At 62.0% G+C, this 112714-nt stretch carries 91 protein-coding genes, 3 pseudogenes and 1 riboswitch (1 of these 95 running past the window's edge); of the genes and pseudogenes, 53 read left to right on the top strand and 41 right to left on the bottom strand.

Going from position 1 to position 112714, the window contains the following annotated elements:
• Positions 1-8: 8 nt before the first annotated feature.
• A complete protein-coding gene (locus NPS47_RS11340; protein WP_038615346.1) occupies positions 9-410 on the bottom strand; it encodes an acyl-CoA thioesterase in 402 nt (133 codons plus the stop codon).
• 182 nt (positions 411-592) lie between these two features.
• A riboswitch (S-adenosyl-L-homocysteine riboswitch) is annotated at positions 593-697 on the top strand.
• Positions 698-718: 21 nt separating this feature from the next.
• Between NPS47_RS11340 and ahcY the strand changes: the two genes are divergently transcribed.
• From ahcY to NPS47_RS11315, 5 genes are all read left to right on the top strand, one after another.
• Entirely contained in the window at positions 719-2128 is a 1410-nt protein-coding gene (gene ahcY / locus NPS47_RS11335; protein WP_274295055.1) for an adenosylhomocysteinase, read from the top strand.
• Positions 2129-2224: 96 nt separating this feature from the next.
• Positions 2225-3070, top strand: coding sequence for a methylenetetrahydrofolate reductase [NAD(P)H] (gene metF / locus NPS47_RS11330; protein ID WP_274295054.1), 846 nt, complete (start codon positions 2225-2227; stop codon positions 3068-3070).
• Between the two features lie 104 nt (positions 3071-3174).
• Complete coding sequence (locus tag NPS47_RS11325) at positions 3175-4257, top strand: hypothetical protein (protein WP_274295053.1); 1083 nt, start codon at positions 3175-3177, stop codon at positions 4255-4257.
• A 65-nt stretch (positions 4258-4322) separates the two neighbouring features.
• Entirely contained in the window at positions 4323-5108 is a 786-nt protein-coding gene (locus NPS47_RS11320; protein ID WP_274295052.1) for a substrate-binding periplasmic protein, read from the top strand.
• Between the two features lie 223 nt (positions 5109-5331).
• Entirely contained in the window at positions 5332-7224 is a 1893-nt protein-coding gene (locus NPS47_RS11315) for a DEAD/DEAH box helicase (RefSeq protein ID WP_274295051.1), read from the top strand.
• 64 nt (positions 7225-7288) lie between these two features.
• On the opposite strand, the gene NPS47_RS11310 is transcribed toward NPS47_RS11315, so the two are convergent.
• The 3 genes from NPS47_RS11310 to NPS47_RS11300 all read right to left on the bottom strand — a co-directional run bounded on the left by NPS47_RS11310 (position 7289) and on the right by NPS47_RS11300 (position 10496).
• Complete coding sequence (locus NPS47_RS11310) at positions 7289-7867, bottom strand: YceI family protein (protein WP_274295050.1); 579 nt, start codon at positions 7865-7867, stop codon at positions 7289-7291.
• A 33-nt stretch (positions 7868-7900) separates the two neighbouring features.
• The gene (locus NPS47_RS11305; RefSeq protein WP_274295049.1) at positions 7901-8452 is read right to left on the bottom strand and encodes a cytochrome b; all 552 of its coding nucleotides are present in this window, start codon (positions 8450-8452) and stop codon (positions 7901-7903) included.
• 232 nt (positions 8453-8684) lie between these two features.
• Positions 8685-10496, bottom strand: a complete 1812-nt coding sequence (locus NPS47_RS11300) for a flavin monoamine oxidase family protein (protein ID WP_274295048.1) — start codon at positions 10494-10496, stop codon at positions 8685-8687.
• Between the two features lie 190 nt (positions 10497-10686).
• On the opposite strand from NPS47_RS11300, the gene NPS47_RS11295 reads away from it, so the two are divergent.
• Both NPS47_RS11295 and NPS47_RS11290 read left to right on the top strand, forming a co-directional pair.
• Positions 10687-12093, top strand: coding sequence for an adenosylmethionine--8-amino-7-oxononanoate transaminase (locus NPS47_RS11295; RefSeq protein ID WP_274295047.1), 1407 nt, complete (start codon positions 10687-10689; stop codon positions 12091-12093).
• A gap of 98 nt (positions 12094-12191) precedes the next feature.
• Entirely contained in the window at positions 12192-12911 is a 720-nt protein-coding gene (locus NPS47_RS11290; RefSeq protein ID WP_274295046.1) for a 16S rRNA (uracil(1498)-N(3))-methyltransferase, read from the top strand.
• Here NPS47_RS11290 and trhA read toward each other — a convergent pair.
• The 7 genes from trhA to pilG are packed head-to-tail and all read right to left on the bottom strand — an operon-like array spanning position 12908 to position 22836.
• The gene (gene trhA / locus NPS47_RS11285) at positions 12908-13525 is read right to left on the bottom strand and encodes a PAQR family membrane homeostasis protein TrhA (RefSeq protein WP_274295045.1); all 618 of its coding nucleotides are present in this window, start codon (positions 13523-13525) and stop codon (positions 12908-12910) included. The two genes, NPS47_RS11290 and trhA, sit on opposite strands and share 4 nt — an antisense overlap.
• A gap of 55 nt (positions 13526-13580) precedes the next feature.
• Positions 13581-14048 (bottom strand): chemotaxis protein CheW, encoded by a 468-nt coding sequence (locus NPS47_RS11280; RefSeq protein WP_274295044.1) that lies wholly within the window; start codon positions 14046-14048, stop codon positions 13581-13583.
• A complete protein-coding gene (locus NPS47_RS11275) occupies positions 14041-19368 on the bottom strand; it encodes an Hpt domain-containing protein (protein WP_274295043.1) in 5328 nt (1775 codons plus the stop codon). Before NPS47_RS11275 ends, NPS47_RS11280 begins: the two co-directional genes overlap by 8 nt.
• Positions 19369-19402: 34 nt before the next feature.
• Positions 19403-21448 carry a methyl-accepting chemotaxis protein gene (locus NPS47_RS11270; RefSeq protein ID WP_274295042.1) on the bottom strand — a complete coding sequence of 682 codons (2046 nt, stop codon included), beginning with the start codon at positions 21446-21448 and terminating at the stop codon, positions 19403-19405.
• A 15-nt stretch (positions 21449-21463) separates the two neighbouring features.
• Positions 21464-22018: a chemotaxis protein CheW gene (locus NPS47_RS11265; RefSeq protein ID WP_274295041.1), complete on the bottom strand. Its 555-nt coding sequence runs from the start codon at positions 22016-22018 to the stop codon at positions 21464-21466.
• Positions 22015-22380: a twitching motility response regulator PilH gene (pilH, locus tag NPS47_RS11260; protein WP_038615379.1), complete on the bottom strand. Its 366-nt coding sequence runs from the start codon at positions 22378-22380 to the stop codon at positions 22015-22017. Before pilH ends, NPS47_RS11265 begins: the two co-directional genes overlap by 4 nt.
• A 45-nt stretch (positions 22381-22425) precedes the next feature.
• Complete coding sequence (gene pilG / locus NPS47_RS11255; RefSeq protein ID WP_038615381.1) at positions 22426-22836, bottom strand: twitching motility response regulator PilG; 411 nt, start codon at positions 22834-22836, stop codon at positions 22426-22428.
• Between the two features lie 227 nt (positions 22837-23063).
• Between pilG and gshB the strand changes: the two genes are divergently transcribed.
• From gshB to NPS47_RS11185, 14 genes are all read left to right on the top strand, one after another.
• Positions 23064-24017, top strand: coding sequence for a glutathione synthase (gene gshB, locus NPS47_RS11250; protein ID WP_274295040.1), 954 nt, complete (start codon positions 23064-23066; stop codon positions 24015-24017).
• 108 nt (positions 24018-24125) lie between these two features.
• Entirely contained in the window at positions 24126-25031 is a 906-nt protein-coding gene (locus tag NPS47_RS11245; protein ID WP_274295039.1) for an energy transducer TonB, read from the top strand.
• Between the two features lie 60 nt (positions 25032-25091).
• On the top strand, positions 25092-25661 hold the full coding sequence (locus tag NPS47_RS11240) for a YqgE/AlgH family protein (protein ID WP_274295038.1): 570 nt from the start codon (positions 25092-25094) through the stop codon (positions 25659-25661).
• Entirely contained in the window at positions 25661-26095 is a 435-nt protein-coding gene (gene ruvX / locus NPS47_RS11235; RefSeq protein ID WP_274295037.1) for a Holliday junction resolvase RuvX, read from the top strand. Before NPS47_RS11240 ends, ruvX begins: the two co-directional genes overlap by 1 nt.
• A gap of 54 nt (positions 26096-26149) precedes the next feature.
• On the top strand, positions 26150-26668 hold the full coding sequence (gene pyrR / locus NPS47_RS11230) for a bifunctional pyr operon transcriptional regulator/uracil phosphoribosyltransferase PyrR (protein ID WP_274295036.1): 519 nt from the start codon (positions 26150-26152) through the stop codon (positions 26666-26668).
• Positions 26669-26680: 12 nt separating this feature from the next.
• Positions 26681-27685, top strand: a complete 1005-nt coding sequence (locus NPS47_RS11225; protein ID WP_274295035.1) for an aspartate carbamoyltransferase catalytic subunit — start codon at positions 26681-26683, stop codon at positions 27683-27685.
• Positions 27682-28953, top strand: a complete 1272-nt coding sequence (locus NPS47_RS11220; RefSeq protein ID WP_274295034.1) for a dihydroorotase — start codon at positions 27682-27684, stop codon at positions 28951-28953. Before NPS47_RS11225 ends, NPS47_RS11220 begins: the two co-directional genes overlap by 4 nt.
• Positions 28954-29144: 191 nt before the next feature.
• On the top strand, positions 29145-29675 hold the full coding sequence (gene hslV / locus NPS47_RS11215) for an ATP-dependent protease subunit HslV (protein ID WP_038615396.1): 531 nt from the start codon (positions 29145-29147) through the stop codon (positions 29673-29675).
• Between the two features lie 77 nt (positions 29676-29752).
• Positions 29753-31090 (top strand): ATP-dependent protease ATPase subunit HslU, encoded by a 1338-nt coding sequence (gene hslU / locus NPS47_RS11210; RefSeq protein WP_274295033.1) that lies wholly within the window; start codon positions 29753-29755, stop codon positions 31088-31090.
• Between the two features lie 44 nt (positions 31091-31134).
• A complete protein-coding gene (locus tag NPS47_RS11205) occupies positions 31135-31512 on the top strand; it encodes a DUF971 domain-containing protein (RefSeq protein ID WP_274295032.1) in 378 nt (125 codons plus the stop codon).
• 348 nt (positions 31513-31860) lie between these two features.
• Positions 31861-33540 carry a class II poly(R)-hydroxyalkanoic acid synthase gene (gene phaC / locus NPS47_RS11200; RefSeq protein WP_274295031.1) on the top strand — a complete coding sequence of 560 codons (1680 nt, stop codon included), beginning with the start codon at positions 31861-31863 and terminating at the stop codon, positions 33538-33540.
• Between the two features lie 62 nt (positions 33541-33602).
• Positions 33603-34451 (top strand): poly(3-hydroxyalkanoate) depolymerase, encoded by an 849-nt coding sequence (gene phaZ, locus NPS47_RS11195; protein ID WP_274295030.1) that lies wholly within the window; start codon positions 33603-33605, stop codon positions 34449-34451.
• A 73-nt stretch (positions 34452-34524) separates the two neighbouring features.
• Complete coding sequence (gene phaC, locus NPS47_RS11190) at positions 34525-36207, top strand: class II poly(R)-hydroxyalkanoic acid synthase (RefSeq protein ID WP_274295029.1); 1683 nt, start codon at positions 34525-34527, stop codon at positions 36205-36207.
• Positions 36208-36220: 13 nt separating this feature from the next.
• Positions 36221-36835 carry a TetR/AcrR family transcriptional regulator gene (locus NPS47_RS11185; protein ID WP_274295028.1) on the top strand — a complete coding sequence of 205 codons (615 nt, stop codon included), beginning with the start codon at positions 36221-36223 and terminating at the stop codon, positions 36833-36835.
• Between the two features lie 64 nt (positions 36836-36899).
• On the opposite strand, the gene NPS47_RS11180 is transcribed toward NPS47_RS11185, so the two are convergent.
• The 3 genes from NPS47_RS11180 to NPS47_RS11170 form a co-directional block, all read right to left on the bottom strand.
• Entirely contained in the window at positions 36900-37622 is a 723-nt protein-coding gene (locus NPS47_RS11180) for a phasin family protein (protein WP_274295027.1), read from the bottom strand.
• A 10-nt stretch (positions 37623-37632) separates the two neighbouring features.
• Positions 37633-38052: a phasin family protein gene (locus NPS47_RS11175; protein ID WP_274295026.1), complete on the bottom strand. Its 420-nt coding sequence runs from the start codon at positions 38050-38052 to the stop codon at positions 37633-37635.
• Between the two features lie 216 nt (positions 38053-38268).
• A complete protein-coding gene (locus NPS47_RS11170; protein ID WP_274295025.1) occupies positions 38269-38544 on the bottom strand; it encodes a polyhydroxyalkanoic acid system family protein in 276 nt (91 codons plus the stop codon).
• 125 nt (positions 38545-38669) lie between these two features.
• Here NPS47_RS11170 and ubiE point away from each other — a divergent pair, with 125 nt between their 5' ends.
• From ubiE to NPS47_RS25705, 13 genes and pseudogenes are all read left to right on the top strand, one after another.
• The gene (gene ubiE, locus NPS47_RS11165) at positions 38670-39440 is read left to right on the top strand and encodes a bifunctional demethylmenaquinone methyltransferase/2-methoxy-6-polyprenyl-1,4-benzoquinol methylase UbiE (protein ID WP_274295024.1); all 771 of its coding nucleotides are present in this window, start codon (positions 38670-38672) and stop codon (positions 39438-39440) included.
• On the top strand, positions 39440-40063 hold the full coding sequence (locus NPS47_RS11160) for a ubiquinone biosynthesis accessory factor UbiJ (RefSeq protein ID WP_274295023.1): 624 nt from the start codon (positions 39440-39442) through the stop codon (positions 40061-40063). Before ubiE ends, NPS47_RS11160 begins: the two co-directional genes overlap by 1 nt.
• Positions 40060-41667: a ubiquinone biosynthesis regulatory protein kinase UbiB gene (ubiB, locus tag NPS47_RS11155; protein WP_274295022.1), complete on the top strand. Its 1608-nt coding sequence runs from the start codon at positions 40060-40062 to the stop codon at positions 41665-41667. Before NPS47_RS11160 ends, ubiB begins: the two co-directional genes overlap by 4 nt.
• Before the next feature lie 74 nt (positions 41668-41741).
• A complete protein-coding gene (gene hisI / locus NPS47_RS11150) occupies positions 41742-42134 on the top strand; it encodes a phosphoribosyl-AMP cyclohydrolase (RefSeq protein WP_274295021.1) in 393 nt (130 codons plus the stop codon).
• A 1-nt stretch (position 42135) separates the two neighbouring features.
• A complete protein-coding gene (locus tag NPS47_RS11145; protein WP_157194503.1) occupies positions 42136-42471 on the top strand; it encodes a phosphoribosyl-ATP diphosphatase in 336 nt (111 codons plus the stop codon).
• Positions 42472-42496: 25 nt separating this feature from the next.
• Positions 42497-42766 carry a twin-arginine translocase TatA/TatE family subunit gene (locus NPS47_RS11140; RefSeq protein ID WP_274295020.1) on the top strand — a complete coding sequence of 90 codons (270 nt, stop codon included), beginning with the start codon at positions 42497-42499 and terminating at the stop codon, positions 42764-42766.
• A gap of 3 nt (positions 42767-42769) precedes the next feature.
• Positions 42770-43150 (top strand): Sec-independent protein translocase protein TatB, encoded by a 381-nt coding sequence (gene tatB, locus NPS47_RS11135; protein WP_274295019.1) that lies wholly within the window; start codon positions 42770-42772, stop codon positions 43148-43150.
• Entirely contained in the window at positions 43147-43938 is a 792-nt protein-coding gene (gene tatC, locus NPS47_RS11130; protein WP_038615432.1) for a twin-arginine translocase subunit TatC, read from the top strand. The genes tatB and tatC overlap by 4 nt, the downstream gene beginning before the upstream one ends.
• Positions 43935-44642: a 16S rRNA (uracil(1498)-N(3))-methyltransferase gene (locus NPS47_RS11125; protein WP_274295018.1), complete on the top strand. Its 708-nt coding sequence runs from the start codon at positions 43935-43937 to the stop codon at positions 44640-44642. Before tatC ends, NPS47_RS11125 begins: the two co-directional genes overlap by 4 nt.
• 28 nt (positions 44643-44670) lie before the next feature.
• Positions 44671-45735: pseudogene (locus NPS47_RS25720) on the top strand (methyl-accepting chemotaxis protein); the annotation flags it as partial.
• A 30-nt stretch (positions 45736-45765) separates the two neighbouring features.
• Positions 45766-46638 carry a methyl-accepting chemotaxis protein gene (locus tag NPS47_RS25715; RefSeq protein WP_425313499.1) on the top strand — a complete coding sequence of 291 codons (873 nt, stop codon included), beginning with the start codon at positions 45766-45768 and terminating at the stop codon, positions 46636-46638.
• Positions 46639-46812: 174 nt separating this feature from the next.
• Positions 46813-47976 (top strand): annotated as a pseudogene (locus NPS47_RS25710) (methyl-accepting chemotaxis protein); the annotation flags it as partial.
• Complete coding sequence (locus NPS47_RS25705; protein WP_425313498.1) at positions 47959-48831, top strand: methyl-accepting chemotaxis protein; 873 nt, start codon at positions 47959-47961, stop codon at positions 48829-48831. The pseudogene NPS47_RS25710 and the gene NPS47_RS25705, both read left to right, overlap by 18 nt.
• 104 nt (positions 48832-48935) lie before the next feature.
• Here the strand turns inward: NPS47_RS25705 and NPS47_RS11110 are convergent, their stop codons facing one another.
• The 7 genes from NPS47_RS11110 to pip all read right to left on the bottom strand — a co-directional run bounded on the left by NPS47_RS11110 (position 48936) and on the right by pip (position 57701).
• Positions 48936-49670: an amino acid ABC transporter ATP-binding protein gene (locus tag NPS47_RS11110; RefSeq protein WP_038616999.1), complete on the bottom strand. Its 735-nt coding sequence runs from the start codon at positions 49668-49670 to the stop codon at positions 48936-48938.
• Complete coding sequence (locus NPS47_RS11105) at positions 49663-50625, bottom strand: amino acid ABC transporter permease (protein WP_038615441.1); 963 nt, start codon at positions 50623-50625, stop codon at positions 49663-49665. Before NPS47_RS11105 ends, NPS47_RS11110 begins: the two co-directional genes overlap by 8 nt.
• 78 nt (positions 50626-50703) lie before the next feature.
• Positions 50704-51507: a transporter substrate-binding domain-containing protein gene (locus tag NPS47_RS11100; RefSeq protein WP_422422879.1), complete on the bottom strand. Its 804-nt coding sequence runs from the start codon at positions 51505-51507 to the stop codon at positions 50704-50706.
• Positions 51508-51752: 245 nt separating this feature from the next.
• A complete protein-coding gene (gene mdoH / locus NPS47_RS11095; RefSeq protein WP_274295015.1) occupies positions 51753-54326 on the bottom strand; it encodes a glucans biosynthesis glucosyltransferase MdoH in 2574 nt (857 codons plus the stop codon).
• Positions 54319-56034 (bottom strand): glucan biosynthesis protein G, encoded by a 1716-nt coding sequence (locus NPS47_RS11090; protein WP_274295014.1) that lies wholly within the window; start codon positions 56032-56034, stop codon positions 54319-54321. The genes mdoH and NPS47_RS11090 overlap by 8 nt, the downstream gene beginning before the upstream one ends.
• Before the next feature lie 261 nt (positions 56035-56295).
• Positions 56296-56733 (bottom strand): D-aminoacyl-tRNA deacylase, encoded by a 438-nt coding sequence (dtd, locus tag NPS47_RS11085; RefSeq protein ID WP_038615449.1) that lies wholly within the window; start codon positions 56731-56733, stop codon positions 56296-56298.
• Positions 56730-57701, bottom strand: coding sequence for a prolyl aminopeptidase (pip, locus tag NPS47_RS11080; protein WP_157194512.1), 972 nt, complete (start codon positions 57699-57701; stop codon positions 56730-56732). Before pip ends, dtd begins: the two co-directional genes overlap by 4 nt.
• A gap of 171 nt (positions 57702-57872) precedes the next feature.
• On the opposite strand from pip, the gene NPS47_RS11075 reads away from it, so the two are divergent.
• Positions 57873-63506 carry an NEL-type E3 ubiquitin ligase domain-containing protein gene (locus NPS47_RS11075; RefSeq protein WP_274295013.1) on the top strand — a complete coding sequence of 1878 codons (5634 nt, stop codon included), beginning with the start codon at positions 57873-57875 and terminating at the stop codon, positions 63504-63506.
• A 55-nt stretch (positions 63507-63561) separates the two neighbouring features.
• Here the strand turns inward: NPS47_RS11075 and hutG are convergent, their stop codons facing one another.
• The 7 genes from hutG to hutC form a co-directional block, all read right to left on the bottom strand.
• Positions 63562-64365, bottom strand: a complete 804-nt coding sequence (gene hutG / locus NPS47_RS11070) for an N-formylglutamate deformylase (RefSeq protein WP_274295012.1) — start codon at positions 64363-64365, stop codon at positions 63562-63564.
• Positions 64366-64375: 10 nt separating this feature from the next.
• Entirely contained in the window at positions 64376-65581 is a 1206-nt protein-coding gene (gene hutI / locus NPS47_RS11065; protein WP_274295011.1) for an imidazolonepropionase, read from the bottom strand.
• Positions 65582-65596: 15 nt separating this feature from the next.
• Complete coding sequence (locus NPS47_RS11060; RefSeq protein ID WP_274295010.1) at positions 65597-67006, bottom strand: amino acid permease; 1410 nt, start codon at positions 67004-67006, stop codon at positions 65597-65599.
• Positions 67007-67131: 125 nt separating this feature from the next.
• On the bottom strand, positions 67132-68664 hold the full coding sequence (gene hutH / locus NPS47_RS11055; protein ID WP_274295009.1) for a histidine ammonia-lyase: 1533 nt from the start codon (positions 68662-68664) through the stop codon (positions 67132-67134).
• 67 nt (positions 68665-68731) lie between these two features.
• Complete coding sequence (gene hutU, locus NPS47_RS11050) at positions 68732-70411, bottom strand: urocanate hydratase (RefSeq protein WP_038615459.1); 1680 nt, start codon at positions 70409-70411, stop codon at positions 68732-68734.
• 297 nt (positions 70412-70708) lie between these two features.
• On the bottom strand, positions 70709-71281 hold the full coding sequence (locus tag NPS47_RS11045) for a HutD/Ves family protein (protein ID WP_274295008.1): 573 nt from the start codon (positions 71279-71281) through the stop codon (positions 70709-70711).
• Complete coding sequence (hutC, locus tag NPS47_RS11040; RefSeq protein ID WP_274295058.1) at positions 71278-71988, bottom strand: histidine utilization repressor; 711 nt, start codon at positions 71986-71988, stop codon at positions 71278-71280. The genes NPS47_RS11045 and hutC overlap by 4 nt, the downstream gene beginning before the upstream one ends.
• Before the next feature lie 143 nt (positions 71989-72131).
• Between hutC and NPS47_RS11035 the strand changes: the two genes are divergently transcribed.
• A complete protein-coding gene (locus tag NPS47_RS11035; protein ID WP_274295007.1) occupies positions 72132-73496 on the top strand; it encodes a formimidoylglutamate deiminase in 1365 nt (454 codons plus the stop codon).
• A gap of 75 nt (positions 73497-73571) precedes the next feature.
• Here NPS47_RS11035 and NPS47_RS11030 read toward each other — a convergent pair whose 3' ends face one another.
• Positions 73572-74147 carry a lipocalin family protein gene (locus NPS47_RS11030; RefSeq protein ID WP_274295006.1) on the bottom strand — a complete coding sequence of 192 codons (576 nt, stop codon included), beginning with the start codon at positions 74145-74147 and terminating at the stop codon, positions 73572-73574.
• The gene (locus tag NPS47_RS11025) at positions 74144-74398 is read right to left on the bottom strand and encodes a hypothetical protein (RefSeq protein ID WP_274295005.1); all 255 of its coding nucleotides are present in this window, start codon (positions 74396-74398) and stop codon (positions 74144-74146) included. The genes NPS47_RS11030 and NPS47_RS11025 overlap by 4 nt, the downstream gene beginning before the upstream one ends.
• 235 nt (positions 74399-74633) lie before the next feature.
• On the opposite strand from NPS47_RS11025, the pseudogene NPS47_RS25700 reads away from it, so the two are divergent.
• A pseudogene (locus NPS47_RS25700) lies at positions 74634-75671 on the top strand (HAMP domain-containing protein); the annotation flags it as partial.
• Between the two features lie 24 nt (positions 75672-75695).
• Positions 75696-76526: a methyl-accepting chemotaxis protein gene (locus NPS47_RS25695; protein ID WP_425313497.1), complete on the top strand. Its 831-nt coding sequence runs from the start codon at positions 75696-75698 to the stop codon at positions 76524-76526.
• Between the two features lie 75 nt (positions 76527-76601).
• On the opposite strand, the gene NPS47_RS11015 is transcribed toward NPS47_RS25695, so the two are convergent.
• The 3 genes from NPS47_RS11015 to NPS47_RS11005 all read right to left on the bottom strand — a co-directional run bounded on the left by NPS47_RS11015 (position 76602) and on the right by NPS47_RS11005 (position 80805).
• Positions 76602-77198 carry a DUF924 family protein gene (locus NPS47_RS11015; protein ID WP_274295003.1) on the bottom strand — a complete coding sequence of 199 codons (597 nt, stop codon included), beginning with the start codon at positions 77196-77198 and terminating at the stop codon, positions 76602-76604.
• A gap of 3 nt (positions 77199-77201) precedes the next feature.
• The gene (locus NPS47_RS11010) at positions 77202-78212 is read right to left on the bottom strand and encodes a class 1 fructose-bisphosphatase (protein WP_274295002.1); all 1011 of its coding nucleotides are present in this window, start codon (positions 78210-78212) and stop codon (positions 77202-77204) included.
• A gap of 142 nt (positions 78213-78354) precedes the next feature.
• A complete protein-coding gene (locus tag NPS47_RS11005) occupies positions 78355-80805 on the bottom strand; it encodes a glycogen/starch/alpha-glucan phosphorylase (RefSeq protein WP_274295001.1) in 2451 nt (816 codons plus the stop codon).
• A 199-nt stretch (positions 80806-81004) separates the two neighbouring features.
• Here NPS47_RS11005 and NPS47_RS11000 point away from each other — a divergent pair, with 199 nt between their 5' ends.
• On the top strand, positions 81005-81412 hold the full coding sequence (locus tag NPS47_RS11000) for a YkgJ family cysteine cluster protein (RefSeq protein WP_038615479.1): 408 nt from the start codon (positions 81005-81007) through the stop codon (positions 81410-81412).
• A 196-nt stretch (positions 81413-81608) separates the two neighbouring features.
• Here the strand turns inward: NPS47_RS11000 and typA are convergent, their stop codons facing one another.
• Together typA and thiI are read right to left on the bottom strand one after the other, a co-directional pair.
• Positions 81609-83432 carry a translational GTPase TypA gene (typA, locus tag NPS47_RS10995; RefSeq protein WP_038615481.1) on the bottom strand — a complete coding sequence of 608 codons (1824 nt, stop codon included), beginning with the start codon at positions 83430-83432 and terminating at the stop codon, positions 81609-81611.
• Between the two features lie 128 nt (positions 83433-83560).
• Positions 83561-85015: a tRNA uracil 4-sulfurtransferase ThiI gene (gene thiI / locus NPS47_RS10990; RefSeq protein ID WP_274295000.1), complete on the bottom strand. Its 1455-nt coding sequence runs from the start codon at positions 85013-85015 to the stop codon at positions 83561-83563.
• Between the two features lie 331 nt (positions 85016-85346).
• Here thiI and glnA point away from each other — a divergent pair, with 331 nt between their 5' ends.
• The 4 genes from glnA (at position 85347) to ntrC (ending at position 90218) form a co-directional block, all read left to right on the top strand.
• Positions 85347-86753 carry a type I glutamate--ammonia ligase gene (gene glnA, locus NPS47_RS10985; protein ID WP_274294999.1) on the top strand — a complete coding sequence of 469 codons (1407 nt, stop codon included), beginning with the start codon at positions 85347-85349 and terminating at the stop codon, positions 86751-86753.
• A 141-nt stretch (positions 86754-86894) separates the two neighbouring features.
• Positions 86895-87443, top strand: coding sequence for a chorismate mutase (locus NPS47_RS10980; protein WP_274294998.1), 549 nt, complete (start codon positions 86895-86897; stop codon positions 87441-87443).
• A 256-nt stretch (positions 87444-87699) separates the two neighbouring features.
• Complete coding sequence (gene glnL / locus NPS47_RS10975) at positions 87700-88785, top strand: nitrogen regulation protein NR(II) (protein ID WP_274294997.1); 1086 nt, start codon at positions 87700-87702, stop codon at positions 88783-88785.
• Positions 88782-90218 (top strand): nitrogen regulation protein NR(I), encoded by a 1437-nt coding sequence (gene ntrC, locus NPS47_RS10970; protein WP_274294996.1) that lies wholly within the window; start codon positions 88782-88784, stop codon positions 90216-90218. Before glnL ends, ntrC begins: the two co-directional genes overlap by 4 nt.
• A 270-nt stretch (positions 90219-90488) precedes the next feature.
• On the opposite strand, the gene NPS47_RS10965 is transcribed toward ntrC, so the two are convergent.
• Complete coding sequence (locus tag NPS47_RS10965) at positions 90489-90926, bottom strand: hypothetical protein (RefSeq protein WP_274294995.1); 438 nt, start codon at positions 90924-90926, stop codon at positions 90489-90491.
• Here NPS47_RS10965 and NPS47_RS10960 point away from each other — a divergent pair.
• Positions 90925-91380 (top strand): tRNA (cytidine(34)-2'-O)-methyltransferase, encoded by a 456-nt coding sequence (locus NPS47_RS10960; RefSeq protein ID WP_274294994.1) that lies wholly within the window; start codon positions 90925-90927, stop codon positions 91378-91380. The two genes, NPS47_RS10965 and NPS47_RS10960, sit on opposite strands and share 2 nt — an antisense overlap.
• 50 nt (positions 91381-91430) lie before the next feature.
• Here the strand turns inward: NPS47_RS10960 and secB are convergent, their stop codons facing one another.
• From secB to NPS47_RS10945, 3 genes are read right to left on the bottom strand one after another with little or no spacing between them, the layout of a single operon-like run.
• Positions 91431-91919 carry a protein-export chaperone SecB gene (gene secB / locus NPS47_RS10955; RefSeq protein ID WP_274294993.1) on the bottom strand — a complete coding sequence of 163 codons (489 nt, stop codon included), beginning with the start codon at positions 91917-91919 and terminating at the stop codon, positions 91431-91433.
• A 41-nt stretch (positions 91920-91960) separates the two neighbouring features.
• Positions 91961-92215, bottom strand: coding sequence for a glutaredoxin 3 (grxC, locus tag NPS47_RS10950; RefSeq protein WP_038615495.1), 255 nt, complete (start codon positions 92213-92215; stop codon positions 91961-91963).
• A 1-nt stretch (position 92216) separates the two neighbouring features.
• On the bottom strand, positions 92217-92633 hold the full coding sequence (locus tag NPS47_RS10945) for a rhodanese-like domain-containing protein (RefSeq protein WP_107024929.1): 417 nt from the start codon (positions 92631-92633) through the stop codon (positions 92217-92219).
• A 215-nt stretch (positions 92634-92848) separates the two neighbouring features.
• On the opposite strand from NPS47_RS10945, the gene gpmI reads away from it, so the two are divergent.
• The 4 genes from gpmI to NPS47_RS10925 all read left to right on the top strand — a co-directional run bounded on the left by gpmI (position 92849) and on the right by NPS47_RS10925 (position 97992).
• Entirely contained in the window at positions 92849-94384 is a 1536-nt protein-coding gene (gene gpmI, locus NPS47_RS10940; protein WP_274294992.1) for a 2,3-bisphosphoglycerate-independent phosphoglycerate mutase, read from the top strand.
• Positions 94385-94512: 128 nt separating this feature from the next.
• The gene (locus NPS47_RS10935; protein WP_274294991.1) at positions 94513-95796 is read left to right on the top strand and encodes a murein hydrolase activator EnvC family protein; all 1284 of its coding nucleotides are present in this window, start codon (positions 94513-94515) and stop codon (positions 95794-95796) included.
• A gap of 91 nt (positions 95797-95887) precedes the next feature.
• Positions 95888-97210 (top strand): S41 family peptidase, encoded by a 1323-nt coding sequence (locus NPS47_RS10930; protein WP_274294990.1) that lies wholly within the window; start codon positions 95888-95890, stop codon positions 97208-97210.
• Between the two features lie 8 nt (positions 97211-97218).
• Positions 97219-97992 carry a divergent polysaccharide deacetylase family protein gene (locus NPS47_RS10925; RefSeq protein ID WP_274294989.1) on the top strand — a complete coding sequence of 258 codons (774 nt, stop codon included), beginning with the start codon at positions 97219-97221 and terminating at the stop codon, positions 97990-97992.
• Positions 97993-97997: 5 nt separating this feature from the next.
• On the opposite strand, the gene NPS47_RS10920 is transcribed toward NPS47_RS10925, so the two are convergent.
• The gene (locus tag NPS47_RS10920) at positions 97998-102659 is read right to left on the bottom strand and encodes a dermonecrotic toxin domain-containing protein (RefSeq protein WP_274294988.1); all 4662 of its coding nucleotides are present in this window, start codon (positions 102657-102659) and stop codon (positions 97998-98000) included.
• Positions 102660-102829: 170 nt separating this feature from the next.
• Positions 102830-104776 carry a BCCT family transporter gene (locus tag NPS47_RS10915; protein ID WP_274295057.1) on the bottom strand — a complete coding sequence of 649 codons (1947 nt, stop codon included), beginning with the start codon at positions 104774-104776 and terminating at the stop codon, positions 102830-102832.
• 476 nt (positions 104777-105252) lie between these two features.
• Here NPS47_RS10915 and betI point away from each other — a divergent pair, with 476 nt between their 5' ends.
• The 5 genes from betI to mscK form a co-directional block, all read left to right on the top strand.
• Positions 105253-105918, top strand: coding sequence for a transcriptional regulator BetI (betI, locus tag NPS47_RS10910; RefSeq protein ID WP_157194530.1), 666 nt, complete (start codon positions 105253-105255; stop codon positions 105916-105918).
• Between the two features lie 30 nt (positions 105919-105948).
• The gene (gene betB / locus NPS47_RS10905; RefSeq protein WP_274294987.1) at positions 105949-107421 is read left to right on the top strand and encodes a betaine-aldehyde dehydrogenase; all 1473 of its coding nucleotides are present in this window, start codon (positions 105949-105951) and stop codon (positions 107419-107421) included.
• 81 nt (positions 107422-107502) lie between these two features.
• On the top strand, positions 107503-109200 hold the full coding sequence (betA, locus tag NPS47_RS10900; protein WP_274294986.1) for a choline dehydrogenase: 1698 nt from the start codon (positions 107503-107505) through the stop codon (positions 109198-109200).
• Positions 109201-109452: 252 nt separating this feature from the next.
• The gene (locus NPS47_RS10895) at positions 109453-111195 is read left to right on the top strand and encodes a potassium/proton antiporter (protein WP_274294985.1); all 1743 of its coding nucleotides are present in this window, start codon (positions 109453-109455) and stop codon (positions 111193-111195) included.
• Positions 111196-111234: 39 nt separating this feature from the next.
• On the top strand, positions 111235-112714 hold the beginning of the coding sequence (mscK, locus tag NPS47_RS10890; RefSeq protein WP_274294984.1) for a mechanosensitive channel MscK. 1874 nt of this gene lie beyond the right edge of the window; the window shows 1480 of its 3354 coding nt (coding positions 1-1480); the start codon lies at positions 111235-111237; its stop codon lies beyond the right edge, outside the window.

The raw sequence follows: 112714 nt of genomic DNA, 5'->3' as shown, positions 1-112714 counted from the left end.
TGCTTTTACTACTCCACCGCGCTATCCGGGAACTGGTCCTGGACATACTTGATCTCGGTCCGCCCATGCGCCGCCGGCAAGCCGTCTTCACCGAGGTTGACGAAGACCATGCGGTCAACGGTCAGGATGCTCTTGCGGGTAATCTTGTTGCGCACTTCACATTTGAGGGTGATCGAGGTACGGCCGAATTCGGTGGCGGTAATACCCAGCTCGATGATGTCGCCCTGGCGCGAGGCGCTGACGAAGTTGATCTCCGAAATGTACTTGGTCACCACACGCTGGTTGCCCAGTTGCACGATCGCGTAGATCGCCGCCTCTTCATCGATCCAGCGCAGCAGGCTGCCGCCGAACAGCGTGCCATTGGGATTGAGATCTTCGGGCTTGACCCATTTGCGGGTGTGAAAATTCATATCGACTCCTGAGCGTCTTGCCATTCGTTGGGGGTAATGATGGCAGAGGCAGCCCCCCTCCTCCATTTAACATCGACTATCGTCTCGATTAATCGACAGAAAACCTTGGGCAGATGCGCAGGCGCGGCTATAATCGCCATCGCTTTAAAACGGTCATCTGCACTTGATACCGTTCCCGCCACCTGTCCGAGGGGCGCTGCAGCAGGTTCAACCTGTCAGGCTCGGATGGGGCGTTGTCTGGCCAGGCTTGCCTGCCGACACTAAACGCACAACGGCGCCCATTCGCACACTACGAATGGAGGCTCTTCATGAGCGCTGTAAACACGCCTGCCGGTTTTACCGATTTCAAAGTCGCTGACATTTCCCTGGCTGCCTGGGGTCGTCGCGAAACCATCATCGCCGAATCGGAAATGCCTGCACTGATGGGCCTGCGCCGCAAGTACCTGCAAGAGCAACCGCTCAAGGGTGCGAAGATCCTCGGCTGCATCCACATGACCATCCAGACTGCCGTGCTGATCGAAACCCTGGTTGCCCTGGGTGCCGAAGTACGCTGGTCGTCCTGCAACATTTTCTCCACCCAGGACCAGGCCGCTGCCTCGATCGCCGCTGCCGGCATCCCGGTGTTCGCCTGGAAAGGTGAAACCGAAGAAGAGTACGAGTGGTGCCTGGAGCAAACCATCCTCAAGGATGGCGCGCCATGGGATGCCAACATGATCCTCGACGACGGCGGTGACCTGACCGAGCTGCTGCACAAAAAATACCCGGCTGTTCTCGACCGCGTTCACGGCGTGACCGAAGAAACCACCACCGGCGTTCACCGCCTGCTGGACATGCTGGCCAAGGGCGAGCTGAAAATCCCGGCGATCAACGTCAACGACTCGGTCACCAAGAGCAAGAACGACAACAAGTACGGCTGCCGTCACAGCCTCAACGACGCGATCAAGCGTGGTACCGACCACCTGCTGTCGGGCAAGCAAGCCCTGGTCATCGGCTACGGTGACGTCGGCAAGGGCTCGGCCCAGTCGCTGCGTCAGGAAGGCATGATCGTCAAGGTCACTGAAGTCGACCCGATCTGCGCCATGCAAGCTTGCATGGACGGCTTCGAACTGGTTTCGCCGTTCATCGACGGTATCAACACCGGCACCGAAGCAAGCATCGACAAAGCGCTGCTGGGCAAGATCGACCTGATCGTGACCACCACCGGCAACGTCAATGTCTGCGACGCCAACATGCTCAAAGCCCTGAAAAAGCGCGCTGTGGTCTGCAACATCGGTCACTTCGACAATGAAATCGACACCGCTTTCATGCGCAAGAACTGGGCCTGGGAAGAGGTCAAGCCGCAGGTACACAAGATCCACCGTACCGGCGCTGGCGCTTTCGACCCGCAGAACGACGACTACCTGATCCTGCTGGCCGAAGGCCGTCTGGTCAACCTGGGTAACGCCACCGGCCACCCAAGCCGCATCATGGACGGTTCGTTCGCCAACCAGGTGCTGGCGCAGATCTTCTTGTTCGGCCAGAAGTACGCCGACCTGCCAGCCGCGCAGAAAGCCGAGCGCCTGACGGTCGAAGTGCTGCCGAAGAAACTCGACGAAGAAGTGGCCCTGGAAATGGTCCGCGGCTTCGGCGGCGTGGTGACCCAACTGACGCCTCAGCAAGCCGAGTACATCGGCGTTACTGTTGAAGGGCCGTTCAAGCCACACGCCTACCGCTACTGATGGGCCAGAGCCGGTGTCGCTGCCAAGCGTCACCGGCTTTTTTCTGTACGCCAGCCTCAGGGCCGGCCTGCTTGATCGGTTTACCAGGATTTCGCCATGTCTCAGGAACGTCGTTACAGCTTCGAGTTCTTCCCGACCAAGACCGATGCTGGACATGAAAAACTGCTCGTCACTGCCCGCCAGCTGGCCAGCTACAACCCGGATTTCTTCTCCTGCACCTACGGTGCCGGAGGCTCGACCCGCGACCGCACGCTGAACACCGTGCTGCAGCTGGAAAGCGAAGTGAAGATTCCTGCCGCCCCGCACCTGTCGTGCGTCGGTGACAGCAAGGAAGACCTGCGCAGCCTGCTGAGCCAGTACAAGGCCGCCGGCATCCAGCGCATCGTTGCCCTGCGCGGCGACCTGCCCTCGGGTATGGGCATGGCCAGCGGCGAGCTGCGCTACGCCAACGAACTGGTCGAGTTCATCCGCCAGGAAAGCGGCGATCACTTCCATATCGAAATCGCCGCCTACCCGGAGATGCATCCCCAGGCGCGCAACTTCGAAGATGACCTGAAGAATTTCGTGCGCAAGGCCAATGCCGGCGCCGACAGCGCCATCACCCAGTACTTCTTCAACGCCGACAGCTACTTCTACTTCGTCGAGCGCGTGCAGCAGATGGGTGTGGATATTCCTGTGGTTCCGGGGATCATGCCGATCACCAACTACAGCAAGCTGGCGCGTTTCTCCGACGCCTGCGGCGCCGAGATCCCACGCTGGATCCGCAAACAGCTGGAAGCCTATGGCGATGACGTCAACAGCATCCAGAAGTTCGGTGAAGAGGTCATCACCCGCATGTGCGAACAACTGCTGCAAGGCGGCGCACCCGGGCTGCACTTCTACACCCTGAACCAGGCCGACCCGAGCCTGGCGATCTGGAACAACCTCAAGTTGCCGCGCTGATCGACAAGCTACATCGCCGGTAACAAATACTGTGGGATACTGAAAAGGCCTTGGTTTACGCTAAGGCCTTTTTGCATCCCCCAGCCAATGGACTAACGTGCTTCATGCCATACGGACATACCCCGCCTCGCCCACAACTGGTTTACCTGGTCTTCGGTGCCCAGACGTATCATCAGGAAGCTCAGTTCAGCATCGTCAGCGCCCTGGCCAACCTGCGCAAAACCCCGGGCGAAGCACTGGATATTCAGGTCTACAGCGATAATCCCGAGCCCTACCAGCACCTTCCGGTAACCGTCCACACGCTGGATGCCGCCACCCGCGAAGCCTGGAACCAGCCTTATGGTTATCACTTTCGCAGCAAGCACGTAGTCATGCGCCAGGTGCTGGCCAACGCGCCCGTGGCCGCACTGATCGATACCGACACATTCTTCCACCAATCGCCCATTGAGCTGTTCCGGCGCATCAAGCCAGGCACCCTGCTGTGCAATGCCATCGGCGCCAACTTCGGGCACAACCCGAAGTGCCGGCTGTACCAGGGCCTGGCATCGCTGCTTGAAGCGCGCGGGCTGGCTGACCGCCAGATGCCCCAGCTTAACTCTGGCGTCATCGGCCTGACGCAAGAAGATGCGCCACTGCTCGACCACTCCATCGCCCTGATGGACGAGTACTACCCGCATGCCAACGGCGCGTACACCCTGGAAGAGTTCTGCCTGGCGGTGGCGGCCTATCGCCGCGTGCAGGTCAACCAGTGCACCGACCTGCTGCATCATTATTGGAGCCGCAAACAGTTGTTCAGGGCCAAGGTCCAGGCCTGGCTGGCCAAGCACCAGCACGCGCCGCTGAGCGGCCAGGCGCTGCAGGATGTAGCCCTGGTCAACGCCCAGCTGCCAAAGCCGCCAGCCCTGCAACGCCTGGGCTACAAGGTACTGAGCCTGACCCTGCCCAGCGAACAGCGTCAGTTCCTGCGTGAATTGATGAACGGCTGCTACGAATACCCCAACGAGTTCGACCGCGCTTGTGGCCCCGCCTGGTGGGACAAAGCGCTGGAAAATGCCAATGCCCGTCATTCGCGCCCGTTGTGCCACGACAAATTGCACCAGTGGTTCAAGCACCCTGGCATGCGCCTGAGCCTGGGCAACAAGCACAGTACTGTCCGTGACTCGCTGATAAAACGATCACAACGCTGAATACCCGGCAAGGGTAATGCGCACCTCGACTAGCCATCGTCGTGCGCACGTCGTACTCTCCAGCCATGCCTGATTTCACCCGTTTGTTATCCGCCCTGTTGCTCACTTGCCTGAGTGCGTTTGCCCATGGCGAGAGGCTGCGTATCGTCACCGAACCCTGGGCACCCTATGTCTATATGGAAAACGGTGAGGCCAAAGGTATCGACTACGACGTCACTGTCGAAGTGTTCAAGCGTCTGGGTGTGGAAGTGGACTGGCAGTTCCTGCCCTGGAAGCGTTGTCTGGCGATGATCGATCAAGGCCTGGCGGACGGTATCCTGGATATTTTCTATACCGAGCAGCGCGCCAATCAGCTCTACTACCCCAACGAACCGTTATCGGGCGTGGAGTTTGTGCTGTTTTACGCCAACGCCCGCCCCTATCCGGTCAACAGCCTGCACGACCTTCGCGGCTTGACCGTCGGCACCTCGCCTGGTTATTCCTATGCACCAGCGTTCAGCGATTCGCCACTGTTCACCCGCGAGCCGGCGCCAACCCATGAAGCCAACTTCGGCAAACTGCAGCGCGGGCGCATCGACTTGCTGATCACCGACCGCCGCGTCGGACGCTACCTCAGCCGATATCTGGGCCTGGATCAGCAAATCAGCGAGCTGCCGTTGGTGGTCAGCCGCCAGAGCCAATACCTGGCGGTACGCCGTAATGCCGGTCGGTACGAGCTGATGCAGCGCTTTGCCACTGAGCTGCGCCGCTTCAAACAAGAGCCTGCCTACGCGGCCTTGAATGCTCGTTATGTCGATGCCGGTGAAAACTTTCGAACCACCGTTGAGCAGCAGGAACGCAGCACGCCCTGATTGCTCTGTTATACTCGGGCCTTCCCGCCAGGCTTACGCCCGGACGCTCGGCCTTGCAAAAGGCATCCCGACGGCAGGACAGCGCGGCCAAGAGCCCGCCCGCCATACTCCGGATGCGCATTGAAGACCCTGCTGGACCGGACGCGATAGCATCACCCGATGCCCGTCGCGCCAGGCAAGATTATCCCATCGGGCTTAGCCCCCACTAAGAACAGGATTGCTCATGTCCTTTGCTTCCCTCGGTCTCTCCGAGGCTCTAGTCAGTGCCATCGAGGCTGCTGGCTATACCCAGCCCACTCCGGTGCAACAGCGGGCCATTCCCGCCGTGTTGCAAGGTCGCGACCTGATGGTTGCCGCCCAGACAGGTACTGGTAAAACCGGTGGTTTCGCCCTGCCGATCCTCGAGCGCCTGTTTCCAGGTGGTCACCCAGACAAATCCCAGCGTCATGGCCCACGCCAGCCGCGGGTTCTGGTGCTGACCCCGACGCGCGAACTGGCCGCCCAGGTGCACGACAGCTTCAAGGTTTATGCCCGCGACCTCAAATTCGTCAGCGCCTGCATCTTCGGTGGCGTCGGCATGAACCCGCAGGTTCAGGCCATGGCCCGTGGCGTTGACGTGCTTGTGGCCTGCCCGGGCCGCCTGCTCGACCTCGCCGGCCAAGGCAGTGTCGACCTTTCCCACGTCGAAACCCTGGTACTGGACGAAGCCGACCGCATGCTCGACATGGGCTTCATCCACGACGTGAAGAAAGTCCTCGCACGGCTGCCGGCCAAGCGTCAGAACCTGCTGTTCTCGGCGACCTTCTCCAAGGACATCACCGACCTTGCCGACAAGCTGCTGCACAACCCCGAGCGCATCGAGGTTACCCCGCCGAACACCACGGTCGAGCGGATCGAACAGCGTGTCTACCGCCTGCCGGCCAGCCACAAGCGCGCCCTGCTGGCGCACCTGATCACCACCGGCGCCTGGGAACAGGTACTGGTCTTCACCCGCACCAAGCACGGCGCCAACCGCCTGGCCGAATACCTGGAAAAGCACGGCCTGACCGCCGCCGCGATCCACGGCAACAAGAGCCAGAATGCCCGCACCAAAGCCCTGGCCGACTTCAAGGCCGGCACCGTGCGCATCATGGTTGCCACCGATATCGCGGCCCGTGGCCTGGACATCGACCAACTGCCGCATGTGGTCAACTTCGAGCTGCCGAACGTCGAAGAAGATTACGTGCACCGGATCGGTCGTACCGGCCGTGCCGGTCGCTCGGGTGAAGCGATCTCGCTGGTCGCCCCGGATGAAGAAAAGCTGCTCAAGAGCATCGAACGCGTCACCCGCCAGAAGATCCCGGATGGCGACCTGATGGGCTTTGATGCCTCCAAGGTTGAAGCCGAGAAGCCTGAAGTCCGCGAGCGTCCACAAAACAACCCGCGTGGTGGCCGTGGTCAGCGTGCTGACGGCACCAACACCGGCAACGGCGGACGCAAAGACAAAGGCAAGGATCAGGGCAAGGAAAAAGGTCGCGACAAAGACAAGGAAAAAACCGCAGAGAAGTCTGCCGGTGGCCGCCAGGATCGCAAACCACGCGACAACAAAAAGCCGCGCCCGCAACAGTCCGCACAAGCCGGCGTACCATCGGTACCCGCAAATCGTGACCCGGAAGAGTTCCTGGATGACGAAGTGGACAACTTTGGTAACCGCGCCGACTACGTCAGCCCTTACCAGAACAAGGGCAACCAGGGTCGCAACCGTCGTCCTGGCGCACCCGCCCAGGCAGGTGCCGGCGCTACTGGCCAGCCGCGTAGCGGTGGCGGCCAAGGTCGCAACAACAATGGCCCGCGCACCGGTACGGGTGGTTCGGCCAACGGCGAAAAACGCGGTGGTCCGCGTAATGGTGGCGGTGGTCAGCCGCGCCGTGACGGCGGTGGAGCCCGTAATCGCCGGCCCAACAGTGACAATCAATCGGGCGAGCCAGCCGTGCGCAATCCGCGTGAAGGCCAGCCGCAGCCGAAGATCATGCACAAAGAGTCGAAGATCGACCGCTTCCCGACTGCCGAACAGCTTGAGCAACTGCCAAGCCGTCCACGTGGCGAGAAGCCTGCGCTGCTGACGCGTAATCGCTGATTCAGCCTATGCACCAACAAAAACGCCGCCCCTAGGGGCGGCGTTTTTGTTGGCTGGGCAACAATTACTTCTGCTTGATGCCTTCGACCGAGATATCCAGGTCCAGGGTCTGCGAAGCAGGGCCTGGGCCTTTGATACCGAAGTCGTTCAGGTTCAGCGTGGTGGTAGCGTTGAAACCTGCACGTTCGCCGCCCCATGGATCCTTGCCTTCGCCGACGAAGGTAGCCTTGAAGGTGACCGGCTTGGTCACGCCGTGCATGGTCAGGTCGCCGGTCACGTCAGCGGTTTTCTCGCCAGTCGACTTGACGCTGGTGGAGACGAACTTGGCCATTGGGTACTTGCCCACATCGAGGAAGTCTTTGCTGGCGATGTGCTTGTCACGCTCAGCGTGGTTGGACCACAGGCTGGCAGTTTTCAGGTCGACAGCGATCTTGCTGGCTTCAGGTTTGGCAGCATCCCAGCTGAAGGAGCCGTCGAAGTCCTTGAAGGTACCGTGAATGAAGCTATAGCCCAGGTGGCTGATCTTCCAGTCTACGAAGGCATGCTGGCCTTCCTTGTCGATCTTGTAGTCTGCAGCCATGGCCTGGCCGGCCGAAAGCAGTGCGGTACCGAGCGCCAGAGCGGCAAAAGTCTTTTTCAACATGCGTCTATATCCCTTTGGAGTTGAGGTTGAACATCAAGCTTTGCGGCCCAGCATGCGCTTGAGGGTCGCGTCACGGTCGATAAAGTGGTGCTTCAGGGCTGCCAGTCCGTGCAGGCCGGCAAAAATCACCAGGCCCCAGGCCAGGTAGAAATGGATTGCACCGGCGACATCCGCCTGATCAGGCAAGTCGCTGACCAGCGCTGGCACTTCAAAAAGACCGAACACCGGGATACCCACGCCATCGGCGGTGGAAATCAGGTAGCCGGCGGTCATCACCGCGAACAGGCCGACGTAAAGCAGACCATGTCCGGCTTTGGAGGCTACGCGGGTCAGCTTGCCGTGGTTCGGCAGCGCCGGTGGTGGCGGGCTGATGAAGCGCCAGGCCACGCGTACCAGCATCACCGCCAGCAACACCAGGCCGATGCTCTTGTGCAGGTCGGGGGCTTCTTTGCGCCATGGACTGTAGTAGTCCAGGCCCATCATCCACAGACCCAGGCCAAACAATCCGAACACTGCCAGTGCCACACCCCAGTGCATGACGATGCTGACCAGGCCGTAGCGAGAAGATGAATTGCGCAGTTGCATTGCCGTGTTTCCCTGTAAGAACTGTGCTCAAGACTAACGGGTTATCTATCGAATTAAAGCGCAAAATTTCGCTATGAACGATCGAGAAAGACGATTGTTAGTGTTTAACAGTGCTATTAAGGAAACATTAACTGTAAGGGAAGGTGTAGCGGCATCGCGGGGCAAGCCCGCTCCCACAGGATTGGATACACCACTGTGGGAGCGGGCTTGCCCCGCGATAAATTCAACACGATTACTGCGCTTTAGCCTGCACGTTGGCCACTGGTTTCTTGACCGGCGCCGGCTTGGCTGCGGTCTTCTTCGCCTGCTCGGCCTTGGCCACCGGCTTTTTCACCGGTGCTGGCTTGGCCGCCTTGGCGGGTGCCGCCTTGACCGGCGCAGGCTTGACTGGCTCTTCTTTGGCCACCGCAGGCACTACTGGCGCAGGTGCTGCAACCGGTGCCTGAGCAGCTTCTGCCGGCTTGACGGCAGGTTTTTCAACAGCCTTGTCGTCACTGCCGAACATCCGCGAGAAGAAGCCTGGTTTGTTCGTTTCTTTCTTCACCGGATCCGCTGCCTTGGCGGGCTTGTCGGACGACCCGCCAAACAGGTTGGAGAAGAAGTTGCCCTTGCTGGCCGCCACCGCAGTCGCAGCTGCTGCGGGTGCCGCACTGACAGGGTCGAAGGATTTGCCCGCCGCCAGGTCCTGGACCTGGCTGGCTGCACGCTGGCCACTGCGCAGGGCGCCTTCCAGGGTGCCCGGATAGAGCGCATCGGTGTGCTCACCGGCAAAGGCGACACGCTGCACCGGACGCTCCCACAAGCGCCAGAATTTGCTGATCTGGCCCGGGCCATAGGCCAGGTAGGCACCGCCCATGTTGGCGTCGGTGCTGTAACGGCGGACTTCGTAACCGGTGAAGGCACCGCGCGCCTGCGGGTAGAACGCATGCATGCGGATCAGCACCTGGTCGACCATCTGCTTGTCGCCGAAGGCCTGCAGCAGGCGCGCGTTGTCGCCGGACAGGTTGATGACGACGTTGGCACCACCTTTGAGCGCAGGCTCGACCCACAACATGCCGAGACCGGTGTTGCTGTAGATTTCGCCGGACATGCGCGCGCGGCTCTCCCACACCGGGGTCTTGAATTTCAGCAACAGCTGGTCACGCCAGCCATAGTTGGTACCCTTCAAGGCGGCCAGGTGTTTGGTGTCCAGACCAGGGGTCATCTGAATCTTTGCCAGCGCGCGCAGTGGCACGGCCAGGACCACGTAATCGGCCTGATAACCGACGCTGCCGACTTTGACCGTCACGCCGTCCTTGTCCTGGGTAATGGCACTGACCGGCGAGCTGGTCTTGATGGTCTTCAACTGCTTGACGAAGGCCTGGGCCAGCACCGGACTGCCGCCTGGCAGGCGTGCGGCACGCAGGTCACGGTCGCTGACACCACGATAGACACGGGTCTGCTGGGCGAAATACAGCAGCGACAGGCGCGATGGCTCGTCGTAGCGGGTGCGGATCTGCTGATTAATCAACTGGCGCGCAGTGGTCGGCAACTGCAGCTTGTCCAGCCAGCCGGACACGTTCAACTGGTCGAGGGCGAACAGAGTGCTGTTGGCCGCAGGGTTCTGCGGATCGTCAATCGAACGCGCCAGATCGTCGAGGGTCTTTTCATAGCGCTTGAGCGCCTCGGCGGTCGCCGGCTGCTTGGTCGCAAGGTCGCTCGAGCTGAAATACTCGCCATCGATCAGGTAACCCGGGGTACGGACGAATTCCGGCGCCGGCAGGGTGCTGATCTTGAAGGTATCCAGGTACTGGTTGAGGATCGGCTGGGCCTTGCTGTTGCCGATCCACTCGCTGGTGGCCAGGCCGGAACGCCCGCCCATGCCCGACTTGGCTTCGAGCAGGGTCACCTGCCAGCCCTTGCCCTGCAATTCATAAGCGGCGGTCAGGCCAGCCAGACCACCGCCAACGACGATCGCAGTCGGGGTTTTGTCCTTGGCCAGCGCAGCGCCGCTGAACAGTCCTATCATTACCAGCGCACAGGCGCGCAGCCACCCAGCAGACATGTTGGCGAACTCCGGATCAAAGCAGAAAGAGGGGGGGATTCCCCCTGGAAAGAGTAGCCGAAGAATACGCGAGGCCAAGTCCCCCGGCTAGCGACGCCAGCGCCTGATTGCATGTCACGGGTTGTCCTCGACCGGCGCATTGCATAGGCTTGCGCCGCATGTCCGCGCTGTCGTCGCCAGGAGAAGAGAAATGGGCCTCAACCAACAGTGGATGCAACGTGACCTGAAGGTCCTGTGGCACCCCTGCACCCAGATGAAAGACCATGAACAACTGCCGCTGATCCCGATCAAGCGCGGCGAAGGCGTATGGCTGGAAGACTTCGAAGGCAAACGCTATCTCGACGCGGTCAGCTCCTGGTGGGTCAACGTCTTCGGCCATGCCAATCCGCGCATCAACCAGCGCATCAAGGACCAGGTCGATCAGCTTGAGCATGTGATCCTTGCCGGCTTCAGCCATCAGCCGGTGATCGAGCTGTCCGAGCGCCTGGTACAGATCACTCCTGAAGGCCTGACCCGATGCTTCTACGCTGATAATGGTTCGTCCTGCATCGAAGTGGCGCTGAAAATGAGCTTTCACTACTGGCTCAACAAAGGCCTGCCAGACAAGAAGCGCTTCGTCACCCTGAGCAACAGCTACCACGGCGAGACCATCGCAGCGATGTCGGTGGGCGACGTGCCACTGTTCACCGAGACCTACAAGGCGCTGTTGCTCGACACCATCAAGGTGCCAAGTCCGGACTGCTACCTGCGCCCCGAGGGCGTGAGCTGGGAAGAGCATTCGCGCACGATGTTCGTAGCCATGGAGCAGACCCTGGCTGAACATCACGACACGCTCGCCGCAGTGATCGTTGAGCCGCTGATCCAGGGCGCGGGCGGTATGCGCATGTACCACCCGGTGTACCTCAAGCTGCTGCGCGAGGCCTGCGACCGCTATGGCGTGCACCTGATCCATGACGAGATCGCCGTCGGCTTCGGCCGCACCGGCACGATGTTCGCCTGTGAACAGGCCGGCATCCGCCCTGACTTCCTGTGCCTGTCCAAGGCCCTGACCGGCGGCTACCTGCCACTGGCCGCGTGCCTGACCACCGACGAGGTGTACAACGCGTTCTACGACGACTACTCGACCCTGCGCGCCTTCCTGCATTCGCACAGCTACACCGGCAACCCGCTGGCCTGTGCGGCGGCACTGGCGACCCTGGATATCTTCGAGCAAGACAACGTGATCGAGAACAACAAGGCGCTGGCCACGCGCATGGCCAGCGCCACGGCCCACCTGGTCGATCACCCGAACGTCGCTGAAGTGCGCCAGACCGGCATGGCCCTGGCCATCGAGATGGTCCAGGACAAGGCCAGCAAGACCGCCTACCCGTGGCAGGAACGCCGCGGCCTGAAAGTCTTCGAACACGCCCTGACCCGCGGCGCCCTGCTACGCCCGCTGGGTAGCGTGGTGTACTTCCTGCCGCCGTATGTGGTTACCCCGGAACAGATCGATTTCCTTGCTGAAGTGGCCAGCGAAGGTATTGATATCGCTACACGCGACAGTGTCAGCGTGGCGGTTCCGGGTAATTTCCATCCTGATTTTCGCGATCCGGGCTAAAAAGCATCGCGGGGCAAGCCCGCTCCCACAGGCTTCACACATCCCCTGTGGGAGCGGGCTTGCCCCGCGATAGACCAACACATATTCCGAGTTTTGAAATGAGACTGTCCCGCTTCTTCATTGATGCCCCCCTGAGCCTCGGCGAGCACGACCTGCCCGAAGCCCAGGCCCACTACATCGGCCGGGTGCTGCGCATGGCCGCTGGCGACGCCGTGCAACTGTTCGACGGCAGCGGCCAGGAATTCCTTGGCCACTTACTCGAAGTCGGCAAGAAAACCGTGCGGGTGCAACTGAGCGAATCCTTCGCCGGCCAAGCAGACTCCGGCCTCAAGGTCCACCTCGGCCAGGGCCTGTCGCGTGGCGAACGGATGGACTGGGCGATCCAGAAAGCCACCGAACTGGGGGCGACCGTCATCACCCCGATCGTCAGCGAGCGCTGTGAAGTACGCCTCAAGGACGAGCGCGCCGACAAACGCCTGGCCCACTGGCGTCAGGTGGCGATCAGTGCCTGTGAACAATGCGGTCGCTCCAGCGTGCCGCTGATCAACCCACCGGTACTGCTGGCCGACTGGCTCAAGGCCTGTGATGAACAGCTCAAGCTGGTTCTGCATCCGGTGGCCGAGCCGCTGCTCAGCCACCAGAAGCCGCAGAGCCTGGCATTCCTGATCGGCCCGGAAGGCGGCTTGAGCGAGGCCGAAGTCGAACACGCCAAGGCCGCCGGTTTCCACGCCGCGCGCCTCGGCCCACGGGTCCTGCGCACCGAAACCGCACCGGTGGTGGCCTTGGCGGTTGCCCAGCAGCTGTGGGGCGACTTCTAGAGCACGTAGAAAAATACAGCGATGAAATGCAACAGGCTGCCGGCAATGACAAACAGGTGCCAGATGCCATGCCAATGGCGAAAGCGGCTGTCATAGGCAAAGAAGATGATGCCGATGGTGTAGAACGCACCACCGGCCGCCAGCCAGGCAAACCCGGCAGCCCCGAGACTGGCCAGCAACGGCTTGACGGCGACCAGCACGATCCAGCCCATCAGCGCATAGATGATGATCGACAGCACCCGCGCTTCGGAGCGCGGCTTGATCTCCTGCAGCATGCCGATCACCGCCAGCCCCCAAACCACCCCGAACAGGCTCCAGCCCCAGGGCCCGCGCAGGCTGACCAGGCAAAAGGGGGTGTAGCTGCCGGCAATCAACAGGTAGATCGACAGGTGATCGAGCTTGCGCATCACCACTTTCGCCTTGCCGCGCACGCTGTGATAGATCGTTGAAATGCTGTAGAGCAACAGCAGGGTAAAACCGTAGATCGCCAGGCTGACGATCTTCCAGGGATCGCCCTGCAGACTGGCCACCACCAGCAACCAGACCGCGCCGATACCGGCCAGCACCGCGCCGACCAGATGCGTCCAGGCATTGAAGCGTTCACCGTGATACATGCAACAGGGTCCTCCGAACGACGGACAGGCCTCCCATCCTACACGGGCAACTGTTTCAAACCAGTCCCGCGCCCTCAAGCAATTGCTCAAGCGCTGGCAGGTCGGGCACCCTGGCGACCTGATCGCCAACCTGAACCGCCGCCAGTTCCAGCGCCGCCAGTGGCACATCGACGTAGTTGAGCTGGCTGTCGAGTTTGCAAGAGCGTGGAATGCCCTGCACCAGCACGGCAATGAAGCGCAAACGACTACCGCCCAAGGCGTTGAGCACAACGATTCGCGCCCGCTCCCCTACCTGCACCTGGCCACCGCAAGCCGCCTCGAAACTGAGCAACGGCAGACGCTGGTTGCGCCAGTCGATCCAGCCGAGCATCCAGTCGGGCTGCTCCGGCGCCGCGGAGCCGGCCTGATAACCGATCAGTTCGGCCACGGCGACGTTGGGCAACACCAGGCAGCGGTCAGCCAGCGCCAGCAACAAGCCGGTCAGGCTGCTGCGACGACCATTGCGCACGGGCTGTTCAAGCATGACGGTTACTCCATAGCGCAATACTCTGCAGCAGCACCGATTCCTGATAAGGCTTGCCCAGGTAGTCGTTGACCCCGATGGACATGGCCCGATCACGGTGTTTCTGTCCGGTTCGCGAGGTGATCATGATGATCGGCAGGTCCTGGAGGTGCGGATCGTGACGAATCTGTGTGGCCACCTCGAAGCCGTCCATGCGCGGCATTTCGATGTCCAGCAGCAACACATCAGGACGGTGCTCCTGCAGCAACGCCATCGCATCGACGCCGTCCTTGGCGGTCAGTACGTTCATGCCATGACGTTCCAGCAGGCGCCCGGTAACCTTGCGCACGGTCACCGAATCATCGACCACCATCACCAGCAACGGCCGCTTCGGCGCCTGTTCGATCTGTTGCGCAGGCAAACGAATGGCGCTGCCCGCTTGCTGGACGTGATGCTGCTGCAAGCCACGCAGCTGACCTGGCAAATCAAGGATCAGCACCACCCGGCCATCGCCCAGCAAGGTCGCGCCGGACAACCCCTGGACGCTGGCAAACTGCGGCCCGAGGCTTTTGACCACAATCTCGCGGCTGGCCGCCAGGCTGTCGACCTGGATCGCGAACTGCTGTTCGTGAGAATGCACCAGCAATACCGGTAACGGCAGGCTCTGGCCCAGCAGGCGCGGTTGCACGGCGCCTTGCAGCAGTTCGCCGAGGTAGCACAGTTCGTAGCGGTGCCCGGCGTATTCATAGTGCGGCGGATCAAGCTGATAGCAGGCTTCCAGCTCGGCCGGCGGCACGCGCACAATGCCCTCGATGGTGTTGAGCGGCACGGCGTACTGCTCTTCACCGTAGTGCACCATCAGCGCGCGGTTGACCGACACGGTAAACGGCAAGCGAATCAGAAAGCGCGCGCCCTTGCCCGGGCTGGACTCGATCACCATCGAACCACCGAGTTGCTTGACCTCTTCATGGACCACATCCATGCCCAGGCCGCGTCCGGAGATCTGGGTGATTTTCTCGGCGGTGGAGAACCCCGGCTGGAGGATGAACTGCATCACCTCATGGTCACTGAGGACCGCCGCGGGGTCGAGCAAGCCACGCTTGATCGCCTTGCGCCGCACCGCATCCAGTGGCACGCCCGCGCCGTCGTCGGTCATTTCGATAACAATGTCGGCGCCTTCGTGCAACAGGGTCAACGCAATCAGCCCTTGCTCCGGCTTGCCGGCGGCCAGACGGATTTCGCGGGACTCCAGACCATGGTCGACGGCGTTGCGCAGCATGTGCTCCAGCGGCGCCACCATGCGCTCCAGCACGCTGCGGTCCATCTCGCCTTCGGCATTGCCGACCACCAGCTCGACCTGCTTGCCGAGCTCGCTGGCCACTTGCCGCACGACACGTTGCAAGCGTGGCACCAGACGCTCGAAAGGCACCATGCGTGTGCGCATCAGGCCTTCCTGCAGCTCACTGTTGACCCGCCCCTGCTGCTGCAACAGGCCTTGCGCCTCCTGAGCGCGCAGGGTCAGGGTTTCCTTGAGGTCGAGCAGATCGGAGGCCGACTCGAACAAGGCCCGCGACAGCTGCTGCAACTGGGAGTGACGATCCATTTCCAGCGGGTCGAAGTCGTCATAGACCTGGCCATCGCCATCACCCTGCTGACGACTGAGAATTCGCCCCTGGGTTTCGGTATCCAGGCGGCGCAACTGGTCGCGCATGCGCTCCAGGGTGGTTTCCATCTCATTCAGCGCGACCTGGGCATCATTGACCTGCTGTTCGATGCGTCCGCGAATGATCGAATGCTCGCCCGCCAGGTTGCCCAGGTCGTCCAGCAGGTCCGAGGCCACCTTGACCATGTCCACCGGCCCGCGCTCGGGCGCTGTCACCGGTGCTTCCACCGCTGTGGCCGCTTCAGGATGCGACTGCTGGGCGGCAGTATCGGCCAGCGCCGCACTGCTGAAGTTGCGAATGTAGTCGATCAGCGCTGTCGCGGCGTGCAGCGGTTGTTGCAGGCGTACCGCGTCAAGCATGTGCGCCAGGCGGTCATGGCAGTTCTGCAGCAGACTGAACAGCGCTGCACTGGGCTGCAATTGCCCGGCAGCCAGCAGTTCATAGAGGAATTCCAGTTCGTGGGCCAGATCGCCGATCGGCGCAATCTCGACCATGCGCGCCCCGCCCTTGAGGGTATGCAGGTCGCGCAGCAGGTTCTCCACCTCGACTGCATTACGCGGCTCGGCCTGCCAGCGCAGCAGAGCGGCCCCGGAGCTTTCGACGATATCGAAGCTTTCTTCGAGGAAGATCTCCAGCAGTTCCTTGTCGCCGGCTTCCTGCACCGGGTCAGCCGGCTTGTCCGCTGCCGCAACAGGCGGTGCGCTGTGGCGATAGTCACGCAGCGCCGCCAGCAAGGTCACCGCCGACGAGGGCGCGCGGCCTGCCTGCAGCTGTTCCAGCACCTCGGCCAACTGGGCATGACTGCTACGCAGCAAGGTGAACAGTTCAGCACTCGGGGCGAAACGGCGATCCACCAGGCCTTCGTAAAACAGCTCAAGTTCCTGGGCGAGCACCTCGACCGCAACGATGGCGGCCATCTGCGCGCCGCCTTTGAGGGTCTGCAGATCACGCTGCAACGACGACAACGCCGAGGTGTTGTCGGTATCGGCCAACCAGCGCTCCAGCGCCTGGTTGGCACTTTGCAGCACATCGCTGGCCTCTTCGAGAAACAGCTCAATCATCGCAGGATCCATCGCCAGCGCTGCCGTTGCAGCGCTCAGGTCGGCGATCTGCGCCTGCCCCTGACGATGGCTGATCAGCCCGGTGGCCTCGGGCGCCAAGGCTTCGTCGAGCAGTTCTCGCAAGGCTTCAAGACGCTCAGGATGGGCATCCACCTCCTGACCGGCAGCAAGCTGGTCGAGCATGTCGATCAGTGCCTCATGGGCGTGCTGCGCCTGTTCGAAAAAGCGCGCACTGACCGCCAGGCTGCTTTCCTCAACCGCGCCATACAGGTCCAGCAAGGCCTCGCACAGCTCATCCACCTGCCACAGGTCAGCCAGGTGGGCGCTCTGGCCCAGGGTGGTCAGTTCATCGAGCAGCGCCGTGAGTTCCTGGCGCTCGCTCGGGTGCTCTTGCCAGCGCAACAACAGCGATTCGGCATCGAGCAGAATATCCATGCCCTGGGCGAGGAAGCTGGCAATCAACTGCGGATCGCGTTTGATCCGCAGGCCCTGAGCCGGCGCCTGAAGCAGGGCCTGCAGGCGTGCCTCAACCACCTGATGAATTTCCTCGATCAGCGTCGCCGCGCCGTTGATCACCGCCAGCGGCGCAGTGGACAACTGCTGCAGGCCTCGGCGCAAGAGCGGTTCGGCGCTTTCCAGCAGGTAGATTTCTTCAAGGTCGAAGGCCAGCTGATGGGCCTTGAACTCCCGCGCCAGCAGGTCGAGCGCGGCGGCAAGTTCGGCAATCGGTAGCACCCCGGCCATGGCGGCGCTGCCTTTGAGGGTGTGAAACGCGCGCTGCAAACTGTCACTGACCGATTGCGGCAACTGCTGATCGGCGGCGGCCAGGAAGCTGTCGAGACTGGCCAGATGCCCCTCGGCCTCGTTGCGGAAAATCTCCAGCAGTTGCGGGTCGATGGCCTCGCTGGCGTCGGCTTCATGGGGTGCGTCATTCATCGCCAGGGCGTGCAGATGCAAGGCCAGCTGTTCGACGTCTTTGCCCGCCTGCACCTGACCGTTGGCAAAGGCCACCAGCAAACCCGGTATCAACGCCAACGCCTGCTGCAGACTGGCCAGCGGCGCAGCCCCCACTTCGACGCGGCCCTCAAGGACCCGGTTGAGCAGGTGCTCGGCCGCCCAGGCCAGCTCCGCCAGGCCTTGCGCGGCGACCATCCGCCCGCTGCCCTTAAGGGTGTGCAAGCCCCGACGCAGCTCCACCAGGGCATCGCGGTCGGCCGTGTTGGCCTGCCAGCGCGCCCATTGCTGATTGAGCTGAGGCAGAAGTTCATCAGCCTCTTCGAGGAACACCTCGCGCAATTCGTCATCGACCACTGGCGGCTCGATAGCCGCCTCGACCTCCACCACCTCAGGTTCGGGCTCGGGTTCGGGTTCGGGCTCAGTCACATAACCCAGCGCCGCCAGGCTGGCTTGGGCGGCGTCGAGAAACTGCCGGGGATTGGCTTGTGGATCAGCGAGCAACCATTGCAGGTAGCACTCACCCGCGCTCAAGGCATCGGCCAGGTGCGCCAGGGCTGTGGCATCCGGTGGTGCCGCGCCGAGCAGGTGACGCTGGGCATAGTCAGCACACTGGCCAATCAACGCGGCTGCACGGGGCAGCATCAGCATGGCCAGGGCGCCGCGGATCTGCTGCAGCAAGTTCGGCAGCACCAGCAGGCGCTGCGGTTGCCAGCCGGCATCGAGGCAATCGCCGAGCTGATCCTTGACCTGCTGCAACACCGTATGGGCCTCGTCGAGCACCAGCTGGCGGATTTCAGCCAGGTCGGTGCCAGGCAGCGAACTCTGGTTCGGGTGTTGCTCCAGCGGGCCGACCATGCCCGCCAGGGTTGCCTCGACGTAGAGCAGCGCGCCAGCGATATCCATCAACACCGCATCGTCTGGCACGCGCTGGCCTTGGGCCAGGCTCTGCAGCACCAGCACCTGGTCGATAATCACCCGTCGCGGCTGGCTGAAGCCAAGCACTGCCAGCGTGTCGGCAATCTGGCGCAGCGGCGCGAGCAAGGGCTGCAGGTCATCCAGACGCTGACGGTCGCTGCGGACAAACAAGTCAAGGCGCTCCTTGACCCGCATCAGGTCCTCGCACAGCGCCGCCACCACTGATCGCAAGGCATCGCGATCGGAGCCCGCCTGCAGCCGCTCGCGCAAAGAGCCGAGGGATAAATCAAGATTGGCCAGTTCCTCGGCCGCCACCGGCGCCGGGCCAGACAGGCTACCGGGGGCCAACGGCTCGACCCCACGTTCGGCGCGCAGCTGGTTGAGCACCGGCAGCACCACCAGCGGCAAGTCGCGCCGGGCGCTGCGCAGCCGCTCCAGATACAGCGGCAATTGCTCAAGGCCGCGAAACAAGGCGCCCAGGGCTTCACCGCGCTGGCTGACGCGTTTTTCCTTCAAGGCTATGCCCAGTTGCTCCAGTTCTTCGGCGAGCAAGGCGGCGCCACTGAGCTCGAGCATCACCAGGCAACCGCGCACCTGGTGCAGGTTGTCGATAAACCCGAGCAGGTCATCTTCATCGCCGGGTTCCGCGCAGAAGTGCTCCAGCGCCAGGCGTGCCTGGGCCAGGCAGTCGGCGATGGCGCCCTTGACCCAAGTCAGGGCTACCGTGTCGTGGCGCTCGGCCATATCTGCTCCCGTTGCCATGCTCACAGGCGTGCGCTCAACGTGGTGGATTCGGTGGCAGGGTGAAGCCGGACACCGAGCGCCGCATTTCACTGGCCATGCGGGCCAGGTTGCCAATGCTGTCGGCGGTCGCGCTGGAGCCGGCCGAGGTCTGTGAAGTGATCTGCTGGATTATCGCCATGGTATGCGAGATCTGCCCGGCCGATGAGGTCTGCAGCTGGGCGGCATCAGAGATGCTGTGGATAAGTTCGGCGAGGGTTTGCGACACGCCCTCGATCTCCTCCAGCGCAACGCCGGCATCCTGGGCCAGGCGCGCACCGCGCACCACTTCAGCGGTGGTCTGCTCCATGGAAATCACTGCCTCGTTGGTGTCGGTCTGAATGGTGCGCACTAGCGCCTCGATCTGCCGGGTGGCCGAGGACGAACGCTCAGCCAGGCGTTGTACCTCGTCGGCGACCACGGCAAAGCCGCGCCCCGCCTCGCCGGCCAGCGACGCCTGGATCGCCGCATTGAGGGCGAGGATGTTGGTCTGGTCGGCAATGTCATCGATCAGGCTGACGATGTCGCCAATCTCCTGGGAAGACTCGCCCAGGCGCTTGATCCGCTTGGCGGTGTCCTGGATCTGTTCGCGAATGTTGTCCATACCGCGGATGGTGTTGTGCACCACTTCATTGCCCTTGTTGGCAATCGCCACCGAGCGCTCGGCAACCTTCGCCGACTCGTAGGCATGGGTGGAAACCCGGTCGATGGACTCGGCCATGTCGCCAACCGCCACCGAGGCTTCGGTGATCTGCTCGGCCTGGTGCTCCGAGGCTTTGGCCAGCTGGTGGGCAGTGTTCTGGGTGTCCTGCACGGCGCTGGCCACTTCCTCGGCACTGAGGTTGATGGTGGCCACCAGATCACGCAACTGGTCGATGGAGTAATTGATCGAGTCGGCAATCGCACCGGTGAAGTCTTCCGTCACCGACACCATCACCGTCAGGTCACCATCGGCCAGGTCTTCAATTTCGTCGAGCAAGCGCATGATTGCTTGCTGGTTGCGCTCATTCATCTGCGCGGTTTCACGCAATTGCCGATGGGTTTCACGGACCATTACCAGGCCAATGAGGATGATCGACGCCAGTGCCAGCAGGCCCAGCACATAGCCGCCGACGGTATCCAGGGTGCGCCCACCGGCAAGATTTTCAAAGCCGTTGGCCAGGTGCGAAGCTTCGTCGAGCAGCGTCTGCGACTGGTTGAAGATGTTCCCGGCCGCTTCACGCACGCGGAACAGTTCCGGCGAGGTCTCGAGGATTTCATCCACGGACCCGGCAACGAACTGGAACAGCTCGGCGATATCCGCCAGCCGCGCCCGCGCGTCCGGGTCCTGGACACGGGTGATCTGCAGGGTCGGGTTGCCACCGAGCATGCCTTCGAGCACCTGGCCGAAACGGCTGGCATCACGACCAAAGGCGTCTGCCGCCTGTACCGAGGTCTCGTCACCGGCCAGCACGGTATTGACCGAACCGAGGATACGCTCGGCCAGCAGCGACTGGCGCTGGGCCACCGCCACCTGATTGGCCGGTGCGCCGCTCTGCAACAGGATCTCGACGACTTTTTCGTACTCAACCTGCAGTTGCGGCACGGTCTCGGCCAGGGTCGCGGCCACCTGGTGCAGCGACAGCACCGTCTGTTCACTGGCCAGAATCGTATCGGTATTCTTGCGCAAGCCTTCCCAGTCGCGCAGCACCGCATCCATTTCATCGCGCACCGCCGGGGGTGCGGCAGGCAGGCCGGTGGCCGCGTCACCTTTGTTCAGGTAGCCCCAGCGCTGTTCGAAATCGTTGCGCGCCTCGCTGAGCAGACGGAACGCCCGCGCCTTGCCCGCGGCCGCCTCGGTGGCGTTCTTGGCAATGCGCTGGGACAACACCCGCAACTCACCGGCGTGACCGATGTACTGCTTGTCGTAGTTAGCCTGGGTGTTGAGGTAGGCAAAATTGACGAACAGCAGGATGATCGACAGGATCAGCACGACGAACAACGCCGCGATCCGGGCGCTGCTGCGCGAGCCTGGGGTTGGAGAAGCGCTGTTGGTCTTGGTCACGAATCCGGCATTCCTTTACAACGCCACGTCGAGAAAGCCCGGCGCCTGGGCCAGGGCCAGCGGGCTGAAAATGGCCCAGCAGCGTTGCCGCTGGAAGTGGCCCTGAACAAAGGGTGCCGCACCGCTGAGCAACGGGGTGGGTGGCGACAGTTCGAGGCTGTGCAGGGGAAAGTGCTGCAAACCCAACACCTCATCGACCAGCAGGCCGACAAACAGCTCCTCATGATCGAGCACCAGCACCCGCCGCTGCTTGCGCGGTGCAGACAGCCCGAGGCCCAGAAAGCCGCACAGGTCCATGACCGGCAACAGCCGCCCACGCAGGTTGGCCACCCCGCTGACCCAGGCTTTGACCCCGGGAATCCGGCTCAGGCGCGGCTCGTGCAGCACTTCGGCGACCTCGCCCATCGGCGCGACGAACCACTGCTCGCCGATGCGAAAGCCGATACCGCTCCAGCTCTGCAGGCGGGTTTCCTGCAACGGCAGGTCAGCCGCCAGCAGCCGACAGCGCCGGTCGATGTCCAGCAGCAGTTCGAAGGCCGTCAGTGACTCGCCCATGGGCTGGGTAATCAACCTTTGAGAACGCCGTTGAGCACCTTGATCAGGGTCTCTTCATCCACCGGCTTGGTCAGGTAGTCGCTGGCGCCCTGGCGCTTGCCCCAGACCTTGTCGGTCTCCTGATCCTTGGTGGTGACGATGATTACCGGGATGGCGGCGGTTTCCGGGTCTTTGCTGAGTTGACGGGTCGCCTGGAAACCGTTGACGCCGGGCATGACGATATCCATCAGCACCGCGTCCGGCTTTTCGTGCCGCGCCAGCGCCACGCCATCGGCGCCGTTCTCGGCCTTGAGCACCTGATGCCCGTGTTTTTCGAGCATTCCGGTCAGTTTGTACATTTCGGTCGGCGAATCGTCGACGATCAGAACTCGGGCCATGCTGTTCCCCATCAAAGGACTGGACGCCGCTGCCGGGGCGCGGCGTCAGGGTGCGTGTTGTTCTTCTGCGGCGAACCCGGGCACGTGGGCCCTGATTGCGTCCAGCAGTTCTTCCTTGCTGAAAGGTTTGGTCAAAAATTGATCGGAGCCGACCACGCGGCCCCTGGCCTTGTCGAACAGGCCGTCACGGGACGACAGGAGAATCACCGGCGTGTCCTTGAAGGCACTGTTGTGCTTGATCAGGGCGCAGGTCTGGTAACCGTCCAGACGCGGCATCAGCACGTCGACGAAAATGATCTGCGGATGCTGGTCGACGATCTTGGCCAGCGCATCAAAGCCGTCGGTGGCGGTGATGACCTCGCAGCCTGCTTCATTGAGCAACATTTGTGCGGTACGACGGATCGTTTTCGAGTCATCGATCACCATCACCTTCAGTGCCGCGCCGGGCTGTTCCATAATTGCTCTACCATCGCTGCTCAAGCGTCGCCTGGAAAGGCCGTGCAGGCCACGTGCCAGGCCTTTTTAGCACACTCTGGGGGTGCATTCCATCGGCCCGCGCCACGGCCCGCCGCAACGCCATCGCGGATGCGTTTTTCCCTTGACCGCCAGCGCTGCGAGCGCCACCCTGACGCCACTTTTCATTCGAGCTACTGCGGCATCGCGCCGCCGAGAGGAACTACCCCATGAGCGTTCGCCTCGGGATTGTCATGGACCCCATCGCGTCCATCTCCTACAAAAAGGACAGCTCGCTGGCCATGTTGCTGGCTGCCCAGGAGCGCGGCTGGTCGCTGTTCTACATGGAACAGCAGGACCTCTACCAGGGCCAGGGCCAGGCCCGCGCGCGGATGCGCCCGCTGAAAGTGTTTGCCGACCCGCAGCACTGGTTCGAACTGGAAGCCGAGCAAGACAACGCCCTGAGCGATCTGGACGTGATCCTGATGCGCAAGGATCCGCCGTTCGACATGGAGTTCGTTTACAGCACCTACCTGCTGGAGCAGGCCGAGGCCGCCGGCGTGCTGGTGGTCAACCGCCCGCAGAGCCTGCGTGACTGCAACGAGAAGCTGTTCGCCACCCTGTTCCCGCAGTGCACGCCGCCGACCCTGGTCAGCCGTCGCCCGGACATCATTCGCCAATTCGCCGCCGAACATGGCGACGTAATCCTCAAGCCGCTGGATGGCATGGGCGGTACCGGGATCTTCCGTCATCGCGCAGGCGACCCCAACCTTTCGGTGATTCTCGAGACCCTGACCCTGCATGGCGCCTCGCAGATCATGGTGCAGGCCTACCTGCCGGCGATCGTCGACGGCGACAAGCGCATCCTGATGATCGATGGCGAGCCGGTGCCTTACTGCCTGGCGCGCATTCCGGCCAGTGGCGAAACCCGTGGCAACCTGGCCGCTGGCGGCCGTGGCGAAGCCCGCCCGTTGACCGACCGCGATCGCTGGATCGCCGAACAGGTCGGCCCGACCCTGCGCGAGAAAGGCCTGTTGTTCGTTGGCCTGGACGTCATCGGTGAGCACCTGACCGAAATCAACGTCACCAGCCCGACCTGCATCCGCGAAATCGACAACGCCTTTGGCACCCGCATTGGCGTGCAGTTGATGGATGCCATTGATCGCAAGCTCAAGGCGCGCTGACCGCCGACGCGGAGCAACCGCGCAGAGTGGGGTATCATGCCGGTCGTTTTTTTGACCTGTGCACCCGCTCTGCCGGTTTCCCCCGGCTTCGTGGCTGCTGGATACCTGATGACGCTGCCTGCTGACATCCCCGCCGACTTCAACCCGCCTCGCGTTCGCCCGGCGGACCGGCTTGGCTTTACCTTGTTCCTGGCCGCGCTGGTGCACCTGGCGCTGATCCTCGGCGTGGGCTTTACCATTGCCAAGCCGGAAGAAATCCGCCGCACCATGGAAATCACCCTGGCGACCTTCAAAAGCGAGAAAGCCCCGCAGAAGGCCGACTTCCTGGCCCAGGACAACCAGCAGGGCAGCGGCACCCTGGACAAGAAAGCTGTGCCGAAAACCACTGAAGTCGCGCCGTTTCAGGACAGCAAGATAAATAAGGTAACGCCGCCCCCGGCCGCCAAGCCTGAAGTGCAGCCGCAGCCGGCACCGCCCAAGGCCGTGGTCACCACCCAGGCGCCGAGGCCGCAAAAAGTCGAAACCCGGCCCAAGGAAGCCAAGCCGCAGCCCAAACCCAAGGCCGCGACCCCGGACTTCGACAGCTCGCAACTGTCCAGCCAGATCGCCAGCCTCGAAGCCGAGCTGTCCAACGAGCAACAGCTGTACGCCAAGCGCCCGCGCATTCATCGTCTAAATGCCGCCTCGACCATGCGCGACAAGGGTGCCTGGTACAAGGACGAATGGCGCAAGAAGGTCGAGCGCATCGGCAACCTCAACTACCCCGACGAAGCCCGCCGCCAGCAGATCTACGGCAGCCTGCGGCTAATGGTCTCGATCAACCACGACGGCTCGCTCTATGAAGTGCTGGTGCTGGAGTCGTCCGGGCAACCGCTGCTCGACCAGGCCGCCCAGCGCATCGTCCGTCTGGCGGCGCCTTTTGCACCGTTTACCGGCGATCTGGCCGACATCGACCGGCTGGAGATCATTCGCACCTGGCGCTTTGCCCGTGGCGACCGTTTGTCCAGCAATTGACCGCCCCGCTCCCACACTTCAGGCTTGTCAGTCTGGCGTACCGACGCCACACTATTAGCCATGAAAAACCTCAGCCCGAGTTACCTCAAGCATCAGTTCCTGATTGCCATGCCACACATGGCCGACCCGAACTTCGCGCATACCTTGACCTACATCGTCGAGCACAACGCCAATGGCGCGATGGGGCTGGTGGTCAATCGGCCCCAGGAGCTCAACCTGGCCGATATCCTCGAACAACTGCGCCCGAACGTCGAGCCGCCGGCCAGCTGCATTCAGGTACCTATCTACATGGGTGGCCCGGTGCAAAGCGACCGCGGCTTCGTCCTGCACACCAGTGACAAGAGCTTCCAGGCCACCATCGAGCTGGACGGCCTGTCGCTGACCACCTCCCAGGATGTGCTGTTCGCCATCGCCGACGGCGGCGGGCCGCAACAGAGCCTGATCACCCTCGGCTACGCAGGCTGGGAAGCCGGCCAGCTGGAAGCGGAACTGGCCGACAACGCCTGGCTCAACTGCCCGTTCGACCCCGAGATCATCTTCGGCATGGCCTGCGAGCAGCGCCTGGCCGCCGCAGCGGCGAGCCTGGGCATCAATCTGAGCCTGCTGACCAGCCAGGCGGGGCACGCCTGATGGCCGAACTGCGTCTGCTGCTGGGCTTTGACTACGGCACCAAACAGATCGGTGTCGCCGTCGGCCAGGTCATCACCGGCCAGGCCCGCGAGCTGTGTACCCTCAAGGCCCAGAACGGTGTACCGGACTGGACCCAGGTGGAAAAGCTCATCCACGAGTGGAAGCCCGACGCTATCGTCGTTGGCCTGCCACTGAACATGGACGGCACCCCGAGCGAAATGAGTGCCCGCGCCGAGAAATTCGCCCGGCGCCTGAACGGCCGCTTCAACCTGCCCGTGCATACTCACGACGAACGCCTGACCACCTTCGAAGCCAAGGGCGAGCGCATGGCCCGCGGCGGCCAGCGTGGCAGTTACCGCGACAACCCGGTCGACGCCATTGCCGCTGCCCTGCTGCTGCAGGGCTGGCTGGAGGCCAATACCGGGCAATCCTGATCATCGGATTCAAGCCGGGCCAGCGCTGCGCCCCCGGCCTCTTGAGGAGCAAGCATGAGCCTACCCAATCCCGCCGAACTGATCCGGCAGATGGCTGTCGACCTTCGTGCCCATCTGGCCCGGCGCAACATTACCGAACCACGCTTCATCGGCATCCGCACCGGGGGTATCTGGGTTGCCCAGGCCCTGCTCGCAGAACTGGGCAGCGATGCCGCCCTGGGCACCCTCGACGTTTCGTTCTATCGCGATGATTTCAGCCAGAACGGCCTGCACCCGCAGGTGCGCCCCTCGGACCTGCCGTTCGAGATCGAAGGTCAGCACCTGATCCTGGTCGACGACGTGCTGATGAGCGGTCGCACCATTCGCGCCGCCCTCAACGAACTGTTCGACTATGGCCGTCCGGCCAGCGTGACCCTGGTGTGCCTGCTCGACCTGGATGCCGGTGAATTGCCGATCCGCCCGAATGTGGTCGGCGCGACGCTGTCGCTGGCTGCCCATGAACGGGTAAAATTGACCGGACCCGCACCGCTCGCCCTCGAGCGCCAGGACCTCGCTTCCGCTTCCGCCCTTTAAGAGTCCCTCGCGATGACGCCAATCGACGCCAAGCGCCCGCTGCAGCTCAATGATCAGGGCCAGCTGCGCCACTTTCTCTCGCTCGACGGTTTGCCCCGCGAACTGCTGACCGAAATCCTCGACACTGCCGACTCCTTCCTCGAAGTCGGCGCCCGGGCCGTTAAAAAAGTCCCGTTGCTGCGCGGCAAGACCGTGTGCAACGTGTTCTTCGAGAACTCCACCCGCACCCGCACCACCTTCGAACTGGCCGCCCAGCGACTGTCGGCCGACGTCATCACCCTGAATGTGTCGACCTCCTCGACCAGCAAGGGCGAAACCCTGTTCGACACCCTGCGCAACCTCGAAGCCATGGCCGCCGATATGTTCGTCGTGCGCCACGCCGACTCCGGCGCCGCGCACTTCATCGCCGAGCACGTCTGCCCGGAAGTGGCGATCATCAACGGTGGCGACGGCCGCCATGCCCACCCGACCCAGGGCATGCTCGACATGCTCACCATTCGTCGCCACAAAGGCGGCTTCGAGAATCTCTCGGTGGCCATCGTCGGCGACATCCTGCACTCGCGGGTGGCGCGCTCGAACATGCTCGCCCTGAAAACCCTGGGCTGCCCGGACATCCGCGTGATCGGCCCGAAAACCCTGCTGCCGATTGGTATCGAGCAGTACGGCGTGAAGGTCTACACCGACCTCGAACAGGGCCTCAAGGACGTCGACGTGGTGATCATGCTGCGCCTGCAGCGTGAGCGCATGGCCGGCGGCCTGTTGCCCAGCGAAGGCGAGTTCTACCGCCTGTTCGGCCTGACCACCGCACGCCTGGCCGGGGCCAAGCCCGATGCCATCGTCATGCACCCGGGACCGATCAACCGTGGCGTGGAAATCGAATCGGCGGTGGCCGACGGCGCCCACTCGGTGATCCTCAACCAGGTCACCTACGGCATCGCCGTGCGCATGGCCGTACTGTCCATGGCCATGAGCGGGCAGACCGCGCAACGTCAATTCGACCAGGAGAACGCCCAGTGACCCTCAGTATTCTCGGCGCCCGGGTCATTGACCCCCTGAGCGGCCTGGACCAGACCGCTGATCTGCACATCGATGCCGGCAAGATCGTTGCCATCGGCGCGGCCCCCGCCGGCTTCAAACCGGCGCGCAGCATCGACGCCCAGGGCCTGATCGCCGCCCCCGGCCTGGTCGACCTCAACGTCGCCTTGCGCGAACCGGGTTACAGCCGCAAGGGCAGCATCGCCAGCGAAACCCGTGCTGCAGCCGCGGGCGGCGTCACCAGCCTGTGCTGCCCACCGCAAACCAAACCGGTGCTCGACACCTCGGCGGTTGCCGAGCTGATCCTCGACCGCGCCCGCGAAGCCGGGCACAGCAAAGTGTTCCCGATCGGCGCCCTGAGCAAAGGCCTGGAAGGCGAACAGCTGGCCGAGCTGATTGCCCTGCGTGACGCCGGCTGTGTGGCGTTCGGCAATGGCCTGAATGCCTTTGCCAACAATCGCACCCTGGCCCGTGCCCTGGAGTACGCGGCAACCTTCGACCTGACGGTGATCTTCCACTCTCAGGACCGCGACCTGGCCCAGGGCGGCCTGGCCCACGAAGGCGCCATGGCCAGCTTCCTCGGCCTGCCGGGCATTCCGGAAACTGCCGAGACCGTCGCGCTGGCGCGCAACCTGCTGTTGGTCGAACAGACCGGCGTGCGTGCGCACTTCAGTCAGCTGACCAGTGCCCGTGGTGCGCGGCTGATTGCCCAGGCTCAGGAACTGGGCCTGCCGGTGACCGCCGACGTCGCCCTGTACCAGTTGATCCTCACCGACGAAGCGCTGCGCGACTTCTCCAGCCTCTACCACGTGCAGCCGCCGCTGCGCACCCAGGCCGACCGTGACGGCCTGCGCGAGGCAGTGAAATCCGGGGTGATCCAGGCGATCTCCAGCCATCACCAGCCACACGAGCGTGACGCCAAGCTGGCACCGTTCGGAGCCACCGAGCCGGGCATCAGCAGCGTCGAGTTGCTGCTGCCGCTGGCGATGACGCTGGTGGAAGATGGCCTGCTTGATCTGCCGACTTTGTTGCAGCGTTTGTCCAGCGGCCCTGCCCAGGCCCTGCGTCTGCCGGCCGGGGAACTGAAAGTCGGCGCGGCGGCCGACCTGGTGCTGTTCGATGCTAAGGCCTCGACCTTGGCGGGCGAGCAGTGGCGCTCCAAAGGCGACAACTGCCCGTTCATCGGCCACTGCCTGCCGGGCGCGGTGCGTTATACCTTGGTCGATGGGCATATCAGCCACGAAGCCTGATGATCCTGGGGCCGCTTTGCGGCCCAATCGCCGGCAAGGCCGGCTCCCACAAGGGTCGGTGTATGCAGTCCCTGTGGGAGTCGGCCTTGCCGGCGATGCTTACCGCTCATCCTTCAAGGTTGAAATCCTTCCCACCACCCCCATATGAGTCTGCATCAGGCATTTTCGCCCCGCTGCGTGGAGACTCTCCCTTGACCACCATCGTTTCAGTTCGCCGCCACGGCAAAGTCGTCATGGGCGGCGACGGCCAGGTTTCTCTCGGCAACACCGTGATGAAAGGCAACGCCAAGAAAGTCCGCCGCCTGTACCACGGTCAGGTCATCGCCGGCTTCGCCGGTGCCACCGCCGACGCATTCACCCTGTTCGAACGCTTTGAAGGCCAGCTGGAAAAGCACCAGGGCCATCTGATCCGTGCCGCCGTGGAGCTTGCCAAGGAATGGCGTACCGACCGTTCCCTGAGCCGCCTGGAAGCCATGCTGGCGGTCGCCAACAAAGACGCTTCGCTGATCATCACCGGCAACGGTGACGTGGTCGAACCCGAAGACGGCCTGATCGCCATGGGCTCCGGTGGCGCCTACGCCCAGGCCGCCGCCCGCGCCCTGCTGCAAAAAACCGACCTCTCGGCGCGTGAAATCGCCGAGACCGCGCTGAACATCGCCGGTGACATCTGTGTGTTCACCAACCACCACCTGACTATCGAGGAGCAGGACCTGGCCGAGTAATTCAGCTGTTCTGGCGCCCGGCCCCGGTGGCCGGGCTTTTCCACGCTGATTTATCGAGCCCAAGGACCATCACAACCATGTCCATGACCCCCCGCGAGATCGTCCACGAACTCAACCGCCACATCATCGGCCAGGACGACGCCAAGCGCGCCGTCGCCATCGCCCTGCGCAACCGCTGGCGGCGCATGCAGCTGCCGGCTGAGCTGCGCGTTGAAGTCACGCCGAAGAACATCCTGATGATCGGCCCGACCGGCGTCGGCAAGACCGAAATCGCCCGGCGACTGGCCAAACTGGCCAACGCCCCGTTCATCAAGGTCGAAGCGACCAAGTTCACCGAAGTCGGCTACGTTGGCCGTGACGTCGAGTCGATCATCCGTGATCTGGCCGATGCCGCGATCAAGATGCTCCGCGAGCAGGAAATCGTCCGTGTCGGCCACCGTGCCGAAGACGCCGCCGAAGAGCGCATCCTGGATGCCCTGCTGCCACCGGCACGCACCGGCTTCAACGAAGACCAGGTCAACTCGCAGGACTCCAACACCCGCCAGCTGTTCCGCAAGCGTCTGCGCGAAGGTCAGCTGGATGACAAGGAAATCGAGATCGAAGTGGCCGAAGCCATGGGCGTCGACATTTCCGCGCCACCGGGCATGGAAGAGATGACCAACCAGCTGCAAAACCTGTTCGCCAACATGGGCAAGGGCAAGCGCAAGAGCCGCAAGCTCAAGGTCAAGGAAGCGCTCAAGCTGGTACGCGACGAGGAAGCCAGCCGCCTGGTCAACGAAGACGAGCTCAAGGCCAAGGCCCTGGAAGCGGTCGAGCAGCACGGCATCGTGTTCATCGACGAAATCGACAAGGTCGCCAAGCGTGGCAACGTCGGCGGCGCCGATGTCTCGCGTGAAGGCGTACAGCGCGACCTGCTGCCGCTGATCGAAGGCTGCACGGTGAACACCAAGCTGGGCATGGTCAAGACTGACCACATCCTGTTCATCGCCTCCGGCGCGTTCCACCTGAGCAAGCCGAGCGACCTGGTCCCGGAACTGCAAGGTCGTCTGCCGATCCGTGTCGAACTCAAGGCCCTGAGCCCGGAAGACTTCGAGCGTATCCTCAGCGAACCGCACGCCTCGCTGACCGAGCAATACCGCGAGCTGCTGAAAACCGAAGGCCTGCACATCGAGTTCGCCGCCGAAGGCATCAAGCGCCTGGCCGAGATCGCCTGGCAGGTCAACGAGAAAACCGAGAACATCGGTGCTCGCCGCCTGCACACCTTGCTCGAGCGTCTGCTTGAAGAGGTGTCGTTCAGCGCCGGCGACCTGGCCAGCGCCCACACCGAAGCGCCGATCCGCATCGACGCCGAGTACGTCAACAGCCACCTCGGCGAATTGGCGCAGAACGAAGACCTTTCTCGTTATATTCTGTAAGCCTCATTCTCTTACAGGCAGGGCCGCTTGCGGCCCTGAACCACATGGCCAGAATCCCCACCGGCATCAACCTGCACAAAGCCTCCAAGACCCTCACCCTGACCTACGGGACCGATGAGGTGTACCACCTGCCCGCCGAATTCCTGCGCGTGCACTCGCCTTCCGCCGAGGTCCAGGGCCACGGCAATCCGATCCTCCAGTACGGCAAGCTTGGCGTCGGCCTGAGCGGTCTGGAACCTGCCGGCCAGTACGCCCTGAAACTGACCTTCGACGACGGCCACGACAGCGGCCTGTTCACCTGGGAGTACCTGGAGCAACTGTGCCTGCGCCAGCAGGATCTCTGGAATGACTACCTCGGCGAGCTGGAAAAAGCCGGCAAATCCCGCGACCCGTCCGAGTCCATCGTCAAGCTGATGCTCTAGCTCAGGCCTTCCAGGGTTTAGAGCGCATTTTCTAATTCTATTTGCTTGAATGCCTGCTTAACGGCCAATGAATGGCCGTCTTGCGCAGCACTCGAAAGTCGGGTAACCAATAGATCTGGCAAGTTCCCTGCATTGGTTTGGAGCAGGGTCAGGCCGGGATGTAGAGGTCGCGAGCGAAAGCAGGCAGTCTTCTCAAGCAGAAAATACCCGCAGGGCTCTTCGTCGTTTGCATCCGGCCACAGGACCGCAGTTCGTTATCACTGGTCACCCGAGCAGCAGTACCGGGCACTTGTCTGTGTAATGCGCACAGCAGGCCGGTACTCGTCTCAGGACAACGGAGCGTCGTAGATGAGTAACAAGAACAACGATGACCTGCAGCGCCAAGCCTCGGAAAACACACTGGGCCTGAACCCGGTGATCGGTTTGCGCCGTAAGGATTTGCTGACATCTGCGCGAATGGTGCTGGGCCAGGCCGTTCGCCAACCGCTGCACAGTGCCAAGCATGTCGCGCAATTCGGCCTGGAACTCAAGAACGTGATTTTCGGCAAATCGGCCCTGCAACCGGAGAGCGACGACCGTCGTTTCAACGATCCGGCCTGGAGCCAGAACCCGCTTTATCGCCGCTACCTGCAGACCTACCTTGCCTGGCGTAAAGAACTTCACGACTGGATCGAAACCAGCAACCTGTCTGACCAGGACATCGGTCGCGGTCACTTCGTCATCAACCTGATGACCGAAGCCATGGCCCCGACCAACAGTGCGGCCAACCCGGCGGCGGTCAAACGCTTCTTTGAAACCGGTGGCAAAAGCCTGCTCGACGGCCTGTCGAACCTGGCCAAGGACATGGTCCACAATGGCGGCATGCCCAGCCAGGTGAACATGGAGGCCTTCGAGGTCGGCAAGAACCTGGGGACCAGCGAAGGCGCGGTGGTGTTTCGCAACGACGTGCTGGAACTGATCCAGTACCGGCCGATCACCGAACAGGTGCATGCCCGCCCGCTGCTGGTGGTGCCACCCCAGATCAACAAGTTCTATGTCTTCGACCTGAGCCCGGAAAAGAGCCTGGCGCGCTTCTGCCTGCGCTCCAATGTACAGACCTTCATCGTCAGCTGGCGCAACCCGACCAAGGCCCAGCGCGAATGGGGCCTGTCGACCTATATCGATGCACTCAAGGAAGCCGTCGACGTGATCCTGGCGATCACCGGCAGCAAAGACCTGAACATGCTCGGCGCCTGCTCCGGTGGCATCACCTGCACCGCCCTGCTCGGTCACTACGCAGCGCTGGGCGAAACCAAGGTCAATGCCCTGACCCTGCTGGTCAGCGTCCTCGACACCACCCTCGACAACCAGGTCGCCCTGTTCGTCGACGAGCAGACCCTGGAAACCGCCAAGCGCCACTCCTACCAGGCCGGGGTGCTTGAAGGCCGCGACATGGCCAAAGTGTTCGCCTGGATGCGCCCCAACGACCTGATCTGGAACTACTGGGTCAACAACTACCTGCTCGGCAACGAGCCGCCGGTGTTCGACATCCTGTTCTGGAACAACGACACCACACGCCTGCCGGCCGCCTTCCATGGCGACCTGATCGAAATGTTCAAAAGTAATCCACTGACCCGTGCCGATGCACTGGAAGTGTGCGGCACGCCGATCGACCTGAAGAAAGTCACCGCCGACATCTTCAGCCTGGCCGGTACCACCGATCACATTACCCCTTGGCAGGCCTGCTACCGCTCGGCCCAGCTGTTTGGTGGCAATGTCGAGTTCGTGCTGTCCAACAGCGGGCATATCCAGAGCATTCTCAACCCGCCGGGCAACCCCAAGGCACGCTACATGACCGGAAGTGAACTGCCGACACTGGCCAGCGAATGGCAAGAAAACGCGCACAAGCACACCGACTCCTGGTGGCTGCACTGGCAGGCCTGGATGGCGGCACGTTCCGGGGAACTGAAAAAGGCACCGACACGCCTGGGTAACAAGGCCTATCCCGCTGGCGAGGCCGCGCCGGGGACCTACGTTCACGAGCGTTGATTACAACGGCCGCCGCGGCCCGTTGCTGGTCGCGGCGAACGCTCCACCACAGGGCTTCGCGCATGCCGCAACCGTACATATTCAGAACCGTCGACCTGGGTGGCCAGACCATCCGCACCGCGGTTCGCCCCGGCAAGCCGCACTTGACGCCCTTGCTGATCTTCAACGGCATCGGTGCCAACCTGGAGCTGGTGTTCCCGTTCATCCAGGCCCTGGACCCGGACCTGGAGGTCATCGCGTTCGACGTGCCGGGGGTCGGTGGCTCGTCCACACCTCGGCATCCGTACCGTTTTCCCGGGCTGGCCAAGCTCACCGCACGCATGCTCGATTACCTCGACTACGGGCAGGTCAATGCCATCGGCGTGTCCTGGGGCGGGGCACTGGCCCAGCAGTTTGCCCATGACTATCCCGAACGCTGCAAGAAGCTGGTACTGGCGGCCACCGCAGCGGGCGCGGTCATGGTGCCCGGCAAACCGAAAGTGCTGTGGCTGATGGCAAGCCCCAGGCGCTACATCCAACCGTCGCATGTCATTCGCATTGCGCCGCAGATCTATGGCGGGGCCTTTCGCCGCGACCCCGACCTGGCCATGGCGCACGCCGCCAAAGTGCGCTCCTCAGGCAAGCTCGGTTACTACTGGCAACTGTTCGCCGGGCTCGGCTGGACCAGCATCCACTGGCTGCACAAGATCCAGCAACCGACCCTGGTGCTGGCCGGTGACGATGACCCGTTGATTCCACTGATCAATATGCGTCTGCTGGCCTGGCGAATTCCCAATGCCCAGCTACACATAATCGACGACGGCCACTTGTTCCTGATCACCCGGGCCGAAGCGGTGGCCCCGATCATCATGAAGTTTCTCGAGCAAGAGCGCCAACGCGCCGTCATGCACCCACGCCCCGCCCCCAGCTAAGACGCTGACATGAGGTTGGTGTCGCTCTTGCATTGATCTGTTTGTAGTTGGCCTGACGACGGAGTGTTGCCTGATGAAAGACAAGCCCGCGAAGGGGTCGGTACCGGTCCCCGCCTCGTATATGAACGTGCAGAGTGCGATCACCGGCCTGCGCGGCCGCGACCTGCTGTCCACGTTGCGCAATGTCAGCCGCCACAGCCTGCGCCACCCGCTGCACACGGCCAAGCACATGCTCGCCCTGGGCAACCAGCTGGGACGCGTGCTGCTCGGCGACACACCGCACCAGCCCAACCCGCGCGACAATCGCTTCAAGGACCCGGCGTGGAATCTCAATCCCTTTTACAGCCGCGGGCTGCAGGCTTATCTCGCCTGGCAGAAGCAGACCCGGCAGTGGATCGACGAAAGCCAGCTGGAGCCCGATGACCGCATCCGGGCACACTTTCTGTTTGCCTTGCTCAACGATGCGCTGTCACCGAGCAACTCCCTGCTCAATCCCGCCGCCGTCAAGGAGCTGTACAACTCAGGCGGCCTGAGCCTGGTGCGCGGTCTGAACCACCTGGTCGATGACCTGCGCCACAACGATGGCTTGCCGCGCCAGGTCAACCCCAACGCCTTCGAGGTCGGCCGCAACCTGGCCACCACGCCGGGCGCGGTGGTGTTTCGCAGCGAGTTGCTGGAGCTGATCCAGTACAAGCCGATGAGCGAAAAACAGTACGCCCGGCCGGTGCTGGTGGTACCGCCACAGATCAACAAGTTCTATATCTTCGACTTGAGCCCGGCCAACAGCTTTGTCCAGTACATGCTCAAGAATGGCCTGCAGACCTTCATGATCAGCTGGCGCAACCCCGATCCGCGTCATCGCGAATGGGGCCTGTCGAGCTACGTCGAGGCGCTGGAAGAAGCTATGAATGTCTGCCGGGCCATTACCGGCAGCCGCGAGGTCAACCTGATGGGCGCCTGCGCCGGGGGCCTGACCATGGCCGCCCTGCAAGGCCACCTGCAGGCCAAGCGGCAATTGCGCAGGGTCAGCAGTGCCACCTACCTGGTCAGCCTGCTCGACAGCCAGATCGACAGCCCCGCCAGCCTGTTCGCCGACGAGCAGACCCTGGAGGCGGCGAAACGCCGCTCCTACCAGCAGGGCGTGCTCGATGGCCGGGAAATCGCCAAGGTCTTTGCCTGGATGCGCCCCAACGACCTGATCTGGAACTACTTCGTCAACAACTACCTGCTCGGCAAGGCGCCACCGGCCTTCGACATTCTCTACTGGAACAACGACAACACCCGCCTGCCGGCCGCCCTGCACGGCGACCTGCTGGACTTCTTCAAGCACAACCCGCTGGCGCATGCCGCCGGCCTTGAGGTCTGCGGCACCCCGATCGACCTGCAGAAAGTCAGCGTCGACAGCTTCAGCGTGGCCGGCAACAACGACCACATCACGCCCTGGGATGCGGTCTACCGCTCGACTTTGCTGCTCGGTGGCGACAAGCGCTTCATCCTGGCCAACAGCGGCCATGTGCAAAGCATCCTCAACCCACCCGGCAATCCCAAGGCGAACTATGTCGACAACCCGCGCCTGAGCAGTGACCCGCGGGCCTGGCTCTACGACGCCAAACAGGTCGAGGGCAGTTGGTGGCCGCAGTGGCTGGAATGGATTCAGGCGCGCGCAGGCGCGCAACGCGAAACCCTGATGGCTCTGGGCAACCAGAACTACCCTCCCATGGACCCCGCGCCCGGCACTTACGTGCAAGCGCGTTGAACAAGTAGAACGGATGAAAACCCGCGACCGAATTCTCGAGTGTGCCCTGCAGCTGTTCAACCAACAGGGCGAACCGAATGTCTCGACCCTGGAAATCGCCAATGAAATGGGGATCAGTCCAGGCAACCTGTACTACCACTTCCACGGCAAGGAGCCGCTGGTGCTGGGTTTGTTCGAGCGCTTCGAAGACGAACTGACACCGCTGCTCGACCCACCGCTGGAGGTGCGCCTGGATGCCGAGGACTACTGGCTGTTCCTGCACCTGATCGTCGAGCGCATGGCCCAGTACCGCTTCCTGTTCCAGGACCTGTCGAACCTGACCGGGCGCCTGCCCAAGCTGGCCCGTGGCATGCGCAATCTGCTCAACGCCCTCAAGCGCACCCTGGCCGCCCTGCTCGCCAGTCTCAAGGCCCAGGGCCAGGTGGTCAGCGATACGCGGGCGTTGGGGCAACTGGTGGAACAGATCACCCTGACGCTGTTGTTCTCCCTCGACTACCAGCGCGTGCTGGCGCGTGAGGGTGAAGTCGGGGTCGTGGTGTATCAGGTGATGATGCTGGTGGCGCCGCATCTGGATACCGGCTCGCGGCATGCGGCCGAGCAGATCGCTTTGCGCTATCTGGAGGGCTGAAAAGCATCGCGGGGCAAGCCCGCTCCCACAGTGGGAGCGGGCTTGCCCCGCGATAAAGCCTGAATCAGGACTGACTGATCGGGCTTACCGGCGCCGAAGCCACTGGCGCGATTGGTGCTGCAGTTACCACCGGCGCCACACTCGGTGCCGGTGCGGCACTGGCAGCAGGTGCTGCAGGTTTGGCAGCAGGCTTGGCCGCTGCTTTTTTCACCGCCGGTTTCTTCGCTGCTGCCGGTTTGGCTGCTGCTTTGGCAGCCGGTTTGGCCGCTGCGGTTTTCGCTGCCGCCGGTTTCGCTGCAGGTTTGGCAGCCGCTTTCGGCGCCGCCTTGGCCAGTGGCTTGGCTGCAGCCTTGGCCGCTGCCGGCTTGCTGGAGGCCGGCTTGACCGATGCACCGGTCAGCTTCTCGATCTGCTTGGTCAAGGTGTCGACCTGCTGATGCAGCGCCTTGACTTCATTGCGGCTCGGCACGCCCAGACGCGAGATGGCACTGTTCAGGCGCTTGTCGAAAGCCTCTTCGAGTTCGCTCCATTTGCCCAGCGCACGGTCTTTGACATCGCCCACCCGCGAAGTGGCCGACTTGGCCGAAGCCTTGGCCGCATCGACGGAACTCTTGGCCTGCTTTTCGGCCTTTTCACCATCCTTGACCAGGGACTCGAACAGCTTGTTGCCGTCCTGGTCGATCTTGGAGTAGATACCCAGTCCAGCCAGCCAGATCTTGCGGGAATACTTCTCGATCCCCCCGACCCAGGAGCTGCTCTCTTTTTCGCTATTCTTCTTGCCAGCCATCCCGCTCTCCTTATTGTTTACGTGCGACACGTTCAAGCAATGCCGTCAGCTCATCGAGCTTGGCAGAGAGTGCCTCCACGTCATGTTTAGACGGAATGCCGATGCGATTCAAGGCGCTGGCAACCCGTGTGTCGAAAGCTTTTTCGATTTTATCGAGTTGAACTTCGACCTTGCCCTTGACGCTGCTGATCTCGCCTTTGACCGAATCGATCTGGCTGTTGGCGGCATCGAGTTCATGGTCGATGCGTTTCTTGCCACGTTTCTCGACGGTTTCGCCAGCCTTGACCAGCTCTTTCAGGTATTCGGCACCTTCCTGACCAACCCGGGCGTAAGCGCCCAGGCCTGCCAGCCAGATCTTGCGCGCGTAGCCGCGCACCTCACCCAGCGTGCGCTGGGTGTCGTCTTTTTTCTTCAGGATCACTTTGGCCATGCTCTGCACCTCACGCTCGAATAGATATGGAGGAACTGCCCATGGATGTTGGGCTTGAGCATAAGGTAGGGAGAAAAATTAGAATCCTCACCCTAAGGCAGGAAAAAACTGTGGGATCTGGCCACTGTGGGAGCTGGCCTTGCCAGCGATACAGGCAACGCCAATCAGCTGACACCGCGCTGATACCATCGCCGGCAAGGCCGGCTCCCACAAGATTCACGCCAGAGCTTTGTCCAGCGCCCGCTCGATCTCGCTCTTGATCGTCGTGCTCATCATCGACAGCATCATGCCCAGCTTCAGCTCGACCCGGATGGTGTCTTCACCGATCTGCACACTGCCACTGGCACCGCTGCGTTTGACCTCGACGCGGTCGCCATTCCAGCGGGCGCTGAGGTCGTACTCGCGGGCCAGCTTGTCGACCAGGGTCTGGGCCTTTTCCCGAGCCGCTTCGCGGCCCAGGCTGTGTTTGCGCTCAACGCTGATCTGGGTCATTCATTCAATCCTGGGTTCAAAGGCATACTTCTATTATGCCCGCGCCCCGACCTGCGACACACCCCGCCAAGACAAATCCGACCGTACGCCCTAGAATGGCCAGTAATTTTTTCCGGTGAAGCGATATGAACGATCAGCGCAAAGGCGACCACGCCGAACCCACCACCCATTTCGGCTACAAGAACGTGCCGGAAAGCCAGAAAGCAGAGAAAGTCGCTGAGGTTTTCCATTCGGTAGCCGCCAAGTACGACTTGATGAACGATGTGCTTTCCGGCGGCATGCACCGCCTGTGGAAACGCTTCACCATCGAACTGTCCGGCGTGCGCAGCGGCAACCGGGTCCTGGACATTGCCGGTGGCACCGGCGACCTGGCCGCCAAGTTCTCGCAACTGGTCGGCCCGACCGGTCAGGTGGTGCTGGCCGACATCAACGAATCGATGCTCAAGGTCGGCCGCGACCGCCTGCTCGACCGCGGCGTGGCCGGCAACATCGAATTCGTCCAGGCCGATGCGGAAAAGCTGCCGTTCCCGGACAACCATTTCGATTGCGTGACCATCGCCTTCGGCCTGCGCAACGTGACCCACAAGGAAGACGCCATCCGCTCGATGCTGCGGGTGCTCAAGCCGGGCGGCCGGCTGCTGGTGCTGGAGTTCTCCAAGCCGACCAACACCTTCATGTCCAAGGTCTACGATGCCTATTCGTTCGCCTTCATGCCACTGGCCGGCAAGCTGATCACCAACGACTCGGAAAGCTACCGCTACCTGGCCGAATCGATCCGCATGCACCCGGACCAGGAAACCCTCAAGGCGATGATGGTCGAGGCCGGTTTCGACCGCGTCACCTACCACAACATGACCAGCGGCATCGTAGCCCTGCACCGGGGTATCAAGCCCTGATGCTCCTGGCCGGCCTTCTTGCCAGCGTCGAACACGGCCTCAACCGTGTCCTGCGCCTGGACAGCACAGCGCTGCCGCGCCTGCGCGCGCTCGATGGCAAGGTAATTGCCATCGACTGCCGCCAGCCAGCGCTGCAACTGTTCATTCTGCCCAGCGAGGACGGCCTGATGCTCGCCGCGCACTGGGCCAATGAGGCCGACTGCACCCTGCGCGCCCCGGCCAGCAGCCTGGTGCGCCTGGCCTTGAGCCAGGACAAGAGTGCCGTGCTGCACAGCCCGCAGGTCGAACTCGAAGGCGACAGCGCCGTGCTGCTGGACCTGGTCGCGGTGCTCCAGGACCTGGAGCTGGACTGGGAGTACGAAGTTTCGCGCTGGCTCGGGCCAATCGCCACGCAATTGCTCAGCGGCCATCTGCGCAGCCGCGCCAGCTGGACGCGCCAGGGCCTGGCGGCGCTCAACCAGAACCTCTCCGAATACCTCGCCGAAGAGGCCCGGACCCTGGTTGGCCAGCGCGAAGCCGAAGCCCGCTTCAGCGAACTCGACACCCTCAAAGTCGACATCGAACGTCTCGAGGCGCGTATTGAGCGCCTTGCCCGATCCCTTGATACCAGCGATAACGCATGAAGCTGCTTGCCGTCCGCCGTCTGTTTCGCATCCAACGTGTGGTTATCCGCTACCGCCTCGATGACCTGCTGTTCGAACTGCCGCTGCCCTGGTGGCTGATGGCCCTGCGGCACCTGATGCCCTGGCGCTGGCTGCCACGCAAGACCCTCGAGCTCAGCCGCGGCGCGCGCCTGCGCCTGGCCCTGCAAGACCTGGGGCCGATCTTCATCAAGTTCGGCCAGTTGCTTTCAACCCGTCGCGACCTGCTCCCCGAGGACATCGCCGACGAGCTGATGCGGCTGCAGGACCGCGTACCGCCGTTCGATCCGCAACACGCCGTGGCGCTGATCGAAGAGCAGCTCGGGGCGAAGATCAGCGAAGTGTTCAGCCGCTTCGACGTCGAACCGCTGGCCTCGGCCTCGGTGGCTCAGGTGCATGCGGCCAAGCTCAAGAGCGGTGAAGAGGTGGTGGTCAAGGTCGTGCGCCCGGGCCTCAAGCCGGTCATCGCCCAGGACCTGGCCTGGCTGTTCCTGATCGCCCGTGGCGCCGAGCGGGTGTCGGCCGATGCCCGCCTGCTGCACCCGGTGGAAGTGGTCAACGATTACGAAAAAACCATCTACGACGAGCTCGACCTGCTGCGCGAGGCGGCCAACGCCAGCCAGCTCAAGCGCAACTTCGAAGGCTCGGAGATGATGTACGTGCCCCAGGTGTACTGGGACTGGTGCCGCCCCAAGGTACTGGTGATGGAGCGCATCTACGGCATCCAGGTCACCGACCTGGCGACCCTGGCCGACCAGCGCACCGACATGAAAATGCTCGCCGAACGCGGTGTCGAGATCTTCTTCACCCAGGTGTTCCGTGACAGTTTCTTTCACGCCGACATGCACCCCGGCAACATCTTCGTCAGCACCGTCAAGCCGTGGAGCCCGCAGTACATCGCCATCGACTGCGGCATCGTCGGCAGCCTCACGCCTGAAGACCAGGACTACCTGGCGCGCAACCTGTTTGCCTTCTTCAAGCGCGACTACCGCCGCGTCGCCCAGCTGCATATCGATTCCGGCTGGGTACCGGCGCACACCAAGCTCAACGAGTTCGAGGCGGCGATCCGTACCGTTTGCGAGCCGATCTTCGAAAAACCGTTAAAGGATATTTCCTTCGGTCAGGTGCTGATGCGCCTGTTCCAGACCGCACGGCGCTTCAACATGGAAGTCCAGCCGCAGCTGGTGCTGCTGCAAAAGACCCTGTTGAACATCGAAGGCCTGGGCCGCCAGCTGTACCCCGAGCTGGACCTGTGGAGCACCGCCCAGCCGTTCCTGGAGCGCTGGATGCGTGACCGCGTGAGCCCCAAGACCCTGCTGCAGAACCTGCACGGCCAGGTCGAACAGATCCCGCACCTGGCCGGCATGACCCGCGACCTGCTCGAGCGCATGTCACAGCCGCACCTGGCCGAGCCACCCAGCGCCTGGCAACAGAAAGGCGATGGCTGGGCCTTGCGCCTGCTCGGCGCCGGCCTGCTCGGCGGTGGCGCGACCCTCGCCGCCGGTGCCGTCAGCCTCAGCGCCCCGGCCGCCTGGCCGGCCTGGCTGATGCTTGCGGCTGGCCTTTACCTGATCGTGCGTCGATAGCCAGCCGGGCCGCTGACTGGCACACTAGCGCAAGGGGTCGGCAGAGGATCGGGCCTCTTGTTTTGGAGTCGTACATGAAAGACTGGCTGGACGAGATCAACTGGAACAGCGATGGCCTGGTACCGGCTATCGCCCAGGACCACAAAACCGGGCGCGTGCTGATGATGGCCTGGATGAACCGCGAAGCGCTGGCCCTGACTGCCGCCGAGCAGCGGGCCATCTACTGGTCGCGTTCGCGTGGCAAACTGTGGCGCAAGGGCGAGGAATCCGGGCACGTGCAAAAACTGCATGAAATGCGCCTGGACTGCGACGCCGACGTGATCATCCTGATGGTTGAGCAACTGGGGCATATCGCCTGCCATACCGGCCGCGAAAGCTGCTTCTACCGTGTTTACGAAAACGCCGAGTGGAAGACCGTCGACCCGGTCCTCAAAGACCCCCACGCCATCTACAACGCAGGACACTGACATGAGCGACACCCTGACCCGCCTGGCCGAAGTGCTGGAAGCGCGCAAAGGCGCCGAACCTGACAGTTCCTACGTGGCCAGCCTGTACCACAAGGGCCTGAACAAGATCCTGGAAAAGCTCGGCGAAGAGTCGATCGAGACCATCATTGCTGCCAAGGATGCCGCCCACAGCGGAGATTACAGCGATGTCATCTACGAGACCGCCGATCTGTGGTTCCATAGCCTGGTCATGCTTGCGCAACTGGGCCAGCACCCACAGGCGGTACTGGATGAACTGGACCGCCGCTTCGGCCTGTCCGGGCACGCCGAGAAAGCAGCGCGTCAGCCGTCGGCCTAACTGAATTATTTCGAGGGATTGCACCATGGGTATTTTTGACTGGAAACACTGGATCGTTCTGCTGGTCGTCGTGGTACTGGTATTCGGTACCAAGAAGCTGAAGAACTTCGGCAGCGACCTGGGCGAATCGATCAAGGGCTTCAAGAAAGCCATGAACGAAGAAGAGACCAAGCCTGCAGAGCAGACGCCTCCTCCAGTGCAACCCGTACAACCACAGGCCGCTTCGCCACTGAACCAGCCACAGACCATCGACGGCCAGGCGCACAAGGTCGAAGAGCCGATCAGGAAAGATTGATCAATGTTCGGGATCAGCTTCAGCGAACTGCTGCTCGTGGGCCTGGTGGCCCTGCTGGTGCTCGGCCCTGAGCGTTTGCCGGGTGCCGCGCGTACGGCCGGGTTGTGGATCGGCCGCCTCAAGCGCAGCTTCAATGCGATCAAGCAGGAAGTCGAGCGCGAGATCGGCGCCGATGACATCCGCCGTCAACTGCACAACGAGCACATCCTCTCCATGGAGCAGGAAGCGCGCAAGATCCTCAACCCGCAAAGCGTGACGCCTGAGCCACCGGCGCCCGCGGTTGCCAGCAGCGAAAGCGTGGCGACACCGAGCGCAGAACCTGCCGAGGCCAAGCCGGTCGCCAGCGCAACCACCGAACCGACACAGCCACCGCGAGCCCCATGAGCGATATTCCGGAAAACGACCAGCCGATGCCGCTGGTTTCGCACCTCACCGAGCTGCGTACACGTCTGCTGCGTTGCGTCGCGGCCATCTTCCTGATCTTCGCCGGGCTGTTTTCCTTCGCGCAGCAGATCTACACCCTGGTCTCGGCGCCTTTGCGTGAGCACCTGCCGGCCAACGCGACGATGATCGCCACCGATGTGGCCTCACCGTTCCTGACGCCGTTCAAGCTGACCATGATCGTCTCGCTGTTCCTGGCCATCCCGCTGATCCTCCAGCAGATCTGGGGCTTCATCGCGCCGGGTCTGTACCGTCATGAAAAGCGCATCGCCATCCCGCTGCTGATCTCCAGCATCATCCTGTTCTACGCTGGGATGGCCTTTGCCTACTTCCTGGTGTTCCCGCTGATCTTCGGTTTCTTCGCCAGCGCTACTCCGGAAGGGGTGTCGATGATGACCGACATTGCCAGCTACCTCGATTTCGTCATGACCCTGTTCTTCGCCTTCGGCGTGGCCTTCGAGATCCCGGTGGCCGTGGTCCTGCTGGTGTGGATCGGCGTGGTCGATGTGAAGTACCTGAAGAAGATCCGCCCTTACGTGATCATCGGCTGCTTTGTGGTCGGCATGATCCTCACGCCGCCGGACATCTTCTCGCAGACCCTGCTGGCCGTGCCGATGTGGCTGCTGTTCGAGATCGGCGTGCTGTTTGGCGGGCTGATCCGCAAACGCAGCGAACATCATGACGACGCCGCCGACGACCACAACGACCAGCCGCCAGCGACCCAACCGTGAACCTGCTGTTACTCGAAGAAGCCGACTTCATCGCGGCCGATCGCGTGGTTCTGACTGACCGGCGCTTTACCCACATGCAGGAGATTCACCGCGTGGCGGTGGGCGACAGCCTGCGCGTCGGCCGCCTGGGCGGACTGATGGGCGAAGCCCGGGTGCTGCGCCTGGAAGGCCATGAGGCCGAGCTGTCGGTCAGCTTCGAGCGTGAACCGCCGGCCAAGCTGCCGCTGACCCTGGTGCTGGCCCTGCCGCGCCCGAAGATGCTGCGCCGGGTGTTCCAGACCGTCGCCACCATGGGGGTGCCGAAGCTGATTCTGGTCAACAGCTACCGGGTCGAGAAAAGCTTCTGGCAGACGCCGTTCCTCGAGCCCGAGGCCATTCGTGAGCAACTGATCCTCGGCCTGGAACAGACCCGCGACACTATCCTGCCCGAGGTCATCATCGAGAAGCGCTTCAAGCCTTTCGTCGAGGACCGCCTGCCAGCCATTGCCCACGGCACCCTCGGCCTGGTCGGCCATCCCGGGCCGTTCCCGCCCTGCCCGCGCGGCCTGGACCAACCGGTAACCCTGGCGATTGGCCCCGAAGGCGGCTGGATTCCCTACGAAATCGATCTGCTGGGCAAGGCCGGGCTGGCCCCGGTGCAGCTTGGCGAACGCATCCTGCGCGTGGAGACGGCGGTTACCGCCCTGCTCGCCCGTCTGTTCTGACTTCAGTTTTGCGATCCGGCGCCGATGCATGGGCACCAGAACAATAAATCGCCTCTGCCGATCGCAATGGAGTCCCGCCATGTACCGTTGGTTAGCCCAGCACCTGGGTAACGTTAGCGTCAATCGTAAACTCGGTATCGGCTTCGGCCTGGTCCTGCTGCTGACCTTGAGCATTACCCTGACCGGCTGGCAGGGCATCAACGGCGTCACCGAGCGTGGCGATACCCTGGGGGGCGTCTCCCAGGTGCTGGAGGCGACCCTGGAACTGCGCATTGCCCGGCAGAATTTCCAGATCAAGGGCGATGAGAGCGCCGCGCAGACCCTCAACAACGCCCTGGCGAAACTGGATCATCAGTTGCAACAGGTCGAACAACGTATCGTCCTGCCGGAAAACAAACGCCGCATCGAGCAGCAGAAAGACGCCGTACGCCAGTACCGCCAGGCGCTGGACACTGCCGATAAAGCTGCGCAACAGCGCGAGGCCAGTCGCTCGGTACTCGGCGGTAGCGCTGATGAAGCCAGCAAACTCACCGCCGAGGTTGAACAGCAACTGCTCGGCAGTAACGACCTGAACCTGTTCAACAGCGTCGTCGGCGCCGGCAAACTGCTGCAGCAGGCGCGCTTCCAGGTCCGCGGTTACACCTACAGCGGCAAGGCCGAATTCCAGCAGACTGCCCTTGAGGCCATCGACCAGGCCATTTCGCAGCTCAAGACCCTGGCCGAAGTACTGCCGGCCAACTACACCAGCCATTTCAACCAGGCAGCACGCGCCCTGGGCAACTACCGGGCCGCCGTGATCGATTTCGGCACGGCGCAAACCGCCTCAGAACTCGCCGCTCAAAAAATGATGGCGCAGGGCCAGACCCTGATCGAGCAAAGCCAGCAACTGACCCTCACCCTGACCCAGTTGCGCGATGCCGAATCGCAGCACGCCAGGTCGATGCTGACCCTGGCCACCGTCCTCGCCCTGGTGTTCGGCCTGCTCGCTGCCTGGGCCATCACCCGCCAGATCGTCATCCCCTTGCGCCAGACCCTGAATGCCGCCGACCGGGTCGCCAGCGGCGACCTGCGTCACGACCTCAACGTCGAGCGCCGCGACGAGCTGGGCCAGCTGCAACGCAGCATGCAACGCATGACGGTCAGCCTGCGCGAGCTGATTGGCGGCATTGGCGATGGTGTTACCCAGATCGCCAGTGCTGCTGAAGAGCTGTCGGCCGTCACCGAGCAGACCAGCGCCGGGGTCAACAATCAAAAGGTCGAGACCGATCAAGTGGCCACCGCCATGAACGAAATGGCCGCTACCGTGCAGGAAGTTGCGCGCAATGCCGAAGAGGCCTCGGAGGCCGCGCTGGTGGCCGACCAGCAGGCCCGCGAGGGTGATCGGGTCGTCGCTGAGTCGATTGCCCAGATCGAGCGTCTGGCGACGGAAATGAATCACTCCAGCGAAGCCATGGGCCAGCTCAAGAGCGAAAGCGACAAGATCGGCAGCGTGCTCGATGTAATCAAGTCGGTGGCCCAGCAAACCAACCTGCTGGCCCTCAACGCAGCGATCGAAGCCGCTCGCGCCGGGGAAGCCGGACGTGGCTTTGCCGTGGTCGCCGATGAAGTACGCAGCCTGGCCCAGCGCACCCAGCAATCGACTGAAGAGATTGAAGCGTTGATCGCCGGCTTGCAAAGTGGCACCCAGCAGGTTGCCAGCAGCATGGATGCCAGCCGCGACCTGACCGCTAGCAGCGTCGAGCTGACCCGTCGCGCCGGCAGCTCGCTGACGACCATCACCCATACCGTTTCCTCGATTCAGGCGATGAATCAGCAGATCGCCGCAGCGGCCGAACAACAAAGCGCAGTGGCGGAAGAAATCAACCGCAGCGTCATGAATGTGCGCGATGTGTCGGACCAGACCTCCGCCGCCAGCGAAGAAACCGCCGCCTCCAGCGTCGAGCTGGCCCGCCTGGGCACCCACCTGCAGGGCCTGGTCGGCAAATTCCAGCTCTGAGGTCAAACAACCTGTGTTGCCCGCTTGGGCAGCACAGGTTGGGATACTGCACATTTTCTGCTGTTTGCCCTTGCGCAACCTTCCTACACCCTCCGCTGCCTCAAGCATTTTCCCTACGTTAACCGCCGAACTCTCCTACATCGTTTGCAGGTCCAGCTCCCCCGCAGCCAGCCGATGAGCAAGGGGCGGCGCCTGACCTTCGTCCTGGCGCCGGTCATTCCTCAATTGCTGGAGACCCCCATGTTCGGACCTGTGAATCGGATGCTAGGCAACATGAGCGTCAGACTGAAGCTGACCCTGGCCTTTGCCTTGGTGCTGTTGCTGACCCTATTGATCACCCTCAGCGGCTGGCGTGCCTTGGACGACGCCGTCCTGCGCTCGGAAAAACTCCAGGAAATCGCCCGCCTCAACGACATCGGCAAAGACCTCAGGGCCGAGCGCATCACCTTTCGGGTACTCAATGATCCGCACAGCAAGACTCAGATCGAGCAGTCGCTGAAAGCCTTGCAAGAACTGCTGACGGCAATGCCGGGGCGCTATGACGCCCCCGAGAGTCGGCAGATGATTGCTGGCAAGCTGCAAACGGTGCAGCGCTTTAGCCGGGACTTCGAACAGTTACAACAAGCCGTGGCCTCGCGTCAGGCGCGGCAACAGGCCATGCAAGGCGCCGAACAGCGCCTGACCGAACTGGTCGATGAAGTCACGGACCAGGCCCTGGAGAAAATGCGCGGCGACGATCTGCAGAGTAGCCAGAGCCGGGTACTGAACCTCGCCGAAGCACTCGCCCGGCATATCGAAGTAGCCAATCAGCAAAGCCTGGTACCGGCCTACACCTTCGAACCGCTGGAGCAGTTCAACAGTGTCGGCCAACCGGCACTGGATTCGGCTCGGCAGGCATTCGAGCAGCTGGCGCAACTGATGAAAACCCATGGTTTGGCTGACAGCACCCAGGAAAACCTGCGTTCGGCACTGAGCCGCTATCAGGACAGCCTGGATCAGTATCGCCGTGCGGCCATCGCCGTGGAAACGCTGCAAGACACGCTGGAGCAGCTGGGCATCGAGCTTCGCGAAGCCAGCCGCAAACTCAGCGACCACCAGACCGAGCAGCGCGATGCCGAAGCCATCCAGGCCCAGCGTGTACTGACCGCCGAAGCCATACTGGCCTTGCTGTTCGGCAGCCTCGCGGCCTGGTTGATTACCCTGCAGATCACCGCGCCGCTGAAACAGACCCTGGCCCTGGCCGCGCGCATTGCCCAAGGCGATCTGCAAGTGACCGAAACCGTGCCACGGCGCGACGAGATGGGCCAACTGCAAAACAGCATGCAAGCCATGATCGTGAGCCTGCGCGAGCTGATTGGTGGCATCGGCGGCGGCATCACCCAGCTGTCCTCGGCGGTCGAACAGCTGGCTGCAGTCAGCGAGCAGAGCAAGGTCAGGATCGCCCAGCAAAAAGACGAAACCGATCAGGTCGCCACGGCCATGAACCAGATGAGCGCAACGGTTCACGAAGTGGCCCAGAACGCCGAACTTGCCTCGCAGGCGGCGACCACCGCTGACCAGCAGGCGCAATTGGGTGATCAGGTGGTCGGTGAGGCCGTGGCACAGATCGAACAGCTGGCCCAGCAGATGGACCATTCGATCGATGCCATGCATCAACTGGCCGGTGAGAGCCAGCGCATCGGCAGCATTCTCGATGTGATCAAATCGGTCTCCGAGCAAACCAACCTGCTGGCCTTGAACGCCGCCATCGAGGCAGCGCGGGCGGGTGAGGCCGGGCGCGGGTTTGCCGTGGTCGCTGATGAAGTCCGTGGCCTGGCCCAGCGTACCCAGCAGTCAACCGAGGAGATCGAACAACTGATTGGCAACCTGCATGACGGTACCGATCAAGTCACCCGCCTGCTCGACAGCAGCAAGATCCTGACCCGTGACAGTGTCGAGCTGAGCCGCAAGGCCGGTGATGCATTGGGGCAGATTACCCACACGGTGTCGAACATCCAGGGCATGAACCAGCAGATCGCGACCGCCAGCGAGGAGCAAAGCGCGGTGGCCGAGGAGATCAACCGCAGCGTGATCAATGTGCGCGAGGTGTCGGATCAGACCAGTGCGGCCAGTGAAGAGACAGCGGCGTCGAGTGTCGAGCTGGCGCGGCTGGGGCGTGAGCTACAAACACTGGTGGGCCGTTTCAGTCTGTAACCCTTGCGGTGGGAGCAACTGGCTGTGGTGGGAGCGGGCTTGCCCCGCGATGCGATGTGACTGATACACCGCAATCGCGGGGCAAGCCCGCTCCCACCGTTACGCTACAGCACCTGACGCAGGAACGCCTGGGCACGCAGGTCTTTCGGCGAGGTGAAGAACGCCTCGGGTGGCGAGTCTTCCAGCAACTTGCCATGGTCGAAGAACAACACACGATCCGCCACTTCGCGGGCGAAGCCCATTTCGTGGGTCACGCAGACCATGGTCATGCCTTCCAGCGCCAGGGTCTTCATGACATCGAGCACTTCGCCAACCATTTCCGGGTCGAGCGCCGAGGTCGGCTCGTCGAACAGCATCACCTTCGGGTCCATGGCCAGAGCCCGGGCAATGGCGACCCGCTGCTGCTGGCCACCAGACAAGCGTGAAGGGTATTCATTGGCCTTCTGACCAATGCCGACCTTCTCCAGCAACGCTCGGGCCTTGGCCTCACGCTCGGCCTTGCCGCGCTTGCGCACCACCTTCTGCGCCAGGCACAGGTTCTCCAGCACGGTCATGTGCGGGAACAGGTTGAAGTGCTGGAACACCATGCCGACTTCTCGGCGGTAGGCGTTGACGTCAGTCTTCGGGTCAGCCAGTTGCAGGCCATCGATAGCCACGGTGCCCTCATCGAACGACTCCAGGCCATTGAGGCAGCGCAGGAAGGTCGATTTGCCCGAGCCCGACGGCCCAAGCACAACCAGCACTTCACCCTTGGCCACGTTGGTGCTGACATGATCGACCGCGCGCACCACCTGGCCACGGGTATCGAAGACTTTTACCAGATCACGGACTTCAATCACTTTGCGCAAGCCTCCGCTCAAGCCGGCTGGCCATGTGCGACAGCGGCAGGTTGATCAACAGGTACAGGCCAGCGACGCAGAACCAGATCTCGAAGGTCGAGAACGAGGTGGTAATCGCTTCGCGCCCGCTCTTGGTCAGCTCGGTGATGGCGATCACCGACACCAGCGAGGTGTCCTTGACCAGGCTGATGAACTGCCCGGCCAGCGGCGGCAGCACGCGTTTGAACGCTTGCGGCAGCACCACGTGACGCATCGACTGGCCAGCGCTCAAGCCCAACGAGCGGGCGGCTTCGCCCTGCCCCTTGGCAATCGACTGCACACCGGCGCGGACGATTTCAGCCACGTACGCACCGGTAAACAGTGCCAGTGCAGCCACCCCGGCGAACTCGCGGGAGAGGTTGAGCACGGTGCCGATGAAGAAGTAGAAAATGAAGATCTGCACCAGCAGTGGCGTGCCGCGCACCAACTCGACGTAGACCGTGGACAGGTCACGCAGGGTCGGGTTGTTCGACAGGCGGCAGAGGCCGGCAAACAGACCGATCACCAGGCCCAGCACGCCCGAGGCCACCGAGATCCAGACCGTGGTCCACAGGCCCCAGGCCAGCGGGCCGGCAGCCCAGTGATGGGTCACACCGATCAGGTCGCCTTCGGCCACATCGTCGCCACGCGACAGCAGGACGCTGGCCAGCTCGACGTCGAACACCTGCTCGGCGCCGCTCTCGTCACGCAGGATGACACTTGCCATGTCACCTTTGGGGGTAATCGATTCAATGGTGCCATTGTCGCTGGCACGCTGGGCGACTTCGGACTGGTAGGCGAAGTACTGCGGTACCCGGTTCCAGCTCCACTCGTAGGAAATCATCGAAGTCGCGTAATACAGGCTCAGCGCCAGGCCCACCAGGACCAGCGCGGTCAGCCCGTGCCAGGGCCACTGGGCTTTCTTGTGTTTGATCACTTGAGGCTACTTCCGTAAAAGCGAACGCGCAGGACCTGCCTGCGCGTCGGGTTTCAAACCGGGCGTGGTGCCGCGGCCTTATTCCATGTCCTTGAGCCAGGCGGTGTCCTTGAACCACTTGTCGTGGATGCGATCGTAGGTACCGTCGTGCTTGATCTGGTGCAGGAAGTTGTTGATGAAGTTCAGGCTGTCGTAGTCGCCTTTTTTCAGGCCGAAAGCCAGCGGTTCGAAGGTGAACGGCTTGTCGAGGAACAGCAGCTTGCCAGCGCCGGCCTTGTTCACCGCCACCACGTTGTAAGGGGCGTCGTAGACGAAGGCGTCAGCCTTGCCGTTGACCACATCCATCACCGCTTCCTGCTCGTTGTCGTAGCCGTGGTACTTGGCTTTGCCGATCAGCTTCTTGGCGACCATTTCGCCGGTGGTGCCGAGCTTGGAGGTCAGGCGGTATTTCTCGTTGTTCAAGTCTTTATAGGACTTGATCTCGCCCGCCAGCTCCTTGCGGATCAGCAGGGTCTGGCCGACAACGATGAAGGGTTCGCTGAAGTTCAGCTTGAGGTTGCGTTCCTGGGTCAGGGTCATGCCGCTGCTGATGATGTCGAACTTGTCGGTCATCAGGGCCGGGATGATGCCATCGTAGGAGGTGGAGACCATCTCCAGCTTGACGCCCATGGACTTGGCCATGGCCTTGAGGATGTCGACTTCGAAGCCGACGATCTCGCCACGCTTGTTGGTCATCTGGAACGGCATGTAGGTAGGGTCCATGCCGGCACGCAGGGTGCCACGCTTGACCGCTTCATCGATGGCGCCGGCCGCCTGGGCGGCATTGACCGCGACCAGCGCGGTGACGCCGATCAGCAGGGTCGACAGAAACTTTTTCAACATCACCAGATCCCCCAGCAAGAAAGCTCGAATTTTATTTTTAGCGCGAACCGTCCTACAGACGGGTGCGAGATATTCGGGGGGGATGCTAACGCATGAGCGCCACGCTACATATAGGCACTGAAGACTTTGTTGCCTGTTGATAGCAGAAAAAGCATCGCCGGCAAGGCCGGCTCCCACCAGGTCGGTTGTGCATACAACCCTGTGGGAGCCGGCCTTGCCGGCGATTTTTGCAACCGCTCAGCCGATCAGGCGCTGGCCAGCGAAGGCTGCGCCACAGGCTCCGGATGCAACGGCAACAGCGGCGAGTGCGGGTCGTTGGCGATCGACTGCCGCCAGACGCCCAACCAGGCCTCTTTGTTCTCGGCCCAGACCCGTGTGTGCAAACGCGCCAAAGCGACCGGATCGCTGAGCAGGGCCAGACGGGTGTTGCCGTCCAGGCCGCTTGGACCAAGGTCCAGCGCCATGCCAATTCGCTCGGCACGCAGCGCTTCGATTGGTGCCGCGACACCATGACGCGCCGTGGCCAGGGCACAGGCCAGGGCATTCTGCTGCGGGTCGACCACGGCCCGGACGAAACCGTCGTGCATGGCATGCCAGCGGTTTTCGTGGGTGTACTGGTCGGTTGCCAGCAGCTCGTGCGGCGTGGCGTATTCCTCGGGGATCAGGAACAGGCTCTCGTCTTTGGCACGCAAGCCCAGGTGCACCCGGCTGGAGATCACCGACACCGGGATCGACAGCATCAGCGAACCGACGATCGGCACCAGCCACCACAGGAAGCTCGGGTTCAGCCACGCCACCAGCAAGGCCCAGGCCACGCCCAGCAAGGTCTGCGGACCATGACGGCGCACCGCTTCGCTCCACGGCGTGGAATCATCGTCACGCTGCGGCGAGTTCCAGGTCGCGGCCCAGCCGAGGAAGGCAGCCAGCACGAAACGGGTGTGGAAAATCATCCGCACCGGTGCCAGCAGCATGGAGAACAGCATCTCCAGCAACATCGACAAGGTCACCTTGAAGCGCCCGCCGAACTCTTTCGCACCCTTGGCCCAGATCAGGATGATACTGAGCAACTTGGGCAGGAACAGCAGCACGATGGTGGTCGAGAACAGCGCAATGGCCTTCTCCGGGTGCCACTGTGGCCACAACGGATAAAGCTGACGCGGTTCAAGGAAGTACTGCGGCTCCATCAGGGTGTTGGTCGCCAGCAACGCCGTCGACAGCACCAGGAAGAAGAACCACAACGGCGCCGACAGGTACGACATCACCCCGGTAAGGAACACCGCGCGGTGCACCGGGTGCATGCCCTTGACCAGGAACAGGCGGAAGTTCATCAGGTTGCCGTGGCACCAGCGCCGGTCACGCTTGAGTTCGTCGAGCAGGTTCGGCGGCAACTCTTCATAGCTGCCCGGCAGATCGTAGGCAATCCACACGCCCCAGCCGGCACGGCGCATCAGCGCGGCTTCGACGAAGTCGTGGGAGAGGATCGCACCGGCGAACGCACCTTTGCCCGGCAACGGCGCCAGGGCGCAGTGCTCGATGAACGGCTTCATGCGGATGATCGCGTTATGGCCCCAGTAGTGCGACTCACCGAGCTGCCAGAAGTGCAGGCCGGCAGTGAACAGCGGGCCGTAGACGCGGGTCGCGAACTGCTGCATGCGCGCATACAGGGTATCCATGCCCGAGGCTTTCGGCGCGGTCTGGATGATCCCCGCATCCGGGTTGGCTTCCATCAGGCGCACCAGGCTGGTCAGGCATTCGCCACTCATCACGCTGTCGGCGTCGAGGACCACCATGTAACGGTAGTCGCCGCCCCAGCGACGGCAGAAGTCGTCGAGGTTGCCGCTCTTGCGTTTCACCCGGCGGCGACGGCGGCGATAGAAGATGCGCCCGAAGCCCTTGGCCTCGCGGCAGACTTCCAGCCACGCCTGCTGTTCAGCCACGGCGATATCGCTGTCGTTGGTGTCACTGAGCACGAAGAAGTCGAAGCGGTCCAGATCACCGGTGGCGGCAACCGACTCGAAGGTCGCGCGCAGGCCGGCAAACACCCGCGGCACATCTTCGTTGCAGATCGGCATGACGATGGCGGTACGCGCCCCGGCTTCGATCGGCTCGTTACCGGCACTGCTGCCGGAAATACGGTACTTGTCGCGGCCGGTCAACAGCTCGAGAAAGCCCATCAACGCGGTCCAGAAACCGGCCGACACCCAGCAGAACAGGATGCCGAACAAGATCAGGATGCTGGTCTGCAATGCATACGGCCAAACCTGGGTGGCGGTCTGCAGCAGCGACTGATGGGTGATTTCGTCGAGATCGACGAACGACCAGCCCTGGTACGGCAGGATGCCCTTCATGTACCAGCCGGCAACGATGGTCTGACCGAGCATCAGCGCCAGCAGGATATAGCGGCGCATGGAGCCGACCCAGCGCCAGCGCGCCTTGGGCAGCTCGCGCTTTTCCGGTGCCGGGGCGTTGCTGCGCCCGGTCAGGCGGCGCCAGGCGCGAATCAGGATGTTGGTACGCCATGGCTCGGGAATCACCCGGGTACGGCGGATCGGCGGCGTGGCCTTGAGACACACCCGGCCACTGCCATCCACCGCCAGCATCTCGGCGTCGTGCATGTCCTCGGCGCTGTTCAGGGTCAGGCGCTCGCCGACCGAAGCCTGCACGGCTTCGGCATCGCGAGTGCCCGGCTGGGCCGACAAACGTTGATGCAGCTCGCTGAACGAGGTGCAGCTGGCAAGTTCTGCCCGCTGCTCATCGCTCAGTGGTAGGTGGGCCAGGTATTCGCCAAGCGATTCTGGCCGTGCTTGAGAGTTACTCATCGGCAGGCAACTGATAGCTCCAGGTCTCGGTCAGCACCTGTTCGGTGGTGGCCGGTGCCCCAGTGGTGGATGCCGCGTCGGCGGCGGGTTGCTCGGCAGGCTTCTCGGCCTTGGCAGTTTTCGCTGCTGCCTTGTCCTGTTTAGCCGGTTTTGCTGGCTTGGCCGGCTCGACCGGGACGTCACGCAGCAGTGCTGCACGCATTTCCACGGACTTGCTCGGGTCTTTGACCTTCATTCGCAAGGTCAGGCGCCAGCCTTTGATCTCCGGGTTGTAGCGCAGGTTGTTCTCGACCAGCTCGGCGTTGTCACCGAGGCTGACCTGACTACGCACGGCGGTGTCCTCTGGCAGTTTAGCCAGCACCGGGCCTTCGAAGTCGACCAGGAAGGCCACGCTGCCGTCCGGCTGACGGATCAGGTTGGACTGTTTGACGTCACCGGTCGAGCGCAGGGTCTGCTTGACCCAACCGAGGTTCGGCGAATGGAATTCGGACTCGTCGATGGTCCAGTGCAGGCGGTAGGCGTATTCGAACGGGGTGCCCGGCTCCGGCAGTTTTTCCGGGCTCCAGAAGGCAACGATGTTGTCGTTGGTTTCGTCGGCGGTCGGAATCTCGACCAGGTCGACAGTGCCTTTGCCCCAGTCGCCAACCGGCTCGATCCAGGCGCTTGGACGCTTCTGGTAGTTGTCATCGAGGTCTTCGAACTGGCTGAACTCGCGCTGGCGCTGCAGCAAGCCAAAACCACGCGGGTTCTCGACGCTGAAGTTGCTCACGGCCAGGTGTTTCGGGTTGTTCAGCGGACGCCACAGCCATTCGCCGTTACCGGCATGGATCGACAGGCCTTCGGAGTCGTGCAGGGCCGGGCGGTAGTTGAGCACTTTCGACGGCTGGTTGCCGCCGAACAGGAACATGCTGGTCAGCGGGGCAATGCCCAGACGGCTGACGTGGTCACGCAGGAACACCTGGGATTTGACGTCGACAATGGTGTCGCTGCCTGGACGCAGGGTCAGCTTGTAGGCACCGGTGGAGCGCGGCGAGTCGAGCAGTGCGTAGATCACCAGGTGTTTGTCGGTGGCCTTCGGCTTCTCGATCCAGAACTCGGTGAAGCGCGGGAACTCTTCGCCGGACGGCAGCGCGGTGTCGATGGCCAGGCCACGGGCGGACAGGCCATACACATGGCCCTTGCCGACCACGCGGAAATAGCTGGCGCCAAGCAGGGTCATGATTTCATCCTGCTTGTCGGCCTTGTTGATCGGGTACAGCACGCGGAAACCGGCGTAGCCGAGGTTCTCGGTGGCTTTTGGATCAAACTGCACGCTGCCGAAATCGAAGCGGCTCGGGTCGTACTTGATCTCCTCGACCTTGGTCGCGGTGACTTCGTTGATTTTCACCGGCGTGTCGAAATGCATGCCCTGGTGATAGAAGGACAGCTTGAACGGGGTCTTGTCCTTGGCCCACTCCGCCTTCTCCGGCAGAAAACGGATCTGCTGGTAGTCGCCGTACTTCATGTCACGGAACACAGCTGGCAGATTGCTTTTCGGCGCCTCGTACTTCTGTCCGGCAAGATCCTTCGCCTTGGCCGCAACATCGTCAAGGTTGAACGCCCAGAGCTGACCTGCGCTGAACAGGCCTACCAGCGTTGCGCCTGTCAAAAAGGCCTTGCGCAGCCGATTGCCAGGGGTTCTTGGTGCATTACAGGGACTTACAATCACGAGCAACCCTCGCCGAAAACAGATCAATAAACCAACGGCCAGCGACATATGCCAGGTTGGCGAGCACTGTTCGGACTCCGAAAGGGCGCAATGATTCCCCAAACGGTTCCGGACAGTCTCAAGTCAGAGTCAAACGAACCCACGAACGCAGGTCCACATAGCGCGCGATTATCCAGCAGGCGGCGTTACAACGCATCAGGCCAAACCAACTATTTATGCTACAAAACCCCTTGTTTTCCTGCAAACAGGGGTTTTTTGCCATCAGATTTGTAACATAAATGTTACGGGGCCATCATTGACCAGGTGCACCTGCATGTCAGCCCCGAACTGACCACTGGCAACCGTGCCATGCAGCGTCTGGGCCTGGGCCAGTAAATAGTCGAAAAGCTCCGCGCCGAGGGCCGGCGGCGCCGCGGTGGAAAAGCTCGGGCGCAGGCCGCTCTGGGTGTCAGCGGCCAGGGTGAACTGCGACACCAGCAGCAGACCGCCGCCAATATCCTTGAGCGACAGGTTCATCTTGCCCTGCGGATCGCTGAACACCCGGTAGTTGAGCAGCTTGTGCAGCAATTTGTCGGCGTGCGCGCGGGTATCGCCGGGTTCCACCGCGACCAGCACCAGCAGGCCCTGGTCGATTGCCCCTACGGTTTTGCCCTCGACATCTACCCGTGCGCCACGCACACGTTGCAGCAGCCCCTTCATGCTTCTTCCAGAGGCAGGTCGAGCAGGCGCCGGGCCATCTGGTCGGCGGCACGCACCAGGGCATCGGTGATACCCGGTTCGGAAGCCGCGTGACCCGCGTCGCGAATCACCTTCAACTCACTGTTCGGCCAGGCCTGGTGCAGTTCCCAGGCATTGTCCAGCGGGCAGATCACGTCGTAGCGGCCATGCACGATGACCGCCGGCAGATGGGCGATCTTCGGCATGTCGCGGATCAGCTGGTCCGGTTCGAGGAAGGCATTGTTGGTGAAGTAGTGGCATTCGATACGGGCGATCGACAACGCACGCTGCGGCTCGGAGAAGCGATCGACCACCAGCGGGTTCGGCCGTAACGTTGCGGTACGCCCTTCCCAGGTGGACCAGGCCTTGGCTGCATGCATCTGGGCAATCTGGTCGTTGCCGGTCAGACGCTTGTGGAAGGCCTTGACCAGGTCACCACGTTCTTCCGCCGGAATCGGCGCGATGTAATCCTGCCAATAGTCCGGGAACAAGCGGCTGGCACCGGCCTGGTAGAACCACTCGATCTCTTGCGGGCGGCACAGGAAGATGCCGCGCAGGATCAGGCCATGCACGCGCTCGGGGTGGGTCTGGGCATAGGCCAGGGCCAGGGTCGAACCCCAGGAACCGCCGAACAGCAGCCACTTTTCGATCCCCAGGTGTTTGCGGATGCGCTCCATGTCTTCGATCAGGTGCCAGGTGGTGTTGTTTTCCAGGCTGGCATGCGGGGTCGAGCGGCCGCAGCCGCGCTGATCGAAGGTGATGATCCGGTACAGGTTGGGATCAAAGTAGCAACGGCTCTGGGCATCGCAGCCGGCGCCCGGGCCACCATGGATGAACAGCACCGGCAGACCTTCCGGCGAACCGCTCTCGTCGACGTACAGCACATGCGGTGCTTCCACGGCCAGATCGTGCCGGGCGTAGGGTTTGATCTGCGGGTACAAGGTCTGCATTACGCACTCCGTGTGGGAATTATTCTGCCGTTGGGCATCATAAACCTGAATTGCGCTTTGAGCATGCCCCTCTGCCATCGGTATTCACCCCCGGCACGCACATATCTACCACATTGCGCCAAACCTGCCGGACATAGTGCCGGAGCCATGAATCACATAAAGGGCTCTCGCATGACCACGGATAGCACAGGTAACAGCATTCACTACACAACCATTGAGGGCAAGATTCCCCAGTGGATGAAAACCGCGCCCAAGGAAACGTTACAGACGCTGCGTGATGCACACAAACAAGCGCCCGGCTGGCTTGAAAAAGCCTGCCGGGATAAGCCGGAGGTGGCCAAGGCCCTGGCGCAGGAACATGCGGCCTATCGTGGACACCAGGCAGAAGTTGGCAAGCTGTTCAGGAATTTCAAGCATCTCGACGCGTTCGCCAGTCACGCGTTGACCGAAGCCATCAAAAACCAGTTCGGGATGGAGATTGATGTCGCCAGGACGTACCTGCTTGATGCTGTTTTATACAGCGTTGTCTATCAACGCGACTCAGGCCCTAGAAACCCTGAGCTGTGCGTCAAATCCTTGAAGCACTATGCCATGCAAAACTTCGAGGCCAGCGCCACGGAGCCCGGAGGGATGGATGCTTACACGCCGGCCATACGCAGATCGGTGATTCTCGACCAGCGTGGCTATCAAGCGGGTCCGCCTTTCGAGAACGTCGTCGACATCGCCCCCGAACAATTCGCCGCACTGTGCCGAACCCTGGATATCGGCGGTACCTACTACGCCCAGCTCGACAGCATCTACTACCCCACGCCCAAACCTGGCGAAAGCACGCTTGCAGCCCAGGCGGTTGCGATTGAAACGCTGGGCCGCCCGGAAGTATCGGTATTCAAACAAAGCGTGCACCTTGCCTACCTGAAAAACGACATCAGCCAGGCAATGTATGAAGCCGTGCTGGCCACACCACTTGAGGAACTAGCTGCCCCGTCGAGCATGCCGAGCACCTTCGCGTTCCTCAACCTATGGGACGTCGAGCTGACCGGCCTGGTGTCAATCAGCCTGCACCAACCTGATGACTCGAACAGCCAGGTCGTGGCGCTGTACAACCCGCATGATGTCGACACCCCGATCAAGGAGTACGCCTCGTTCGAGGCACTTTGCACACAGTTGCGCGACAGGTTACAGCGGGACATGTCTTACATTGCCCGGCATATCCCCGACGCCAGCAAGTCAACACTCACGGTCAAGCTGCAGGATCGACTGCTGCCACTGACGTTCACCGTTAAAAACATCTACGAACGGGTGCCTGACCCTCAAGCAACGCTGCCGTTAGTACCCCATGCGTTCAAGCGCCCGTTCCTCGCCGAAATGGTCTATCAGGGCTTTGTGCGGCACCGCGATGATGCCAGGTTTCATGCCGTGCCAACGCTGGCCATGGACGCCATGACCTTGCACCGGCGTCTGGCCTACATTGAATCCATTGCGCTTGACGCGCTCAATGCCGTCGCCTTCGTGGTACCCGAGGTGGGCTACCTGATGCTGGCCGCAACGGTCTTGCAGTTGGGCAACGAAGTGTATGAAGGCATCGAGAGCTGGAGCAATGACGACAAGGAAATTGCCTTCGGCTACATGCTGGACGTTGTGGAAAACGTCTCACTCCTGGTATTGCAAGGTCTAGGCGGCGCGGCGATCGGAGCCGAGCTGGGAAGCCAGGGCGAAGGCGTTAAAGAAATCGAGACACCGACGCCAGGGCCTGAACGCATCCCTGTCGAAACCCCTTCGTTCATCGAAGAGCTTGAAGATGTCGAGATGCCCGATGGCGAACCCCGTCTATGGAAACCCGACTTAGTGCCCTTCGTGCAGGATATCGTGATTCCCGCGGAGCTCGAGCCGGACGAGCTGGGTCTACGGCATCACGACGGGAAGGCCTTGCTGGTCCTGGAGGGCCAGGCCTATGCAGTCAAGCAAACGCCCGCTGCTGATGGCTATAGCATTGAGCACCCGACCAAAGCACACAGCTATGAACCGCCGATTCGCCATAACGGCGCAGGCGCCTGGCTGCATGAGCTGGATCAGCCGCAAGAATGGCAAGGCATGCAACTGTTTCGGCGCCTGGGTTATCGCAATGAGCAATTCAGCGATGAAACGGCAATGCGGATCCTGCATGTCAGTGGCACCGATGAGGACGTACTTCGTCGCCTGCTGAGCGAGAATCAACGGCTACCGGCCCAGCTGGAAGACACGATGAAGCGCTTTGCGCTGGACAAAGAAGTCATGCAGTCGCTTGCCCAGGCAGAGGCAAGCATACGTAACGCAGAGCTGGAAAAACGATATGGCCTCTTGCCCGCAAACCAGGCAGCGACCGCCGGCGTGATCCAGCGCGTGTATCCGCAGCTCCCCAGCGCCATCACCGAGGAGTTGCTACGCAACGCCCAGCCATCCGAACTGCAAGCGTTGAGCACCGGAAAAGTGCCAACGCGCCTGGCCGAAGAGATCCGCCTCTACCAGCAACAGATCCGCCTCACTCGTGCATACGAGGGGCTGTACCTGGCGTCGGTGCGCAATCCAGATACTGACCGGTTGATCCTGCACACCCTGCCAACGCTGCCAGGCTGGCCGCCCGAGGTCAGCATTGAATTACACCCGTTTCCGTACTATCGGAGGCTCGACAGTATCGGCCCGGAGAGCGGCGCGCAGCGCATGCTGATCACCAGTAATCCAGCTGGATACATCACCTCGCGCACCGGTACGCCGATCAACCCGGCTGTCGGCCATGACACGATCTACGGAGCATTGTTCGAGGCGTTGAGCGAGACTCAGCGTGCAGCGCTGGCGACCTCCGGCGTGACAGACGCGGTAACCCTCCGCGAGCAGGTTCAGCTGGCACCTCTGCTGCCCCGCTGGCGCCTGCGCAAGATTCTGGGCATGCAACGTCCCGGTTTCAGATCGCCCATGCGCCTGGCCGATGGACGTCTCGGCTACCCCTTGAGCGGCAATGGCAACATCGGTGGGGCACTGAGCCGAAACATGCTGCTGGCCCAGATCAACGACAGCGGGCTACCGCAACGGATCACGGTCTCGGCCGAGCAGATTCTGGCAAGGCTGCAACAGGACGGCAGGTCAGCAGCGCAGATCCAGGACCGGATCAGGCAATTGATCGCTGAACGCCAGGAGCTGCAAGACAGCGTGGATCAATGGCGCGCAGGCCCGGGGACAATTGCCGACCTGGCCAGCCGCGAATCCAGCAGGCAGGAAATCGAAGCGGTCCTCTGGCAACAATGGTTCCACAGCGCAGTGCCAGAGCTCAACCAAGCGCTGCGGCCTTTACGTCTACAGCACACATTCATCGCCGAGTTCCCCCAGCACCTGCCGGACTTCATTGCGGCACGCACCCGGCATCTACAGCTGATCAACCTGTCACTCGATCACTCGGCGGATGGTTCCCTCGGCTGGGCGCAGTTCGAGGCTCAGCTGAGCAATCTCTTCCAGCACTTCCCCCTCCTTGAAAGACTGGAGATCGAGCGCCCCTACAGTGCCAACGCAGCAGCTTCCGAGCTCTCCAGCAGTCTTGAGTTGATCGTCAGAAGCTTTCCCCACCTGACAGAGCTGAGATTCATCAACCAGAACCTTGTGCTGACAGCGCAAAGCTTCGAACAGCTGGCCACACGCCAACACCTTGGCCGCCTGGATCTGAGTGGCAATACCTTGGCGCCAGACCTGCCCTTGCGTCTGCCCGACTGGCAGCTGCAGCGCCTTGGCCTGGAGCGCATGAGGTTTGCCAGCTGGCCTGCCTGGCTGGACAGTCAGGCACTGGAACGAATCGGCGAAGTTTCGCTGCGCAGCAACAACTTCACCGTGGTGCCTGAGTTCCTGGTAAACAACGACATCGACCCCGACCACCAGACACTGGTGTCTCTGGACGGTAATGCCATTTTCCCGGCCCAGCTGCGCGACATGTACCTCAGCCAGGATGGGCAAGCGCGCAGATTCAGTTTCAATCTGGCGCTCCCACTGGCCATCGAAGAGCGCCTGTTGGCGTTGATAGACGAGCGCCAGGCGTTGCGCGAAGCGGTGTACCAGTGGGCGAACAGCTCAAGCTCGTCAGCGCCGCTGAGCAACGAAACCATACGCTCGCGAACCCAGCTCGCCGAGGTGATCCTCGACTTCTGGGAGCAACGGGTGCGCGGTGCCAGCCTGTTCCCATTGCACCTTGAAGACCTGTCACTGAGTGACTTTCCTTCACGCTTGCCGGGCTTTTTCTACGGTTATGTTGAACACCTCAGGCTCAGGCGCGTCAACGCGTCCACTGGGCAACTCAATCAATTGCTGCGGCGCTTCCCGGCGCTCAGCTCACTGACCCTCGAAGGGCATGTGCAGCCTCTGCGCACCCTGCCATCGGCACTGGTCGACGCCGCCGGGATCCGCGAGTTGAACCTTCGCGAGCAAGGCCTGGTGGTCGATCAAGCGGTCATCGACGACCTGGCCCGCATGCGTGGCCTGATTGCCCTGGACCTGTCCGGTAACCGCTTCAGCCCGGCCCTGCCAAGCTCGATCGAGTTCAGTCGGCCACTGCATCGTCTGTATTTGCGCAACGTCGGGCTGCAGAGCTGGCCTGCGTGGTTGAGCGACCTGATGCCCCTGTATGTGCTGGCGCTGGACGACAACCTGCTGACCGAGCTTCCCGAGCCGATCCTGAGCAACCCGGAAAATGACGATGGCTTTACCTCCATCTCACTCACCGGCAATCCGCTGAGCCACGAGACCATGCAACGAGCCCACCTCTCCCAGGGCCGTCATCGAAGCTATACCTTCGACATGGATCTGCCGCTGGAAATCCTCAACCTGCAACCGCTCGACTACCACTTCAGCAGCGACGACAGCTCGCCAGGCAGCAGCCCAGGCAGCGTCGGCAGTGCGGCAAGCGCCCATCGCCATAGTCCAGTCCCCTGGCTGCCCGGGGATGTGCCGAATGTCGAACGCTGGTTACAGGGCTCGGAGCAGATGCGCACGGCCCATAGAAGCCAGTGGCAAGTGCTCGAGCACAGCGCTGATGCCGAGGATCTGCTGGGGCTGGTCGGACGCTTGTCGCAGTCAGCCCCCTACCGCACCCATTCGTCCAGACCCGAATTCATTGACCGGGTCTGGCGAGTACTGGACATGGCGGCAGACAACAGCGATCAGCGCCAGCTTTTCAATGGCATGGCTCAAGACGGGGCCTCTTCGAAAACCTGCCACGATGGCGCACTCCTGGTGTTCAAACAGATCGAGGAGCAACTGCTGATAAGGCAGGTGGAGATGGCCATACCCGGGGCCAACCACGACCAGTACATGTATCAGTTAACCCGCCGTCTGTACCGCCAGCGGGAACTTGACAACATCGCGCGTGAGCTAGCAAACGACAGAGACGAGGCAGAACTGCGGCTGGCCTACCACCGCAGGTTGGCCACCGTGCTGGATCTGCCTGCCCCTGCTGACCATATGCTGTATGAAAGCGCCGTCAGGCTGCAGCGGGGGGAACTCGAAAGGGTTGAAAGGCGGATCCGCGAGGCCGAAGACGGAGAGTCGTTCCTGCAGTTCGCGGCCAGCTTCAGGCTCTGGGAGAGTTACCTGCGCGATACCCATGCCGAACGCTTCGAAGCAATCACCAATACCTACCGTGAGGAGGAACGCCGGCTGTTTGAGCAACATCCGGATGATTCGATCGAAGCACTGGAGCCTTCCCTGCAGATACTCAGGGATAACCTGCAAAACCAGGAGCAAGCCCTGCTCCGCGAACTGACCAACCAGGCCGGCAGACGCCAGGACTAGACACGGGTACCGGGCAATCCCCGCCCGCCCGTCGAGGACGGGCGGGCTTCATCCCTCATTTGCCATACCGGCCTTTAGCCCAGTCCAGCGTGGTTTCCAGCAATTGCCGCAACACCACCTGGGTCGGCTGCGCCAGGTCCTCGCGATAGCTGAACGGCTCGACCTCTTCCATGTAGGTACTCTGCGCCAGCTCCAGCTGCACTGCATGGATGTGGTTGGCCGGGTCGCCATAGTGACGGGTGATATGCCCGCCCTTGAAGCGGCCATTGAGCACATGGCTGTATTGCCCCGCTTCGGCGCAGACGCCCTGTAGACGCTCGGCCAGCTGCGGATCGCAACTGGCGCCATTGAAGGTGCCGAGATTGAAGTCCGGCAGCTTGCCTTCGAACAGGTGCGGGATGTGCGAACGGATCGAGTGGGCATCCCACAGCAGTGCGTAACCGAACTGCTCGCGCAGGCGCGCCAGCTCACGACGGATCGTGTCGTGATAAGGGCGCCAGATCCCCTCCAGGTACTCCGCCCGTTCTTCTGCCGACGGCTCCTTGCCCGCCTGGAACAGCGGTTCACCCTCGAACAGGGTGGCTGGATACAGGCCGGTGGTAGCACCGGCATATAGCGGTTTGTCGTCATCCGGGCGATTCAGGTCGATGACAAAGCGCGAGTACTCGGCGGCCACCACGCTGGCCCCCAGCTCGCGGGCAAAATCGTACAGCTGCGGGATATGCCAGTCGGTATCGGGCAGGCTCTGCGCCGGCGCCACCAGCCCGGCCTTGACCACCGGCGTCAAACGCAGGCCGGCATGCGGCATGCTGATCAGCAGCGGCAGGCTGCCTTGGTGAAAGCTCAGTACCTTGTCCATAGGCGCTCCTTCAATTGAAAATTTCGCGGCCCAGACGCACCACCCGCTTGGGCAGGTCGCCGCCCAGCCAATAGCACAGGTCCGCCGGACGCTCGATCTGCCAGGCGACAAAGTCCGCGACCTTGCCGACTTCCAGCGAGCCATGGCTGTGGCCCAGTCCCAGCGCAGTGGCGGCATGGGTGGTGACGCCCGCCAGAGCCTCTTCCGGGGTCATGCGGAACAGGGTACAGGCCATGTTCAGCATCAGTCGCAGCGACAGCGCCGGCGAGGTGCCGGGGTTGAGGTCAGTGGCGATGGCGATCTTCACCCCGTGCTTGCGCAAGGCCTCCATCGGCGGTAGCTGGGTTTCGCGCAGGAAGTAGAACGCACCCGGCAACAGCACCGCCACCGTACCGGCTGCCGCCATGGCAAGCGCATCGTCCTCGGTCATGAACTCCAGATGATCGGCCGACAGCGCCTGGTAACGCGCCGCCAGGCTGGAGCCGGCCAGCGACGACAGTTGCTCGGCATGCAGCTTGACCGGCAGTTTCAGCGCCTGGGCCTTGATGAACACGCGCTCGACCTGCGCCGGGGAAAACGCCAGGTATTCGCAGAACGCATCGACGGCATCGACCAGCCCCTCGGCCGCCAGGGCCGGGAGCATCTCGTCGCAGATATGGCTGATGTAGTCGTCAGCCCGGTCCTTGTACTCCGGCGGCAAGGCATGGGCGGCCAGGCAGGTACTGCGCACGGTCAGCGGCAACTCTTCGCCGAGGCGGCGAATGACCTTGAGCATCTTGCGCTCGTTGGCCAGGTCCAGGCCGTAGCCAGACTTGATCTCCAGAGTGGTGACGCCATCGCGCATCAACGCCTGGACCCGCTGGCGGGCACTGGCGAACAGTTCATCTTCACTGGCCGCGCGGGTCGCCCGTACGGTGCTGGCAATACCGCCGCCCTGGGCGGCGATCTCGGCATAGCTGACCCCTTGCAGGCGCTGCTCGAACTCGCTGCTGCGATTGCCGCCGAACACCGCGTGGCTATGGCAATCGACCAGCCCCGGGGTAACCCAGGCGCCGCCCAGGTCCACGGTCCTGTCAGCGCTCAGGCTTGGCAGCGACTGGCGCGGGCCGATCCACTCGATGTGGCCGGCACTGGTAACGATCGCCGCATCCTCGATGATCGAGTAAGTGCCTTGGGCCATGCTCGCCACATGGCAGTGCTGCCAGAGGGTTCTCATGCAATGTCTCCGTTTCTAGCGGTGAAGTTGGGACGGATCCTGGGCCAGCGGCGCTTCGCCCTTCGCTGCCCGCGGCTTGCACCACAGCAGGTAGGAGGCGACCAGGAACAGCACCCAGACCACGCCGACCAGCAGCGCTGCCTGAGTATCAGGGAAGTAACCGAGCACGCCGAACACGAACAGCATGAAGGCAATCGCCGCTGCCGGACCATAAGGCCAGAACGGCACCGGGAACTTCAGCTCGGCGACTTCTTCACGGCTCATGCTGCGACGCATGGCGACCTGGGTGACCAGGATCATCAGCCACACCCAGACGGTCGCAAAGGTAGCGATCGAGGCGATCAGCAGGAACACGTTTTCCGGGATCAGGTAGTTGAGCACTACGCCACCGAGCAAGGCTGCGCCCATGACCAGCACGGTCATCCATGGCACGCCATGGCGGGAGATTTTCGCAAAGCCCTTCGGTGCATGCCCTTGTTCGGCCAGACCGTACATCATGCGGCCGGCGCCGAAGATATCGCTGTTGATCGCCGACACTGCTGCCGAGATCACCACGATGTTCAGCACTGTCGCCGCCGAGCCGATCCCCAGGTTACTGAAGATCTGCACGAACGGGCTGCCCTGGCTGCCGATCTGCGGCCATGGGTACAGGCACATCAGCACGAACAGGGTCAGCACATAGAACAGCAGGATGCGCATCGGCACGGCGTTGATCGCCTTGGGCAACACGCGCTGCGGATCCTTGGCCTCACCGGCGGTGATACCGATGATTTCGATGCCACCGAAGGCAAACATCACCACGGCGAACGAAGCGATCAGACCGCCAATGCCATTGGGCATGAAGCCGCCATGCTCGAACAGGTTGCTGATACCCACAGCGTTGTCGGCACTGGCGTTGCTCAGGCCGAAGATCATGATGCCGAAGCCGGCCAGGATCATCGCGACGATGGCGCTGACCTTGAGCAGCGACAGCCAGAATTCCATCTCGCCGAAGACTTTGACGTTACACAGGTTCAGGCCGCCAATCAGGAAGACGATGCCCAGCACCCAGATCCAGCGGGCCACCTCCGGAAACCAGAAGCCCATATAGATGCCGAAGGCGGTCACGTCGGCCAGGCAGACGATGATCATTTCGAAGGCGTAGGTCCAGCCCAGGATGAAACCCGACATCGGCCCCAGGTAGGTGCTGGCGTAGCTGCCAAAGGAACCGGACACCGGATTGTGCACGGCCATCTCGCCCAGTGCGCGCATGACCATGAACACCGCGGCGCCACCGATCAGGTAGGCCAGCAGCACGGCGGGGCCGGCCATCTGGATGGCCGAGGCAGAGCCATAGAACAACCCGGTGCCAATGGCCGAACCGAGCGCCATGAAACGGATATGACGGGCCGTCAGGCCGCGTTTGAGCCCTTCTGCTTGTTGCATGTCGCGTCCTTATTCTTGTTCTTGGGGTGTTGCTCAATGACAGGGGGCTGCTATGCAGCCCATCGCCGGCTCCGCCAGCTCCCACAATGTTCCTGTGGGAGCTGGCGAAAGCCGGCGATGAAGTGTCACAGGCTAGGCAGGACCTTGGCCGGCAGCAGCGCGGTCAGGGAACCTTCGGCCAGCAGGGCGATAGCCGCCTCGATGTCCGGCGCGAAGAAACGGTCCTTCTCGTAGAAGGCGACCTTGCCACGCAGGGCCTTACGCGCCTGCTCCAGCTTCGGCGAAGTTTTCAGGCCTTCGCGCAGGTCCAGGCCCTGGGCGGCGGCCAGCCATTCCACGGCGAGCACACCGCGGGTGTTTTCAGCCATTTCCCACAGACGCTTGCCGGCGGCCGGGGCCATCGACACGTGGTCTTCCTGGTTGGCCGAAGTCGGCAGGCTGTCGACGCTGTGCGGGTGCGCCAGGGCCTTGTTCTCGCTGGCCAGTGCGGCCGCGGTGACCTGGGCGATCATGAAGCCGGAGTTGACCCCGCCGTTGGCCACCAGGAACGGCGGCAGCTGCGACATGTGCTTGTCCATCATCAGCGAGATGCGGCGCTCGCTCAGCGAACCGATCTCGGCAATCGCCAGAGCCATGTTGTCGGCGGCCATGGCCACCGGCTCGGCGTGGAAGTTACCACCGGAGATCACATCACCTTCGGCAGCGAACACCAGCGGGTTGTCGGACACGGCGTTGGCTTCGATCACCAGCACTTCGGCAGCCTGACGCAACTGGGTCAGGCAAGCGCCCATGACCTGTGGCTGGCAGCGCAGCGAGTACGGGTCCTGGACCTTGCCGCAGTTTTCGTGGGAGGCCGAGACTTCGCTGCCGTCACCGAGTAGGTCGCGGTAGCAGGCGGCGGCATCGATCTGACCACGTTGACCACGGGCGGCATGGATGCGGGCGTCGAACGGCGAACGCGAACCCAGTACCGCTTCGACCGTCAAGGCACCGATCGAGGTGGCGGCGGCGAACAGGTCTTCACCTTCGAACAGACCGCGCAGGGCATAGGCGGTAGATGCCTGGGTGCCGTTGAGCAGTGCCAGACCTTCCTTGGCCGCCAGGGTCAGCGGCTCGAGACCGGCAACCGCCAGGGCTTCGGTAGCCGACAGCCATTGGCCGTTGTGGCGCGCCTTGCCTTCACCGAGCAGTACCAGCGACATATGCGCCAGCGGTGCCAGGTCGCCGGAAGCGCCCACCGAACCTTTGAGCGGGATGTGCGGATAGACTTCGGCGTTGATCAGCGCGATCAGCGCGTCGATCACCTTGCGGCGAATCCCGGAGAAGCCACGGCTCAGGCTGTTGACCTTGAGCACCATGATCAGTCGCACCAGGGCATCGTCGATCGGCTGGCCAACGCCAGCAGCGTGCGACAGCACCAGCGAACGCTGCAGGTTTTCCAGGTCATGGCTGGCGATGCGGGTCGAGGCCAGCAGGCCGAAACCGGTGTTGATGCCGTAGGCGGTGCGGTTCTCCGCGAGGATCTGCTCGACACAAGCGACGCTGTCGTCGATCTGCTGATCGGCGCTGGCATCCAGCTTGAGGGTTACCGGCTGCTGGTAGATCGCACGCAGCTGAGCCAGGGTCAGGGTGCCGGGCTTCAGGGTCAATTCAGTCACGTTAATGCTCCGTACTCGTGAGGCGTATGCGCCTGCATAGATATCAGTATCAACCATTTACCGCAGATCAGCCTGTGATCATCGGCAGGTTCAAGCCTTGTTCTTTGGCGCAGTCGATGGCGATCTGGTAACCGGCATCGGCGTGACGCATGACACCGGTGGCCGGGTCGTTGTGCAGGACGCGGGCGATACGCTCGGCAGCCTCGTCGGTACCGTCGCAGACGATGACCATGCCCGAGTGCTGGGAGAAGCCCATGCCGACGCCACCACCGTGGTGCAGGGAGACCCAGGTCGCGCCGCTGGCGGTGTTGAGCAGGGCGTTGAGCAGCGGCCAGTCGGAGACGGCGTCGGAGCCATCCTGCATCGACTCGGTTTCGCGGTTAGGGCTGGAAACCGAGCCGGAGTCGAGGTGGTCGCGGCCAATAACGATAGGCGCCGACAGCTCACCGCTGCGCACCATTTCGTTGAACGCCAGGCCGAGCTTGGCACGCAGGCCCAGGCCGACCCAGCAGATACGCGCTGGCAAGCCCTGGAAGCTGATGCGCTCGCGGGCCATGTCCAGCCAGTTGTGCAGGTGCGCGTCGTCCGGGATCAGTTCCTTGACCTTGGCGTCGGTCTTGTAGATGTCTTCGGCATTGCCCGACAACGCCGCCCAGCGGAATGGACCGATACCGCGGCAGAACAGCGGACGGATGTAGGCCGGTACGAAGCCCGGGAAGTCGAAGGCATTGCTGACGCCCTCTTCCTTGGCCATCTGGCGGATGTTGTTGCCGTAGTCGAAGGTCGGCACGCCCTGCTTCTGGAACTCGAGCATGGCTTTGACGTGCACGGCCATCGATTGCTTGGCGGCTTTGACCACTGCAGCCGGCTCGGTCTGCGCGCGGTCGCGGTACTGTTCCCAGGTCCAGCCGGCAGGCAGGTAACCGTTGAGCGGGTCGTGGGCGCTGGTCTGGTCGGTGACCATGTCCGGACGCACGCCACGCTTGATCAGCTCCGGCAGAATTTCGGCGGCGTTGCCCAGCAGGGCGATGGAGATGGCTTTGCCTTCGGCGGTGTACTTGGCGATGCGGGCCAGGGCGTCATCGAGATCCTTGGCTTGCTCGTCGACATAACGGCTGCTCAGGCGGAAGTCGATGCGGCTCTGCTGACATTCGATGTTCAGCGAGCAGGCGCCGGCCAGGGTCGCGGCCAGTGGCTGGGCGCCGCCCATGCCACCGAGGCCTGCGGTCAGTACCCACTTGCCCTTGAGGCTGCCGTTGTAGTGCTGGCGGCCGGCTTCGACGAAGGTTTCGTAGGTGCCCTGAACAATGCCCTGGCTACCGATGTAGATCCAGCTGCCGGCGGTCATCTGGCCGTACATGGCCAGGCCCTTGGCATCCAGTTCGTTGAAGTGCTCCCAGTTGGCCCAGTGGGGTACCAGGTTGGAGTTGGCGATCAGTACGCGCGGGGCGTTGCTGTGGGTCTTGAACACGCCGACCGGCTTGCCCGACTGCACCAGCAGGGTTTCGTCTTCGTTGAGGTTGGTCAGGCTCTCGACGATCTTGTCGTAGCACTCCCAGTTACGTGCGGCACGGCCAATACCACCGTAAACCACCAGTTCTTTCGGGTTTTCTGCGACTTCCGGGTCGAGGTTGTTCATCAGCATGCGCAGCGGCGCTTCAGTCAGCCAGCTCTTGGCGGTGAGCTTGTTGCCGCGGGCAGCGCGGATTTCGACGTCACGGAATTTTTTGAAGTTGTTGTCAGTCACGGAAATGGCTCCTAAGCGATCAGTCCAAACCAACCCAGGCATTGGGTGTGTGATGGTGCTTATACAAACACATCTTTACTTGTATGTACAAGCATAGGCAATTGAAATGCCAACTTGTCGAGGCAACTCAGTGCCAGGCTGAAATGCAGGCGCCAGAGCCCCGCAGCGCCTGGCTTTGGCAAGCAGAAAAAAATTTCAGGGGATCAACGGTGAAGAGGAGCCGACCAGTGGCGTTGCACCACATTGGGACAATCGGTAACACCCTCGGCCGAAATGCGCGGCCGAGGCGTAACTATTTCATTGCGGCGTCAACTCGATCAGGCAGCAGCGGCCCTGCACATTCAAAGTCTGCAGGCTGGCGTTATCTTGCAGCTGCAGGCAGTCGTAGCGTCCGAGGATCTGTTCACCCTGCCCGGCCAGTGCCACCTCCACCTGGGAAGCGGCGGCAAACAGCAGCAGGGTCGAGGCCGAGCTGAACACCCGCTGGCTGCCATCGAGCCATTGCAGGCGCGCACGGTAACGCTCAGGCGAATAGATCAGGTTGAAATCGCGAATCGAACCACCGAGCAAGGTGCAACTGACCTGGCTTTCGCCCCTGAAGGCAAAGGCATCGTAAGGCAACAGCGGCCGCGTGGCCTGGCCATCGACCTGCAAGCGCATGCCCTCGCCTTCAAGCACGGTGATGATGCGCTGATAACCGGCGAAACTGGAAAACCCGCCCGACTCGGCGATGTCGGCGATCGACAGGCGCCAGCCGAAACCGTCCAGGCCTTCGCCGGCATCACGGGTGATTTCTTCGGTACTGCCGCCGCCGTTTTTCCACGGCATGCGGGGGTAGTCTTTGGCGCGTAAAACCTGCAACTGGCTCATTTGCTGAAGCGTCCTTCCAGACGATGACGGGAACCGGGATGAATCAGACGAGCGGCAGTCACCGGCTGACGTCCCGACCAGGTACGGCGACGGATCAGCAGGCAGGGCTCGCCTTGTTCGATTTGCAACAGGCGGCATTCCTCCGGCTCGGCGAGGATCGCCTCGACCACGTGCTCGCCCTCGGTCAGCGGCGCCACCTGGGACAGGTAGGCGTAAGGGGTCTGCAGGGTGAAGTCCTGCTTGAGGTAGTCCGGAGCGATCTGCGCGTTGACGAAGCGGTCTTCGATCTGCACGGCAATGCCGTTCTCGTAATGCACGATCAGCGAGTGGAACACCCGCTGGCCTTCACGCATGTCCAGGGCCAGGGCCCGCTCGGAACCGGCGGCCTCCTCGGCGAGGGTGACCACCTTGCAGGTATGCTGATGACCGCGGGCGGCGATCTCATCGGCAATGTTGTTGACCTCGAACAGCGCTGAGCGGGTCTTGGGCTCGGCAACGAAGGTGCCGACGCCCTGCATGCGCACCAGCAGGCCTTCGGCAGTCAGCTCGCGCAACGCGCGGTTAATGGTCATACGGCTGAAGCCCAGTTCGTTGACCAGCTCGCTCTCCGAAGGCACGCGGTGATGAGGCGGCCAGCTGCCATTCTGGATCTGCTGGGCAATCATTTGTTTGACCCGGGCATACAACGGCGCCGGCCCCTCGCCCATCTGGGCAACCAGCGCGGAGACAGGAGGTGTCGGCACGGAAAATATCCTTGTTCGGTTGAATGAACGGTAGCTTGCCGGAGTTTACCCAGCAGGCAAACGTCTGTATATGTATATACAAATAATCACAATGAGGTGTTGCGTCGATGTCCGTCTTCTTTGCCGAGCGCGCTCTGCTGCCTACGGGCTGGGCCGAAAACGTCCGAATCGAGGTCGGTGCCGACGGCCTGCTGGCCAGTGTCCAGGCCAATGGCTCAGCCGAAGGTGCCGAGCGCCTTGCCGGCCCGCTGCTGCCTGGCATGCCCAACCTGCACTCGCATGCCTTCCAGCGCGCCATGGCCGGGCTGGCCGAAGTGGCTGGCAATCCCAACGACAGCTTCTGGACCTGGCGCGAGCTGATGTACCGCCTGGTCGGCAAGATCAGCCCCGAGCAATTGCAGATCATCGCCCGTCAGCTGTACATCGAAATGCTCAAGGCCGGTTACACCTCGGTTGCCGAATTCCACTATGTGCATCATGACACCCAGGGCCAGGCCTATGCCGATCCGGCCGAACTGTCCTTGCGCATCAGTCAGGCGGCCAGTGCCAGCGGCATCGGCCTGACCTTATTGCCGGTGCTGTACAGCCACTCCGGCTTTGGCGGCCAGACGCCGAACGAAGGCCAGCGGCGCTTCATCAACAGCACTGAACAGTACCTGAATCTGCAGTCGCGCCTGGCACCAGTGCTGGCCGAACAGCCCGCACAAGCCCTGGGCCTGTGCTTCCACTCCCTGCGTGCGGTCACCCCGGAGCAGATCGCCGAGGTCATGGCCGCCAGCGACAAGGCTTGCCCGGTGCATATCCATATCGCCGAGCAACAGAAGGAAGTCGACGATTGCCTGGCCTGGAGCGGCCGCCGCCCGCTGCAATGGCTGTACGAAAACACCGAAGTCGACCAGCGCTGGTGCCTGGTCCACGCCACCCATGCCGAGCCCGATGAAGTCGAGCTGATGGCCCGCAGCGGCGCAATCGCCGGCCTGTGCCTGACCACCGAAGCCAACCTCGGCGACGGCATCTTCCCGGCAGTGGACTACCTGGCCCAGGGCGGACGTCTGGGGATTGGCTCCGACAGCCATGTGTCGTTGAGCGTGGTTGAAGAACTGCGCTGGCTGGAATATGGCCAACGTCTGCGCGATCAGCGCCGCAACCGTCTATATCGCGGCGACCAGCCGATGGTCGGGCGAACCTTGTACGACGCGGCGCTGAGCGGTGGCGCGCAGGCGCTGGGGCAGCCAATTGGCGAGCTGGCGGTCGGTAAACGGGCAGACTGGCTGGTGCTCGATGGCAACGATCCGTATCTGGCGACTGCCAGCGAGGATGGCATTCTCAATCGCTGGCTGTTTGCCGGTGGGGACCGTCAGGTGCGGGATGTAATGGTCAACGGCCACTGGGTGGTGCGCCAGGGGCGGCATGCCCAGGAAGAAGACAGCGCACGGGCATTTGCCGGGGTGCTGCGGGCTTTGCTGGGCTGAGCTATCGCGAGGCAAGCTCGCTCCCACAGGCACACACATATCCTGTAGGAGCGGGCTTGCCCCACGAAAAAGCCCTCAAGGCTTATGAGCAAGCATGTCCTTGTCCGCCACCCGCCAGATCAGCCGATTGGTGTCATACCCTTGCTGCCGCGCCTTGGCCAGCAGGCTTTCCCTTTGCCAGGCCGGCACCGTCGGCGTGCGCGAAAGTATCCACAAGTATTTGCGATCCGGGTTACCGACCAGCGCGGTCTGGTAGTCGTCGCCGACATACAGCACCCAGTATTCGCCCTTGGCTACTCCCGGCAGCACGGTCGAGAACCAGTTGTCGAACTCCACCCAGAGCTTGTCGGTCTTGCCAGGCACCTGTGGCGTGGCGTTGCCGCTGGCTTCCTGCCATTCACCCTCAAGGGTCTGGCAACGGTTGAGCACACCGACCGTACCATCAGGCTTGAGGTTGTAATGGGCCTCGGACTGGGCGCAGTCGCGCTGGAAAAACATCGGCAGGCGCGCCAATTCAAACCACTTGCCCTGGTAGCGCTTGAGGTCCACGCTATCGACCGTCTTCGGCGGAATCGGCCCGGCGCCCGAGTTGGCACAGCCGCCCAGGATCAGGCCGATACACAGGGCCAGCAGCAGGTGTAGCGGTTTCATTTGAGCCCCTGCCCTGAGTACATCAGCACCTTGTCGGCGGCGTATTGCACGCTGATGAAGCTCTTCTCGTCACCCCAGGTGCAACTGGACATGCCCAGCGCGCCGGAGCACTCCTTGGGCGTGCCGAGCAGTGTTTCGACCTCGGCCTTGGCCATGCCTGCCTTGAGCTTTGAATAGTTTTCCTGGTTGATTTTGTTGCACGCAGTCAGAAATACGCACAAGGACAACAAGGCGAGGGAACGCAACGACATGAAAGGTCACTCCTGGACATGAGGGTGCAGGCGCGATGGCCTACCGACAGCTTAGAAGGGGAAAACCGAGTCTGGTTCCCCGGCCGCAGCGCTTTCCTGACGCCAATTCACTGCCTTTGGTCGTATTACGCCCCCTGCGCATTAATCTTTTGCCCAAAGCGGACGACACAGGGGCGCGCTGCGACGTATTGCCGCGCCCTCCCCGTTGACCCGCCTTGTGCAGACAGACCCCGCAATGACAAAAAACCTGAAATTCAGCCACAAGATTCTGCTCGCCGCCGCCCTGGTGGTCGCTGTCGCCTTTACCTGCTTTGTCCTGTTCAACGATTACCGCCAGCGTCAGACCCTGCGTAGCAATACCGAGGCCTCCATGCGCGAACTCGGCAGTCTGACCAGCAGCAACATCCAGACCTGGCTGCAAAGCCGCATCCAGATCCTGCAGTCGCTGTCCCAGCAAGTGACCGTCGATGGCGCGAGCCAGGACAGCCTGACCCGCAGCCTGAACCTGCCGGTGTACGGCAACAATTTCCTCCTGACCTATTTCGGCGGCCAGGATGGCTACATGCAGTCGGTGCCGCTGGGCAGCCGCCCGGCCGATTACGATCCGCGTGTGCGTGGCTGGTACAAGGCTGCCAGCAGCGCCGGCCAGACCATCGTCACCGAACCGTACATTTCCACCTCCGCCAACAAGCTGGTGATCACCCTGGCCACGCCAGTGCAGCAGCAAGGCCGGCTGATCGGCGTCAACGGTGCCGACACCGACCTGGACAGCATCAGCGCAATCATCAACGCGCTGAACTTCGACGGTCACGGCCAGGCTTTCATCGTCAACGGCGACGGCAAAATCCTGGTCCATCCCGACAGCAGGCTGGTGCTGAAAAACCTCAGCGAAGCCTACCCGCAGAACACCCCGCAGATCGGCAGCGGCCTCAAGGAGGCTGAGCAAGGCGGTCAGCAGCAGTTCATCACCTTCACCAAGGTCAATGGCGTGCCGTCGGCCGATTGGTATGTGGCGCTGGTGCTCGACCAGGATTTCGCCTTCGCCATGCTCAGCGAACTGCGCACCTCGGCGATTGTCGCCACGGTGATTGCAGTACTGATCATCATCGCCCTGCTGGGCTTGCTGATCCGCGTGTTGATGGAACCGCTGCACGTCATGGGCCGGGCGATGCATGACATCGCTGAAGGCGAAGGCGATCTGACCCGCCGCCTGCGCATTCATGCTCAGGACGAATTCGGCAGCCTCGGCCAGTCATTCAACCGTTTTGTCGAACGCATCCATGAGTCGATCCGTGAAGTGTCCTCGGCCACCGGCCAGGTCAACGAAGTGGCCCTGCGCGTGATCAGTGCTTCGAATGCCTCGATCCATAACGCCGACCAGCAATCGAGCCGCACCAGCAGCGTTGCCGCCGCCATCAACCAGCTCGGTGCCGCCGCCCAGGAGATCGCCCAGAACGCCGCCCTCGCTTCGCAGCACTCCAGCGATGCGCGCAACCTGGCCGCAGAAGGTCAGCAGGTGGTCGAGCAGACAATCGAGGTAATGAACCAGCTGTCGACCAGGATCAGCGACTCGTGCGACAACATCGAGACGCTGAATGCCAACACGGTGAACATTGGCCAGATCCTCGAAGTGATCAGCGGCATTTCCCAGCAGACCAACCTGCTGGCGCTCAATGCTGCCATCGAAGCGGCGCGTGCCGGTGAAGCCGGCCGCGGTTTTGCTGTGGTGGCTGATGAGGTGCGCAACCTGGCTCACCGCACCCAGGACTCGGCGCAACAGGTGCAGCGCATTATCGAAGAGCTGCAGGCCGGCGCCCGCGTCGCGGTCAGCACCATGACCGAAAGCCAGAGCCACAGCCAGCACAGCGTCGGCATTGCCAACCAGGCCGGTGAGCGTCTGGGCAGCGTGACTCAGCGCATCGGCGAGATCGACGGCATGAACCAGTCGGTGGCCACCGCCACTGAAGAACAGACAGCCGTGGTCGAGTCGATCAATGTCGACATTACCGAGATCAATATGTTGAATCAGGAAGGGGTGGAGAACCTGCAGGCGACCTTGCGGGCCTGCACCGACCTGGAGAATCAGGCCAGCCGGTTGAAGCACCTGGTGGGAAGTTTCAGGATTTGATCTGACATTTATCGCGGGGCAAGCCCGCTCCCACAGGACCGGTGGGAGCGGGCTTGTCCCGCGATTGAATTCAACTCAAAACCGCGAGCCGGGCTCCAGCAGAAAATCCATTTCTTCATCGGTACTCGGCCGATTCAGCACCAGATTGCGATGCGGGAAGCGGCCAAAACGGGCAATCACCCGCTGGTGCTGCTCGGCATAATCAAGAAAACCTTCGAACAGACGTCGGTCTCTCTCCGGCTGGGCATCGAGCAACAGCTGATAGCGCTCGACACTGATATTCTGCCAATCCAGCACTTCGGCATGCTCCAGCACCAGCAGGATGAACACCCGCTGGATCGGCAGCAACTGGTAGTCCCAGGCCTTGTCCAGCCCCTGCATCACCAGCACCTGGGCACGCCGGTCGCCATCGAAGGCACGCGGCGTGTCGCGGTGGATCATGCGCGGCAACTGATCGAGCAGCAGGACCAGAGCCAACCAGCCCTGCGGGCTTTGCAGCCACTCGTCCAGACCGCCCGCCAGTGCCTGGGCAACCAGATCGCCGAAGCGCTCTTGCGCCTCGTCGTCGTGGTGCTTGCCGAACCACAGCGTGCTCTTCTCGTCAGCGACGTCCTGAGGGCTGGTGCCCCATCCGAACCACCACTCCAGTAACGGCTGCCAAGGTGCGAGCATGACTTACTCCTGGTGATAACCGGTAACGCGCTCGACTTCCTGCTTGGAGCCGAGGAACACCGCCACGCGCTGGTGCAGGCTATCAGGCTGGATGTCGAGGATGCGCTGTTTGCCGTCGGTGGAAGCACCGCCAGCCTGTTCGATGATGAACGACATCGGATTGGCTTCGTACATCAGACGCAGCTTGCCCGGCTTGGACGGCTCGCGCGCGTCACGCGGGTACATGAACAGGCCGCCACGGGTCAGGATGCGATGCACGTCGGCTACCATCGAGGCGATCCAGCGCATGTTGTAGTTCTTTTTCAGCGGACCGGTCTCACCGGCCAGCAGCTCGCCCACATAGCGGGTCACCGGCGCTTCCCAGTGACGCTGGTTGGACATGTTGATGGCGAACTCGGCGGTGGCTTCCGGCACCTGGATGTTCTCGTGGGTCAGCACGAAGCTGCCCAGTTCGCGGTCCAGGGTGAAACCCTTGACGCCATTGCCCAGGGTCAGGATCAGCATGGTCTGCGGGCCATAGATCGCGTAACCGGCGGCAACCTGCTTGGTGCCCGGCTGCAGGAAGGCCTGTTCGTTGAGGCTTTCGTTCTGGCTCAGGTACTCGTTAGGGCAACGCAGCACCGAGAAGATGGTACCGACCGAAACGTTGACGTCGATGTTCGACGAACCGTCCAGCGGGTCGAATACCAGCAGGTAGGCGCCTTTCGGGTATTTGCCCGGGATCTGGTAGGCATTGTCCATTTCTTCGGACGCCATGCCGGCCAGGTGGCCGCCCCACTCGTTGGCTTCGAGCAGGATGTCGTTGGAAATCACGTCCAGTTTCTTCTGGACTTCGCCCTGCACGTTTTCCGTGCCCATGCTGCCCAGAACACCACCCAGGGCGCCCTTGGAAACGTTATGGCTGATCTCCTTGCACGCACGCGCCACCACTTCGATCAGGAAGCGCAGATCGGCAGGGGTACTGTTGCTGCGGGTCTGCTCAATCAAATAGCGACTCAGGGTAACGCGGGACATGTATGGCTCCGAAGGAAGGGGGTAGTAAAAACCCCCGCAGTTTACAGGGAGAGTGCAGCGCTAGCGAGCTATCCGACACGCTTGCCCGATCAGACGGCACTTTGACCCGAGAGTTCAGCGCTCCCGGGCCGTCATGCACGGCTTAGTCGAGGGCTTTCCAGATCTGTGTGGCGTACTCGCGAATGGTCCGGTCCGAAGAGAACCAGCCCATCCGCGCGGTGTTGAGCACTGCGATACGCCACCACTGCTTGGGATCGTGCCAGAGCGCTTCGACGCGCAACTGAGCGTCCCAGTAGGCATCGAAGTCGGCGCAGACCAGAAAGCGGTCATGGGCCACCAGCGAATCCACCAGGCCCACGTAACGGGCCGGGTCATCCGGGGAGAACACCCCGCTGCGAATCGCCTGAAGCACATCATTGAGGCGGTGAGAGGCGCTGATCGCCGCATGGGCGCCAAAGTCGCCACTTCGCTTGCGCGCCTCCACCTGCTGCGCGGTCAGGCCGAAGATGAACATGTTTTCGGCACCGACCTGCTCGCACATCTCGACATTGGCGCCGTCCAGGGTGCCGATGGTCAGGGCGCCATTGAGCCCGAACTTCATGTTGCTGGTACCCGAGGCTTCGTAACCGGCGGTGGAAATCTGCTCGGACAGGTCCGCTGCCGGGATGATGCTTTCCGCCAGGCTGACGTTGTAGTTGGGCAGAAACACCACCTTGAGCAGGCCGCGCACGGTCGGGTCGTTGTTCACCACCCGGGCGATGTCGTTACTCAGCTTGATGATCAACTTGGCCTGGTGATAGCTGGCCGCCGCCTTACCGGCGAAAATTTTCACCCGTGGCGCCCAGTTGGTCCCGGGTTCGGCCCGTATCGCCTGGTACAAGGCCACGGTGTGCAGGAGGTTGAGCAACTGGCGCTTGTACTCGTGGATGCGTTTGACCTGCACATCGAACATCGCTTCAGGGTTGACGGTGATCCCCAGACGCTCCTGGATCAGGTTGGCCAAGGCCTTCTTGCTGTGCAGGCGCTGCTCGGCGAACTGTTTACGGAACGCCGCCTTGTCGGCAAAGGGGTCGAGGTCGCGCAAGCGCCCTTGCGGGTTGTCGAGCACATCCTCACCCAGGGCCTCGACCAGCATGCCGGTGAGCTGCGGGTTGGCCTGGTACAACCAGCGACGGAAGGTGATGCCGTTGGTCTTGTTGTTGATCCGTTCTGGATACAGCTTGTGCAGCTCGGCGAACACCGTGCTGCGCATCAACTTGCTGTGCAACGCCGACACGCCATTGACGCTGTGCGATCCGAGAAACGCCAGATTGCCCATGCGCACACGCCGGCCATTGTCTTCCTCGATCAGTGAAACTGCGCGCAACACATCGAAATCATGGATGCCCTTGGCCCGCAGGGCATCGATGTGAAACGCGTTGATCAGGTAAATGATCTGCATGTGCCGCGGCAGCATGCGCTCCATCAGACCGACCGGCCAGGTTTCCAGGGCTTCGGGCAGCAGCGTGTGGTTGGTGTAGGCCAGGGTCTCGACGGTCAGTTGCCAGGCCGTGTCCCAGGGCACTTCGTGCTGATCCACCAGCAAGCGCATCAACTCGGCGACGGCAATCGAGGGGTGGGTATCGTTGAGCTGGATCGCCGCCGACTCGTGCAGGTTGAGCAGGCTGTCGTGCATGTTCAGGTGGCGGCGCAGCAGATCCTGCAGCGATGCACAGACGAAGAAGTACTCCTGACGCAGACGCAGTTCCTGGCCGGCCTCGGTGCTGTCGGCCGGGTACAGCACGCGTGAAATGCTTTCGGCGCGGGCCACCTCGGCCACCGCACCCAGGTGGTCACCGGCGTTGAAGCGTTCCAGGTGCAACTCTTCCAGCGCCCGCGCCCGCCACAGGCGCAAGGTGTTGACGCTGGCACCACGCCAGCCGACCACAGGCGTGTCATAGGCAACCGCGCGTACGGTCTCAGCCGGTGACCACACCTGGCGTTGCTGGCCATTGGCGTCATGCACGGTTTCGACGCTGCCGCCGAAACTGATCGGATAGATCACCTCGGCCCGCTCGAACTCCCAGGGGTTGCCGAAATCCAGCCAGTTCTCGGTCTGCTCCTGCTGCCAGCCATCGACCACCGCCTGGCGGAACAGGCCGTGCTCGTAGCGGATGCCATAGCCGTGGGCAGCAATGCCCAGGGTCGACATGCTCTCCATGAAGCAGGCGGCCAGACGCCCGAGGCCACCGTTGCCCAGGGCTGCATCAGGCTCGAGCAGGCGAATGCGCTCGAGGTCGACGTTCAGGCCACTGAGGGCCTCGCGGGCGATATCCAGTAAACCAAGATTGCTCAAACTGTCGTACAGCAAGCGACCGATGAGAAATTCCAGCGAAAGGTAATACACCCGCTTCTGGCTCTTGCGATAAATCTGCCGGGTGTGGTCCATCCAGTGATCGACCATGTGATCACGGGCTGCCAGGGCGATGGCTTCGAACCAGTCATGTTCGAAGGCGTGTTCCGGGTCTTTGCCGACCGCGTAGGTCAATTTGTCCAGTACAGCGGTGCGAAAAGCGGCCACCTCTGCGTCACGAGCGAGTGGTTCCTGAGACATGCGACGTCCTCGACCAGGTTGACGAATGCGGATGGAGATTTCTCAGCCTAGACCGTTCGACACAGAGCGAAAGCGCAGGTTCGGGAGTTTCTGTGTAAAAACCGCGGCCATGACGGCTGGAACCGGCAAATGGTTGTTCACATTTTGACCAACTCCGGTATGATCGCGCGCCCACCCGAACATCTAAAACCTGAACCTGATGAAACCGACCCTGATTGCCGCCGCCGAAGTCGACCGCCTGGAAACCTGGCAGAAGTACCAAAGCCATATGTGCGGAGGCTGCAACTCGACCTGCTGCACCTTGCCGACGGAAGTGAAAATCAAAGACCTGATCCGCATGGGCGTGGTGGATGAGTTCGAGGTGGGTGAGCCGCCGAAGAACATTGCCAAGCGTTTGCAGAAAGACGGGATCATCCAGCGCTTCAACCAGAAGTCGGGGATATTCACCCTGGCGCAGATGAGCAACGACGATTGCCTCTATCTGGATCGTAAAAGCCGCATGTGCACCATTTATGACAAGCGCCCGGACACCTGCCGCAACCACCCGCGGATCGGACCGCGGCCGGGCTATTGCGCGTACATCCCAAAACCTGCGGCCCGCCGCTAAACATTGCGGTGGGAGCGGGCTTGCCCCGCGATTGCGATGTGACTGACACACCGCATCGCGGGGCAAGCCCGCTCCCACAGACAGTTGCTCCCACCGATGGCCTGGGCAGCAAGCCTTGAGTTAACCCACATTTACTGCAGACAAACAAAAACGCCCCCGGCCTTGCGACCGGGGGCGTTTTTCATTTCAGCCGGGCTTAGTTAGCCTTGGCTTTCTTGGCAGCGCGGGTACGCTCGCCTTCGTCGAGGATCTTCTTGCGCAGACGGATCGACTTAGGAGTGACTTCGCACAGCTCGTCGTCCTGGATGAATTCCAGCGCCTGTTCCAGGGTGAAGCGAACAGGTGGAACCAGAGCGATGGTTTCGTCTTTACCCGAAGCACGCATGTTGTCGAGCTTCTTGCCCTTGGTAGGGTTGACGCCCAGGTCGTTGTCACGGCTGTTCAGACCAACGATCTGACCGTTGTAGATCTCCTGACCGTGTTCGACGAACAGCTTGCCACGAGCCTGCAGGGTTTCCAGCGAGTAGGTCAGTGCCTTACCGGTTTCTACCGATACCAGTACACCGTTCTGACGGCCGGACATGTGACCGGACTTCATCGGCGCGTAGCGGTCGAAGATCGAGGTCAGGATGCCTGCACCGTTGGTCAGGGTCAGGAACTGGTTACGGAAACCGATCAGACCACGGGCTGGAATGTTGTATTCCAGGCGTACACGGCCCTTGCCATCCGGAACCATGTTGGTCAGGTCGCCTTTACGCAGACCCATTTCTTCCATGACCTTGCCCTGCGAATCTTCAGGGATGTCGATGGTGACGTTCTCGAACGGCTCGTGCTTGACGCCGTCGATTTCGCGGATGATCACTTCCGGACGACCAACGCCCATTTCGAAGCCTTCGCGACGCATGGTTTCGATCAGTACCGACAGGTGCAACTCACCACGGCCGGAAACCTTGAACTTGTCAGCCGAGTCGCCTTCTTCAACGCGCAGTGCAACGTTGTACAGCAGCTCTTTGTCCAGACGTTCCTTGATGTTACGGGAAGTCACGAACTTGCCTTCTTTACCGCAGAACGGCGAGTCGTTGACCTGGAAGGTCATCGAAACGGTTGGCTCGTCAACGGTCAGCGGCTTCATCGCTTCAACTGCGTCCGGAGAGCACAGGGTGTCGGAGATGAACAGCTCGTCGAAACCGCTGATGCAGACGATGTCGCCAGCCTGGGCTTCTTCGACGTCAACGCGGTGCAGACCGTGGTGACCCATCAGCTTGAGGATACGGCCGTTACGCTTCTTGCCGTCGACGTCGATAGCGACAACCGGGGTGTTCGGCTTGACGCGACCACGGGCGATACGGCCAACGCCGATAACACCGAGGAAGCTGTTGTAGTCCAGTGCCGAGATCTGCATCTGGAACGGACCGTCACGGTCAACAGCTGGCGCTGGAACGTTGTCGATGATCGACTGGTACAGCGGGGTCATGTCTTCGGCCATTTCGGTGTGGTCCAGACCGGCAATGCCGTTCAGGGCCGAGGCGTAGACGACTTTGAAGTCCAGCTGTTCTTCGGTGGCACCGAGGTTGTCGAACAGGTCGAAGATCTGGTCCAGAACCCAGTCAGGACGCGCGCCCGGACGGTCGACCTTGTTGATCACCACGATCGGACGCAGGCCGGCTTCGAACGCCTTCTTGGTCACGAAACGGGTTTGCGGCATAGGGCCGTCCTGGGCGTCGACCAGCAGCAGCACGGAGTCAACCATCGACATTACACGCTCAACCTCGCCACCGAAGTCGGCGTGGCCGGGGGTGTCGACGATGTTGATGTGGTAGCCGTTCCAGTTGATGGCGGTGTTTTTCGCCAGAATGGTAATACCGCGCTCTTTTTCCTGGTCGTTGGAGTCCATGACGCGCTCGTCGTTGAGCTCGTTACGCTCCAGAGTGCCGGACTGACGCAGGAGTTTGTCGACCAGGGTGGTTTTACCATGGTCAACGTGGGCGATGATGGCGATGTTACGCAGATTTTCGATCACGTGTGTATCTCGATCAGAGGATTCGGGTTGCCGCCCAGTCTAGGCGGCGAATATGAATGAATGGCGCTCAACGGGCCCGCAGGTCGGGGGGGCGATGGCGGATGCTCCCGCCATATAGCCCCGGCGTTTTATGTCGGACGATAAACGCGCACATTGGCATGTCCCTCACTGAGCAAATGATGGGCATGCAGGCGACTCATCACACCCTTGTCGCAATACAGCAGGTACTGGCGCGTGTGGTCCAGCTCCTTGAAGCGACTGTTCAGGGCGTAGAACGGCAAGGCCTTGACCTCGATGCCGTCCAGTTCCAGGGGCTGGTCTTCCTGGGCATCGGGGTGACGAATGTCGATCACCACCTGCCCGGCCAGCGCCTGGCTGACTTCTTCGATCTGAATATCCTGGCTGAGTTCATCGATCACATGGTCGATGGAGATCAGGCGAGCGCGCTCCAGGGCACGCTCGAGCACGGCCATGTCGAACTGTTTCTCTTCATGGTCGACGCGGTGACGCTTGGCACAGGTGGTCGGGTTCACCGAGATCACGCCGCAGTATTCAGGCATGTGCTTGGCAAACTCGGCAGTGCCGATCTGGTTGGCCTGGTCGATGATGTCCTGCTTGTGGCTGGCCAGCAGCGGGCGCAGTACCAGCTTCTCGGTGGCCGAGTCGATCACCGCGAGGTTCGGCAGGGTCTGGCTCGACACCTGGGAGATCGCTTCGCCGGTGACCAGCGCATCAATCTCGAGACGGTCGGCAATGTTGGTCGCCGCGCGCAGCATCATGCGCTTGAGGGTCACGCCCATGTAGCTGTTGTCGACCTTGCCGAGAATCTCGCCGACCACTTCTTCGAACGGCACGCTGACGAACAGCACGCGCTGGCTGCTGCCGTATTTCTTCCACAGGAAGTGGGCGACTTCCATCACCCCCAGCTCGTGGGCGCGGCCGCCAAGGTTGAAGAAGCAGAAGTGGGTCATCAGGCCGCGGCGCATCATCTGGTAAGCCGCCACGGTGGAGTCGAAACCACCGGACATCAGCACCAGGGTCTGCTCCAGCGCGCCCAGCGGGTAGCCGCCGATGCCCTTGTGCTGGTTGTGAATCACGTACAGACGCTTGTCGCGCACCTCGATGCGCACCTCGACCTCGGGGTTGCGCAGGTCGATACCGGCGGCGCCACACTGCTGCCGCAGCTGGCTGCCGACATAGCGGTCGACGTCCATCGAAGTGAAGTCGTGGTGGCCACCACGCTTGCAGCGTACGGCGAAGCGCTTGCCGGCCAGCAAGTGACCGAAGTGCGCCTTGCACTTGGCGACGATGTCGTCGAAGTCACCCAGCGGGTACTCGTCGACCTGCAGGAAGTGGGCAATGCCCGGCATGCAGGTCAGACGCTCGGTCATCTCGCGCAGGACCTTCTCGTCCTCGATGCGGGTGACCACCTCGAGGTTGTCCCAGACACCGTCAACCGCGAGCGCAGGATCGAGGTCCTTGAGCACGGTACGGATGTTGCGGCCCAGCTGACGGATGAAGCGCTTGCGAACCGGGCGGCTCTTGATGGTGATCTCTGGGAAGACTTTTACGATTAGTTTCATGAATTACAGCGCGCGAGGTGCCGACTAAAAAAGTGGGGCGCGGATTATAGCGGAAATTGCTCAAGGTTTAACCAATTAATCTACAGAAGGTTTTGCGCGCACCAAAATGAGGCATCATGCTTGTTCTGCGCCTCTTAAAAGTGCAGAAAACCACCCCTTTTTCAGGCTGACACCCCTGGAATGCTTGGGAATCGGGCAAAAAATCCAAACCAGGGCACTGGCATGCAATTTGCTCCCTTGTGAGGCAGGTTGCCTTGGCCGACTATTCGCGCCCGGCATCACCCAAATTCAAGGGCTGCACAGGCAAGCTCTACCCCACCCGGAGGACACTATGTCGAAGTCGGTTCAACTCATCAAAGATCATGACGTCAAATGGATTGATCTGCGCTTCACTGACACCAAGGGCGTACAGCACCACGTGACCATGCCGGCCCGTGATGCGCTGGAAGACGACTTCTTCGAAGTCGGCAAGATGTTCGACGGTTCCTCCATCGCTGGCTGGAAAGGCATCGAAGCCTCCGACATGATCCTGATGCCGGTCGACGAAACCGCCGTGCTGGACCCGTTCACCGAAGAGCCGACCCTGATCCTGACCTGTGACATCGTCGACCCATCGAGCATGCAGGGTTACGACCGTGACCCGCGCGCGATCGCCAAGCGTGCCGAAGAGTACCTCAAGAGCACCGGCATCGGTGACACCGTGTTCGCCGGTCCAGAGCCTGAGTTCTTCATCTTCGACGAAGTGAAGTTCAAGTCGGACATCTCCGGCTCGATGTTCAAGATCTTCTCCGAGCAAGGCTCGTGGATGTCCGACCAGGACGTTGAAGGCGGCAACAAAGGCCACCGTCCAGGCGTGAAAGGCGGCTACTTCCCGGTTCCGCCGTTCGACCACGACCACGAAATCCGTACGGCCATGTGCAACGCACTGGAGGAAATGGGTCAGACCGTCGAAGTCCACCACCACGAAGTGGCGACTGCCGGCCAGAACGAAATCGGCGTCAAGTTCAACACCCTGGTGAAGAAGGCTGACGAAGTAATGGCCCTGAAATACGTCGTGCACAACGTTGCCGACGCTTACGGCCGCACTGCCACCTTCATGCCCAAGCCACTGTACGGCGACAACGGCTCGGGCATGCACGTGCACATGTCGATCTGGAAAGAAGGCAAGAACACCTTCGCAGGCGAAGGCTATGCCGGCCTGTCCGACACCGCCCTGTACTTCATCGGCGGTATCATCAAGCACGGTAAGGCCCTGAACGGCTTCACCAACCCGTCGACCAACTCCTACAAGCGTCTGGTGCCAGGCTTCGAAGCGCCGGTCATGCTGGCCTACTCGGCTCGCAACCGTTCCGCTTCGATCCGTATCCCTTACGTTTCCAGCCCGAAAGCCCGCCGTATCGAAGCGCGCTTCCCGGACCCGTCGGCCAACCCGTACCTGGCCTTCGCCGCGCTGCTGATGGCCGGCCTGGACGGTATCCAGAACAAGATCCACCCAGGCGATGCCGCCGACAAGAACCTGTATGACCTGCCGCCTGAAGAGGCCAAGGACATCCCGCAGGTTTGCGGCAGCCTGAAAGAAGCCCTGGAAGAGCTGGACAAGGGCCGTGCGTTCCTGACCAAGGGCGGCGTGTTCTCCGACGACTTCATCGATGCCTTCATCGAGCTGAAGAGCGAAGAAGAGATCAAGGTTCGCACCTTCGTACACCCACTGGAATACGAGCTGTACTACAGCTGCTAATTCCGTGACGGTGTAACGCCATCAAAGAGAGGCCTCCTTCGGGAGGCCTTTTCTTTTTCTGACACATGCATAGGCCACAGCCGACAGGTAAAACGCTGACAAGACGCCACACTGGTCTTTTTCCCTTAAGGACACCCCATCATGCGCACACCGCTAATTGCCCTGCTGCTCACCCCGCTGCTGCTCACCCAGGGCTGCACATCGACGCCGCCAGCCAACAGCCCACTGCAGCGATTGCTCGACAGTGTCGAACAACGCCTGGACATCGCCGAAGCCGTGGCCTTGAACAAATGGGACACTGGCCAGCCGGTACAGGCCAGCGAGCGCGAACAACAGGTGGTAGCCAACGCCCAGGCCCAGGCCACGCGCTTCGGTGTCGACGGCCAGCGTGCAGCCGCGTTCTTTACCGATCAGATCGAAGCCAACAAGCTGCTCCAATACAGCGCACTGTCACGCTGGCAGGCGGCAGGCAGCGCACCGCAAACCCCGCGTGTCGATCTGGCCAGGCAGTTGCGCCCTCAGCTGGACAGCTTGCAGCGCACCCTGCTCAGCGACCTGGCGGCATTCGACCGCAGCCGCCCGGTGCCTTGTCAGCCTGCATTGGCCCAGGCCATTGAGCAGCGCGAAACCAACCCACAACGCACCCTGGCGCTGATCCGTGCCACCGCCCATTTATGCGCTGCGGCGTAATTCATCCTCTATGCTCTATATTGGTGCACACAACCGCGTGCACTAAAGCAAATCAGCCCATTTTGGTTCAAGAAAACCGCCAGATCAGGGTTTTGTAGCCATATTTAGCGCAAATTCAGGTCTTTATCAGGCGAATCCGCTTCTTTTCGGAGCCTTGGTTTGTTTTTTGCATTTTCTTCTCACCAGCAGACAACCAGCGCCCGCGACCCTGGCCCAGCCGGGGTCGTCATGAGCCAAAAGAGGTCACCGACGCCCCATGACCATCAGCGATGCCCTGCACCGACTGCTACTGGACAACCTGACCACTGCCACCATCCTGCTCAATGCCGAATTGCGCCTTGAGTACATGAACCCGGCAGCGGAAATGCTCCTGGCCATCAGCGGCCAGCGCAGCCATGGGCAATTCATCAGCGAGTTGTTCACCGAATCGCCGGAAGCGCTCAATTCCCTGCGCCAGGCGGTGGAGCACGCGCACCCGTTCACCAAGCGCGAAGCGCAACTGACCTCGCTGACCGGGCAGACCCAGACCGTCGACTATGCGGTAACGCCGATCCTCAGCAGTGGCCGGACTTTGCTGCTGCTTGAGGTCCATCCCCGCGACCGGCTGCTGCGTATCACCAAGGAAGAGGCCCAGCTGTCCAAGCAGGAAACCACCAAGTTGCTGGTGCGCGGCCTGGCCCATGAAATCAAGAATCCGCTGGGCGGCATTCGCGGCGCCGCGCAACTGCTCTCGCGGGAATTGCCCGAGGAAAGTCTCAAGGATTACACCAATGTGATCATTGAGGAGGCGGACCGCCTGCGCAACCTGGTCGATCGCATGCTCGGTTCGAACAAGCTGCCGTCGCTGGCAATGACCAACATCCACGAAGTACTCGAACGGGTCTGCAGCCTGGTCGAGGCCGAAAGCCAGGGCGGCATCACCCTGGTGCGTGATTACGACCCGAGCCTGCCGGACGTGCTGATCGACCGCGAGCAGATGATCCAGGCCGTGCTCAATATCGTGCGCAACGCCATGCAGGCCATCAGCGGCCAGAACGAATTGCGCCTGGGCCGTATCACCCTGCGCAGCCGCGCCATGCGTCAGTTCACCATCGGCCACACCCGCCATCGCCTGGTGGCCAAGGTCGAGATCATCGACAACGGCCCGGGCATCCCCCACGAACTGCAGGAAACCATCTTCTACCCCATGGTCAGCGGCCGTCCGGACGGTACCGGGCTGGGCCTGGCCATTACCCAGAACATCATCAGCCAGCACCAGGGCCTGATCGAATGTGACAGCCATCCAGGCCACACCACCTTCTCGATCTTTCTGCCGCTGGAACAAGGAGCCACCGCCTCATGAGCCGAAGTGAAACCGTCTGGATCGTCGATGATGATCGCTCCATCCGCTGGGTCCTGGAAAAAGCCCTGCAACAAGAAGGCATGACCACCCAGAGTTTCGACAGCGCCGACGGTGTCATGAGCCGCCTGGCCCGGCAACAGCCGGACGTGATCATCTCCGACATCCGCATGCCCGGAGCCAGCGGCCTGGACCTGCTGGCGCAGATTCGCGAGCAGCACCCGCGCCTGCCAGTGATTATCATGACCGCCCACTCGGACCTCGACAGCGCGGTGGCGTCCTATCAGGGCGGCGCATTCGAATACCTGCCCAAACCGTTCGACGTCGATGAGGCGGTGTCGCTGGTCAAGCGCGCCAACCAGCACGCTCAGGAGCAACAGGGCTTGGATGTCGCGCCGAGCCTGACCCGCACCCCGGAGATCATCGGCGAGGCGCCGGCGATGCAGGAGGTGTTTCGCGCCATCGGCCGCCTGAGTCACTCCAACATCACCGTGCTGATCAACGGCGAGTCGGGTACCGGTAAAGAGCTGGTCGCCCATGCCCTGCACCGTCACAGTCCACGGGCGGCTTCACCGTTCATCGCCCTGAACATGGCGGCGATTCCCAAGGACCTGATGGAGTCCGAACTGTTCGGCCATGAAAAAGGCGCGTTCACCGGCGCCGCCAACCTGCGGCGCGGGCGCTTCGAACAGGCCGATGGCGGTACCTTGTTCCTCGACGAGATCGGCGACATGCCGGCCGACACCCAGACCCGTCTGCTGCGGGTCCTGGCCGATGGCGAGTTCTACCGAGTCGGTGGGCATGTACCGGTGAAGGTCGACGTACGCATCATCGCTGCGACTCACCAGAATCTGGAAACCCTGGTGCAGGCCGGCAAGTTCCGCGAAGACCTGTTCCATCGCCTGAACGTGATCCGCATCCATATCCCGCGCCTGGCCGACCGCCGCGAAGACATCCCGACCTTGGCCCGCCACTTCCTTGGACGCGCCGCTCAGGAACTGGCGGTTGAACCCAAGCTGCTCAAGGCCGAGACCGAAGAGTTCATGCGCAACCTGCCGTGGCCGGGTAACGTGCGCCAGCTGGAGAACACCTGCCGCTGGATCACGGTGATGGCTTCGGGCCGCGAAGTGCATATCGGCGACCTGCCGCCGGAACTGCTCAACCTGCCGCAGGACAGCACGCCGGTGACCAACTGGGAGCAGGCGCTGCGTCAATGGGCCGACCAGGCCCTGGCCCGCGGTCAAACCAGCCTGCTCGACAGCGCCGTGCCAAGCTTCGAACGGATCATGATCGAAATTGCCCTCAAGCACACTGCAGGCCGCCGTCGCGATGCCGCAGTACTGCTCGGTTGGGGCCGCAATACCTTGACGCGCAAGATCAAAGAGTTGGGAATGAAGGTCGCCGGTGGCGAAGAGGAAGGCGACGACGAAACCTGATCCGGGCGACTGGTGGGAGCGGGCTTGCCCCGCGATAGCGGTTTGTCAGCCCCATCGTATCGCGGGGCAAGCCCGCTCCCACCGCCCCCACATGCACCGAACCTGTGCCCGATGCACCGCAGCAAGGCAAAAAATCCCCGGTGAAACCCGCTCCAACCCCTCAAACACGCCTATTTTCGGGCTGCAATAAAACTGGCACACACCCTGCATTAGTATCAGTACTTCCAGTTTTGGGGGCCTTGGTACAGGCAGGCCGGGGATTCCCCTCTTTTATTCGTGCAGCCTCACCTGCACACGCCAGCGCCCATCGTCCTCTGCTCCGGCCCAGTTGCCGTGCAGTGGACGCGCCGCGACCAGGGTCACCAGCAACCCGCCATCACTCTTCTGGACCCGCCAGCTGACCGGTTTACCCTGCTGGCGCAACTGACCCCGCGCAGCCTTGCCTTCGGCCTCGAACAGCAAGGCCAGGGTGCCATCGACTTCTTCGCCGTGCAGCTTGGGTTCTTCGTTGAAGACCAGGTCCAGCCCGCCCTCGACCACCTGCACCTGCTCCAGCATCCGCGGCTCGGGCGCGGTCAGGCGACCGATCATCAAGCCCACCAACATGCCGAAAATGGCCAGGGAAAACAGCACACGCGGCCATTGCTGCGAACGCGGGTCCGGTTCAGGAGTAGAATGCTCGCCATCTTTATGCTCGGAGCCGTGCATGTTTCACGTCATCCTCTTTCAACCAGAAATTCCGCCGAATACTGGCAATATTATAAGGCTGTGCGCCAACAGCGGCTGTCACTTGCACCTGATCGAGCCGATCGGCTTCGAGCTGGACGACAAGCGCCTGCGCCGCGCCGGGCTGGACTACCACGAGTATGCCACCCTCAAGCGCCATGCCGACCTGCCCAGCTGCCTGGAAAGCCTCGGCCAGCCGCGCCTGTTCGCCTTCACCACCAAGGCCTCGCACCCTTACCACGAAACGGCGTTCCAACCTGGCGACGCCTTCCTGTTCGGTCCGGAAAGCCGTGGCCTGCCGGCCGAGGTGCTCGACACCCTGCCCGCCGAGCAGCGCCTGCGTTTGCCCATGCGGCCGGGATGCCGCAGCCTGAATCTGTCCAATACCGTGGCAGTGACCGTGTATGAGGCCTGGCGCCAGCAAGGGTTTGCCTGAGCCAAGAAAAAAGCGCCCCTCGGGGCGCTTTTTGCTACATCGCAACAGGCTTATTGCAGCGAAGGCGCTTCGCCAGCTTCCTGCATGCGCTGCATTTCCTGGGCGTACAAGGCGTCGAAGTTGACCGGAGACAGCATCAGCGCCGGGAACGATCCACGGGTCACCAGGCTGTCCAGCGCTTCACGCGCGTACGGGAACAGGATGTTCGGACAGAACGCCCCCAGGGTGTGGCTCATCGAAGGCGCGTCGAGGTTCTTGATCAGGAAGATACCGGCCTGCTGGACTTCAGCAATGAAGGCCACTTCGTCGCCGTTCTTGACGGTCACCGACAGGGTCAGTACGACTTCGTGGAAGTCGCCTTCCAGACCTTTCTGCTTGGTGTTCAGGTCCAGGGCAACACTCGGCTCCCACTGCTGACGGAAGATCGCCGGGCTTTTCGGCGCTTCGAACGACAGGTCGCGCACATAGATGCGCTGCAGGGAGAATTGCGGGGTGCTTTCGTCGGCTGCGGCTGCTTCGTTGTTCTGTTGATCAGTCATGACAGATCCTTCTTTCCAGGGTCTTAAATAGGGGTTCTGGTTCAGGCCTTGAGCAAGCCGTCGAGTTTACCGGCGCGCTCAAGGGCATACAGGTCGTCGCAACCGCCGACGTGGGTACTGCCAATCCAGATCTGCGGCACCGAGGTACGGCCGGCCTTCTGGCTCATTTCGGCGCGCACCTGCGGCTTGCCATCGACCTTGATCTCTTCGAAGGCCACGCCTTTGCTCTGCAGCAGGCGCTTGGCCTGCGAGCAATAAGGGCAGTAATCGCTGGAATAGACGATGACGTCGCTCATTTCACTTCACCAATGGCAGGTTATCGGCTTTCCAGCTCGACACGCCACCCGACAGCTTGGCAGCGGTGAAACCGGCTTTGAGCAGTTCGCGGGCGGTGGTGCCAGCGTGCTGACCCATGGCATCGACAACGATCAGGGTCTTGTTGGCCTTGTGCTTTTCCAGCTCGCCGATACGCGCGGCGAACTTGTCCTGCGGAATGTTCAGGGCGCCAACGATGTGGCCAGCCGCGTAATCCTTGGTCGAACGAATGTCGATCACCAGGCCTTTGTCGCTGTTGACCAGCGCGGTCAGCTCGCCAGTGCTCAGGCTGCGGCCACCTTTGCGCGCTTCGGTGACAATCAACAGCACCAGCAGAACGACGAAGATACCAACCAGCAGATAGTGATTTGTTGCGAATTCAATCAGGTGAGCAACCATTGGAGGGTGTTCCAGGCCATTAAAAATGTTGGCCAGTATACACAGCCCCCAAGGTCGGCCAAAGCCCGCCCGACCGGCTTGTCGGCAGTAATTCCCATCCAGCCCCTGCAGTCCGTCGGCCAGCAGCCGCTGGCGAACAAGGTTAATTCGTCATTGATGACCAATTTGCCCTAAAATGCGTGTCTTTATCATCTGAACAACCGTGAGTGGGATTGATGACGAGCACGCCAAAACCTTTGGTCCTGATCATCCTGGATGGTTTCGGTCACAGCGAAAGCCACGAATACAACGCCATCTACTCGGCCAGCACGCCGGTCTACGATCGCCTGCGCGCTACCCAGCCGCACGGCTTGATCTCCGGCTCCGGCATGGACGTCGGCCTGCCTGACGGGCAGATGGGCAACTCCGAGGTCGGGCACATGAACCTCGGCGCCGGTCGCGTGGTGTACCAGGACTTCACCCGGGTCACCAAGGCCATCAAGGACGGCGAGTTCTTCGACAATGCCGTGCTCTGCGGCGCGGTCGACAAGGCTGCAGGAGCCGGCAAGGCTGTGCACATCCTCGGCCTGCTCTCCGATGGCGGCGTGCACAGTCACCAGGATCACCTGATCGCCATGGCCGAACTGGCCGCCAAGCGTGGCGCCGAGAAGATCTACCTGCACGCCTTCCTCGACGGTCGCGATACCCCGCCGAAAAGCGCGCAATCGTCGATCGAGCTGCTCGACGCGACCTTCGCCAAGCTCGGCAAGGGCCGCATCGCCAGCCTGATCGGCCGCTACTTCGCCATGGACCGCGACAACCGCTGGGACCGCGTCTCGGCGGCCTACAACCTGATTGTCGACAGCGCCGCCGAATACACCGCCGACAACGCCCTGGCCGGCCTGGAAGCGGCCTACGCCCGTGGCGAGAGCGATGAATTCGTCAAGGCCACACGCGTTGGCGAAGCCGTCACGGTCGAAGACGGCGACGCGGTAATCTTCATGAACTTCCGCGCCGACCGTGCCCGCGAACTGTCGCGGGTGTTCGTCGAAGCCGACTTCAATGAGTTCCCACGCGCGCGCCTGCCGAAACTGGCCGCCTATATCGGCCTGACCCAGTACTCGGCCAAGATCCCGGCGCCTGCCGCGTTCGCCCCGGGCAGCCTGGACAACGTGCTCGGCGAATACCTGGCGAAAAACGGCAAGACCCAGCTGCGCATCGCCGAAACCGAGAAATACGCCCACGTCACCTTCTTCTTCTCCGGCGGCCGTGAAGAGCCGTTCGAAGGCGAAGAGCGCATCCTGATCCCGTCGCCGAAGGTCGCCACCTATGACCTGCAGCCGGAAATGAGCGCCCCGGAAGTCACCGACCGCATCGTCGAAGCCATCGAACAGCAGCGCTACGACGTGATCGTGGTCAACTATGCCAACGGCGACATGGTCGGCCACAGCGGCGTGTTCGCAGCCGCGGTCAAGGCGGTCGAAGCCCTGGACCTGTGTGTCGGGCGTATCGTCGAGGCGCTGGACAAGGTCGGTGGCGAAGCCCTGATCACCGCCGACCACGGCAACGTCGAGCAGATGGAAGACGCCTGCACCGGCCAGGCGCACACCGCGCACACCACCGAGCCGGTGCCGTTCATCTATGTCGGCAAGCGTAACCTGCAGGTCCGCGAAGGCGGCGTGCTGGCTGACGTGGCGCCGACCATGCTGAAACTGCTGGGCCTGGAAAAACCGGCAGAAATGACCGGCACCTCGATTCTGATCGACGGCTGAAGCCGCTAAACCGGCCTCAACGCTCGGTTTTCCAGACAAACGCCTCAACGCAGTTGCCTTGAGGCGTTTTTTTTGCAAGCTGCGGCGGGCATACTAGGCCAGTCTCTATCCCTGGTGTCGCCCACTCCATGTTTCGCGCCCTGATTGTCCTAGCCTTGTCTTGCCTGCTCAGCCCGGCGTTTGCCGACGAGCGCGCGCAAACCCAACAGCAACTCGACGCCACGCGTCAGGACATTGCCGAGCTGAAGAAAATGCTTGGCCAGTTGCAGCAGGAAAAATCCGGTGTGCAGAAAGACCTGCGCAGCACAGAAACCGACATCGGTAAGCTGGAAAAGCAGGTGGAGGCCCTGCAACAGGAACTAAAAAAGACTCAGGGCGAGCTGGAGCGCCTTGATCACGAGAAAAAAAAACTCCAGAGCGCCCGCGTTGAACAACAACGCCTGATTGCCATCCAGGCCCGTTCGGCCTACCAGAACGGTCGCGAGGAATACCTCAAGCTGCTGCTCAACCAGCAGAACCCCGAGAAATTCGCGCGCACCCTGACCTATTACGATTACCTGAGCCAGGCGCGCCTGGAGCAGTTGCGCAGCTTCAATGAGACCTTGCGTCAGCTGGCCAACGTCGAGCAGGACATCAGCCTGCAGCAGGCCCAGTTGCTGGCCCAGCAAGGCAACCTCGATGCCCAGCGCCAGGCGCTGGAAAAAGTCCGCGCCGAACGCCAGCAAGTGCTGGCCAAACTGAACAACGACGTCAAGGCCCGCGACCAGAAACTGCAAGCCCGTGAGCAAGACCAGGCCGATCTGAGCAAGGTGCTCAAGACCATCGAGGAAACCCTCGCCCGCCAGGCCCGTGAAGCCGAAGAAGCGCGGCAGAAGGCCCTGCTGGCGGCCCAGGAGGCGGAAAAGCAGCGCCAGCGCGAAGCCCTGGCAGCCAAGGATGATGCGCCGAGCAAGCCCAAGAGCATCCCCGGCCCGCTGGTTTCCAGCAGCGGCGAGACCTTTGGCGGCGCTTTTTCTTCAGCCCGCGGCAAACTTCCATGGCCAGTCAATGGTCGATTGCTGGCGCGCTTTGGCGAAACCCGCGGCGGTGATGCGCGGACCAAATGGGACGGTGTGATGATCAGCGCCTCCCCAGGCAGCCAGGTGCGTGCCGTGCACGGTGGCCGGGTGGTGTTTGCCGACTGGTTGCGCGGCGCTGGACTTCTGGTCATTCTCGACCATGGTAATGGTTACCTGAGCCTCTACGGCCATAACCAGAGCCTGCTCAAGAGCGCCGGAGACGTCGTCAAGGCCGGCGAGGCCATTTCCACCGTCGGCAACAGCGGCGGCCAGGACAGCTCGGGGTTGTACTTCGCCATCCGCCAGCAAGGTCGTCCCAGCGACCCCGCACAATGGTGCCGTGCCCAGGGATAGGTACCACCACCCGTATTTGACGGCGTAGCGCGATATCGGGCTACGCCGAGGCTCCAGCCGGAGCGCTACCAGGATCAGGAGTTCGTTCGACATGCTGCATTCGCCTCGCCTCACCTCGCTGGCCCTGACCATCGCCCTGGTCCTCGGCGCGCCCCTGGCCCGTGCGGCCGAGCCCGCCAAGCCGACCGCGGTGCCGGCCACGACGGTATCGGCCCCTGCCAAGGCGCCACTGCCGCTGGACGAGCTGCGCACCTTCGCCGAGGTCATGGACCGCATCAAGGCGGCCTATGTCGAACCGGTTGATGACAAGACCCTGCTGGAAAACGCCATCAAGGGCATGCTCAGCAACCTCGACCCGCATTCGGCCTACCTCGGCCCGGAAGACTTCCAGGAACTGCAGGAAAGCACCAGCGGCGAGTTCGGCGGCCTGGGTATCGAAGTCGGCATGGAAGACGGCTTCGTCAAAGTGGTATCGCCGATCGATGACACCCCGGCCTCGCGCGCCGGGATCGAGGCCGGTGACCTGATCGTCAAGATCAACGGCCAGCCGACCCGCGGCCAGACCATGACCGAAGCGGTCGACAAGATGCGCGGCAAGATCGGCGAGAAGATCACCCTGACCCTGGTACGCGACGGCGGCACGCCGTTCGACGTGACCCTTGCCCGTGCAGTGATTCAGGTCAAGAGCGTCAAGAGCCAGCTGCTCGAAGACGGCTACGGCTATATCCGCATCACCCAGTTCCAGGTCAAGACCGGCGAAGAAGTCGGCAAGGCCCTGGCCAAGCTGCGCAAGGACAACGGCAAGAAGCTGCGCGGCCTGGTCCTCGACCTGCGCAACAACCCCGGTGGCGTGTTGCAGTCGGCGGTGGAAGTGGCTGACCACTTCCTGACCAAAGGCCTGATCGTCTACACCAAGGGCCGCATTGCCAACTCCGAGCTGCGCTTCTCGGCCGACCCGGCCGACGCCAGCGAAGGCGTGCCATTGGTGGTGCTGATCAACGGCGGCAGTGCTTCGGCCTCGGAAATTGTCGCTGGCGCCCTGCAGGACCATAAACGCGGCGTGCTGATGGGCACCGACAGTTTCGGCAAAGGCTCGGTGCAAACCGTGCTGCCGCTGAACAACGATCGTGCGCTCAAGCTCACCACCGCCTTGTACTACACCCCGAACGGCCGTTCGATCCAGGCCCAGGGCATTATTCCGGACATCGAGGTGCGTCAGGCCAAGCTGACCGCCGAAGTGGACAACGACAACTTCAAGGAAGCCGACCTGCAAGGTCACCTGGGCAACGGCAACGGCGGCGCTGACCGACCAACAGGCAGCGCCAAACGCAAAGAGCGCCCGCAGGACAATGACTTCCAGCTGAGCCAGGCCCTCAGCCTGCTCAAGGGCTTGAGCATTACCCACAGCAAGTGATTGCCTGCATGCGTTACCTGTTGTGTGTCCTGCTGTACCTGTTGAGCGGAACCGTGTTTGCGGCGCCCGCCCAACAGGGCAAGGCCTACATGAGCCTGATCATCGACGACCTGGGCCAGAGCAGCGCCCGCGACAGCCGCACCCTGGCGCTGCCAGGGCCGGTGACCATGGCGATCATGCCCGACACTCCCCATGCCACTGAATTTGCCCGCCAGGCCCACAAGGCGGGCAAGACGGTGATCCTGCACATGCCCATGGACCCGGCCACCGGCCCCTTTGCCTGGCACCCCGGCACACCGATAGCGGAACTGGCGCAACGTCTGGATGCAGCCCTGGCCAAGGTGCCCTACGCCGCCGGGATCAACAACCACATGGGCAGCCGCATGACCTCGCAAGCCGAGCCAATGGCCTGGCTGATGGGTGAACTGCAGCGCCGCCATCTGTTCTTCGTCGACAGCCGCACCAGCGCCGCCACCGTGGCTGCGGCCAAGGCCCAAGAGCTCGACCTGGCGCATGTTTCCCGCGATGTGTTCCTCGATGATGTACGCACCCCCGAGGCCATTGCCGGGCAATTGCAGTTGGGGGTCGAGCTGGCGCGCAAACAGGGCTCAGCCGTGTTGATTGGCCACCCTTACCCGCAAACCCTCGACGTACTGGAACGTGAAATGCCCCGGCTCCAGCGCCAGGGCATCGAGTTGATCAGCCTTCGGCAGATGATTGCCGAGCGCGGCAACCAGGCCATGCCGGCGCATGGCCGGCAGGGTCGCTACACCAACCGATGAATGCTTCAGGGAAAGGGGATGATGTCGTCCACATCCTTCAGACGCAATTCACTGCGGTAGACCTCCAGTAGCTCTTGCCCGGAGGCGGCTGCACTCAATTGCGCCTTGCGGCCCAGCTTGCGCTGCCACCAAACCTTCAGATGACCTCTGCTGAATTGCCGGGCAGGCGTCTCGGCGCTCGGATAATGGAAATGCGCTTCCCATAAGCCATCGCCTTTTTGCTGCCCCGGCTCGGCAAGTCGCCGGATTTCATAGATGTCCAGGTAATCGTTGGAGGACAGCGCTTTGCGCCGTACTGTCGGTTCGATGGTGATCCGCCGTTCCTGATACAGGTACCGCAGGCTATTTGCCGTCGGGTGTTGGGTGTTCAGGTAGAGGCTGGTCAGCATGTCGCGCCGTGCATTGCTCAAGCGTCGGATATTGCTGTCCAGATCCTCGATCAGCTCTTCGTCGGAAGCAATTCGCGGCAACGTTACAAGGGCCTTGTTCAATTTCTCCACATGCCCCTCAATCACCGACGACAGGCCAAGGGGCTCATCGGGACTGTAGGTATAGGCCAGCCTGATCACGGCATCGACCTCAGTGAGCAAGACCCGGGCGCGCTTCCTGTCGACATCGGGATGCTTCGGGGAGGTGGGCGGCATCTCATCGGCAGGGTTGCGAACATCCTCAACCAACTCCGAACCCTGCCGGTGGAACTTCTTCAATACCTTTCCCGTGCGGCTTTCCCGCTGCTGGATAACCGAAACCCCATCAACTTCCAGCTCTTCAGCCAAAACGCTTCGACCTTGATGCGTTCTGGCCAGTCGCCGCCTGCCTCCCCTTGCTGCGTACAGCACAGGCCTGCTCAGGTGCGATACCCCCAGTTCGTTTTCCCGCACCGCCTGCGACAACTCGGATATCGCCGCGCGTTTCAGACCTGTCAACGCAGCCTTGTACAACTTCAGTTTGTCCATTCTGATCGCTGCGCCACCGAGTGCATTCAAATAGTCAACCAGCACCAAGGCTTCCTCATAGGCCTCAACGATGCCGTTCAGCACTTCAATCTGCTCCACCTGTGCCAGACCACTACCTGCCAGATCACCATGGGCTGCACCAGCGCTCTTGATGCCATCTCCGGCAAGGTAGTTGTGATACTGCTCCAGAACGCTCGCATCGACTTGAGCCAGACGATCCAGGCTCAACTCCGCCAGGTCGAAGAGCAAACGAACTTCCAGGTCGATCGCGGTTTCTCGGCGCCGCTCGACGATATCGCCCACCACCCTGTTCTTGTTGGTCTTCGTCCCGGTAGCGTCTTTAAACACCATTGAATTGTTTTTGAGCGTGTCCTCGAGCAAATCGTCGAGCTTGCAGGATAACTCGACAAGATCGGTTTCCCATCCGACGACCTTCTCCAGCGTGGCGAGGAAATCCCTGTATTGCTTGATCTCGGTTTCAGTCTCCGGCCGTACAACAAGGGTGTCAGCCAGTTTTTCCAGATCTTCTTCATTGATAATCTTTGCCAACTCATCGTGGTATTCCGTACAGCTGCCAATGAGCTCCTGGCGTGTAGTGCTGCGCTGCTCGACCACCACTTTGCCCAACATCGGTTCAAGCTTGGTCATTTTCTCGATGGAAGAAAGGACCTTGTCGTGCTCCAGGCCATTTTCGATGAGCGGTTTCAGCGCGTAGACGACTTTCTGATTGGTGAGCTTGCGGACGCTCTTCAGCCCTGTGAGCTCTACCAGCTTCAGATCATCCAGATCAGCGTCATTTTCAAATGCTTCGATCTGCGCATCTTTCGCTGACAAGAATGCCTTGAGTTTGTTGACCTGTAGCGCCAAGACATTATGTTTGCGGGTTAACGCCGTCTCTCGTTCCCTGTCTTGATCAAGCTGCCGCCTGTTCGCTTCCTCCTGGATCTGCCGCCGGCTTTTGGGCATGCCCCCGCGCAAGCGCAGTGCCGCGTCGACGCGCCATACACCATGTTCGAACGTCAACCATGGGCCGGGATTGCCTTGCGCATCGACGACGCGCACGCCGTCAACACTGAGCTCGACAGCATAGGTATTGCCGGCCAAAGCAGCGTAATGGCCGTCGTCGATCTGGTAGAGACCTTGGCCCGAGCCTGAGTCCAGGGGTTCGAAACCGTTCAGCGATACAGCGCTGCGCATGGCCAAGAGCGCTTCGCGCTGCGTGGGCGCAAGCACGTTCAAGCCTTGCCTGCCGCGCCAGGCGAAATCCAGCTGCAGAGCGGAGCGTTCTCCAAGTGTGCCGGGCATCCCTACCAGCCCTTGTTCCAGCGCTGGGTTCACTGTGACAAAACCAGGTCTCTGTGGCGCCGGATCGTCAAAGGCGGAGGCCTCGATGAGGTGATCGGCCACAGGTACTTCCCGACGCGGCAGGCGCGCATGGAACAGGGCCATGGCAAAATTCAGGAGTAGATCGACCACGGCTGCCGACCTCTCGAACGCATTACCCTGGGTCAGTGCCGACACATCGTTTTTCAATCCCTGAATGGCCTGCACCAGCCAGGCCACGGTAGCCACGGGCCCACGCAGCAACAAGGTGACCACGTCGAACAGCAACCAGGCACCCTCGACAAGGATCGCCCAACGACTCTCGGCATTCGACACTGACTGGCGGTCGGCCAGCTCAAGCAACAGGTCGCGGTTCGCTTTGTAGAGCTTCGCATCGACGTCGATCCGCCAGAATTGCGTAGCGAGGCTTGCTGGCTGTACTGACTCCGGCAGCAACGAAGTATCAAAGATCGGTCGCCCCAGATGCGGTTCGCTGAACCCGCCGTGGTCGTAGACACTTCGCGCCTGTGGCAGCAACCAATCAAGAATGCTGTCTTGCAGTGCCCCCTCCTGACGAATTGCAGCCATCATCGCCTGAAGACTGACGAACTCCGTCAGCGGCGCTGACGTATACAAAGGCCGGTACAGCAGCACCAACGCAGGCGACGCCGAGAAAAGCACGTACATACCGCAGACCAGATCAGACTCGCTTGCAGTCGGTTCACGCTTGAACGCCAGGGGCATCAGGGTGATGGCGGGGAGGTCAGGGTCGATATCGCCGCGGCAATAGTCAGCCACACACTGTAGGCCGGCCTCGCTCAAAGTCCCTCCCAACTTTGACCTGAGCGCGCTGAACAGCAGAGAGCAGCGCCACTCCCGGGCGAAACAGGTAACCCGCTGTTCACGGGTGTCAGGGTCGTCGAGCTTTTGTGCTACGTAGCTCGGATAATGGGCACCAATGTCGACTTGCTCAACCAGGGATTTGACATAGTCGAGCGTCATCCAGGGCATGATCAGTTGCCCTTCACGGTGCTCGATGGCAGTCAAGGTCGCCCCTTGGAGTGAGCTGAGATTGCCGATGGCAAACTGCGTCAGGGTTGTCGTCCTGGTTTCCACCAAACCACCCCCCACACCCGCTCCCGCGCCACCCGGTATACCCCTGGCAACCGTGAGCGTCAGGTTCAAGTCATCAGGAAAGTAATTAGCGTCAAGTGGATGGTCGGCGAGCAGTTGCTCGCGCAAGCGCTGGCTGGCATAGCTGTGCAGGTCCGACACATCGTCGAGCGCCGCAGCGCCCTGCGATTTGGCCTGGGCCAAGGTAAGTTCGAACACTGCGCACTGGTAGGCGAAGCTGTCCTCCGGCGAAATCTGCCATATGCCAGGTGGCAGCTTGATAGCCGCATCACTGTGGACGGTATAGCCTTCGATGAACCATTGCGATGGATCGCTCAGGGCTGCAAAGGCCTGCTCCATGTGGGCAATATCTGTCAGCCGCGAGTAGCGCAAGCGCTGCACTGAGTCGAGCATGACTTCAAGCAACAATGCCGCTTGCTGAGCGAAAACGTCACCTTCCAGTTCATAGCGGTTCCAGCTGATCGAGTCGAACCGATATCGATCAGCCAGCTCGTTTCGTAGTGCCAACGCAAAATTATCGAGCGAGTCAAATGACCTCACCACACTTGAAGGCGAGCACCACAAGACCACCGTACGCTCATCCCATTCACCACTCACCAGCAGGTTCGGCAGTATGTGCAAGAAACGCTCATCGTCTACTTCAAGCTCTACCTCTACGGTGAACACACTTGGGCTATTCGAGCCACCCTCAAGCAGCCCACGGACACATTGCTCTTGCTGAGGATCGAGATTCTGCCAAGGTAAATTGCGCAGCAACGCCAACTTCAACATCTGCTGCAGCCAACGATCCCGGCTGACACCCGAACTTGACTGGTCATTCCAGTAATCGACCTGAGCCTGCTGGAAATGGAAAGGCAACTCTGACACCAGGTGGTTGATGGCGTCGGTCATCCCGTTGAATGCAATGAACTCAAACCCGTCGCTGCCCTCGAAGCGGTAAGGTGCCACGAAGGTCAGGCCGGGATCTCGGTCATGGGCACGTTCCAGATTCAGGGCCTGTCCGTCCAACACTGCCTGCAGTACGACCTCTACCAGGGGCTGTGATGACGACGAACGCGCCTGGGGAAGCAATAGACGCAGCGGTTCTGCATCGGGCAGTGATGGCTTGACGGTGCCGAGGATGGGGAAACGCTCTACCAGCAATTGCAGGATCTTCTGCGCAGCCACCTGGCGCAGGGTAGGACGGCCGGCGAACTGCAACGCCACGGCCTGCTTGAAGTCCGGAGCCGGAAGGTTGGTTTTTGAGCTGCTCATGAACGTAAAACTCCTTGCTAATGGTAAGCGCCCAAGCTAGCGACCCGTCCATTGGCAGCGGTGTTACATATTACTGGCCGTCAACGCCTCGATTGGCCGTATGGCTGATGCCCAAAGAAAAAGGGGCCCTGCTCTCACGAGCAGGACCCCTTGCGTTCAATCAGCTGAGATCAGCTGTAGACACGCCCCAGCAACTGGCGATGGCTCTCGAACTGATCGAGCACATCACGGGTGATCTGGTCGGGCGTGAAGCCCATCAGGTCATATTCCTGGCTGCCATTGTGCAGGTACACCTCGGCACGATAGAAGCGCTGGCGCACTTCGCTTTCACCTTCGACCGGCGCCTCGCTTGGCGCGGCCAGGTAGCCGTCCAGGCTCACCTCGTAGACGAAAGGATTGCCCTCTTCCATCATCACCCGCAGGCCCATGGTCGAGCGCGACTGGCCGACACGGGTTTCTACCTCAACGCCGAGGTTGCGCAGTTGCACTGCCGCTTCCTTCAGCGCCGGGCTGACCTGCTTGTCCATGAAACGCTGAACCATCGCCTGGGTCGGCTGCAGATCAAGCTGGCTCAGACGCTCGCTGAAGCCGCGACGGCCACGGGCAGCCAGCTCGGCTTGTTCCTGTTCGATCTGGCTGTCCTGCTTCATGGCCTTGTACAGACCGAACATGAACAGCACCAGCACCACCGAGAACGGCAAGCCGGCCAGTACCACCATGGTCTGCATGGCGGCGAAGTTACCGGCGAACAGCAGACCGATGGTCACCAGGGTGATCACCACCGACCAGAACACCACCATCCAGTGCGGCGCGTCTTCGTCGACCTGACCGCCTTTGCACGACAGGTTGGCCATCATCACCGCGCCCGAGTCGGCCGGGGTGAGGAACAGCACGAAGCCGACAAACACTGCCACACCAATGACAATCTTGGCCGCCGGGAAGAATTCCAGCAGTTGATAGATCGACATCGACGGCTGCTCGAGCGCGGTCTTGCCCAGCTCCACGGCGCCATGGTTCATCACCAGGTCCAGCGCGGTGTTGCCGAAGATCGACAGCCAGGCCAGGGTGAAGCCCAGCGGGATCAGCAGAACGCCGGCAACCAGTTCACGCACGGTGCGGCCCTTGGAGATACGGGCGATGAACATACCGACGAACGGGCCCCAGGAAATCCACCAGGCCCAGTAGAACACGGTCCACAGCCCCAGCCAGCGCTCGGACTTGCCCGCTTCGCTTTCATAAACGTAAAGATCGAAAGTCTTCAGCACGATGCCGTTGAGGTAGTCGCCGATGTTCTGAACGAAACCGTTGAGCAGGTGCAGGGTGTCACCGGCCAGCAGGACAAAGATCAGCAGACCGCTGAACAGCATGATGTTCAGGTTCGACAGACGACGAATGCCGTTCTCCACGCCGGACACTGCGGCGACGGTGGCCACGGTGGCCATGACCAGAATCACGATCAGCAGGTTGGTCTTGCTGTGGTCCATGCCGAACAGGTATTCCAGGCCCGAAGACACCTGCATCGAACCGATACCGAGGTTGGTCACCAGACCCAGCAGCGTCACGAACATGCCGAAGATGTCCACCGCGTGACCGGCGCCACCCTTGACCCAACGCTCGCCCATCAGCGGGTACAGCGCCGAGCGCAGTGCCAGCGGCTGGTTGTGACGGTAGGCGAAGTAACCCACAGCCAGACCGACCAGGGCATAGATCGCCCAGCCGTGCAGGCCCCAGTGCAGGAAGGTCAGCTGCAGGCCCTGGCGCGCCGCCTCGGCGCTGGCAGAAGCGCCTTCTGGCGGGTTGAAGTAGTGATCCAGAGGCTCGGAAGCGCCGAAGTACAGCAGCGAGATGCCGATACCCGAGGAGAACAGCATGCCGGCCCAAGCGCCGTAGCTGAAGTCGGGTTTGTCGTCCTTGCCGCCAAGCTTGAGCTTGCCGAAGCTGGAGAAAGCCAGCACGACCACGAATACCAGGTAGCCGCCGATCACCAGCATGTAATACCAGCCGAAGCTGCGGGTCAGCCAGGTCTGGGCAACGTTGAGCACTTCGCCGGCTTTCTCCGGTACAGCGATAAGCAAGGCAGTCAACACAAGGATCAGCAACGCGGAGGTGAAGAACACCACGCTGTTGACCCGGACCCTCTCGGTGGGGGTCTTGATAAGGGAGGCAGAACTCATTGCACGTAGGCTCCGGGCAGTGCGAGAGAAACGAAACGACCTTTGCCTGAGCAAATGGTGCAATAGCCCCACTGCGTCAGGTGTTATAAAAGCACCTTGAAAAACCGTGATCCCGAATCGATTGCGTTGAAAAAAACAGAACGAAAACCCCGCTCCGAGGGTTGACCGTGCAGTCCTCGACCGCTCGGCAGATCTGTTCAACGCGCCGCTTACACCCGTCAACACCTTGTATTTCGGGGGTTCCACGCCTTTTTGGGGTGCCAATTTGGGCCAGCTGACGGCAGGAAAATCCTGTCAATGGCACAGATTGTCGCAGAGCTTATTCTTTGTTGATTGAACGTTCAATCAAAACAAAATAGACTGGCCTTCGCCGAGGCAGCCGCTCGTCGACTGCTCGCAGGCCTGAGGAGATTTGCAAAATGCCCAAGGTCGGTATGCAACCCATTCGCCGCCAGCAGTTGATCGAAGCCACATTGCTGGCCATCGACCAGGTCGGCATGGGTGACGCCAGCATTGCGCTGATCGCCCGTTTGGCCGGTGTGTCGAATGGCATCATCAGTCACTACTTTCAGGACAAGAACGGCCTGATCGCAGCGACCATGCGGTACTTGATGAGCGTGCTGAACGAGAACGTCGTCGCCAACCGGCAGGCGCTCAAGGACAACAGCCCGCGTGCCCACCTGCAGGTGATCATCGAAGGCAACTTCGACGCCAGCCAGGTCAACGGCCCGGCAATGAAAACCTGGTTGGCCTTCTGGGCCTCCAGCATGCACCAGCCGTCTTTGCACAGGTTGCAGCGGATCAACGATCACCGCTTGTATTCCAACCTGTGCTGCCAGTTCCGCCGCGCCCTGCCGTTGCCTGAGGCACGCAGCGCGGCCCGCGGGCTGGCAGCGTTGATCGACGGTCTGTGGCTGCGCGGTGCGCTGTCCGGAGACGCCTTCGACACCGACCAGGCGAAGCAAATCGCTTACGAATACATGGATCTACAACTGGCGAAGCAGACGAGCCTGGACACATACACCCAGGCCTCTGAACCACTACGCGCCGCAATTGCCAAACCGGCAGGAGCGTCGCTCGGATAGCCAAAAACACAATGCACTTGCGAGGACACTATGGCCCGTTTCGAACTGCAAAAACTCTACATTGATGGTGGTTATGTCGACGCTTCCAGCGACGCTACTTTCGACGCCATCAACCCGGCCAACGGCGAAGTCCTCGCTCAGGTGCAACGTGCCACTCAAGCAGACGTCGAGCGCGCCGTAGAAAGCGCCGAGCGTGGCCAGAAAGTCTGGGCCGCCATGACCGCCATGCAGCGCTCGCGCATCCTGCGCCGCGCCGTCGACATCCTGCGCGAGCGCAACGATGAGCTGGCCGCCCTGGAAACCCTGGACACCGGTAAGTCCTACTCGGAAACCCGTTACGTCGACATCGTCACCGGCGCTGACGTACTGGAGTACTACGCAGGCCTGGTCCCGGCCATCGAAGGCGAGCAGATCCCGCTGCGCGACAGCTCGTTCGTCTACACCCGCCGCGAGCCGCTGGGCGTCACCGTCGGTATCGGCGCCTGGAACTACCCGATCCAGATCGCCCTGTGGAAATCCGCACCTGCCCTGGCGGCCGGTAACGCGATGATCTTCAAGCCGTCGGAAGTCACCTCGCTGACCACCCTGAAACTGGCCGAAATCTACACCGAAGCCGGCCTGCCAGACGGCGTGTTCAACGTGCTGACCGGCAGCGGCCGTGAAGTCGGCACCTGGCTGACCGAGCACCCGCGCATCGAAAAAATCTCCTTCACCGGCGGCACCACCACCGGCAAGAAGGTCATGGCCAGCGCCTCGAGCTCGACGCTCAAGGAAGTCACCATGGAACTGGGCGGCAAGTCGCCACTGATCATCTGCGACGACGCCGATCTCGATCGCGCCGCCGACATCGCCATGATGGCCAACTTCTACAGCTCGGGCCAGGTCTGCACCAACGGCACCCGCGTATTCGTTCCTGCCTCGATGAAAGCGGCCTTCGAAGCCAAGATCGCCGAGCGCGTTGCCCGTATCCGCGTTGGCAACCCTGAAGACGAAAACACCAACTTCGGCCCGCTGGTCAGCTTCGCCCACATGGAAAGCGTGCTGGGCTACATCGCCAAGGGCAAGGAAGAAGGCGCACGCGTTCTGTGCGGCGGCGAGCGTCTGACCGACGGCGAGTTCGCCAAAGGCGCGTTCGTGGCACCGACCGTGTTCACCGACTGCCGTGACGACATGACCATCGTCAAGGAAGAAATCTTCGGCCCAGTGATGAGCATCCTCGCCTACGAGACCGAGGAAGAAGTCATCCGTCGTGCCAACGATACCGAGTACGGCCTGGCCGCCGGTGTGTGCACCAACGACATCAGCCGCGCCCACCGCATCATCCACCAGCTGGAAGCCGGTATCTGCTGGATCAACGCCTGGGGCGAATCGCCAGCCGAAATGCCGGTTGGCGGCTACAAGCAGTCCGGTGTCGGCCGTGAAAACGGCGTGAGCTCGCTGGCTCAGTACACCCGCATCAAATCGGTACAGGTCGAGCTGGGCAACTACAACTCGGTGTTCTAAGCACCCCTGTAGCCGCGCCCGGTCCGCAAGGTCCGGGCGCTCCCCCGCTTTCCTGTCTACTGCCAAAATGAGGGAACAGAAATGTCCCATGAATTCGATTACATCATCGTCGGTGCCGGTTCTGCCGGTAACACCCTGGCGACCCGTCTGACCGAAGACGAAGGCGTCACTGTCCTGCTGCTCGAAGCCGGTGGCCCGGACTACCGCGCCGACTTCCGCACCCAGATGCCAGCCGCCCTGGCCTTCCCGCTGCAGGGTCGCCGCTACAACTGGGCCTACGAGACCGATCCCGAGCCGTACATGGACGGGCGCCGGATGGAATGCGGTCGCGGCAAGGGCCTGGGTGGCTCGTCGCTGATCAACGGCATGTGCTACATCCGTGGCAACGCCATGGACTTCGACGGCTGGGCAGAACTGCCAGGCCTGCAGGACTGGACCTACCTGGACTGCCTGCCGTACTTCCGCAAAGCGGAAACCCGCGACATAGGTGCGAACGACTACCACGGTGGCGAAGGCCCGGTCAGCGTGACCACGCCGAAAGCCGGCAACAACCCGCTGTTCCACGCCATGGTCGAAGCCGGCGTGCAAGCCGGTTACCCGCGCACTGAAGACCTCAACGGCTACCAGCAGGAAGGTTTCGGTCCGATGGACCGTACCGTCACGCCTAAAGGCCGTCGCTCCAGCACCGCCCGCGGCTACCTGGACACCGCCAAGAAGCGCTCGACCCTGACCATCGTCACCCACGCCCTGACTGATCGCGTCGTGTTCGACGGCAAGCGTGCCGTTGGCGTGACCTACCTGGTCGGCGCCAGCGAAGAACGCGTGGAAGCCCGTGCGCGCAAAGAAGTCATCGTCTGCAGCGGCGCCATCGCCTCGCCGCAACTGCTGCAACGTTCCGGCGTCGGCCCGGCCGAACTGCTCAAGCGCCTCGACATTCCGGTGGTCCACGACCTGCCGGGCGTCGGTGAGAACCTGCAGGACCACCTGGAGCTGTACCTGCAGTACGCCTGCACCCAGCCGGTGTCCCTGTACCCATCGCTGCTCTGGTACAACCAGCCGGCCATCGGTGCCGAGTGGCTGTTCAACGGCACCGGTATCGGCGCCAGCAACCAGTTCGAGGCCGGTGGTTTCATCCGTACCCGCCCTGAGTTCAAGTGGCCGAACATCCAGTACCACTTCCTGCCGGTTGCGATTAACTACAACGGCAGCAACGGCGTACAGGAACACGGCTTCCAGGCGCACATGGGTTCGATGCGTTCGCCAAGCCGCGGCCGTATCCAGGCCAAGTCGAAAGACCCGCGCCAGCACCCGAGCATCCTGTTCAACTACATGGCTACCGAGCAGGACTGGCAGGAATTCCGTGACGGCATCCGCCTGACCCGTGAAATCATGGCCCAGCCGGCGCTGGACCCTTACCGCGGTCGCGAGATCAGCCCTGGCGCCGACGTGCAGACCGACGAGGAACTGGACAAGTTCATCCGCGAGCACGCCGAAACCGCGTTCCACCCGTCCTGCTCGTGCAAGATGGGTACCGACGACATGGCCGTGGTCGATGGCCAGGGTCGCGTGCACGGCATGCAGGGTCTGCGTGTGGTCGATGCCTCGATCATGCCGATCATCATCACCGGCAACCTCAACGCCACCACGATCATGATCGCCGAGAAAATCTCCGACAAGATCCGTGGCCGCCAGCCGCTGCCGCGCAGCACTGCCAAGTACTACGTTGCCAATGAGGCACCGGTCAAAGGCAAGGCGATGCGTGAAGTGAAGCAGGCTTGATTCCCTGCGGCCCCTATCGCCGGCAAAGCCGGCTCCCACAGAGAAAGGGTTATCTCTATCCCTGTGGGAGCCGGCCTGGCCGGCGATGAGGCCCTTGCCAGCGACACAACAGAAAAGCACCTTTCAGGTGCTTTTTTTGTGCCTGCGATTAACCCTTTACAGCCCGCCGACCCCTCAGGTTAGAATCCTTGGCACGCGACCTGCTTATCCACAGCAAACCGCCCCTTCCTGCTTTTCCCCGGAGTACTGCCTTTGGATGCGTCCACCATCAATAGCCTGTTCTTGATCGGCGCATTGCTGGTAGGTGCAAGTATTCTGGTCAGCTCACTGTCATCACGGCTGGGCATCCCGATTCTGGTCATCATCCTCGCCGTCGGCATGCTCGCCGGCGTGGATGGCGGCGGCATCATCTTCAACAACTACCCGACCGCCTACCTGGTGGGCAACCTGGCACTGGCGGTGATCCTCCTTGACGGCGGTTTGCGCACGCGCGTGGCGAGTTTCCGCGTGGCCCTGTGGCCGGCCTTGTCGCTGGCCACGGTCGGCGTGCTGATCACTACCGGCCTCACCGGTATGATCGCCGCCTGGCTGTTCGACCTGAGCCTGATCCAAGGCCTGCTGATCGGCGCCATTGTCGGCTCGACCGACGCCGCAGCAGTGTTCTCGCTGCTCGGCGGCAAAGGGCTGAACGAACGGGTCACCGCGACGCTGGAGATCGAATCGGGCAGCAACGACCCGATGGCGGTGTTCCTCACCGTCACCCTCATCGACATGATCGCCAGCGGCCAGACCGGCCTGCACTGGAGCCTGCTCACCCATCTGCTGCGCGAGTTCGGCATCGGCGGCCTGATGGGCCTCGGTGGCGGCTGGCTGCTGCTGCAACTGGTCAACCGCATCAACCTGGCCGGCGGCCTCTACCCGATCCTGGTGATTGCCGGTGGCCTGGTGGTGTTCTCCCTGACCAACGCCTTGCACGGCAGCGGCTTCCTCGCCGTGTACCTGTGCGGCCTGGTCCTGGGTAACCGGCCGATCCGTAGCCGCCACGGCATTCTGCACATGCTCGACGGCATGGCCTGGCTGGCGCAGATTGGCATGTTCCTGGTCCTCGGCCTGCTGGTCACCCCGCATGACCTGCTGCCGATCGCCCTGCCCGCGCTGGGCCTGGCGCTGTGGATGATCATCTTTGCCCGGCCGCTGTCGGTGATTGCCAGTCTGCTGCCGTTCAAGGCCTTCCACGGTCGTGAGAAAGCCTTTATCTCCTGGGTCGGCCTGCGCGGCGCGGTACCGATCATTCTCGCGGTGTTCCCGTTGATGGCCGGGCTGCCCGATGCCCAGCTGTTCTTCAACCTGGCGTTCTTTATCGTGCTGGTCTCGCTGCTGGTGCAAGGCACCAGCCTGCCGTGGATGGCCAAGCTGCTCAAGGTCACGGTACCGCCAGACCCGGCGCCGATCTCGCGCTCGGCCCTGGAAGTGCACATCACCAGCGAGTGGGAACTGTTCGTCTACCGCCTCGGTGCGGAAAAATGGTGCATCGGCGCCGCCCTGCGCGAGTTGAAAATGCCCGAAGGCACGCGTATCGCCGCGCTGTTTCGTGGCCAGCAACTGCTCCATCCGTCGGGAAGTACCACCCTGGAAGTCGACGATCTGCTCTGCGTGATCGGCCACGAACACAACCTGCCGGCCCTCGGCAAACTGTTCAGCCAGGCCCCGCAACGCGGTCTTGATTTGCGCTTCTTCGGTGACTTCGTGCTCGAAGGGGACGCAGAACTGGGGGCTGTAGCGGCGCTGTACGGTTTGCAGCTCGATGGCCAGGATCCGCAAATGCCGCTCAGCCGCTTCATCGCTCAGAAGGTTGGCGGTGCGCCGGTGGTCGGTGACCAGATCGAATGGAACAACACCCTGTGGACGGTGGCGGTGATGGAAGGGAACAAGATCAGCAAAGTGGGCGTCAAATTCCCCGAAGGAACTCGACCCGGCCCCGGGTTGTTCCTTTAAACTCAAAACTTCGCCCCTGGTTGCAAGAATTTTCTGCCTATGTCACTGCGCACCTCCATATGCGCAGCCCTGCTCGGGCTGTGTCTGTCACTCTCCTACGCCTGGGCGGCAGAACCGCCGACCCGTGCGTCCATCCAACACAGCCTGGACAAGATCGCCGAGCGCAAACTGCCGGAGGCCGAACAAAAGGCCCTGCAGCAGGTCCTCGAACAGACCCTGACTTTCCTCAGCACCAAGGAAGACAGCGAGAAAAAGCTCGTCGCCCTCAAGCAGCAGCTCAGCGACGCGCCGCGCCAGACCAGCGAGAATCAGCGCGAACTGGTCAAACTCAATGAAAGCAAGGTGGTCGCCGTCGCCCAGCGCTATGCCGCGCTGAGCGTGCCGCAGCTTGAACAGCTGCTGGCCGAACGCAGCACCGAGCAGGGCGAACTGCAGAAAGCCCTGTCTGAAGCCAACAGCCTGACCATCACCTCGCAGACCCGCCCGGAGCGGGCCCAGGCCGAAATCAGCGCCAACCAGACCCGCGCCCAGCAGATCAACAGCAGCCTCAAGCTCGGCAAGGATGGCGGCAAGCCGCTCACAGCGGATCTGCGCAACCAGCTCAACGCCGAACTGGCCGCGATCAATGCCATAACCCTGCTGCGCCGCCAGGAACTGGCCGGCAACAGCCTGCTGCAAGACCTGGGCAACAGTCAGCACGACCTGCTGATCGAGCGTGCCACACGCCTGGAACAGGAAATCCAGGACCTGCAGACGCTGATCAACCAGAAGCGCCTGGCGCAGTCGCAACAGACCGTTACCGAGCAATCCATCGAAGCGCAGAAGGCCGGCGGCAGCACCTTGCTGGCCACCGAAAGCGCAGCCAACCTGAAGCTCTCCGACTACCTGCTGCGCAGCACCGACCGCCTCAACGAGCTGACCCAGCAGAACCTCAAGACCAAACAGCAACTGGACAGCCTGACCCAGGCCGACCAGGCCCTGGACGAGCAGATCAGCGTGCTCAAGGGCAGCCTGCTGCTGTCGAAGATCCTCTACAAGCAGAAACAGGCCCTGCCGCACCTGAAAGTCGACCGCAACCTCGCCGATCAGATCGCCGATATCCGCCTGTATCAGTTCGAGATCAACCAGCAACGCGAACAGATCACCAGCCCGAGCAGCTACGTCGACAAACTGCTTGCCAATCAGCCCCAGGAAAATGTCACCCCGCAACTGCGCAAAGCCTTGCTGGAAGTGGCGATCACCCGTAGCGACCTGCTGGAGCGACTCAATCGCGAACTGAGCGCCCTGCTCAACGAATCGATCACCCTGCAGTTGAACCAGAAGCAGCTGCTGAGCACCTCGCAGAGCTTGCGCACCACCCTCGACGAGCAGATGTTCTGGATCCCGAGCAACAAGCCCCTGGACCTGGAATGGCTGGGAACTGTCCCCGAGCGCCTGCAGAAACAGCTGGTCAGTTTGCCCTGGGGTTCCGGGATCAAGGAGCTCGGCGATGGCCTGACCCAGCGCCCGCTGCTGTTCC

The sequence above is a fragment of the Pseudomonas putida genome (assembly GCF_028682475.1).
Classification (GTDB): domain Bacteria; phylum Pseudomonadota; class Gammaproteobacteria; order Pseudomonadales; family Pseudomonadaceae; genus Aquipseudomonas; species Aquipseudomonas putida_AG.
This window is presented reverse-complemented; position numbering and strand designations above follow the sequence as displayed.

Coding starts and splice junctions, on each gene's coding strand:
- NPS47_RS11015 (WP_274295003.1), bottom strand. CDS start 77,198: ATGCTCGCACCTTGGCAGCCGTTACTGGAGTGGTGGTTCGGATGGGGC.
- hutG (WP_274295012.1), bottom strand. CDS start 64,365: ATGGACAAGGTACTGAGCTTTCACCAAGGCAGCCTGCCGCTGCTGATC.
- thiI (WP_274295000.1), bottom strand. CDS start 85,015: ATGAAACTAATCGTAAAAGTCTTCCCAGAGATCACCATCAAGAGCCGC.
- NPS47_RS11010 (WP_274295002.1), bottom strand. CDS start 78,212: ATGTCCCGCGTTACCCTGAGTCGCTATTTGATTGAGCAGACCCGCAGC.
- secB (WP_274294993.1), bottom strand. CDS start 91,919: ATGACTGATCAACAGAACAACGAAGCAGCCGCAGCCGACGAAAGCACC.
- NPS47_RS10935 (WP_274294991.1), top strand. CDS start 94,513: ATGTTTCGCGCCCTGATTGTCCTAGCCTTGTCTTGCCTGCTCAGCCCG.
- NPS47_RS11295 (WP_274295047.1), top strand. CDS start 10,687: ATGGGCCTCAACCAACAGTGGATGCAACGTGACCTGAAGGTCCTGTGG.
- ahcY (WP_274295055.1), top strand. CDS start 719: ATGAGCGCTGTAAACACGCCTGCCGGTTTTACCGATTTCAAAGTCGCT.
- NPS47_RS10945 (WP_107024929.1), bottom strand. CDS start 92,633: ATGGTTGCTCACCTGATTGAATTCGCAACAAATCACTATCTGCTGGTT.
- NPS47_RS11180 (WP_274295027.1), bottom strand. CDS start 37,622: ATGGCTGGCAAGAAGAATAGCGAAAAAGAGAGCAGCTCCTGGGTCGGG.
- betB (WP_274294987.1), top strand. CDS start 105,949: ATGGCCCGTTTCGAACTGCAAAAACTCTACATTGATGGTGGTTATGTC.
- trhA (WP_274295045.1), bottom strand. CDS start 13,525: ATGTATCACGGTGAACGCTTCAATGCCTGGACGCATCTGGTCGGCGCG.
- NPS47_RS11185 (WP_274295028.1), top strand. CDS start 36,221: ATGAAAACCCGCGACCGAATTCTCGAGTGTGCCCTGCAGCTGTTCAAC.
- NPS47_RS11290 (WP_274295046.1), top strand. CDS start 12,192: ATGAGACTGTCCCGCTTCTTCATTGATGCCCCCCTGAGCCTCGGCGAG.
- NPS47_RS11305 (WP_274295049.1), bottom strand. CDS start 8,452: ATGCAACTGCGCAATTCATCTTCTCGCTACGGCCTGGTCAGCATCGTC.
- pyrR (WP_274295036.1), top strand. CDS start 26,150: ATGAGCCTACCCAATCCCGCCGAACTGATCCGGCAGATGGCTGTCGAC.
- NPS47_RS11075 (WP_274295013.1), top strand. CDS start 57,873: ATGACCACGGATAGCACAGGTAACAGCATTCACTACACAACCATTGAG.
- NPS47_RS11245 (WP_274295039.1), top strand. CDS start 24,126: ATGACGCTGCCTGCTGACATCCCCGCCGACTTCAACCCGCCTCGCGTT.
- pip (WP_157194512.1), bottom strand. CDS start 57,701: ATGCAGACCTTGTACCCGCAGATCAAACCCTACGCCCGGCACGATCTG.
- NPS47_RS10930 (WP_274294990.1), top strand. CDS start 95,888: ATGCTGCATTCGCCTCGCCTCACCTCGCTGGCCCTGACCATCGCCCTG.
- tatB (WP_274295019.1), top strand. CDS start 42,770: ATGTTCGGGATCAGCTTCAGCGAACTGCTGCTCGTGGGCCTGGTGGCC.
- NPS47_RS11325 (WP_274295053.1), top strand. CDS start 3,175: ATGCCATACGGACATACCCCGCCTCGCCCACAACTGGTTTACCTGGTC.
- NPS47_RS11280 (WP_274295044.1), bottom strand. CDS start 14,048: ATGCTTGAACAGCCCGTGCGCAATGGTCGTCGCAGCAGCCTGACCGGC.
- tatC (WP_038615432.1), top strand. CDS start 43,147: ATGAGCGATATTCCGGAAAACGACCAGCCGATGCCGCTGGTTTCGCAC.
- hisI (WP_274295021.1), top strand. CDS start 41,742: ATGAAAGACTGGCTGGACGAGATCAACTGGAACAGCGATGGCCTGGTA.
- NPS47_RS11205 (WP_274295032.1), top strand. CDS start 31,135: ATGGCCAGAATCCCCACCGGCATCAACCTGCACAAAGCCTCCAAGACC.
- mdoH (WP_274295015.1), bottom strand. CDS start 54,326: ATGAGTAACTCTCAAGCACGGCCAGAATCGCTTGGCGAATACCTGGCC.
- pilH (WP_038615379.1), bottom strand. CDS start 22,380: ATGGCCCGAGTTCTGATCGTCGACGATTCGCCGACCGAAATGTACAAA.
- NPS47_RS11240 (WP_274295038.1), top strand. CDS start 25,092: ATGAAAAACCTCAGCCCGAGTTACCTCAAGCATCAGTTCCTGATTGCC.
- NPS47_RS11170 (WP_274295025.1), bottom strand. CDS start 38,544: ATGACCCAGATCAGCGTTGAGCGCAAACACAGCCTGGGCCGCGAAGCG.
- NPS47_RS11340 (WP_038615346.1), bottom strand. CDS start 410: ATGAATTTTCACACCCGCAAATGGGTCAAGCCCGAAGATCTCAATCCC.
- NPS47_RS11225 (WP_274295035.1), top strand. CDS start 26,681: ATGACGCCAATCGACGCCAAGCGCCCGCTGCAGCTCAATGATCAGGGC.
- NPS47_RS11300 (WP_274295048.1), bottom strand. CDS start 10,496: ATGTCTGCTGGGTGGCTGCGCGCCTGTGCGCTGGTAATGATAGGACTG.
- ruvX (WP_274295037.1), top strand. CDS start 25,661: ATGGCCGAACTGCGTCTGCTGCTGGGCTTTGACTACGGCACCAAACAG.
- phaZ (WP_274295030.1), top strand. CDS start 33,603: ATGCCGCAACCGTACATATTCAGAACCGTCGACCTGGGTGGCCAGACC.
- phaC (WP_274295031.1), top strand. CDS start 31,861: ATGAGTAACAAGAACAACGATGACCTGCAGCGCCAAGCCTCGGAAAAC.
- gpmI (WP_274294992.1), top strand. CDS start 92,849: ATGACGAGCACGCCAAAACCTTTGGTCCTGATCATCCTGGATGGTTTC.
- NPS47_RS11315 (WP_274295051.1), top strand. CDS start 5,332: ATGTCCTTTGCTTCCCTCGGTCTCTCCGAGGCTCTAGTCAGTGCCATC.
- metF (WP_274295054.1), top strand. CDS start 2,225: ATGTCTCAGGAACGTCGTTACAGCTTCGAGTTCTTCCCGACCAAGACC.
- hslU (WP_274295033.1), top strand. CDS start 29,753: ATGTCCATGACCCCCCGCGAGATCGTCCACGAACTCAACCGCCACATC.
- NPS47_RS11100 (WP_422422879.1), bottom strand. CDS start 51,507: ATGTTGAAAAAGTTTCTGTCGACCCTGCTGATCGGCGTCACCGCGCTG.
- ntrC (WP_274294996.1), top strand. CDS start 88,782: ATGAGCCGAAGTGAAACCGTCTGGATCGTCGATGATGATCGCTCCATC.
- NPS47_RS10920 (WP_274294988.1), bottom strand. CDS start 102,659: ATGAGCAGCTCAAAAACCAACCTTCCGGCTCCGGACTTCAAGCAGGCC.
- glnA (WP_274294999.1), top strand. CDS start 85,347: ATGTCGAAGTCGGTTCAACTCATCAAAGATCATGACGTCAAATGGATT.
- hutI (WP_274295011.1), bottom strand. CDS start 65,581: ATGAGAACCCTCTGGCAGCACTGCCATGTGGCGAGCATGGCCCAAGGC.
- NPS47_RS11310 (WP_274295050.1), bottom strand. CDS start 7,867: ATGTTGAAAAAGACTTTTGCCGCTCTGGCGCTCGGTACCGCACTGCTT.
- NPS47_RS25705 (WP_425313498.1), top strand. CDS start 47,959: ATGCAAGCCATGATCGTGAGCCTGCGCGAGCTGATTGGTGGCATCGGC.
- NPS47_RS11045 (WP_274295008.1), bottom strand. CDS start 71,281: ATGAGCCAGTTGCAGGTTTTACGCGCCAAAGACTACCCCCGCATGCCG.
- NPS47_RS11175 (WP_274295026.1), bottom strand. CDS start 38,052: ATGGCCAAAGTGATCCTGAAGAAAAAAGACGACACCCAGCGCACGCTG.
- NPS47_RS10965 (WP_274294995.1), bottom strand. CDS start 90,926: ATGCACGGCTCCGAGCATAAAGATGGCGAGCATTCTACTCCTGAACCG.
- NPS47_RS25715 (WP_425313499.1), top strand. CDS start 45,766: ATGCAACGCATGACGGTCAGCCTGCGCGAGCTGATTGGCGGCATTGGC.
- NPS47_RS11060 (WP_274295010.1), bottom strand. CDS start 67,006: ATGCAACAAGCAGAAGGGCTCAAACGCGGCCTGACGGCCCGTCATATC.
- NPS47_RS11035 (WP_274295007.1), top strand. CDS start 72,132: ATGTCCGTCTTCTTTGCCGAGCGCGCTCTGCTGCCTACGGGCTGGGCC.
- betI (WP_157194530.1), top strand. CDS start 105,253: ATGCCCAAGGTCGGTATGCAACCCATTCGCCGCCAGCAGTTGATCGAA.
- gshB (WP_274295040.1), top strand. CDS start 23,064: ATGAGCGTTCGCCTCGGGATTGTCATGGACCCCATCGCGTCCATCTCC.
- hutC (WP_274295058.1), bottom strand. CDS start 71,988: ATGGGCGAGGGGCCGGCGCCGTTGTATGCCCGGGTCAAACAAATGATT.
- NPS47_RS10980 (WP_274294998.1), top strand. CDS start 86,895: ATGCGCACACCGCTAATTGCCCTGCTGCTCACCCCGCTGCTGCTCACC.
- NPS47_RS11005 (WP_274295001.1), bottom strand. CDS start 80,805: ATGTCTCAGGAACCACTCGCTCGTGACGCAGAGGTGGCCGCTTTTCGC.
- NPS47_RS11025 (WP_274295005.1), bottom strand. CDS start 74,398: ATGTCGTTGCGTTCCCTCGCCTTGTTGTCCTTGTGCGTATTTCTGACT.
- grxC (WP_038615495.1), bottom strand. CDS start 92,215: ATGAGCGACGTCATCGTCTATTCCAGCGATTACTGCCCTTATTGCTCG.
- NPS47_RS11000 (WP_038615479.1), top strand. CDS start 81,005: ATGAAACCGACCCTGATTGCCGCCGCCGAAGTCGACCGCCTGGAAACC.
- ubiB (WP_274295022.1), top strand. CDS start 40,060: ATGAAGCTGCTTGCCGTCCGCCGTCTGTTTCGCATCCAACGTGTGGTT.
- phaC (WP_274295029.1), top strand. CDS start 34,525: ATGAAAGACAAGCCCGCGAAGGGGTCGGTACCGGTCCCCGCCTCGTAT.
- betA (WP_274294986.1), top strand. CDS start 107,503: ATGTCCCATGAATTCGATTACATCATCGTCGGTGCCGGTTCTGCCGGT.
- NPS47_RS10960 (WP_274294994.1), top strand. CDS start 90,925: ATGTTTCACGTCATCCTCTTTCAACCAGAAATTCCGCCGAATACTGGC.
- NPS47_RS10925 (WP_274294989.1), top strand. CDS start 97,219: ATGCGTTACCTGTTGTGTGTCCTGCTGTACCTGTTGAGCGGAACCGTG.
- NPS47_RS11140 (WP_274295020.1), top strand. CDS start 42,497: ATGGGTATTTTTGACTGGAAACACTGGATCGTTCTGCTGGTCGTCGTG.
- NPS47_RS11275 (WP_274295043.1), bottom strand. CDS start 19,368: ATGGCCGAGCGCCACGACACGGTAGCCCTGACTTGGGTCAAGGGCGCC.
- NPS47_RS11160 (WP_274295023.1), top strand. CDS start 39,440: ATGCTCCTGGCCGGCCTTCTTGCCAGCGTCGAACACGGCCTCAACCGT.
- NPS47_RS11145 (WP_157194503.1), top strand. CDS start 42,136: ATGAGCGACACCCTGACCCGCCTGGCCGAAGTGCTGGAAGCGCGCAAA.
- pilG (WP_038615381.1), bottom strand. CDS start 22,836: ATGGAACAGCCCGGCGCGGCACTGAAGGTGATGGTGATCGATGACTCG.
- dtd (WP_038615449.1), bottom strand. CDS start 56,733: ATGAAGGGGCTGCTGCAACGTGTGCGTGGCGCACGGGTAGATGTCGAG.
- NPS47_RS11320 (WP_274295052.1), top strand. CDS start 4,323: ATGCCTGATTTCACCCGTTTGTTATCCGCCCTGTTGCTCACTTGCCTG.
- glnL (WP_274294997.1), top strand. CDS start 87,700: ATGACCATCAGCGATGCCCTGCACCGACTGCTACTGGACAACCTGACC.
- NPS47_RS11030 (WP_274295006.1), bottom strand. CDS start 74,147: ATGAAACCGCTACACCTGCTGCTGGCCCTGTGTATCGGCCTGATCCTG.
- ubiE (WP_274295024.1), top strand. CDS start 38,670: ATGAACGATCAGCGCAAAGGCGACCACGCCGAACCCACCACCCATTTC.